This window comes from Phenylobacterium sp. (assembly GCF_036563385.1).
Taxonomy (GTDB): Bacteria; Pseudomonadota; Alphaproteobacteria; order Caulobacterales; family Caulobacteraceae; genus Phenylobacterium.
Genome location: NZ_DATCML010000012.1, coordinates 386594 through 495619, shown reverse-complemented (window position 1 = coordinate 495619; position 109026 = coordinate 386594). Strand labels below are relative to the sequence as shown.

111 protein-coding genes, 1 tRNA gene and 1 pseudogene (2 of these 113 only partly in view) are annotated in these 109026 nt (G+C 70.7%); 60 read left to right on the top strand and 53 right to left on the bottom strand.

Annotation, left to right across the window (positions count from 1 at the left end; translation table 11 throughout):
* A protein-coding gene (locus VIL67_RS13630) for a lysophospholipid acyltransferase family protein (protein WP_332049444.1) crosses the window boundary here: on the top strand, window positions 1-462 show its 3' portion. 489 nt of this gene lie to the left of the window's left edge; 462 of the gene's 951 nt are visible here — the last part of the coding sequence; the start codon falls outside the window, past its left edge; it ends in the stop codon at window positions 460-462.
* A 53-nt stretch (window positions 463-515) separates the two neighbouring features.
* Here the strand turns inward: VIL67_RS13630 and VIL67_RS13625 are convergent, their stop codons facing one another.
* The 3 genes from VIL67_RS13625 to gcrA form a co-directional block, all read right to left on the bottom strand.
* Window positions 516-734 carry a DUF2093 domain-containing protein gene (locus VIL67_RS13625; protein WP_332049443.1) on the bottom strand — a complete coding sequence of 73 codons (219 nt, stop codon included), beginning with the start codon at window positions 732-734 and terminating at the stop codon, window positions 516-518.
* Window positions 735-762: 28 nt separating this feature from the next.
* Window positions 763-2247 (bottom strand): exodeoxyribonuclease VII large subunit, encoded by a 1485-nt coding sequence (gene xseA / locus VIL67_RS13620; protein WP_332049442.1) that lies wholly within the window; start codon window positions 2245-2247, stop codon window positions 763-765.
* Between the two features lie 132 nt (window positions 2248-2379).
* Window positions 2380-2889, bottom strand: coding sequence for a cell cycle sigma 70 cofactor GcrA (gcrA, locus tag VIL67_RS13615; protein ID WP_332049441.1), 510 nt, complete (start codon window positions 2887-2889; stop codon window positions 2380-2382).
* A gap of 227 nt (window positions 2890-3116) precedes the next feature.
* Here gcrA and VIL67_RS13610 point away from each other — a divergent pair, with 227 nt between their 5' ends.
* The 5 genes from VIL67_RS13610 to VIL67_RS13590 all read left to right on the top strand — a co-directional run bounded on the left by VIL67_RS13610 (window position 3117) and on the right by VIL67_RS13590 (window position 8937).
* Window positions 3117-3935 (top strand): ABC transporter permease, encoded by an 819-nt coding sequence (locus VIL67_RS13610; protein WP_332049440.1) that lies wholly within the window; start codon window positions 3117-3119, stop codon window positions 3933-3935.
* A 183-nt stretch (window positions 3936-4118) separates the two neighbouring features.
* The gene (locus tag VIL67_RS13605) at window positions 4119-5303 is read left to right on the top strand and encodes an aspartate aminotransferase family protein (protein WP_332049475.1); all 1185 of its coding nucleotides are present in this window, start codon (window positions 4119-4121) and stop codon (window positions 5301-5303) included.
* On the top strand, window positions 5300-6235 hold the full coding sequence (gene argF, locus VIL67_RS13600; protein ID WP_332049439.1) for an ornithine carbamoyltransferase: 936 nt from the start codon (window positions 5300-5302) through the stop codon (window positions 6233-6235). Before VIL67_RS13605 ends, argF begins: the two co-directional genes overlap by 4 nt.
* Before the next feature lie 63 nt (window positions 6236-6298).
* Entirely contained in the window at window positions 6299-7948 is a 1650-nt protein-coding gene (locus tag VIL67_RS13595) for a serine hydrolase domain-containing protein (protein ID WP_332049438.1), read from the top strand.
* 80 nt (window positions 7949-8028) lie between these two features.
* On the top strand, window positions 8029-8937 hold the full coding sequence (locus VIL67_RS13590) for an Hsp33 family molecular chaperone (protein WP_332049437.1): 909 nt from the start codon (window positions 8029-8031) through the stop codon (window positions 8935-8937).
* Window positions 8938-9058: 121 nt separating this feature from the next.
* Here VIL67_RS13590 and metZ read toward each other — a convergent pair whose 3' ends face one another.
* Window positions 9059-10243 carry an O-succinylhomoserine sulfhydrylase gene (metZ, locus tag VIL67_RS13585; RefSeq protein WP_332049436.1) on the bottom strand — a complete coding sequence of 395 codons (1185 nt, stop codon included), beginning with the start codon at window positions 10241-10243 and terminating at the stop codon, window positions 9059-9061.
* A 297-nt stretch (window positions 10244-10540) separates the two neighbouring features.
* On the opposite strand from metZ, the gene VIL67_RS13580 reads away from it, so the two are divergent.
* The 6 genes from VIL67_RS13580 to VIL67_RS13555 all read left to right on the top strand — a co-directional run bounded on the left by VIL67_RS13580 (window position 10541) and on the right by VIL67_RS13555 (window position 14309).
* Window positions 10541-11563: a 2'-deoxycytidine 5'-triphosphate deaminase gene (locus tag VIL67_RS13580; RefSeq protein ID WP_332049435.1), complete on the top strand. Its 1023-nt coding sequence runs from the start codon at window positions 10541-10543 to the stop codon at window positions 11561-11563.
* A gap of 39 nt (window positions 11564-11602) precedes the next feature.
* Window positions 11603-12484 carry a TraB/GumN family protein gene (locus tag VIL67_RS13575; RefSeq protein WP_332049434.1) on the top strand — a complete coding sequence of 294 codons (882 nt, stop codon included), beginning with the start codon at window positions 11603-11605 and terminating at the stop codon, window positions 12482-12484.
* A gap of 87 nt (window positions 12485-12571) precedes the next feature.
* Entirely contained in the window at window positions 12572-12763 is a 192-nt protein-coding gene (locus VIL67_RS13570; protein ID WP_332049433.1) for a hypothetical protein, read from the top strand.
* 8 nt (window positions 12764-12771) lie between these two features.
* Window positions 12772-13185 carry a hypothetical protein gene (locus VIL67_RS13565; protein WP_332049432.1) on the top strand — a complete coding sequence of 138 codons (414 nt, stop codon included), beginning with the start codon at window positions 12772-12774 and terminating at the stop codon, window positions 13183-13185.
* Between the two features lie 12 nt (window positions 13186-13197).
* A complete protein-coding gene (locus VIL67_RS13560; RefSeq protein ID WP_332049431.1) occupies window positions 13198-13395 on the top strand; it encodes a helix-turn-helix transcriptional regulator in 198 nt (65 codons plus the stop codon).
* Window positions 13396-13421: 26 nt separating this feature from the next.
* Window positions 13422-14309, top strand: coding sequence for a TraB/GumN family protein (locus tag VIL67_RS13555; protein WP_332049430.1), 888 nt, complete (start codon window positions 13422-13424; stop codon window positions 14307-14309).
* Between the two features lie 355 nt (window positions 14310-14664).
* Here the strand turns inward: VIL67_RS13555 and VIL67_RS13550 are convergent, their stop codons facing one another.
* On the bottom strand, window positions 14665-15456 hold the full coding sequence (locus VIL67_RS13550; RefSeq protein WP_332049429.1) for a tryptophan 2,3-dioxygenase: 792 nt from the start codon (window positions 15454-15456) through the stop codon (window positions 14665-14667).
* A 78-nt stretch (window positions 15457-15534) separates the two neighbouring features.
* Here VIL67_RS13550 and gloA point away from each other — a divergent pair, with 78 nt between their 5' ends.
* Together gloA and VIL67_RS13540 are read left to right on the top strand one after the other, a co-directional pair.
* Window positions 15535-16050, top strand: coding sequence for a lactoylglutathione lyase (gloA, locus tag VIL67_RS13545; RefSeq protein WP_332049428.1), 516 nt, complete (start codon window positions 15535-15537; stop codon window positions 16048-16050).
* Between the two features lie 56 nt (window positions 16051-16106).
* Window positions 16107-16319 carry a hypothetical protein gene (locus tag VIL67_RS13540; protein ID WP_332049427.1) on the top strand — a complete coding sequence of 71 codons (213 nt, stop codon included), beginning with the start codon at window positions 16107-16109 and terminating at the stop codon, window positions 16317-16319.
* A 13-nt stretch (window positions 16320-16332) separates the two neighbouring features.
* Here the strand turns inward: VIL67_RS13540 and VIL67_RS13535 are convergent, their stop codons facing one another.
* Window positions 16333-18024: an ATP-binding protein gene (locus VIL67_RS13535; RefSeq protein WP_332049426.1), complete on the bottom strand. Its 1692-nt coding sequence runs from the start codon at window positions 18022-18024 to the stop codon at window positions 16333-16335.
* Complete coding sequence (locus VIL67_RS13530) at window positions 18017-18805, bottom strand: alpha/beta fold hydrolase (RefSeq protein WP_332049425.1); 789 nt, start codon at window positions 18803-18805, stop codon at window positions 18017-18019. The genes VIL67_RS13535 and VIL67_RS13530 overlap by 8 nt, the downstream gene beginning before the upstream one ends.
* Before the next feature lie 280 nt (window positions 18806-19085).
* On the opposite strand from VIL67_RS13530, the gene VIL67_RS13525 reads away from it, so the two are divergent.
* The 7 genes from VIL67_RS13525 (at window position 19086) to pseI (ending at window position 24180) form a co-directional block, all read left to right on the top strand.
* Window positions 19086-19160: transfer RNA gene (locus tag VIL67_RS13525), tRNA-Gly, on the top strand.
* Window positions 19161-19205: 45 nt separating this feature from the next.
* Complete coding sequence (locus VIL67_RS13520) at window positions 19206-19361, top strand: hypothetical protein (RefSeq protein ID WP_332049424.1); 156 nt, start codon at window positions 19206-19208, stop codon at window positions 19359-19361.
* A 504-nt stretch (window positions 19362-19865) separates the two neighbouring features.
* Window positions 19866-20252, top strand: a complete 387-nt coding sequence (locus VIL67_RS13515; protein ID WP_332049423.1) for a response regulator — start codon at window positions 19866-19868, stop codon at window positions 20250-20252.
* A gap of 356 nt (window positions 20253-20608) precedes the next feature.
* Complete coding sequence (locus VIL67_RS13510; protein WP_332049422.1) at window positions 20609-21496, top strand: class I SAM-dependent methyltransferase; 888 nt, start codon at window positions 20609-20611, stop codon at window positions 21494-21496.
* A gap of 4 nt (window positions 21497-21500) precedes the next feature.
* The gene (locus tag VIL67_RS13505; protein ID WP_332049421.1) at window positions 21501-22454 is read left to right on the top strand and encodes an ATP-grasp domain-containing protein; all 954 of its coding nucleotides are present in this window, start codon (window positions 21501-21503) and stop codon (window positions 22452-22454) included.
* The gene (locus VIL67_RS13500) at window positions 22451-23134 is read left to right on the top strand and encodes an HAD family hydrolase (protein WP_332049420.1); all 684 of its coding nucleotides are present in this window, start codon (window positions 22451-22453) and stop codon (window positions 23132-23134) included. The genes VIL67_RS13505 and VIL67_RS13500 overlap by 4 nt, the downstream gene beginning before the upstream one ends.
* Entirely contained in the window at window positions 23131-24180 is a 1050-nt protein-coding gene (gene pseI, locus VIL67_RS13495) for a pseudaminic acid synthase (protein ID WP_332049419.1), read from the top strand. The genes VIL67_RS13500 and pseI overlap by 4 nt, the downstream gene beginning before the upstream one ends.
* Window positions 24181-24364: 184 nt before the next feature.
* On the opposite strand, the gene VIL67_RS13490 is transcribed toward pseI, so the two are convergent.
* From VIL67_RS13490 to VIL67_RS13480, 3 genes are all read right to left on the bottom strand, one after another.
* Window positions 24365-25063 (bottom strand): glycosyltransferase family protein, encoded by a 699-nt coding sequence (locus tag VIL67_RS13490; RefSeq protein ID WP_332049418.1) that lies wholly within the window; start codon window positions 25061-25063, stop codon window positions 24365-24367.
* 23 nt (window positions 25064-25086) lie between these two features.
* Window positions 25087-25575, bottom strand: a complete 489-nt coding sequence (locus VIL67_RS13485; protein WP_332049417.1) for a DUF421 domain-containing protein — start codon at window positions 25573-25575, stop codon at window positions 25087-25089.
* Between the two features lie 61 nt (window positions 25576-25636).
* Window positions 25637-26806 carry a calcium-binding protein gene (locus VIL67_RS13480; RefSeq protein WP_332049416.1) on the bottom strand — a complete coding sequence of 390 codons (1170 nt, stop codon included), beginning with the start codon at window positions 26804-26806 and terminating at the stop codon, window positions 25637-25639.
* A gap of 297 nt (window positions 26807-27103) precedes the next feature.
* On the opposite strand from VIL67_RS13480, the gene VIL67_RS13475 reads away from it, so the two are divergent.
* From VIL67_RS13475 to VIL67_RS13465, 3 genes are all read left to right on the top strand, one after another.
* A complete protein-coding gene (locus VIL67_RS13475; RefSeq protein ID WP_332049415.1) occupies window positions 27104-28555 on the top strand; it encodes a Gfo/Idh/MocA family protein in 1452 nt (483 codons plus the stop codon).
* Between the two features lie 61 nt (window positions 28556-28616).
* Window positions 28617-29096 (top strand): Rid family hydrolase, encoded by a 480-nt coding sequence (locus tag VIL67_RS13470; protein ID WP_332049414.1) that lies wholly within the window; start codon window positions 28617-28619, stop codon window positions 29094-29096.
* Between the two features lie 4 nt (window positions 29097-29100).
* On the top strand, window positions 29101-29568 hold the full coding sequence (locus VIL67_RS13465; protein ID WP_332049413.1) for an NUDIX hydrolase: 468 nt from the start codon (window positions 29101-29103) through the stop codon (window positions 29566-29568).
* On the opposite strand, the gene VIL67_RS13460 is transcribed toward VIL67_RS13465, so the two are convergent.
* From VIL67_RS13460 to VIL67_RS13435, 6 genes are all read right to left on the bottom strand, one after another.
* A complete protein-coding gene (locus VIL67_RS13460) occupies window positions 29528-29980 on the bottom strand; it encodes a hypothetical protein (protein ID WP_332049412.1) in 453 nt (150 codons plus the stop codon). The genes VIL67_RS13465 and VIL67_RS13460 overlap by 41 nt on opposite strands.
* Before the next feature lie 210 nt (window positions 29981-30190).
* Window positions 30191-32323: a M13 family metallopeptidase gene (locus tag VIL67_RS13455; RefSeq protein ID WP_332049411.1), complete on the bottom strand. Its 2133-nt coding sequence runs from the start codon at window positions 32321-32323 to the stop codon at window positions 30191-30193.
* A gap of 126 nt (window positions 32324-32449) precedes the next feature.
* On the bottom strand, window positions 32450-33142 hold the full coding sequence (locus VIL67_RS13450) for a Crp/Fnr family transcriptional regulator (protein ID WP_332049410.1): 693 nt from the start codon (window positions 33140-33142) through the stop codon (window positions 32450-32452).
* 297 nt (window positions 33143-33439) lie between these two features.
* A complete protein-coding gene (locus tag VIL67_RS13445; RefSeq protein ID WP_332049409.1) occupies window positions 33440-33937 on the bottom strand; it encodes a pyridoxamine 5'-phosphate oxidase family protein in 498 nt (165 codons plus the stop codon).
* 57 nt (window positions 33938-33994) lie between these two features.
* Window positions 33995-34273 carry a hypothetical protein gene (locus tag VIL67_RS13440; RefSeq protein ID WP_332049408.1) on the bottom strand — a complete coding sequence of 93 codons (279 nt, stop codon included), beginning with the start codon at window positions 34271-34273 and terminating at the stop codon, window positions 33995-33997.
* A 110-nt stretch (window positions 34274-34383) separates the two neighbouring features.
* Window positions 34384-34929: a DUF4402 domain-containing protein gene (locus VIL67_RS13435; RefSeq protein ID WP_332049407.1), complete on the bottom strand. Its 546-nt coding sequence runs from the start codon at window positions 34927-34929 to the stop codon at window positions 34384-34386.
* A 312-nt stretch (window positions 34930-35241) separates the two neighbouring features.
* Here VIL67_RS13435 and VIL67_RS13430 point away from each other — a divergent pair, with 312 nt between their 5' ends.
* Both VIL67_RS13430 and VIL67_RS13425 read left to right on the top strand, forming a co-directional pair.
* A complete protein-coding gene (locus tag VIL67_RS13430; RefSeq protein WP_332049406.1) occupies window positions 35242-35958 on the top strand; it encodes a HupE/UreJ family protein in 717 nt (238 codons plus the stop codon).
* Window positions 35958-36608, top strand: a complete 651-nt coding sequence (locus tag VIL67_RS13425) for a hypothetical protein (RefSeq protein WP_332049405.1) — start codon at window positions 35958-35960, stop codon at window positions 36606-36608. Before VIL67_RS13430 ends, VIL67_RS13425 begins: the two co-directional genes overlap by 1 nt.
* Here the strand turns inward: VIL67_RS13425 and VIL67_RS13420 are convergent.
* The 3 genes from VIL67_RS13420 to VIL67_RS13410 are packed head-to-tail and all read right to left on the bottom strand — an operon-like array spanning window position 36605 to window position 39567.
* Window positions 36605-38269, bottom strand: coding sequence for an amidohydrolase (locus VIL67_RS13420; RefSeq protein WP_332049404.1), 1665 nt, complete (start codon window positions 38267-38269; stop codon window positions 36605-36607). The genes VIL67_RS13425 and VIL67_RS13420 overlap by 4 nt on opposite strands.
* Before the next feature lie 36 nt (window positions 38270-38305).
* Entirely contained in the window at window positions 38306-39103 is a 798-nt protein-coding gene (locus VIL67_RS13415) for a CAP domain-containing protein (RefSeq protein WP_332049403.1), read from the bottom strand.
* Window positions 39100-39567, bottom strand: a complete 468-nt coding sequence (locus VIL67_RS13410; RefSeq protein ID WP_332049402.1) for a hypothetical protein — start codon at window positions 39565-39567, stop codon at window positions 39100-39102. Before VIL67_RS13410 ends, VIL67_RS13415 begins: the two co-directional genes overlap by 4 nt.
* A 176-nt stretch (window positions 39568-39743) precedes the next feature.
* Between VIL67_RS13410 and VIL67_RS13405 the strand changes: the two genes are divergently transcribed.
* Window positions 39744-40646, top strand: a complete 903-nt coding sequence (locus tag VIL67_RS13405; protein WP_332049401.1) for a type I secretion C-terminal target domain-containing protein — start codon at window positions 39744-39746, stop codon at window positions 40644-40646.
* Between the two features lie 49 nt (window positions 40647-40695).
* Here the strand turns inward: VIL67_RS13405 and VIL67_RS13400 are convergent, their stop codons facing one another.
* Both VIL67_RS13400 and VIL67_RS13395 read right to left on the bottom strand, forming a co-directional pair.
* Window positions 40696-40983: a hypothetical protein gene (locus tag VIL67_RS13400; RefSeq protein ID WP_332049400.1), complete on the bottom strand. Its 288-nt coding sequence runs from the start codon at window positions 40981-40983 to the stop codon at window positions 40696-40698.
* Between the two features lie 115 nt (window positions 40984-41098).
* On the bottom strand, window positions 41099-41287 hold the full coding sequence (locus tag VIL67_RS13395; RefSeq protein ID WP_332049399.1) for a hypothetical protein: 189 nt from the start codon (window positions 41285-41287) through the stop codon (window positions 41099-41101).
* 100 nt (window positions 41288-41387) lie between these two features.
* Between VIL67_RS13395 and VIL67_RS13390 the strand changes: the two genes are divergently transcribed.
* The gene (locus tag VIL67_RS13390) at window positions 41388-42017 is read left to right on the top strand and encodes a hypothetical protein (protein WP_332049398.1); all 630 of its coding nucleotides are present in this window, start codon (window positions 41388-41390) and stop codon (window positions 42015-42017) included.
* Between the two features lie 175 nt (window positions 42018-42192).
* Here VIL67_RS13390 and VIL67_RS13385 read toward each other — a convergent pair whose 3' ends face one another.
* Window positions 42193-42972: a DUF2243 domain-containing protein gene (locus VIL67_RS13385; RefSeq protein ID WP_332049397.1), complete on the bottom strand. Its 780-nt coding sequence runs from the start codon at window positions 42970-42972 to the stop codon at window positions 42193-42195.
* Window positions 42973-43010: 38 nt separating this feature from the next.
* Window positions 43011-43421, bottom strand: a complete 411-nt coding sequence (locus tag VIL67_RS13380) for a cupin domain-containing protein (RefSeq protein WP_332049396.1) — start codon at window positions 43419-43421, stop codon at window positions 43011-43013.
* A 100-nt stretch (window positions 43422-43521) separates the two neighbouring features.
* On the opposite strand from VIL67_RS13380, the gene VIL67_RS13375 reads away from it, so the two are divergent.
* The 4 genes from VIL67_RS13375 to VIL67_RS13360 all read left to right on the top strand — a co-directional run bounded on the left by VIL67_RS13375 (window position 43522) and on the right by VIL67_RS13360 (window position 45039).
* On the top strand, window positions 43522-43767 hold the full coding sequence (locus tag VIL67_RS13375) for a hypothetical protein (RefSeq protein WP_332049395.1): 246 nt from the start codon (window positions 43522-43524) through the stop codon (window positions 43765-43767).
* A gap of 121 nt (window positions 43768-43888) precedes the next feature.
* Complete coding sequence (locus VIL67_RS13370) at window positions 43889-44086, top strand: hypothetical protein (protein ID WP_332049394.1); 198 nt, start codon at window positions 43889-43891, stop codon at window positions 44084-44086.
* Between the two features lie 78 nt (window positions 44087-44164).
* Entirely contained in the window at window positions 44165-44473 is a 309-nt protein-coding gene (locus tag VIL67_RS13365) for a hypothetical protein (RefSeq protein WP_332049393.1), read from the top strand.
* Window positions 44474-44583: 110 nt separating this feature from the next.
* On the top strand, window positions 44584-45039 hold the full coding sequence (locus VIL67_RS13360) for a hypothetical protein (RefSeq protein ID WP_332049392.1): 456 nt from the start codon (window positions 44584-44586) through the stop codon (window positions 45037-45039).
* Window positions 45040-45269: 230 nt separating this feature from the next.
* On the opposite strand, the gene VIL67_RS13355 is transcribed toward VIL67_RS13360, so the two are convergent.
* Window positions 45270-45653 carry a hypothetical protein gene (locus VIL67_RS13355; protein ID WP_332049391.1) on the bottom strand — a complete coding sequence of 128 codons (384 nt, stop codon included), beginning with the start codon at window positions 45651-45653 and terminating at the stop codon, window positions 45270-45272.
* Window positions 45654-45779: 126 nt separating this feature from the next.
* Between VIL67_RS13355 and VIL67_RS13350 the strand changes: the two genes are divergently transcribed.
* Window positions 45780-46094, top strand: coding sequence for a hypothetical protein (locus VIL67_RS13350; protein WP_332049390.1), 315 nt, complete (start codon window positions 45780-45782; stop codon window positions 46092-46094).
* A gap of 255 nt (window positions 46095-46349) precedes the next feature.
* Window positions 46350-47489, top strand: a complete 1140-nt coding sequence (locus VIL67_RS13345; RefSeq protein ID WP_332049389.1) for an NAD-dependent epimerase/dehydratase family protein — start codon at window positions 46350-46352, stop codon at window positions 47487-47489.
* A 20-nt stretch (window positions 47490-47509) separates the two neighbouring features.
* Here the strand turns inward: VIL67_RS13345 and VIL67_RS13340 are convergent, their stop codons facing one another.
* Window positions 47510-47995 carry a CBS domain-containing protein gene (locus tag VIL67_RS13340; RefSeq protein ID WP_332049388.1) on the bottom strand — a complete coding sequence of 162 codons (486 nt, stop codon included), beginning with the start codon at window positions 47993-47995 and terminating at the stop codon, window positions 47510-47512.
* 103 nt (window positions 47996-48098) lie between these two features.
* On the opposite strand from VIL67_RS13340, the gene VIL67_RS13335 reads away from it, so the two are divergent.
* From VIL67_RS13335 to VIL67_RS13320, 4 genes are all read left to right on the top strand, one after another.
* Window positions 48099-48287 carry a DUF3606 domain-containing protein gene (locus VIL67_RS13335; protein WP_332049387.1) on the top strand — a complete coding sequence of 63 codons (189 nt, stop codon included), beginning with the start codon at window positions 48099-48101 and terminating at the stop codon, window positions 48285-48287.
* A 53-nt stretch (window positions 48288-48340) separates the two neighbouring features.
* On the top strand, window positions 48341-49138 hold the full coding sequence (locus tag VIL67_RS13330; RefSeq protein ID WP_332049386.1) for a polysaccharide deacetylase family protein: 798 nt from the start codon (window positions 48341-48343) through the stop codon (window positions 49136-49138).
* 67 nt (window positions 49139-49205) lie between these two features.
* Window positions 49206-49592, top strand: coding sequence for a hypothetical protein (locus tag VIL67_RS13325; protein WP_332049385.1), 387 nt, complete (start codon window positions 49206-49208; stop codon window positions 49590-49592).
* A gap of 114 nt (window positions 49593-49706) precedes the next feature.
* Window positions 49707-50432, top strand: coding sequence for a Crp/Fnr family transcriptional regulator (locus VIL67_RS13320; RefSeq protein WP_332049384.1), 726 nt, complete (start codon window positions 49707-49709; stop codon window positions 50430-50432).
* Here the strand turns inward: VIL67_RS13320 and VIL67_RS13315 are convergent.
* Window positions 50399-50644, bottom strand: a complete 246-nt coding sequence (locus VIL67_RS13315; RefSeq protein WP_332049383.1) for a hypothetical protein — start codon at window positions 50642-50644, stop codon at window positions 50399-50401. The genes VIL67_RS13320 and VIL67_RS13315 overlap by 34 nt on opposite strands.
* Before the next feature lie 189 nt (window positions 50645-50833).
* On the opposite strand from VIL67_RS13315, the gene VIL67_RS13310 reads away from it, so the two are divergent.
* The gene (locus tag VIL67_RS13310) at window positions 50834-51220 is read left to right on the top strand and encodes a PEGA domain-containing protein (protein ID WP_332049382.1); all 387 of its coding nucleotides are present in this window, start codon (window positions 50834-50836) and stop codon (window positions 51218-51220) included.
* 42 nt (window positions 51221-51262) lie between these two features.
* Here the strand turns inward: VIL67_RS13310 and VIL67_RS13305 are convergent, their stop codons facing one another.
* Window positions 51263-51988 carry a terminase small subunit-like protein gene (locus tag VIL67_RS13305; RefSeq protein WP_332049381.1) on the bottom strand — a complete coding sequence of 242 codons (726 nt, stop codon included), beginning with the start codon at window positions 51986-51988 and terminating at the stop codon, window positions 51263-51265.
* Between the two features lie 120 nt (window positions 51989-52108).
* Here VIL67_RS13305 and VIL67_RS13300 point away from each other — a divergent pair.
* A pseudogene (locus VIL67_RS13300) lies at window positions 52109-52543 on the top strand (acetyltransferase); the annotation flags it as partial.
* Here the strand turns inward: VIL67_RS13300 and VIL67_RS13295 are convergent.
* Window positions 52540-52932 (bottom strand): DoxX family protein, encoded by a 393-nt coding sequence (locus VIL67_RS13295; RefSeq protein WP_332049380.1) that lies wholly within the window; start codon window positions 52930-52932, stop codon window positions 52540-52542. The pseudogene VIL67_RS13300 and the gene VIL67_RS13295 overlap by 4 nt on opposite strands.
* Window positions 52933-53080: 148 nt before the next feature.
* On the opposite strand from VIL67_RS13295, the gene VIL67_RS13290 reads away from it, so the two are divergent.
* Both VIL67_RS13290 and VIL67_RS13285 read left to right on the top strand, forming a co-directional pair.
* Window positions 53081-53599, top strand: coding sequence for a hypothetical protein (locus VIL67_RS13290; RefSeq protein WP_332049379.1), 519 nt, complete (start codon window positions 53081-53083; stop codon window positions 53597-53599).
* Between the two features lie 388 nt (window positions 53600-53987).
* The gene (locus VIL67_RS13285; protein ID WP_332049378.1) at window positions 53988-55064 is read left to right on the top strand and encodes an alpha/beta fold hydrolase; all 1077 of its coding nucleotides are present in this window, start codon (window positions 53988-53990) and stop codon (window positions 55062-55064) included.
* Window positions 55065-56120: 1056 nt separating this feature from the next.
* Here VIL67_RS13285 and VIL67_RS13280 read toward each other — a convergent pair.
* From VIL67_RS13280 to VIL67_RS13260, 5 genes are all read right to left on the bottom strand, one after another.
* On the bottom strand, window positions 56121-57209 hold the full coding sequence (locus tag VIL67_RS13280; RefSeq protein ID WP_332049377.1) for an acyl-CoA dehydrogenase family protein: 1089 nt from the start codon (window positions 57207-57209) through the stop codon (window positions 56121-56123).
* A gap of 217 nt (window positions 57210-57426) precedes the next feature.
* Window positions 57427-58632, bottom strand: a complete 1206-nt coding sequence (locus VIL67_RS13275) for an acyl-CoA dehydrogenase family protein (protein WP_332049376.1) — start codon at window positions 58630-58632, stop codon at window positions 57427-57429.
* A 173-nt stretch (window positions 58633-58805) separates the two neighbouring features.
* Window positions 58806-60011, bottom strand: a complete 1206-nt coding sequence (locus tag VIL67_RS13270; RefSeq protein ID WP_332049375.1) for an acyl-CoA dehydrogenase family protein — start codon at window positions 60009-60011, stop codon at window positions 58806-58808.
* 71 nt (window positions 60012-60082) lie between these two features.
* The gene (locus VIL67_RS13265) at window positions 60083-61297 is read right to left on the bottom strand and encodes an acyl-CoA dehydrogenase family protein (protein WP_332049374.1); all 1215 of its coding nucleotides are present in this window, start codon (window positions 61295-61297) and stop codon (window positions 60083-60085) included.
* A gap of 15 nt (window positions 61298-61312) precedes the next feature.
* Complete coding sequence (locus VIL67_RS13260; RefSeq protein ID WP_332049373.1) at window positions 61313-62527, bottom strand: acyl-CoA dehydrogenase family protein; 1215 nt, start codon at window positions 62525-62527, stop codon at window positions 61313-61315.
* Between the two features lie 134 nt (window positions 62528-62661).
* On the opposite strand from VIL67_RS13260, the gene VIL67_RS13255 reads away from it, so the two are divergent.
* A complete protein-coding gene (locus VIL67_RS13255; protein ID WP_332049372.1) occupies window positions 62662-64332 on the top strand; it encodes a bifunctional lysylphosphatidylglycerol flippase/synthetase MprF in 1671 nt (556 codons plus the stop codon).
* On the opposite strand, the gene VIL67_RS13250 is transcribed toward VIL67_RS13255, so the two are convergent.
* Window positions 64329-64532 (bottom strand): hypothetical protein, encoded by a 204-nt coding sequence (locus VIL67_RS13250; RefSeq protein WP_332049371.1) that lies wholly within the window; start codon window positions 64530-64532, stop codon window positions 64329-64331. The two genes, VIL67_RS13255 and VIL67_RS13250, sit on opposite strands and share 4 nt — an antisense overlap.
* Window positions 64533-64700: 168 nt before the next feature.
* On the opposite strand from VIL67_RS13250, the gene VIL67_RS13245 reads away from it, so the two are divergent.
* From VIL67_RS13245 to VIL67_RS13235, 3 genes are read left to right on the top strand one after another with little or no spacing between them, the layout of a single operon-like run.
* A complete protein-coding gene (locus tag VIL67_RS13245) occupies window positions 64701-67535 on the top strand; it encodes a peptidoglycan-binding protein (RefSeq protein ID WP_332049370.1) in 2835 nt (944 codons plus the stop codon).
* A gap of 37 nt (window positions 67536-67572) precedes the next feature.
* Window positions 67573-68496: a sulfite exporter TauE/SafE family protein gene (locus tag VIL67_RS13240; RefSeq protein WP_332049369.1), complete on the top strand. Its 924-nt coding sequence runs from the start codon at window positions 67573-67575 to the stop codon at window positions 68494-68496.
* Window positions 68493-69254 carry a TIGR02186 family protein gene (locus VIL67_RS13235; RefSeq protein ID WP_332049368.1) on the top strand — a complete coding sequence of 254 codons (762 nt, stop codon included), beginning with the start codon at window positions 68493-68495 and terminating at the stop codon, window positions 69252-69254. Before VIL67_RS13240 ends, VIL67_RS13235 begins: the two co-directional genes overlap by 4 nt.
* On the opposite strand, the gene pdeM is transcribed toward VIL67_RS13235, so the two are convergent.
* Together pdeM and VIL67_RS13225 are read right to left on the bottom strand one after the other, a co-directional pair.
* Window positions 69251-70000, bottom strand: a complete 750-nt coding sequence (gene pdeM / locus VIL67_RS13230) for a ligase-associated DNA damage response endonuclease PdeM (RefSeq protein ID WP_414696207.1) — start codon at window positions 69998-70000, stop codon at window positions 69251-69253. The genes VIL67_RS13235 and pdeM overlap by 4 nt on opposite strands.
* Window positions 69997-72462: a ligase-associated DNA damage response DEXH box helicase gene (locus tag VIL67_RS13225; RefSeq protein ID WP_332049367.1), complete on the bottom strand. Its 2466-nt coding sequence runs from the start codon at window positions 72460-72462 to the stop codon at window positions 69997-69999. Before VIL67_RS13225 ends, pdeM begins: the two co-directional genes overlap by 4 nt.
* A 105-nt stretch (window positions 72463-72567) precedes the next feature.
* Here VIL67_RS13225 and VIL67_RS13220 point away from each other — a divergent pair, with 105 nt between their 5' ends.
* Entirely contained in the window at window positions 72568-73719 is a 1152-nt protein-coding gene (locus VIL67_RS13220) for a saccharopine dehydrogenase family protein (protein WP_332049366.1), read from the top strand.
* Between the two features lie 19 nt (window positions 73720-73738).
* On the opposite strand, the gene VIL67_RS13215 is transcribed toward VIL67_RS13220, so the two are convergent.
* A complete protein-coding gene (locus VIL67_RS13215) occupies window positions 73739-74869 on the bottom strand; it encodes a DUF892 family protein (RefSeq protein ID WP_332049365.1) in 1131 nt (376 codons plus the stop codon).
* Window positions 74870-74880: 11 nt separating this feature from the next.
* Window positions 74881-76137, bottom strand: coding sequence for a hypothetical protein (locus VIL67_RS13210; protein WP_332049364.1), 1257 nt, complete (start codon window positions 76135-76137; stop codon window positions 74881-74883).
* A gap of 226 nt (window positions 76138-76363) precedes the next feature.
* Here VIL67_RS13210 and VIL67_RS13205 point away from each other — a divergent pair, with 226 nt between their 5' ends.
* Entirely contained in the window at window positions 76364-77080 is a 717-nt protein-coding gene (locus VIL67_RS13205) for a class I SAM-dependent methyltransferase (RefSeq protein WP_332049363.1), read from the top strand.
* Here VIL67_RS13205 and VIL67_RS13200 read toward each other — a convergent pair.
* Together VIL67_RS13200 and VIL67_RS13195 are read right to left on the bottom strand one after the other, a co-directional pair.
* Entirely contained in the window at window positions 77077-77514 is a 438-nt protein-coding gene (locus VIL67_RS13200) for a helix-turn-helix domain-containing protein (RefSeq protein ID WP_332049362.1), read from the bottom strand. The two genes, VIL67_RS13205 and VIL67_RS13200, sit on opposite strands and share 4 nt — an antisense overlap.
* A gap of 174 nt (window positions 77515-77688) precedes the next feature.
* Window positions 77689-78642 carry a hypothetical protein gene (locus VIL67_RS13195; RefSeq protein WP_332049361.1) on the bottom strand — a complete coding sequence of 318 codons (954 nt, stop codon included), beginning with the start codon at window positions 78640-78642 and terminating at the stop codon, window positions 77689-77691.
* A 306-nt stretch (window positions 78643-78948) separates the two neighbouring features.
* Here VIL67_RS13195 and VIL67_RS13190 point away from each other — a divergent pair, with 306 nt between their 5' ends.
* Both VIL67_RS13190 and VIL67_RS13185 read left to right on the top strand, forming a co-directional pair.
* Window positions 78949-79206 (top strand): hypothetical protein, encoded by a 258-nt coding sequence (locus tag VIL67_RS13190; protein ID WP_332049360.1) that lies wholly within the window; start codon window positions 78949-78951, stop codon window positions 79204-79206.
* A 79-nt stretch (window positions 79207-79285) separates the two neighbouring features.
* Window positions 79286-80050, top strand: a complete 765-nt coding sequence (locus tag VIL67_RS13185) for a carbonic anhydrase (RefSeq protein WP_332049359.1) — start codon at window positions 79286-79288, stop codon at window positions 80048-80050.
* Here VIL67_RS13185 and nhaA read toward each other — a convergent pair.
* Window positions 80047-81243, bottom strand: a complete 1197-nt coding sequence (nhaA, locus tag VIL67_RS13180; protein ID WP_414696210.1) for a Na+/H+ antiporter NhaA — start codon at window positions 81241-81243, stop codon at window positions 80047-80049. The two genes, VIL67_RS13185 and nhaA, sit on opposite strands and share 4 nt — an antisense overlap.
* A 108-nt stretch (window positions 81244-81351) precedes the next feature.
* Complete coding sequence (locus tag VIL67_RS13175) at window positions 81352-82584, bottom strand: PepSY-associated TM helix domain-containing protein (RefSeq protein WP_332049358.1); 1233 nt, start codon at window positions 82582-82584, stop codon at window positions 81352-81354.
* A 101-nt stretch (window positions 82585-82685) separates the two neighbouring features.
* Here VIL67_RS13175 and VIL67_RS13170 point away from each other — a divergent pair, with 101 nt between their 5' ends.
* Window positions 82686-84764 (top strand): TonB-dependent siderophore receptor, encoded by a 2079-nt coding sequence (locus VIL67_RS13170; protein ID WP_332049357.1) that lies wholly within the window; start codon window positions 82686-82688, stop codon window positions 84762-84764.
* On the opposite strand, the gene VIL67_RS13165 is transcribed toward VIL67_RS13170, so the two are convergent.
* Window positions 84761-85522, bottom strand: a complete 762-nt coding sequence (locus VIL67_RS13165; protein WP_332049356.1) for a hypothetical protein — start codon at window positions 85520-85522, stop codon at window positions 84761-84763. The genes VIL67_RS13170 and VIL67_RS13165 overlap by 4 nt on opposite strands.
* A gap of 178 nt (window positions 85523-85700) precedes the next feature.
* On the opposite strand from VIL67_RS13165, the gene VIL67_RS13160 reads away from it, so the two are divergent.
* The 3 genes from VIL67_RS13160 (at window position 85701) to VIL67_RS13150 (ending at window position 87578) form a co-directional block, all read left to right on the top strand.
* Window positions 85701-86231, top strand: a complete 531-nt coding sequence (locus VIL67_RS13160) for an OmpA family protein (protein WP_332049472.1) — start codon at window positions 85701-85703, stop codon at window positions 86229-86231.
* Window positions 86232-86363: 132 nt separating this feature from the next.
* Window positions 86364-86564, top strand: coding sequence for a hypothetical protein (locus VIL67_RS13155; RefSeq protein WP_332049355.1), 201 nt, complete (start codon window positions 86364-86366; stop codon window positions 86562-86564).
* A 105-nt stretch (window positions 86565-86669) separates the two neighbouring features.
* Window positions 86670-87578: a class I SAM-dependent methyltransferase gene (locus VIL67_RS13150; protein WP_332049354.1), complete on the top strand. Its 909-nt coding sequence runs from the start codon at window positions 86670-86672 to the stop codon at window positions 87576-87578.
* Window positions 87579-87582: 4 nt separating this feature from the next.
* Here the strand turns inward: VIL67_RS13150 and VIL67_RS13145 are convergent, their stop codons facing one another.
* Window positions 87583-88500: a hypothetical protein gene (locus tag VIL67_RS13145; protein ID WP_332049353.1), complete on the bottom strand. Its 918-nt coding sequence runs from the start codon at window positions 88498-88500 to the stop codon at window positions 87583-87585.
* A 181-nt stretch (window positions 88501-88681) separates the two neighbouring features.
* Between VIL67_RS13145 and VIL67_RS13140 the strand changes: the two genes are divergently transcribed.
* Together VIL67_RS13140 and VIL67_RS13135 are read left to right on the top strand one after the other, a co-directional pair.
* Entirely contained in the window at window positions 88682-91489 is a 2808-nt protein-coding gene (locus VIL67_RS13140) for an ATP-dependent DNA helicase (protein ID WP_332049352.1), read from the top strand.
* Between the two features lie 32 nt (window positions 91490-91521).
* On the top strand, window positions 91522-92268 hold the full coding sequence (locus tag VIL67_RS13135) for a prephenate dehydrogenase (protein WP_332049351.1): 747 nt from the start codon (window positions 91522-91524) through the stop codon (window positions 92266-92268).
* Here the strand turns inward: VIL67_RS13135 and hisC are convergent.
* The 6 genes from hisC to VIL67_RS13105 form a co-directional block, all read right to left on the bottom strand.
* Window positions 92255-93385, bottom strand: coding sequence for a histidinol-phosphate transaminase (gene hisC / locus VIL67_RS13130; RefSeq protein ID WP_332049350.1), 1131 nt, complete (start codon window positions 93383-93385; stop codon window positions 92255-92257). The two genes, VIL67_RS13135 and hisC, sit on opposite strands and share 14 nt — an antisense overlap.
* Before the next feature lie 51 nt (window positions 93386-93436).
* Window positions 93437-94243, bottom strand: a complete 807-nt coding sequence (locus VIL67_RS13125) for a chorismate mutase (RefSeq protein ID WP_332049349.1) — start codon at window positions 94241-94243, stop codon at window positions 93437-93439.
* A 95-nt stretch (window positions 94244-94338) separates the two neighbouring features.
* Window positions 94339-95442 carry a response regulator gene (locus VIL67_RS13120; RefSeq protein WP_332049348.1) on the bottom strand — a complete coding sequence of 368 codons (1104 nt, stop codon included), beginning with the start codon at window positions 95440-95442 and terminating at the stop codon, window positions 94339-94341.
* 159 nt (window positions 95443-95601) lie between these two features.
* Window positions 95602-98088, bottom strand: a complete 2487-nt coding sequence (locus VIL67_RS13115) for a TonB-dependent receptor (protein ID WP_332049347.1) — start codon at window positions 98086-98088, stop codon at window positions 95602-95604.
* Between the two features lie 357 nt (window positions 98089-98445).
* Window positions 98446-101298 (bottom strand): TonB-dependent receptor, encoded by a 2853-nt coding sequence (locus VIL67_RS13110; protein ID WP_332049346.1) that lies wholly within the window; start codon window positions 101296-101298, stop codon window positions 98446-98448.
* Between the two features lie 276 nt (window positions 101299-101574).
* On the bottom strand, window positions 101575-104118 hold the full coding sequence (locus VIL67_RS13105; RefSeq protein WP_332049345.1) for a TonB-dependent receptor: 2544 nt from the start codon (window positions 104116-104118) through the stop codon (window positions 101575-101577).
* A 329-nt stretch (window positions 104119-104447) separates the two neighbouring features.
* Here VIL67_RS13105 and queC point away from each other — a divergent pair, with 329 nt between their 5' ends.
* The 3 genes from queC to queD are packed head-to-tail and all read left to right on the top strand — an operon-like array spanning window position 104448 to window position 106231.
* On the top strand, window positions 104448-105194 hold the full coding sequence (queC, locus tag VIL67_RS13100; RefSeq protein ID WP_332049344.1) for a 7-cyano-7-deazaguanine synthase QueC: 747 nt from the start codon (window positions 104448-104450) through the stop codon (window positions 105192-105194).
* Window positions 105191-105823 (top strand): 7-carboxy-7-deazaguanine synthase, encoded by a 633-nt coding sequence (queE, locus tag VIL67_RS13095; protein WP_332049343.1) that lies wholly within the window; start codon window positions 105191-105193, stop codon window positions 105821-105823. Before queC ends, queE begins: the two co-directional genes overlap by 4 nt.
* Before the next feature lie 33 nt (window positions 105824-105856).
* A complete protein-coding gene (gene queD, locus VIL67_RS13090; protein ID WP_332049342.1) occupies window positions 105857-106231 on the top strand; it encodes a 6-carboxytetrahydropterin synthase QueD in 375 nt (124 codons plus the stop codon).
* Here the strand turns inward: queD and VIL67_RS13085 are convergent.
* From VIL67_RS13085 to VIL67_RS13075, 3 genes are read right to left on the bottom strand one after another with little or no spacing between them, the layout of a single operon-like run.
* A complete protein-coding gene (locus tag VIL67_RS13085) occupies window positions 106228-106437 on the bottom strand; it encodes a hypothetical protein (protein WP_332049341.1) in 210 nt (69 codons plus the stop codon). The genes queD and VIL67_RS13085 overlap by 4 nt on opposite strands.
* A 59-nt stretch (window positions 106438-106496) precedes the next feature.
* Complete coding sequence (aroC, locus tag VIL67_RS13080) at window positions 106497-107621, bottom strand: chorismate synthase (protein ID WP_332049340.1); 1125 nt, start codon at window positions 107619-107621, stop codon at window positions 106497-106499.
* Window positions 107622-107657: 36 nt separating this feature from the next.
* Complete coding sequence (locus VIL67_RS13075) at window positions 107658-108356, bottom strand: DnaJ domain-containing protein (RefSeq protein ID WP_332049339.1); 699 nt, start codon at window positions 108354-108356, stop codon at window positions 107658-107660.
* Window positions 108357-108435: 79 nt separating this feature from the next.
* On the opposite strand from VIL67_RS13075, the gene pdxH reads away from it, so the two are divergent.
* Window positions 108436-109026, top strand: partial view of a pyridoxamine 5'-phosphate oxidase gene (gene pdxH / locus VIL67_RS13070; protein ID WP_332049338.1) — the 5' portion only. It continues 75 nt past the right edge of the window; only the first 591 of its 666 coding nucleotides appear in the window; its start codon is at window positions 108436-108438; the stop codon falls past the right edge of the window.

Sequence of the window (109026 nt, the reverse complement as noted above, 5' to 3'; positions counted from 1 at the left end):
CGCAGCCGCTTCCGCTACGGGGTGCGCCTCTTCGCGCCCAAAGGGACGGACGGCGCCCGCGAGCTGCTCCGGGCGCTGGCCCGCGGCGAGTCCGTGGCGCTGATGAACGACCAGAAGTTCAACGGCGGGGTCGCCGCGCCGTTGTTCGGGGTGATGGCACACACGGCCCCCGGCCCCTCATCCTTCGCCCTGCGCTACGGCGTCCCGCTGCAGCCGATGAGCGTCGAGCGCAAGGACAAGGCCCGCTTCCGGGTCATCGTCCACGAACCGATCTACCTCGCCGACACCGGCGACCGGGCCGCGGACATCGAGGCGGGCGTGCGCGTGGTCAACGCCTGGATGGAGGACCGCATCCGCGCCCGCCCGCCCGAGTGGTTCTGGGTCCACAAGCGCTGGCCGAACGAGATCTACAAGGCCGCAAAAGACACCGCTCACCCCGGCGAAAGCCGGGGCCCAAGCTGACTCCAGGACCGCCGCTCGCCCGAATGGGTCCCGCTTCCGGCGGGACGAGCCGGCTACTTGTTCGTTTCCTTCCAGCGCTGCAGCGCCTCGGCCGGGCCGGCGTAGGCCTCCTGCAGCGGCGCGCTCCAGTAGCGGAGCTGCTCGAGCGGCACCTTCTTGCCCGTCACCGCGCAGATCACGTAGCGGCCCGGCTTCAGGACGGCGAAGTCGCCGTCGCCGTAGTGCAGCTTGGCGAGGTCCTGGCCGGTGAAGTCGCGGTCGTGGGCGTTCATGGTCGCCGATATAGCGCGCCGGCCGGCCTCAGAACAGGTCGCCCTGCGCCGGGTCGGCCGCCTTCGGCTTCGGCCTTGCGGGCTTGGCGGGCGCCAGGACCGGTGTGGGCGGCTGCGCCTGCGGTCCGGACCCTTCCGCGGCGGCCCCGTCGATCACCGCCTGCCGGCTGACCCGGTCGCCGAACTTGATCGACACGGGTTCGCCGGAGGCCAGGCTGGCGCCCGCGTGGACGATCGAGCCGTCCGTTCGCGTCACCCGCGCGAAGCCGCGCTCCAGCGGCCGCTCCGGATCGACGCTGGCGTGCAGTTTGCCTAGGGCGGTCAGCCGCTCGGCCAGCCGGTCCAGCTTGCGCTCCGCCGCCGGCTGCAGCCGCACCGCCAGGCGGTCCAGCCGGTCCTTCTGCACCTGTTGTGGCCGTTGCAGCAGCAGGGGGGAGAGGCGGGCCGAGACGCGAACCAGGTCCCGTTCGTGCGCCGCGGCGTTCTTGGCCAGCCCGGCGCCCAGCCGGCTGGAGACGATCCCGAAGCGCTGCGCCGCCATCTCGACGAGATCCGGCACCCGCTTCAGCGCCCGGTCGGCGTGCTGCACCCGAGCGCGGCGGTCCTCCACCACGCGGCCGGCGCAGCGGTGCATCCGCGTCCCGAAGTCGCTGACCAGCGCCTTCAGCTCCGAGAGGACCGGCGTCGCCATCTCCGCCGCCGCGGTGGGCGTCGGCGCGCGCCGGTCGGAGACGAAGTCGATGAGCGTGGTGTCCGTCTCGTGGCCCACGGCGCTGATCAGCGGGATGGTGCAGGCGGCCGCCGTGCGGGCCAGCTGCTCGTCGTTGAACGGCCAGAGGTCCTCCACCGAGCCGCCGCCCCGCGCCACGATCAGCACGTCCGGCTTCGGGATCGGTCCGTTCGGGTCGAGCGCACAGAAGCCCCGGATGGCGGCGCAGACCTGGCCCGCGGCGGCGTCGCCCTGCACCACCACCGGCCAGACCACCACCCGGCAGGGCCAGCGGTCGCGGATGCGGTGCAGGATGTCGCGGATCACGGCGCCGGTGGGGGAGGTGATCACCCCCACCACGGCGGGCATCGACGGCAGAGGCTTCTTGCGCGCGGGCTCGAACAGCCCCTCGGCCTGCAGCTTGGCCTTGAGCCGCTCCAGCTGGGCCAGCAGCGCCCCGACGCCGGCGGGCTCCATCGTCTCGATCACGATTTGGTAGCGCGAGCCTTGCGGGTAGGCGGTGATCTTGCCGGTGACCACCACCTCCATCCCCTGCTGCGGGCGAACCTGCAGCATCCGGACCTGGCCCTTCCAGACCACGCCGTCGATGGCCGCCTTGTCGTCCTTGATGGTCAGGTAGACGTGGCCGTTGGAGTGGTGGGTGACCTTCGACAGTTCGCCGCGCAGGCGCACGAAGCCATAGGCGTCCTCCAGCGTCCGCTTCAGCGCGAACGCCAGCTCCGAGACGGAGTAGGGCCGGGCGTTGCCGCTGCCGGCCGTGGACTCAGGCGCAAGGTCGGTCATCGGGGGAAGGTAGCGATGCGGAACGCGGAACCCAATGAGGCATGAGGCGCAAATGGAAAGGGCGCGCCGGCCGCTTGCAGCGTCCAACGCGCCCCCATCCCCAACGGATCACGCACCGCCCGCAGGCGGATCTCAGATGTAGCGGCGCAGGCTGCGAGCCAGCTCGGCCGGGCCGGACTTCTTCTTGCCGGTCTGGGCCGGCTGGTAGGCCACCGCGCTGTGCTCGTGGCAGTAGGGGCCTTCGCTGGAGCGGCGGCCGCAGAAGGTGAAGTTGTCCAGGGCCGGATCGCCGATCGGCCACTTGCACATGTGGGCGCCCAGGGTCAGCACCGTCGCCGTGCCCGGCGCTTCCTCGATGTAGCGGACCGGCGTCGGCTGCACGGCGGCGGCCACCGGCAGGGGCTCGGCGATGCGGCGCGGGGCGGACGGGGCGGCGGTCACCGGGCGGGCGGGGCGCGGAGCCTTGAAGACGGTGCGGGCCGGCTTCGACGGCGCGGCTCGGCCGGAAAGGCCCAGGCGGTGCACCTTGCCGATGACTGCGTTGCGGGTCACCCCACCCAGCTGCTTGGCGATCTGGCTGGCCGAAAGGCCGTCCTGCCAGAGCTTCTTGAGCAGCTCGACGCGCTCGTCCGTCCAACCCATTTCGCCTCTCCCAACCCTGGGACCCGGACGCACCCCTGCGTTCCGGATCAACATCTTGTGGCGTTGAGCAGCCTCACCGCCTACCAACCACGATTAGTAGTAAACGAACCCCTAACGCCCACAATAGGCGCCCTCGCGCTTGTCCACAGGAACTAGATATAGCGTCCAGCAGCTGCGCTTTTGTCGCAGGCTTGCGGCCTTGGCCGCATGGGCGCACATCAGCGGCCATGAAGGATATGCCCGCCGATCCCTCCGTCCTGCCGCCGCAGCCGCGCGTGTACGCCGGCGTCAATTGGGAAGGCCTCAAGACCCTCTACCAGCGCGAGGTGCGGCGCTTCCTGAAGGTGGGCATGCAGACGCTCGCCGCCCCGGTGGTGACGGCGCTGCTCTACATGCTGGTGTTCGTGGTCGCGGTGGGCGGCGGCCGCGCCGTGCACGGTGTCGAATACGGGACCTTCGTGGCGCCAGGCCTGGTGATGATGCAGATCCTTTCCAACGCCTTCGCCAACTCCTCCTCCAGCCTGCTGCAGGCAAAGTTCAACGGCCTGATGGGCGACTTCCTGACGCCGCCGTTGACGCCGGCCGAGCACGTCGCCGGCTTCGGGCTGGGCGCGGCGACCCGCGGCATCCTGGTGGGGGCGGTCAGCCTGGCGGCGATCCTGCCCTTCGCCCGGCTGCCGGTGGCCGAGCCCTGGGCGGTGGCCTTCTATGGGATCGGCGCTGCGCTGATCATGGGCTTCATCGGCATCATGGCCGGCCTGTGGGCCGAGAAGTTCGACCACATGGCGGCGGTCACCAACTTCGTCATCATGCCAATGACCTTCCTGTCGGGGACCTTCTACCTCGTCGAGCGCCTGCCCGAGCCGTTCCGCACGGCCAGCCACTACAACCCGTTCTTCTACCTGATCGACGGCTTCCGCTACGGCTTCATCGGCCAGGCGGAAGGCTCGCTGCTCGTGGGCGCGATCATGACTGTCGTGCTGGTCCTGGCCACCGGCTGGGCCTGCCTGTGGATGTTCCGCACCGGGTACAAGATCAAAACCTGACTTCGGACCTGACGCCGGCGGCCGCGCGCGCCTCACGGGCGCGCGATTGACACACCCGCCTTAGAGGCCGAAAACGCCAAGCCTTCCAGTCCCCGTCGCCCAGCGGCGGGGACGCTTCCATTTTGGAGGGCCTCCACGGTGACCGAAAACGCCACCACGCCTGCCGTTCCCAGCGACCACATCATGGGCGTCTACCAGCGCGCCCCGCTGGCGTTCGAGCGAGGCCGAGGCGTCAAGCTGTTCACCGCCGAGGGCGACGAATACCTAGACTGCATGGCCGGCATCGCGGTGACCGCGCTGGGCCACGGCCATCCCAAGCTGGTCGAGGCTGTCCAGACCGCGGCCGAGAAGGTCTGGCACACGTCCAACATCTTCCGCATCCCCGACCAGGAGAAGCTGGCCGGCATGCTGACCGACGCCACCTTCGCCGACGTGGTGTTCTTCACCAACTCGGGCGCCGAGGCCATCGAGTGCGCAATCAAGACGGCGCGCAAGCACCACTGGGCCAACGGCCAGCCCGAGCGCATCGACATCATCGGCTTCGACGGCTCGTTCCACGGCCGGACGATCGGGGCGATCTTCGCCGCCGGCAACCCGAGCTACGTGGAAGGCTTCGGCCCAACCCCGCCCGGCTTCGTCCAGGCGAAGTTCGGCGACCTCGAAGGCCTGAGAGAGCTGGTCGGCCCGACCACCGCCGCCATCCTGCTCGAGCCGGTGCAGGGCGAGGGCGGCGCGCGCTCCTGGTCCGAGGCCGAGCTCAAGGCCATCCGCCAGCTCTGCGACGAGACGGGCACGCTCCTGATTTACGACGAGATCCAGTGCGGCCTCGGCCGCACCGGCAAGCTCTTCGCCTACGAATGGTGCGACGGCGCCGCCTATCCCGACATCATGGCGGTCGCCAAGGCGCTCGGCGGCGGCTTCCCGGTGGGCGCCTGCCTGGCCACGATCAACGCCGCCAAGGGCATGACCCCCGGCTCGCACGGCTCCACCTACGGCGGCAACCCGATGGCCATGGCCGTCGGCCTCGCCTCCTTCGAGGAGCTGGTGAAGCCCGAGCTGCTGGAGCACGTGCGCGACGTGGCCGGCTTCCTCAGCCAGCAGCTCACCGGGCTGAAGGACCGCTACCCCGACGTGGTGGTCGACATCCGCGGCAAGGGTCTGCTGATCGGCGTCAAGCTCGCCACCCCGAACCGTGAGTTCATGCAGCACGCGCGCGACGAGCACCTGCTGATCGCCGGCGGCGGCGACAACTGCGTGCGGCTCCTGCCGCCGCTGGTCATCACTGTCGAGGAGGCCTCCGAGGCCATCCAGAAGATGGAACGTGCCTGCGAGACGGCCCGGGCCAAGGCGAAGGCGGCGGCGGCATGAGCCAGGTCCGTCACTTCCTCGACCTCTGGCGGCTCGACGGCGCCGACCTGCGGGCCATCCTGGACGACGCCCGGCGCCGCAAGGCGGCCCGTCTCGGCTGGCCGAAGGGTCGGCCCGACGCCGACAAGCCCGCCGACGGCCGCGTGCTGGCGATGATCTTCGAGAAGCACTCCACCCGCACGCGCTTCTCGTTCGACGCGGCCATGCGCCAGCTGGGCGGCGACACGATCATTTCCAACGCGGCCGAGATGCAGCTCGGTCGCGGCGAGCCGCTCGAGGACACCGCCCGCGTGCTCTCGCGCATGGTCGACGCCATCATGATCCGCGCCAACGACCACGAGGACGTCGAGCGCCTGGCGCTCGCCGCCACTGTGCCGGTGATCAACGGCCTGTCCGACAAGGGCCATCCCTGCCAGATCATCGCCGACCTGCTGACCCTCGAGGAGCATCGTGGGCCGCTGGAAGGCAAGACCCTGGCCTGGATCGGCGACGGCAACAACGTGTGCGCCAGCTTCATCCACGCCGCGCCCAAGCTCGGCTTCAAGCTGAACATCGCCAGCCCGGCGATCTACCATCCGGACCTCGTCGACCTTGCCCGCGCCCAGCAGGAGCAGGGCCGCGTGGTCACCACGGACGACCCGCGCGAGGCGGTCCGCGGCGCCGACTGCGTGATCACCGACACCTGGGTGTCCATGGGCGACACCGACCACGACGAGCGCCTCGACGCGCTCGAGCCGTACCAAGTGGACGAGAAGCTGATGGACCTGGCCAATCCGGACGCCTGCTTCCTGCACTGCCTGCCCGCCCACCGCGGTGAGGAGGTGACGGACGAGGTGATCGACGGCCCGCGCAGCCTGGTCTGGGACGAGGCCGAGAACCGCGTCCACGCGCAGAAGTCCATCCTCGCCTGGTGCTTCGGCGCCATCGGCTGAGGCCCTTTGCAGCCTCCCCCGCGCACCCTTAGGCTCGGGCGCGTTGGGGGAGGTCCGCCGTCCATGAAATTCGTCCTGCTCGCCGGCGCGCTGGCGCTGTCTGCGTCCGCCGCCCAGGCCCAGGCGACAGCCCCCACCCGGGCCCCGCCGCCCGCCGCAGCGCCGGCGCCGCCGAACCTCGATCCGATCTTCGCCACCTGGAACCGCCCGGACGCCCCTGGCTGCGCCGTGGGCGTTGGGCGGAACGGGCGTACCGTGCTGACCCGCGCCTGGGGCTCGTCCGACCTCGAGCACGGCGTCCGCAACTCGCCCCAGACGGTCTTCGAGAGCGGCTCCATCGCCAAGCAGTTTACCGCCGCAGCCCTGCTTACGCTGGTGCAGGACGGGCGTGTGGCGCTCACCGACGATGTGCGTAAGTACATCCCCGAGCTGCCGGACTACGGCCGCCCGATCACGCTGGAGCAGCTGCTGAACCACACCAGCGGCCTCCGCGACTGGGGCGAGGTGGCCCAGATCGGCGGCTGGCCGCGCGGCTCGCGTATCTACACCAACCGCGAGGCGGTGCAGATCGCCACGCGTCAGACGCGCCTGAACTACGCGCCGGGCGAGGAGTATTCCTACACCAACACCGGCTACAACCTGGCGGCCCTGGTGGTGCAGCGCGTCAGCGGCAGGTCGCTGGCCGAGTTCAGCCAGGAGCGGCTGTTCCGCCCGCTTGGCATGGCGAAGACCCAGTGGCGGGACGATTTCCGCAAGGTGGTCCCCGGCCGCGCCATCGCCTACCGCTGGACCGGGCGGTCCTGGGAGCAGGACATGCCGTTCGAGAACACCTACGGCCACGGCGCCCTGCTCACCACCATCGCCGACCTGCTGACCTGGAACGAAGCCCTCGCCCAGGGCCGGCTCGGCCCGGTGGTCACCGCCGAGTTGCAACGCCAGTCGAAGCTGAACGACGGCCGCACCATCGCCTACGCCCGCGGGGTCTTCGTCGACCGGCATTTCGCCGCCCTGGAGATCGCCCACGGCGGCGCCACCGCCGGCTACCGCACCTGGCTCGCCCGCTACCCGGAGCAGGGGCTCTCCGTGGCCCTGCTCTGCAACGCCGCCGACGCCAACACCGCGGTCCTTGGCCACAAGGTGGTGGACCGGTTCATCCCGCCCCCAGCGCCCGCGCCGGGCGCGCCGCCGCTGCCCGTCGCGCCCATGGACGAGGTCCAGCGCCTGGCCGGCCTCTATGTGAACGACCGAACGGGCGCGGTGATGGAGCTGGCGGCAGCCCAGGGCGCGCTGCGCGTCCAGGGCGGCCCGGCCCTGCAGTTCGTCGCCCCGGGCCGCTACGCTGGGGCCGGCGGCGACATCAGCTTCGCAGGCGAAGGGTTCACGCGCCGCACCCAGGAGGGGGAGGTCCAGGCCTTCCGCCGTGTTGCGCCCTGGAGCCCGTCCGCCGCCGAGCTCGCCGCCGCCGCCGGCCGCTATGTCAGCGCCGAGGCCGACGCGGTCCACCTGCTCAACGTGCAGGGCGGCCGGCTCGTGCTGCAGGCGGACGACCGCCCCAGCGCCGCCGTGGCGTTGACCCCGATCTACGCTGACACCTTCCGGATCAGCGGGCCCGACACCGTGCGCCTGGTCCGCGGTCCGGATGGGCGGGTGCAGGCGCTCAGCTTCTGGGGCCCGCGCATCCGCGACCTGCGCTCCGTCCGCGCCGGCGACTGACTGCGGCCATCCGGCCTCTCGCCGAACGCGGGTCCTAGGGCGAAGCTCGACTTGCGCGAACCTTTTCCTATATGGGGCCGATGCTGACTTCCCAGATCCCTGACGACCTGGTGGGCGCCTTCCAGATCGAAGGCGAACCCGTGCGCGGCCGCGTGGCGCGGCTGGGCGCCTCCATCGACGAGATCCTGCGCGCGCACGACTATCCCGAGCCGGTGGCCAACCTGCTCGGCGAGTGCTGCGCGCTCGCCGCCCTGGTGGGCTCCAACCTGAAGTTTAACGGCCGGCTGATCGTCGAGGCCCGCGGCTCCGGCGCCGTGCGCTACGTGGTCGCCGACTACGACACGTCCGGCGGCCTGCGCGGCTACTGCCGCTTCGACCCCGAGGAAGTCGCTGCGGCCTCGGCCGGCTTCGCGCGCCCCGGCGCCCGCTCCCTGCTGGGCGAGGGCATCTTCCTGATGACCGTCGACCAGGGCGCGGACATGGACCGCTACCAGGGGATCACCGCCATCGAGGGCGAGACCCTGGCGCTTTGCGCCGAGCAGTACTTCGCCCAGTCCGAGCAGACGCCCACCCGCGTTCGGCTGGCGGTCGGCCAGGCCGACGACGGCGAGGGGCCGAAGTGGCGGGCCGGCGGCGTGCTGATCCAGAACATCGCCGAGGACGACGCCCGCGGCTCGACCGAGGAGGCCTGGAACCGCACCCAGGCGCTGTTCGAGACGATCGGCGAGGACGAGCTGATCGACTCCTTGCTCTCGTCGAACCACCTGCTGTTCCGCCTCTTCCACGAGGACGGCGTGCGGGTGTTCGGCTCCCAGCCGCTGCGCGCCTTCTGCCGCTGCAGTCAGGACCGCATCGAGACGGTGCTGAAGTCCTTCCCGAGCGAGGACCGCGAGGACATGGTCGAGCCCGACGGCCTGATCCACGTCACCTGCGAATACTGCAGCCGCGTCTACGCCGTGGAGCCCGAAAAGCTCGAGCAGGCGGCGTAGGGATCCTCCCCCGCCGGGGGGAGGGGGACCACGAAGTGGTGGGGGGGGTCACGCACCGACCCCGTGCAGGTGAACCCCCTCAGTCGCTTCGCGACAGCTCCCCCTGCGGGGGAGCATTTCGTCAGGCCGCGTCCAGCGCCCGGCTGACGTCGCGCACCAGGTCGCCCGCGCCTTCCAGCCCGACGCTCATCCGCACCCAGCCGTCCGTCAGCCCGATGGCCTCGCGCTCCGCCTGCGGCACCGACCGGTGCGTCGTGGTCGCGGGGTGCGTCGCCATGGACTTGGCGTCGCCCAGGTTGTTCGAGATGTCGACGATCTGCAGCGCGTCCAGGAACCGCCAGGCCGCTTCCTGGCTGCCCAGGTCGAAGGCCAGGACGTTGCCGCCGCCGGTCATCTGGTTGGCGATGATCGCCGCCTGCGGGTGGTCGGGCCGGCCGCAGTAGGCCACCTTGCGCACCTTGCTGTGGCTGGCCACGGCGTTCGCAACCCGCGCGGCGTTCTCCGTCTGCCGGCGGACCCGCAGTTCCAGGGTCTCCAGCCCCTTCAGCAGCACCCAGGCGTTGAACGGCGACAGCGCCGGTCCCGTGTGGCGCAGGAGGTCCTTGTAGGCCTCGGTCATCAGTTCGGCCCCGCCGAGGATGGCGCCGCCCAGCACCCGGCCCTGGCCGTCGATGTGCTTGGTGGCCGAATAGACGACCACGTCGGCGCCCAGCGCCAGCGGCTTCTGAAAGATCGGGGTGGCGAAGACGTTGTCCACCACCAGCTTGGCCCCGGCCGCATGGGCGATCTCGGCCACCGCTCCGATGGCCGTCACCTCCAGCAGCGGATTGGCCGGGCTTTCCACCAGGAAGGCGCGGGTGTTGGGCCGGACCGCGTTCTTCCAGGCGTCCAGGTCCGTGGCGTCCACATAGGTGGCCTCCACCCCGAACCGCGGCAGCCATTCGGAGATGATCCAGCGGCATGAGCCGAACAGGGCGCGCCCCGCGACCAGGTGGTCGCCAGCCTTCAGCAGGCCCATCAGCGCCATGTGCACGGCGCTCATGCCCGACGCGGTGGCCCGGCAGACCTCGGCGCCCTCCAGCAGCGCGAGCCGCTCCTCGAAGATCTGCGTCGTGGGGTTGCCGAAGCGTTGGTAGATGAAGCCCGGGTCGTCGCCGGAGAACCGCCGGTCCGCGGCGCCGGCGCTGTCATAGGCGAAGCTCTGGGTGAGGAAGAGCGCTTCCGAGATCTCTCCATAGGGCGAGCGGGCCATGCCGCCGCGCACCGCCCGGGTCGCTTCTTCCCAGTCGCGCGGATCTTCAGCCATGACGCCCTCCTTCGGCAGCGGAGGCGCATGAACGGCAGGCGGGGACGCTGCGTCAAGGCAGCGATGCTGAAGCGGCGGATAGCTCGTCTCCTCTCCGGCTTGCGGGAGAGGGCAGGGTGAGGGCGGCGCCGTGCTCGCCCCCGCCGCTCCGGTTGAACCCGCCTGCACCGGGTCGAACGCCCTGCCTGCCGGGAGAGGCCGAGCCGCCCTCACCCGACCTCTCCCACGCGTGCCGCGCGGGAGAGGAGAGGGCTGCCCCTTGCAAGACTCCCCATCTGCGCTAAGGCTTCGCCGCCCATGAGCGAATACCTCCGCCCGGGCATCCTGCCCTGCCAGTCCATCGACGCCCTGATCGCCCAGGGCGCCATCACGTCCGAAGACCGCTTCGACGACGACCAGGTCCAGCCGGCCAGCCTGGACCTGCGCCTCGCCGCCCGCTGCTGGCGGGTGCGGGCCTCCTTCCTGCCCCGGCTCGGCCAGACGGTGGCCCAGCGCATCGCCGACGTGGCCATGCACGAACTCGACCTCTCAAAGGGCGCCGTGCTGGAAAAGGGCTGCGTCTACATCGCCGAGCTGCAGGAGCGTCTCGCCCTGCCCAAGGGCGTCTCGGCCCGCGCCAATCCGAAGAGCTCCACCGGCCGCGTCGATGTCTTCGTGCGCCTGCTGTCCGACGGCGGCCCGGCCTTCGACGACGTGGTCGAGGGCTATCACGGCCCCACCTACATCGAGATCGCGCCGCAGACCTTCTCGGTCCTGGTCCGCCGCGGCACTCGCCTGAACCAGCTGCGCCTCAAGACCGGCGAGCCGCCGCGCCTGCGCACCGAGAGCGTCGGCGTCGATCTCACGGGCGAGGTCGCCGGCTTCCGCGGCCGCCGCCACGCCCCTGTGGTCGACCTGGACAACGTCGACGGCCACGACCCGCGGCTCTACTGGGAGCCCCTGGTCCCGCAGAACGGTCAGCTGCTCCTCGATCCCGGCGAGTTCTACATCCTGGCGTCCAAGGAGGCCGTCGAGATCCCGGTGCTGGAAGCCGCCGAGATGACCCCGATCGACCCCTCCGTGGGCGAGTTCCGGGTGCACTACGCCGGCTTCTTCGACCCCGGCTTCGGCACCGACGAGGCGCACGGCAAGGGCTCGCGCGGCGTGCTCGAGGTGCGCAGCCACGAGACGCCGTTCATCCTGGAGGACAGCCAGACCGTGGCCCGCCTGGTCTACGAGCCGCTCACCGAGCGGCCGACGCGGCTCTACGGCGACCTCGGGTCGCATTACCAGCGCCAAGGGCTCAAACTATCCAAGCACTTCAGGGTCTGGGGCGAGTAAGGGCGAGACAAGCCCGCCCCGCCTGAGGGGGGCGGTCGAGTGGGCTTCGTTCGCAGAGCCGCGCTGGCGGCGACCGCGCTGGTCTCGGCGCTCTGCATGGCGGGCGTGGCCGCCGCCGCGCCGGCGCTCTGGGTCGTCCGCGACGCTGACTCCGAGATCTACCTGTTCGGCACCCTGCATGCGCTCGACCCCGCCACCCGCTGGCGCACGCCGGCCTACGACGCGGTGCTCGCCCGCGCCGACACCGTCTGGTTCGAGGCCGACCTCGACACCGCCGACCCGCAGAGCATCGCCGGCATCGTGGACCGCTACGGGGTCGATGCGGCCCGGCCGCTGTCGCGCAAGCTGCCCGCCGCCGACCTCGCCGCCCTCCAGCGCCACGTGGACCTCTCGCGGATAGACCATCTGCGCCCCTGGGCGGCCGCCCTGATGCTCTCCGTGCAGCCCATGCTCGGCCGCGGCGCGCGGGTGGAGGCGGGCGCCGACTTCACCGTCACCCGCGACGCTCGCGAACGGGCCAAGAGGGTGCGCGCTTTCGAGACCCTCGAGGACCAGGCCCGCCTGTTCGCTAGCCTCTCCGAGCCCGCCGAGATCCGTTACCTCACCGACGTCATCCGCCAGCGGGGGCAGGGACCCCGGCTGACCCTGCGCCGCCACCACGGCTCGCTGGAGCAGGCCTGGGCCGCCGGCGACCTCGCCCGTCTCGGCCCGGCCCTGGTTGGGCAGCTGCGGGACGAAAACCCCGGCCTCTACGACGCCCTCCTCAAGCGCCGGAACCTCCAGTGGGCCGACCAGCTCGCCGCCGAGATGGCCGGCGCAGGCGTCGAGCTGGTCAATGTGGGCGCCCTCCACATGGTGGGCGACGAGGGCCTTCCGGCGCTCCTCGCCGCCCGCGGCTTCCAGGTCACCCGGGTCCAGTAGCTAACAAGCAGGCCTGACATTCTGTCATGCACGCTTGACAGACTTTGGTTGTCATGTTTCCTTGTCATCAAGACAAGGGAGCTTGCTATGCCGCTTCGCCGGCCCACCTTCTGGAGCCTGATCTCGGCCTTCGCGGCCGTCGTGCTCGGCGCCTATGCCGTGGCCGGGGCGGCCCTGCTCCTGAACCCTCCATCCCTCGAGCTGGCGCAACAGCCGCCCGTCGTCCTGGCCCAGCTGGCCGGCGCCGTGGTCGCGGTCTCCGTCGGCGTAAACCCTTGAGGAGCCCCATGGCCCTGTCGCCCTCCCTCCGACGCACCCTGCCGATCGTGCTCACCCTGGTCTTCGCCCTGCTGCTCGGCGTGTCCGTCAGCCTGGTGCAGCACCCGGTCGCCTTCCTCGCCTGGGCGGTGATCTCCCTGGTCGCCACCGCCGCCGCCTCCATCTTCTGCTGGCGCGCCCTCGACGAGGTCGCCCGCGAGGCCCACAAGACCGCCTGGATGTGGGGCGGCTCCTTCGGGATGGTGGTCGCCTTCCTGGCGTTCATCGCGGCCGAGCACCACTGGCCCCACCTGCTCGAAACAGGCCTTGGCGGCGGGCGCAGCCCCGCCGACCTGGTGGAGCTCGGGCTCATCGGCGTCGTCTCCGCCCAGCTCGTCGGCTACTTGCTGGTATGGGCCGGCTGGTGGATCGCCAAGCGCTAGGAGGCCGCTCCCGTGAAGAACCGCCTCAAGGTGCTCCGCGCCGAGCGCGACTGGAGCCAGGGCGACCTGGCCGACCGGCTCGGCGTCTCGCGTCAGAGCGTCAACGCCATCGAGACCGGCAAGTACGACCCCAGCCTGCCGCTCGCCTTCAAGATCGCCCGGGTCTTCGACCTGCCGATCGAAGCCATCTTCCAGGACGAGGCGGCCTGAGCGCCGCCCGCACGCAAGGACCTTCCATGCTGACCAAGCTCCTCCGCGCCGGCCGCCGCCTGGCGCTTGCCAGCGCCGCTCTGGCGACCGTCGCCGCCGCCACGCCCGCCGCCGCCGAGCCGGCGCTCTGGGCGATCCGCGACCACGACAGCACCATCTATCTTTATGGCACGGTGCACGTGCTGAAGCCCGGGACCGAGTGGCGCTCGGCCAAGATGGCCCGGGCGCTGGCCGACAGCCGCGAACTGGTGATCGAGGTGGTGGGCGCCGACGACGTCGCCGCCGCCCAGCCGCTGATCGCCCGCTTCGGCGTCGACGCCGCCCGGCCCCTGTCCTCCAAGCTGCCCGCCGCCGACCGGCCGAGGCTCGCCGCGGCCGCCAAGGCCATGGGCCTGCCGGACGGCGCCCTGGAGCCCATGCGCCCCTGGCTCGCCGCCCTCACGCTCGCCGTCACCCCGATGATCCAGGCCGGCTACGATCCCAAGAGCGGCGTCGAGACCATCCTGCAGGCCGAGGCGAAGGCCGCCGGCAAGCCGGTCGGCGCCCTGGAGACCCTCGAGCAGCAGCTGCGCTTCTTCGCAGACATGGCGCCGGACGTGGAGGTCGACCTCCTGCGCGCCACCCTCGACGACGTGGCCGAAGGACCCGCCCAGCTCGACCGCATGGTCGCGGCCTGGGCGGCCGGCGACATGGCCGCCCTGGAGAAGGAGTTCGTCGAGGAGACCCGCCGCGACTACCCCGAGATGTACAAGGTGGTCGTCGTCGCCCGGAACAAGGACTGGGCCAACCAGCTCGCCGAGAAGCTGAAAGGCTCGGGCGTCAGCTTCGTCGCCGTCGGCGCCGGCCACCTCGTTGGCCCCGACAGCGTCCAGGCCCAGCTCGCCAAGCGCGGGATCCAGGCGACGCGGGAGTAGGGGAGGGGTTCAGGGGCGTCTGATGATGGCGCCCGATGCTCCGGGACGCCGCCTGCTCACTGCTGATCATGTGCGCCCCAAGCCGCACGGCGCAGGCCAGGAGCAGCGTCACGAACCACATGAAGACCACCACGAGCGCGAGGCCGGCCTTGTCGCCGGCGGGCGGAGCGCTCTCGAACATGACCACGGCGCCCACTGTCGCTCCGAGCCCGAACACCGCGCAGGCAGCCAGGGACCGCATGCCAGGCGTCAGCAGGGGGGCGATAGGCGAGAACGCGAGGATCCATGACATGCCGAGAGCTTCCCTCGCTGCGGTCGACGGGTCGCCGAGGGGCGGAGGAGACGCCGTGCAGGATCAAAGCCGCGTCCGGAGGCTCCACAGCTCGGGGAAGGCCCGCCGGCCCAGCGTCTTCTGCAGGTAGCCCGAGCCCTCCGTCCCTCCGGTGCCGGGCCTGCCGCCGATGATCCGCTCCACCGTCAGCACGTGCTTGTAGCGCCAGGTCAGCAGGGCGTCGTCCAGGTCCACCAGCTTCTCGGCCAGCTGGTAGAGCTCCCACCAGCGCTGGGTGTCGCCATAGACCGCCAGCCAGGCGTCCTCCACCGCCTGCGAGGGCTGGTAGGGCTTGGACGCGTCCCGCATCAGCACCGCGTCCGGCAGCACGAGCCCGTGGGCGGGCAGCTGGGCGATGGCCAGGTCGTAGAGGCTGGGCCCCTCCAGCGCCGCCTTCAGCTCGGCCAGCACCTCCGGCCGCTCCGCATGGAAGCGCAGGAAGCTCTCGTCCTTCAGCCCCAGCAGGTATTCCAGTTCTCGGAACTGGTGCGACTGGAAGCCCGAGCTCGTCCCCAGGCTCTCGCGGAAGCTCAGGTAGTCGGCCGGCGTGAGCGTGGCCAGCACGTCCCAGCTCAGCGTCATGATGGTCTGGATCCGCGACACCCGCGCCAGCGCCTTGTACGCCGGCTCCAGGTCGCCGGCGGCCACCAGGCGCCTCGCCAGCTTCACCTCGTGGATGATCTCCTTCAGCCACAGCTCCTTCGTCTGATGGATGACGATGAACAGGAGCTCGTCGTGGCGGTCGGAGAGCGGCGTCTGGGCGCCCAGCAGGGCGTCGAGGCCCAGGTAGCGCGCATAGGTCATGGGTTCGGACATGGGCCGGAAACTAGGCCGCCGCGGCCTTGCGGGAAATGCCCCCGGCGACTAGCTCGGCAGGCCCTCCCGGAGACCCACATGACCCAGCGCCACCCCGCCACCGCCGGCTTCACCCTCAACCAGACCATGCTTCGGGTGCGCGATCCGCAAGCCTCCGTCGCCTTCTACCGCGACGTGCTCGGCATGACGCTGCTGCAGAAGCTCGACTTCCCGCCGATGAAGTTCTCGCTCTACTTCATGGCCTACCTGGCCGACGGCGAGACCGTCCCCGAGGATCCGGCCGAGCGCGCCCGCTTCATCTTCAGCCGCGAGACGACGCTGGAGCTGACCCACAACTGGGGCACCGAGAGCGACCCCGACTTCAAGGGCTACCACGACGGCAACGCCGAGCCGCGCGGCTTCGGCCACTTGGGCATCAGCGTCCCGGACGTCGCCGCCGCCTGCGCCCGCTTCGAGCAGCTGGGCGTCCCCTTCCGCAAGCGCCCGGACGACGGCGTCATGAAGGGCATCGCCTTCATCACCGACCCCGACGGCTACTGGATCGAGATCCTGTCCCCGAACGGCATGGCCCCGGTCATGGCCGCCGGCGCCTGACGGAACCGCGGCCCGCCCTGCCGCGTCCTCCACCCGACGCAACAGGAGGACCCGCCATGGGCGAACAGACCCGACGCATGGTGGAGGGCGGCGCCGATCCCGCCGCCTCCGACGATCCCGCCGCGGCTCCCGGCCTCGCCGACGCCCCGCACACGGCCACCCCGGCCCGCTGGCCCGATGACCCGCCTGCCGACGCCGCCCCGCCGCCGGCCGACACCGACGAGCAGAGCCAGCTGGAGCGCCAGGCCGGCCACACGCCGCCCGCCTGACGCCCGAGCGGCTTCAGCTGTCCAGGACGGCGCGGACCTTGATCGCCAGGTCGTTGAAGCTGAACGGCTTGCCGATCAGGTGCACGCCAGCGTCCAGCCGTCCGTTGTGCACGATGGCGTTGCGCGTGTAGCCGGTGGTGAACAGGACCTTGGTCCCGGGCCGGCGTCGCTGCACCTCGTCGGCCAGCCGCCGGCCGTCCATTCCGTCGGGGAGCACCACGTCGGTGAACAGCAGGGCCACGTCGTTGGCGCCCTGCAGCACCTCCAGGGCGCTGCGCCCGTTGGCGGCTTCCAGCACCCGATAGCCGAGTTCGCGCAGGACGCCGGTGCTGTAGGAGCGAAGGTCGTCGTGGTCCTCCACCACCAGGATGGTCTCCATGCCCCCGTGGACCGGCGCGTCGCGCGCGCGGTCCTCCTCCTCCGCCGTCGGTTGGTCCGAGGTGAGGCGCGGAAGGTAGATCTTCACCGTCGTGCCTTCGCCGAGCTCGCTGTAGATGCGCACGTGCCCGCCCGACTGGCGCACGAAGCCGTACACCTGGCTCAGGCCCAGGCCCGTGCCCTTGCCGGTGTCCTTGGTTGTGAAGAACGGTTCAAACACCTGCGCCAGGGTCTCGGGCGACATGCCTGTCCCGGTGTCGCTGACGGCGATCAACACGTACTGCCCAGGTGTGACCGGCTCGGGGATCGCGGCCACATAGTCGTCGTCCAGGTAGGCGTTGCTGGTCTCGATGGTCAGCCGCCCGCCGCCGGGCATGGCGTCCCGGGCGTTGACCGCCAGGTTAACCAGAGCGTTCTCGAGCTCGCCCGTGTCGGCCATGGCCCGCCACAGCCCCGCGCCTGACACGGTCTCCAGGTCGATGGTCTCGCCCAGGGTCCGCTGCAGCAGGTCGGCCAGGTTGGTGATCAGGCGGCCGGCGTCCACGGGCTTGGGAGCCAGCGGCTGCCGGCGCGCGAACGCCAGCAGCCGGGCGGTCAGGGTGGCGGCCCGCTCGGCGCCATGCGTGGCCATGCGCACCGCGCGTTCGATCCGCTCGGTGGCCGGCGAGCCGGGGAGCGCGACGACCTGCCGGCTGACCGTCTCCAGCCCGCCCAGGATCACCGTCAGCAGGTTGTTGAAGTCGTGCGCGATCCCACCGGTCAGCTGGCCGATGGCCTCCATCTTCTGCGCCTGCCGCAGCGCCTCCTCGACCTTCAGGCGCTCGGCGACCGCCTCGGCCACCCGAGCCTCCAGGGTGGCGTTCAGCTCGCGAAGCTCGGCGGTCGCCTCGTCCGCCGCGCGGCGCGCCTCCAGCAGCTCGTGCTCGTACCGCCGCCGGTCCGTGGCGTTGAACACGGTGATGCGGATGAACTCGGCGCCCCCCGCCGCGCTGCGCCGCTCCACGGCGTTCACCAGCACCGGCAGCGTCCGGCCGCCGTCGCCCACCAGGTCGAGGGCGACCTCGTGGAAGAAGCCCTGCATCCGCAGCAGGGGGGCGAAGTGGGTCTCGTAGTAGATCTTGCCGGCGATGTTCAGCAGGTCTTGGAAGCGCCGGCCCTCCATCTGCGCCTTCGGCAGCCCGAGCCACGCAGCCAGGGTTTCATTGACCCGCTGGATCCGGCCGCTCGGGTCGGCCGAGATGTAGCCGCAAGGCGCCTGTTCGAAGAGGTCGGCAAAGTCCTCTTCGCTGGGCGGCTCCACCGGCGAGACGGTCGGCGCGTCAGACAAAGGCTTGGATCGCCGAGACCGTTTCTTCGGGCGCGCTGAGGTTCGGGCAGTGGCCCGTCGCCTGCAGGATCACCAGCTGGCTGTTGGGCAGCATGCGATGCACGTATTCGCCCACCTCGCGCGGCGCGATCACGTCCTCCGAACACTGCAGGATCAGCGCGCGGGTGTTCACGCCCTGCAGGTCGGCGCGGTTGTCGGAGAGGAAGGTGGTGCGCGCGAACCGCCGCGCGATGTCAGGGTCGGTGCGGCAGAAGCTGTTGGTGAGCTCCTCGCCCAGTTCCGGCCGGTCCGGGTTGCCCATGATCACCGGCGCCATGGCCTGCGACCAGCCCATGTGGTTGCTGTCCAGGAAGTCGAGCAGCTCGTGGATCTGCGCCTCGCTGAAGCCGCCCACATATCCCTCGTCGTCGATGTACCGGGGGGAGGGACCAACCAGCACAAGGTCGCGGAACAGCTCCGGCGCCTTCTTGGCGGCCAGCACGCCCACCATGGCGCTGACCGAGTGCCCGACGAAGACGCCGTCCGTCACGTCCAGCGCCCGGGCCAGCTCGACGACATCGTCGGCATAGCCAGTCAGGGACTCATATCGCGCGGGATCGTAGGCCGAGAGATCCGACGCGCCGGCCCCCACATGATCGAACAGGATCACGCGGAACCGGTCCTCGAACGCGGGCGCCACGAAGCGCCACATGTTCTGATCGCATCCGAAGCCATGCGCGAAGATCATCGCCCGCTCCCCGCGGCCGCTGACCTTGACGTTGTGACGCTGCAGTACAGTCACCCGAAAGCCCTCCTGCTGCGCCCCTCCCCGCCGCCTTGATAGTCGCAAACCCGACACAAGGCCACGCCCTGGTATAAAGAACTCCGATCTCTGCGCCCGATCGCGTCCCTGCCGTCGCTTGGCGCATGCTTTGGCCGGACCAGCAGCGCGCGGGGCGGTTCTCGCGGCGGCGAGCCCCTTGTCGGGCGGCCCCCGCGAGGGTAGTTGAGAACCCGCCCGAGCGGCCGCTGTAAAGCGCGGTGTAAAACGCTTCGGCGCCAACCAGCTAAGTGGTTGAAACGCGGGTGTAGTTCAGAGGTAGAACGTCAGCTTCCCAAGCTGAATGTCAGGGGTTCGATTCCCCTCACCCGCTCCAACGCCGCCCTGGACAGGTCAGCCGGATCAGGCTGAGGTCAGCGCCATGACCGAAGATCCCCGCGCGAAAGATCAGAGCCAGGCCGAGAAGATGGCGGAGGCGGCGGTGAAGGATTTGCGGGGGCAGATCGAGCGGGTGCGCGCGCAGGTCAGAAGCTACCGCGACAGCCTCGAAATCATGGATGAGGACCGGGAGTCCTAGCCTGCGTTGGCGCGGGCCATCGGTCCCTCGCCTGCGACGTATCGACGATCTGAGCGGTCCACCGGGCGAGGCGAGCGGGCTTGCCCCGCTCAGGTGGGCGTCGTCCGGCGTCGATCCACCGCAAACAGCGGGATATTGTCGTGCGAGACCTCGATGCGTTCGCAGTCCGGATGGCGAGCCCAAAGCAAGTTGAGCGCGGAGGTGGTTTCGGATGCACGTTGGCGGAGTGTTTCCGTAGGCCTGACGCCGCCCGCATCAAAGACATCGAGATGGTACATGGTGATTGTGCAACGTCTGAGCGCGGAAAAAAGTCTCCGCTTTTCGCGCAACAGCCATGAACAATCATTCGGGGTGGCGTGATGTACATTGTACAGCTTCGACGTGGAATTGCTTACTTTCTGTAGGACGGTTTCTCCTCGGAGGGTGTACTTAGCGTTCACCGTCGCTCGTTCCCCGGTATGCAACGGCTGAGAGTCATGTGCTCCCTCCGCGCGGAGCTTCAACTTGTCTCAATCCGAACATCCAGTGCTCGTGCTCGTCGTCGACGACGAGTTTCTGGTCCAACATCTCATCCAGGACGTGCTTACCGACAGCGGCTTCGCGGTCGCCGGGGCCGATGATGGGGCCGAGGCGATGGCGCTCCTGGAGCGCAGGGCTGCGGAACTCGGCGGCTTGGTCACCGACGTGAACCTTGGCCCCGGGCCGAGCGGCTGGGACGTGGCTCATCGGGCGCGCGAGCTCAACCCGACGCTGCCGGTGATCTACGTCACGGGGGACAGCGGCCACGAGTGGAGCGCGTGCGGTGTTCCGAACAGCGTGCTCGTGCACAAACCCTTCGCCGGCGCGGAGATCGTCGTGGCGCTGGCCAACCTGCGGGCCGGGAACCGCTAGCCTTGCTCTGCTCGCAGATGGCTCGAGCTATTCTTCGTTGGCCGGAACGAACGCTGCGGCCCGCCAACCCACGGCCATCTGAAGCCACGCTTCAGCACGCTCTTCATCGGGCTCTTCAGCGGCCCGGAACTCGCATTCGTCGGCTTTGCTGAGGCAGTAGGCGGGCGGCGTCGTCATCCCTCTACTGTGGCGGCTAGCCGACGGAACTGTCCCGCTCTTTCGTTAAGCCTCGCAAATTTCTGTCAGGTGGCCGGCGTGGTTTTCCTCCTGGCCCGCCTTGCCGGATCGGGGGCGGCGGGGCTCCGCCCTCCAAGGCTTACCGCCCATTAACCACAATCACCCGACACCCTTGGCCCATGGACATCTCGGCGATGCGGCTGGTGGAGAGGCCCGAGGGGCACCTGGAGCTTGAGCCCCGGCCGACGCCGGACGAACTCGCGGCCTATTACCGCGACAAGTACTACGGCAGCCGCGACGGCCGCACGCCCTACGCCTACGGCTACACGCCCGAGGAGCTGGAGCACAAATGGCTGCAGCCGGCCGAGGCCGAGCACGTTTGGGGCCGCGCGCCCGGCCGCCTGCTGGAGGTGGGCGTCGGCGAGGGCTTCACGCTGGAGTACTTCCTGAAGCGCGGCTGGCGGGCCACGGGGCTCGACTTCACCGACGACGGCGTGCGCGAGTTCCACCCGCACCTGGCCGGGGCGCTGACCACCGGCGACGCCTTCCAGCTGCTCGACCAGGCGATCGCCGACGGCGAGACCTACGACCTGATCATCTGCAACAACGTGCTCGAGCACGTCATCGACCCCATGGGCCTGCTCGACCGGCTGCGCGCCATCGTCAGTCCCGAGGGCCTGCTGCGCATCGCCGTGCCCAACGACGGCTCCTGGCTGCACGACGAGATCGTCGCCCGCGGCCAGGGCAAGCCCGAGTTCTGGCTCGCGCCGCCCGACCACCTCAACTACTTCAACACCGACACCCTGCCCAAGGCCCTGGCCGCCCACGGCTGGGAGGTGACCGAGCACCTGGGCGAATTCCCCATCGACGTCTTCCTGCTCAACCCGGCCACCAACTACCTGCAGGAGAAGTCGCGCGGCCGCGCCTGCCACTTCACCCGGGTGGCCTTCGAGATGGGGCTGTGGAAGTCCCGGGGGCTGGAGGCCGTCGTCGCCTACCGCCGCGGCTGCGCCCAGGCTGGGATCGGCCGCAACCAGACGGCCTACGCCCGGCCCGCCCGCCGCTAGGGGCGTGAACGTCCTGATCCTCAGCGCCGCGGCCAAGGTCCTCCTGGTCCGCGCCTTCCGGGAGGCCGCGCAGCCCCGCGGCGGCCGCGTCTTCGCCGCCGACCTGTCGCGCGAAAACGCCGCCCTGTTCGAGGCCGACGGCGCCCTGCTGCTGCCCCGGAGCGATGACCCCGCCTTCCCCGACGCCCTGCTGGCCGCCTGCCGCGCCCATGACATCCGCCTCGTGGTCCCCACGCGCGACGGCGAGCTGGCGGCGCTCGCCGGGCTCAAGGCGCGGTTCGCCGCAGAGGGGATCGTCCTGCTCGTCGCCGAGCCGGAGGCCCTGGCCACCTGCCGCGACAAGCGTCGCTTCGTGGCCTTCTGCCAGGCCCACGGCTTCGCCACCCCGCACACCTATGCGCCGGGCGAGACGCCCGAGGCCTTCCCGGTCTTCGTACGCCCGGCCGAGGGGGCGGGCGGGGCGGGCGCCCGCCTGGTCCATGGGGCGCAGGATCTGCCCGCCGACCCCGGGCTGCTCGTCCAGGAGCCGGTCTACGCCCCCGAGTACAGCATCGACGTCCTCATGGACCTGAACGGCTCGCCGGTTCAGGCCGTGGCCCGGGAGCGGCTGCAGGTGCGCGCCGGCGAGGCCGTGAAGTCCCGGGTGGTGGACGCCCCTGGCTTCACGGAACCGGCGCTCAGCCTCTGCCGTGCTCTCGGCCTGGTCGGCCACAATGTGGTGCAGGCCTTTTGCGAGCGTGGCCTGGCCCCGCAGTTCATCGAGGTGAACCCCCGCTTCGGCGGCGCCTCGAACCTGTCGATCCGCGCCGGCCTCGCCTCGCCCGAACGGATCCTGCAGATGCTGGCGGGGGAGGGCGCGGCCTACGCCCCGCGCCCCATCCAGGCGGGCCTGACCCTGCTGCGCTACGCGGAGGACCGCCTGGTCACCCGCGCCGACCTGGCGGCGCTCGCCCCATGACCCGGGCCCTGCTCCTCGACATGGACGACACCCTCTACGACGAGCGGTCCTACGTCCTCTCCGGCTTCCGGGCCGTGGCTGCGGCGATCCACGAGCTCTATCCGCACGCTGAACCCGACGCGGTCTTCGCCCACCTGGTCGAGGGGCTCGACGTTCAGGGGCGGGGGAAGCTGTTCGACGGCGCCCTGCTGCAGCTGCGCATCGAAGCGACGCCCGAGCTCGTCCAGCACCTGGTGGGCGTCTACCGCGACCACACGCCAGAGATCGCACTCTGGCCCGGCGTGGCCGAGACGCTCGCGGAACTGCGTCGGGACTGGAAGCTCGCCATCGTCACCGACGGCCTGCACCTGATGCAGGCCCGCAAGGCGCAGGCCCTCGGCCTCGCCGACCTCGTCGACACCGTGCTGTTCTGCTGGGAGCACGACGCCCCCAAGCCCGATCCACGCGGCTACCGCGAGGCGCTGAAGCGCCTGGGCGCGGAGCCTGCCGACGCCGTCGTGGTCGGCGACAACCCGCTGCACGACATGGCCGCCGCCCGCGCGATCGGCGCCCGCTCCATCCGGGTGCGCACCGGGCGCTTCGCCGCAGTCGACCCGCCGCGCTTCAAGGCCGATGCTGACGCGGCGACCTTCACCGACGTGCCGGACGCGCTCGCCCGGCTCGAGGGGATCTCCAGATGAGCAAGAGCGTCACCATCGCCGGCCGGGCCATCGGCCCCGACCAGCCGCCCTATGTGGTCGCCGAGCTGTCGGGCAACCACAACGGCGACATCGGCCGGGCGCTCGCCCTGATCGACGCCGCCAAGGCCGCCGGCGCCCATGCGGTGAAGCTGCAGACCTACACCGCCGACACCATCACCATCGACCACGACGGGCCGGAGTTCCGCGTCCACGGCGGCCTCTGGGATGGTCGCCGGCTCTATGAGCTCTACCAGGAGGCCCACACCCCGTGGGACTGGCACGAGCGGCTGTTCGACCATGCCCGGTCAGTCGGCATCGACATCTTCTCCTCGCCCTTCGATCCCACCGCGGTGGCCTTCCTCGATGGCCTGGGGGCGCCGGCCTTCAAGATCGCCAGCTTCGAGCTGATCGACCTGCCGCTGATCGAGCTCTGCGCCCGCACCGGCAAGCCGCTGGTCATGTCCACGGGCCTGGCCTCGCCGCAGGAGATCACCGAGGCGGTGGCCGCCGCCCGCGGCGCCGGCTGCGACGAGATCATCCTGCTCCACTGCACCAGCGGCTACCCGACGCCCGCCGCCCAGATGCACCTTAAGACCCTCCAGCACATCGCCGCCGAGCATGAGGTGGTGGTGGGCCTCTCGGACCACACCCTGGGCGTCGCCGTCTCGATCGCCGCCGTGGCTCTGGGCGCCTGCTTCATCGAAAAGCACTTCACCCTCAGCCGCGCCGAGGGCGGGGTGGATAGCGACTTCTCCCTCGAGCCGGCCGAGCTCGCCCGCCTGGTGGAGGACACCCGCACCGCCTGGGAGGCGCTGGGCACGGTGCGCTACGACGAGGCCGCCTGCGAGGCCTCCAGCCGCGACCACCGCCGCTCGCTCTACGTCACCGCCGACGTGGCTGCCGGCCAGCCGCTGACCCCGGAGAATGTCCGCTCCATCCGCCCGGGCTTCGGCCTGCCGCCCAAGCACCTCCCGGAGGTCCTCGGCCGCCGCGCCGCCCGCGACCTCAAGCGCGGAGCGCCCCTCGATTGGACCATGGTGGAGTAGGGGGCTCCCACCTCCTCTCCCGCTTGCGGGAGAGGGCAGGGTGAGGGCCGGCTCGTGCAGCGGGATCTCGCCGGATGAGAGCCCGAGGGCCCTCGGGCCCGCACCCGAAGCGGCGGAGGAACTCCAGCCGGCCCTCACCCTACCCTCTCCCATGCCTGCGGCCCGGGAGAGGAGGCGATCCCCCCTACAGAGCCTCGCGCTCGTACCTCTGGAACGGCAGCGCCCGGATGTCGTCGCTGGTGAAGGCCGGATTGGCCGGATAGAGCGCGTCGTACACCTTCGCCACGAAGGCGTAGTCGTCCGGCGTGTCCACCGTCCAGCGCAGCTCGCTCTCGTCGCGGTCCTGGGTCAGCGCCCCCTGGCTGAACCGCGAGCCTGCCGCATAGAGGTAGGGCGTCACGTGTTCCCGATCATAGGCGCTGGTCGCCTCCCGCCCCGCCGCGCGCAGGGCCTCGGCGGTGAACACCTCCATGTCGAGGCCGCGGGGATAGGTCCTCACCCGCCCGTTGGACAGGTAGTCGACGCCCAGCTCCGCCCGCCGCCGCACGCCGGCGTCGATGACGCCCGGGTCGGCCAGGGGGCAGTCGGCCGTCAGCCGCACCACGTCGCCGTCGACGCCCAGCGCGTCCAGGCAGCCCACGAAGCGACCGAGCACGTCGTCCAGCGCGCCCCGGAACACCTCGACCCCGACGCGCTCCAGGCGCCCGGCCAGCGGATCGTCCGAGGGCTCGGTGCTGGTCGCGACCACCAGCCGGTCGAGGGTCTCGCAGCGCCGCAGCCGCTCGATCTGGCGCTCCACCATCGGCTTGCCGGCCAGCGGCTTCATCACCTTGCCGGGCAGGCGCTGGGAGCTCATCCGCGCCTGCAGGATCGCCGTCGCCATCGAAGCCTCCCGATGGCCAAGGTCTAGCGCTTGATGATGCTGATGTCGCCGTTGCGCTCGATCCAGGCCTCCTGGACCTTCTCCGGCCCGGTCATCCCCGCTTCGCGCAGCGCCTCCTCGACGTCGTGGGGGCCGATCCCGTGGCGGCGCAGCTCGGCGGGATCGAAGCGGCCATCGCGGCCGATCTGGCAGGGGCTGCCCTTCAGCAGCGGGCCGAGCCAGTGCGCCCGCGCCGCGGCCCAGACGAGCGCCCCGTGCACCCCGACCAGCACGGCCGTGGCCACCAGGGTCTCGAGGAAGGGCGAGCTGCCGGTCAGCGCCCGGCTGAGGTTGGAGCCGATGATCACCGACAGCACGATGTCGATGGCGCTCCACTTGCCGAACACTCGCTTGCTGGCGATCCGCAGCAGCGCCAGGCCGTAGAGGAAGATCACCACCGCCCGGATCGACATCTGCCACCAGCTGATGTCGCCCTGGCGGCCCAGGAGCAGGTGAAGGTCGGCGAGGTCCATGGTCGTCTCCGCGATGGGCTTGCCACCGCCTAACGCCCGAGGGCCCCGCCGCCGTTCGCGACTAGAAGATCCAGTCGGAGCCCAGGGACGACAGCTGGACGTTCACCAGCGTCAGCTGCGCCCCGCCGTCCACGGTGAGGACGGTGTCGGCGCCGACCTGCTGGACCCAGTAGTTCCCCTGCGCGTCCACCCGGTCGCCGTCCCGGTAGTTGAAGTCCAGCACCCGGTCGGCCTCGGCCTCGCCGAAGATGTGGAAGGTGTCCGCCCCGCCGCCGCCGATCAGGACGTCGGCCCCGCGGTCGCCCGCCAGCCAGTCGTTCCCGTCCCCGCCCTGCACGAAGTCGTCGCCCTGGCCGCCGCGCACCACGTCCGCGCCCGCGCCCCCGGCCACCGTGTCGGCGCCCAGGTTGCCCAGCACGATGTCGGCCCCGTCGTCGCCGGACAGCAGGTCGTTGTCGCGCCCGCCGACCACCCAGTCGTCGCCCCAGCCGCCCGACAGCGTGTCGTCGCCGGCGTTGCCGTTGAGGTCGTCGAAGTCCGCGCCGCCCGAGAGGCTGTCGCGCCCGTCGTCGCCGCGCAGGTAGTCGCCCCCGTCGTTGCCGACCAGGGTGTCGTCGCCGGCGCCGCCGTGGTGGGTGTCGGCCCACGCCTGGCCGTTGAACCAGTCGTTTCCGGTCGCCGCTGGCGCCTGCACCTCAGCGGTGGACGTGGAGGAGGAGCCCCCGGCCCAGGGAGTGTCATAGCCGGCGAACTTCTTGACGTATTCCGACACCGGCGTGCCGTACGGGTCGCGCATGTTCATGGCGCCGCCGGTGGCCAGGTAGTCCTTCAGGTTCCAGACCCCGACCAGGTGCGCCCCGGCGATCAGGCCCGACATGGTCACCTGGCCGCCGTCGACCCACTGGCCCACGTACTTCAGCAGGTCGAGTTGCTTCAGGTCGGCGTGGATGTTCTCGAACCAGGCCTGCTGGGCGGCGTCCTGCGCGGCCGGACTGGCCAGGAAACTCGCCTTGTCGAAGACGCCGAACGACGCCGCCTTGCCAGTCCATTTGCCGATGAAGTCGATGGCCCCTGTGCCGTCGTTGCCCTCGTAGAACCCGATGGCCTTCAGCGCCTCTTCCCCGAACTGGAAGCGGCCCAGGTACCCGACGCTGCTCACAAAGGCATAGTTGTTGCCTGACTCGTTCTGGCCCAGCGCGCGCAGCAGGTCCGTGTAGCTTCCCGTGCTCATCCGTCATCCCCTTATCGGAAGTGCGCCGGACCGCTCCCGATCGCGGCCCGGCGCTGGAGGCGCGCCGCCCGTACGGCGCGCCAGTTGGCAGGTTGTCTCGGAGTGGCCCCCCGGCTCGTTGCAGGCGCGAAACTTGCGGCTGGGGCGGGCCGCAATGTGGCGAGCGCCGCCACAATTCTGCGACGGGTTGACCGTGTGAAGCTTGTTTACCCCACGGCCAAGCCTGCGCTGGGCTGCTATGACACCGGTAGCAATTTGCTATCCAGCGGCTACGATCCCTCGAAAAGGGAGGATCTCATGGGCAAGGGCGTGGACCGCCGGGCGATTGTGGCGGGCGTGGGCGCGGCCGCGGTTTCTCTGGCGGCCGGCGAGGGGGCCAGGGCTGCCGATCGACGTAAGCGATACGCCATCGTGGGTGTCGGCCATCGCAGCCGGATGTACCAGGACGCCATCTGGGGGCGCTACAAGGGGACGTCCGAGCTTGTCGCCATCGCGGACCTCAACCCCGGCCGCCTCGCTTACTGCCAGGCGCGCGCCAAGAAGGCCGGCGCCGCACCCCCCAGGCCCTACGCGCACACCGACTTCGAGCGGATGATTCGCGAGACCCGGCCGGACTACGTCATCGTCACGACGGTCGACGCGAGCCATGACGACTACCTCGTCCGCGCCCTGGCGGCCGGGTGCGACGTGATCACCGAAAAGCCGATGACCACCACCCCGGCCAAGGCCCAGCGGATCCTGGACGCCTGCCGCACCTCAGGCCGAAACGTGCGGGTGACCTTCAACTACCGCTACACGCCGCCCCGCACCCAGGTGAAGGACCTGCTGATGAGCGGCGAGATCGGCGACATCCTCTCCGTGGACTTCAACTGGCTGCTGAACACGAACCATGGCGCCGACTACTTCCGCCGCTGGCATTCCCACAAGGCGAGCTCCGGCGGGCTGATGGTGCACAAGGCCACCCACCACTTCGACCTGGTGAACTGGTGGCTCTCGGCGGTCCCCGAGACCGTCCTCGCCTACGGCAAGAAGGAGTTCTACACCCCGGCCACGGCGAGGCGCATGGGCCTCGCCGGCGCCCACGAGCGTTGCCTGACCTGCCCAGAGAAGGCGAAGTGCGGCTTCTACCTGGATCTCGCCGCCGACCCGAGCCTGAAGGCGCTCTACCTCGAGAACGAGCGGTACGACGGCTACTTCCGCGACCAGTGCGTCTGGCGGCCCGAGATCGACATCGAGGACACCATGAACGTCATCGTGAAGTACGACACGGGCGCCACGCTCAGCTACTCGCTGAACGCCTGCAATGCGTGGGAAGGCTACACCATCGCCTTCAACGGGACCAAGGGTCGGCTGGAGCACCAGATCGTCGAGCAGGTCTATGTAGCCGGCGGCGACATGGTCCAGGGCGGCATCGAGCCGGGCGGCGTCAGCACCCGCGTCATGCCGCTGCGCGGGGCGGCTCGAGCCATCGAGCCTTGGAAGGGCGAGGGCGGCCATGGCGGCGGCGACGACCTCATGCTTGCCGACATCTTCGCCGCCAATCCGGAGCCAGATCGCTACCTGCGGGCCTCCGATCACCGCAGCGGCGCCTGGTCCGTCCTGATCGGCGCGGCCGCCAACCAGGCCTTCCAGACCGGCGGTCCGGTCCGGATCGCCGACCTGGTCACCGGCCTCGAGCGCCCGGCCTATCCCGCCATGCCGACGCGCAACGACCCCGTTCCCATGCCGCCCCGCCGCTCACGGGCATGAGGCGGGGGGTTGATCCCGGCCGCGCGGCGCTGGACGGTGCGGTCCTTCCACGGAGACCTGCATGAAGACGACCGCCCTTCTCGCCCTCGCGATCGGCTTGGCCGGCGCGGGCGCCACGGCCGCTGAGAACCTGCACGTCAATCCAGCCAACGCCCCGATCTCGCGCGCCGTGAAGGTGCCGGCCGGATCGGAGATGCTCTACGTCAGCGGCATCACGCCAAGGCCGCACAATCCTGAGGCGCCGCGCGACCGGCAGACCTTCGGCGATACGCGGACCCAGGTGGCCTCCATCCTGGACCAGATCGCGGAGATCCTGCGCGCCCAGGGCTACGATTGGGAGGACGTGGTGATGATGCGCGTGCTGCTGGTCGGCGACCCGGCCAAGGGCGGCCGGATGGATTTCGAGGGCATGATGGCCGCCTACAACGCCGTCTACGCGCCCCTGAAGACGCGGCCGGCGCGCATCACCTCCCAGGTGGCGGGGCTCGTGGCGCCCGGAATGCTGGCCGAGATCGAGGTGCAGGCGGCGCGGAGCCGGTGATCCCATGCCCGAGGTAAGCGCCGGCGTGCTGGTCTGGCGGCGCGGCCCGGACGGGTCCGAACTGCTCCTGGTCCATCCCGGCGGCCCCTACTGGCGTGGCAAGGACGAAGCGGCCTGGTCGATCCCCAAGGGACTCGTGGAGCCGGGCGAGGATCTGTTCGCCGCCGCCCTTCGTGAGTTCGCCGAGGAGGTCGGCCAGCCGTTGCAGGGGCCGGCTGAACCGCTCACGCCCCGCCGCCTGCCTGGCGGCAAATGGGTCCACGCCTTCCTGCTCGAGGCCGACCTCGACCTCGCCGACCTGCGCAGCAATATGTTCGAGATGGAGTGGCCGCCGCGCTCCGGCCGCCGGGCAAGCTTTCCGGAGGTGGACGCCGCCGCCTACTTCACGCCCGCCGACGCCCGGGTCAGGATCCACCGCGGGCAGCAGCCCATCATTGAGGACGCGCTGACGCGTCTCGCGCTGCCTCGCTGACGCTGGCCGTCTCGGACGGTGCGCCGACGGGGCGGTAGTTGCGCGCCTGCGCTGCGACGATCTTGGTGCGCGGCTCGTCCGGCTTGGCCTTGCCGTCGTACCCCGTCCTGTACTGGACGGAGAACAGCGAGCAGGCGGCGGGATAGCCCTCCACGACGGCGGAGGCGATGGTGTTGCGGTAGCCGAGCTGGCTGCGCAGTTCGCAGAAGTAGGTTTGGCCGTTCAGGGTCACGCCGCGGCGCCACACATAGTGCGGACGGCCGCCCAGCAGGATCTTCTCGTCCCAGCGACCATAGAGGTTGAGCGCCGTGTCCAGCTCGCGCCCGGTGAGGGCGCTCGGGGCGTCCACGGTGGTGGTGGTCGTGGCGCAGCCCGCGAGGAGGGCGAATGTGATCAGCGCTGTAAGCCGCATGGTCCTGCCGACTGCCGGGAGGCGACGCGATTTGCCCCTCCGTCTCGCAGAATTCCTGACTAAGGCCAAGGTTTCCCGCGAGTGCGCGCGACCGCGCAGCGACGCTGCGCCGTACCACTCCGATTGCACTGCCGGGTCAGGGCGCCTCTTAGGGTTTCATTCACCACGTTTCTCCGGCTCGCCGCAGGCGAGCCGGAGAACGTTGTTCATTCACCAGATGCGGACACGGTCGGCGGGGGCGACGTAGAGCTTGTCGCCCGGCTTGATGTCCCAGGCCGTGTACCAGCCGGGGATGTTCCGGATCGTGCCGTTCACGCGGTAGTAGGCCGGCGAGTGCGGGTCGGTGACCACCTGCTGGCGCAGCGCCTCGTCCCGGATCTTCTCGCGCCACACTTGGGCCCAGCCGAGGAACACCCGCTGGTCGCCCGTCAGGCCGTCCACCATCGGGGCGGGCTTGCCCTTCAGCGAGGCGTGGTACGCGTCCAGGCCGAGCGACAGGCCGCCCAGGTCCCCGATGTTCTCGCCCATCGTGAGGCCGCCCTGGACCTTGGCCCCGGGCAGCGGCTCGAACGCCGAATACTGGGCGCCCAGCTTGTCCGCCTGCGCCTTGAACTTGGCGTTGTCCTCGGCGGTCCACCAGTCGCGCAGCACGCCGTCGCCGTCGGACTTGCGGCCCTGGTCGTCGAAGCCGTGGCTGATCTCGTGGCCGATCACGCCGCCGATGCCGCCGTAGTTCACCGCCGGATCCGCATCAGGGTCGAAGAAGGGCGGCTGCAGGATGGCGGCCGGGAAGACGATCTCGTTGTTGGCGAAATTGTAGTAGGCGTTCACCGTCTGCGGGGTCATGCCCCACTCCTTCTTGTCGACCGGCTCGTTCAGCCGGGCGACGTCGCGGCGCCACTCGTAGGCGTTCGACCGCAGGACATTGCCGTAGAGGTCGTTCGGCTTCAGCTCGAGCGGTCCGTAGTCGCGCCAGGTCTCGGGGTAGCCGATCTTCACGGTGAACTTGGCGAGCTTGTCCAGCGCGCGCGCCTTGGTCTCGGGGCCCATCCACTCCAGCTTCTGGATGCGATCATGCATCGCCGTGCGGATGTTCTTCACGAGGTCGTCCATCTTCGCCTTGGCCTCGGGCGTGAAGTAGCGCGCCACATAGACCCGGCCGATGGACTCCCCGACGGCGTTGTCCATGAACGCCGCCGCGCGCTTCCAGCGCGCCTGCAGCTCAGGCTGGCCCTGCAGCTCCTTGGCTCGGAACTGGAAGTGGGCGTCCACGAAGCGCTTGGACAGATAGGGCGCCGCCCCGTCGATCACGTGGAAGGCCTGCCAGGCCTTCAGCGTCTCCAGGGGGGTCTCCTGGTACACCTTGGCGAACTTCGGGAAGGCGGTGTTGGTGGTCACCACCACCCGGTCGATCTTCGGCAGCTCGGTGGCCGCGAGATAGCGGTTCCAGTCGAAGCCCGGCGTCATGGCCGAGAGCTCCGCCAGGCTCGCGGGGTTGTAGGTCTTGTCGCGGTCGCGCCGCTCGATCCGGCTCCAGCTGGCCTCGGCCAGCCGGGTCTCGAAGTCGACGATGGCCTTGGCGTTCTCGGCCGGCTTGTCCCAGCCGGCCAGGGTCAGCAGCTGCGCGACATAGGCCTGGTACTTGGCCTTCTTCTCTGCGAAGCCCGCCTGCAGGTAATAGTCGCGGTCGGGCAGGCCCAGGCCCCCCGTCGCGGCCATGACGGTGTAGCGGGTAGGCGCCTTCGCATCGATCGAGATGAACACCGGCAGGATGCTCGTGAAGCCGGTGGTCGCCGCCTTGCCCATCAGGGCGGTGAACTGGTCCTTGGTCGCCACCGCCCGCACCTGCTCGAGTTCGGGCTGGATCGGTTTGGCGTCCAGCTTCTCGGCCAGGGCCTCGTCCATGAAGGCGGCGTAGCCGGCGGCGATCTTGGCTGCGTCGCGGTCCTGCAGCTTGCCGGTCTTGGCTTCCTCGAGGATGGCGCGCATCCGGTTGTCGGACAGCTCCCGCAGCTTGTTGAAGTTGCCCCAGCGCACCCGGTCGGCGGGAATTTGGGTGGCGCGGTCCCAGGCGCCGTTGGCGAACTTGAAGAAGTCGTCCCCCGGCTTCACGGATCGATCCATGCCGGAGAGGTCGAAGCCCCAGGTCCCGTACTTCGGCGTGGCGAGCGACGCCGTGGTCCCGCCGGTGTCGGCGGCGTCGGCCGCGTCGAACAGCAGCTCGTTTGCGCACAGCGCGTCGGCGCAGGCGTGGTCGTGGCCCGCCGCCGCGAGGGCCGGGCTGGTCGAAAGCGCCGCCAGGGCGGCGGCGCAGAGCAGGATCTTTCGCGTAACGGAGGTCATCGGCGTCTCGAGTGCACGGGTTTGCGGGCGGGCAGGGACGGGCCTGCCCTGGCGCGGAAGAAAGGTGGAATTTTGGGCCTGGGGCAAGGACTTAGTTCCCGCCGCCGCGACCCGCCTCCGAAGGCCCTACCGCTCCGGCGGCAGGAGGCGCGCGTAAGTCCGGTTGATCGCGCCGTAGCATTCGCAGGCCAGCTGCTCGAGGGCGGCGCGGTCGATGATGTCCACCACCCCGCGGCGGTAGCGGATGGCCCCCTTGTCCTGCAATCCCCGGGCGACCGCGGTCACCGTTGTCCGCTGAACGCCCAGCATGTCGGCCAGGAACTCCTGGGTCAGGGCGACAGTGTCGCTGGAGATCCGATCGTGGCAGGTCAGCAGCCAGCGGCAGAACCGAGCCTCGACCGAGTGCAGCGCGTTGCAGGCGACCGACTGGATCGCATGCCCGAACAGCGCCTCGGTGTGGCGATCCACCAGTTGCCGGATGGCCGGGCTTTTTTCCCAGGCCTCGTGGAGCAACGAGGCGCTCACCCTCACGGCGCGGACCGGGGTCTGCACGATCGCCCGCGACAGGGACTGGCGCGGCGACACCGCGGCCATCAGGCCCAGCGCGCCCTCGCGGCCGATGGTGGCGCTCTCGATGGCTGCGCCGTTCTCCATCAGCGTCATCAAGGAGATCACGCCGTCGAGCGGGAAATAGATGGTCTCGATCGTGTCGCCTGGGTCGTACAGCAGCCGTCCGCGCTCCAGCTCCACCTGCACGAGGTTGGCCGAGAGGAGCCCGTAATCCTCGGGAGAGAGCGACGCCAGAAGTCGGTTTCTCAACGCGGTGACGGGCCTTTGCATCGGGGGGACGAAACGTCGCCGTACGGCTTCGGTTTCAAGTTATCGATGCTGAAGACCTTAGACTGTCGAGAACTCGACACTGTTAGCGGGCGATGGGCAAAAACTCGCCCAAACTAGACAGGTGCTGTGGATATCTGGTGATTTTCCACTGCAACCAGAACGTCGACTGGCCGACTTAGTTTTATCTCGAAGCAGCTACGCCGCGCGAATCACTTCGCGGGCTATCTTTTGATGGCGCTGCGGCAGCGATGCTCTATTCGCCGCCGCGACTTGGTCTCAATGGAAGCTCAGATTCGCGCGCTCGCCGAGATCCGGTCGCGTTTTCGACGCGTTGGCCTTCGCGATCTCGTACGCGAATTTCACCAGACCGGCCTCCGTGACCCAGACCTGGGCGTCGGTGCAGTCCAGGCAGAGCAGCGTCAGCCGCTCGTCGTCCTTGCCTTCGGGATACCAGGCGGCCACGACGGGGTTCCAGTAGCGCTCCATGCGTTCGCGGTCCGGCCGGACGCTAAGGTGGCCGCCGATGCAGGCCTGCAGGTCCTTTCCTTGGAACACGAACATGGCGTGCCCGCCCTGCGCCGCCACGGCCTGGGCGAGGTCGGTATCCTTGTAGGTGAAGAACCAGATCTGGCCGCTGTCGCGCTCGACGAAGGCCGTCATCGGTTGGAAGTGCTGGTCGTCGCGCATCAGACCGAGCATGCCGGTGCGGCCGTCCTCGATCGCCTTCCAGAGCCGGGCCTCAACGGCGGCGGGGTCGTGGTCGTGATAGGCCATGGCGTGTCTCCGGTTCCGATCGCCCCGAAACCCCACCCGCGGCCGGCAGTTCCGGCTTCAGCTCAGCCAGCGGCGAGGGTGCCTCCAACCCAGCGGACGCACCTCGCCGGCCTTCAGGCCCAGCGAGATCATGCGTTGCGGCGTCAGGCGCCGCAGCGCCTCCACCGGCTCCTGGCCGCCCACCGGGCTCGAGGCCACCTGGCCTTCCCGAAGGGCCCAATCGACGGCGGTCCACTCGGCCTTCGCCCGATCGTCGTGGCCGACGGCGAAGTAGTGGCGCTGCGCCGGCTGGCCCCCTTGCTCCACCATGACTCCGATCACCCAGCCGCCGGACACGCCGTTTCCCCGCAACAAAGAGGCCGCTCTCTACCCGCACCGCCGTGCACGAAAAACCCCTCCGGCGGGGCCGGAGGGGCGAAAAAGGTCCAGCGGTGCAGAGGAGCCGCCTAGTTGTAGGCGACCACGACGTTGAAGGTGCCCGTGTAGGCGCCCGACTGGGTGGTGTTGGCCACCGGGATGGAGCCGCCGACGCCGAAGGTCAGGTTGCCCGTGGTGCCGAGCGTGCCCGACAGCGTCTGCGGGTTGGTCACCGACATCGCCAGCGTCACCAGGATGGTCTCGGAACCGCCGGTGCGGGTCATCGAGAAGTTCGCCGGGATGTTGATGTTGAAGGACTGCCCGCCTTCCCCCGTCACCGTATAGGTGGCGCGGCCGGCCGCGGCGTTCGGGCCGGTGTTCAGCAGGGCGACCCCGCCCGTGGGGGTGCGTTGGCCATCGGTCGCGCTTACCGCCACCGTGCCGGAGCCGGAGATCGGGCGCACGATCGTGCCGAAGGAAAGATCGGTATTCTTGGCCAGCTGGATGGGCTGGAAGATGGTCGCCGTGGAGGTGGTGTTCTGGTTCGCCGAGGCCTGCGCCCAGGCGGCCGGGGCCAGGGCGAGCACGGCGACGGCGCCGGCTGCGGCAATGGCCAGGGTCTTAAGGCTCTGCATCGTTTTCCCGCGGCTTCCTTGGTTCGGAACTATGGCTTCGGGGCCGTGGCGCAGGACGGATACCCGGTCCGTTCTGACGTTACGCGTGTCAAAACAGAACATTGATCGGTCCAGCCAATACCCTTCAGGCCTGTCCGTTGCAACAGCGGCGCCGTTGCTTGCGCGGAAACGGCGCACGTCGTTCGGTGAAACTGCAACCACAGCCTGAACATCGCCGGACAGCTTCAACTCCAGGGCTCAAATCGCTCCGCGCGCGGTCGATGATGACGTCCTTGGCGGAGCCGGCTAGGCTTCTCGAAGGGGGATGACGAGGTGCGGCTGACGTGCAGACTCGGGCCGGGCGGGTCCGTCTCGGTGGTGCTGGGCCTTGCACTCGCTTTGCTGGCGGGCCCCACCCTGGCCCACGGCGTGGCCGACAAGGACGCGGCGTTCATCCAGGCGCATCCGGGGCCGCAGATCGCCGCCTTCATCTACCTGGGCGCCAAGCACATGGTCACCGGCTACGACCACCTGCTGTTCCTGGCCGGCGTGATCTTCTTCCTGCGCCGGCTGCGCGACGTGGCGCTTTACGCCACCCTGTTCAGCCTTGGCCACTCGCTCACCCTGCTCACCGGCGTGCTCGCGCGCATCCAGGTGGATCCCTTCCTGGTGGACGCCGTCATCGGGCTCTCGGTGGTGTGGAAGGCGCTGGACAATCTGGGCGCGTTTCCCGCGCTGTTCGGGGTCCAGCCGGACAATCGGCTCGTCGTCGCCGGCTTCGGCCTGGCGCACGGGTTCGGCCTCGCCACCAAGCTGCAGGATCTGCGCCTGTCGGCCGACGGCCTGGTGGAGAACATCCTCGCCTTCAATCTCGGCGTTGAGCTCGGGCAGGTCCTCTCGCTGTCGCTGCTCGTCCTGCTGATCGCCGCCTGGCGCGCCACCCGGGCCTTCCGTCCGGCCGCGGTCGCCGCCAACGTGCTGCTGATGACCGCCGGCCTCCTGCTGACCGGGACCCAGCTCGCCGGCTACGCCTTCCAGGGGCCCGCCTGATGGACGACCCGCATCCCGTCCGTCTGAGCCGCGCGCAGCTGCTTGCCGCCCTGGCCGGCGCGCTGGCCGTCGCGATGTTCGTGCTGTTCGCCGCCGTCATCCCGGCCGAGTTCGGGCGCGACCCGACGGGGCTCGGCAAGCTCACCGGCCTTGACCGGCTGTGGGCGCCTCGCGAGGTCCCGCTGAAGGCGTCGGGCGAGGCGCCCTTCGCCCACGAGTATCCCACAGGCTTCCGCACCGACGTGGTCGAGATCCCGCTCAAGGCGGTGTCGGGAAGCCCGGCCGACTTCCAGATCGAGTACAAGGTCCGGCTGAAGAAGGGCGCCACGCTGATCTACCAGTGGGAGGCGGTCGGCGCGCCGCATCCCGACGACCTCTATGTCGACTTCCACGGCCACACCCTGGCGGCTCGCGGCGAGGAGATGACGGTGGCCACCTATCGTCAGGCGAACGCCCCGGCCCTGCGGGGCGCGCTCACCGCCCCCTTTGACGGCATCCACGGCTGGTTCTTCCAGAACGGGGCGCTCAAGCCGATCGTCGTGCGCCTGAAACTGGCCGGCTTCTACGAGCTGATCCCCGCCGGCCAGCCGGGCAACGAGGGCGGCGTCGTCGCCAATGTCCCCGCCGGCGAGGCCCGCCCAGGCTTCTAGGGCCGGTGGTGCGCCACCTCCCCGTCCACCACGGTGAGCACCGCATGGCCCTTCGGGATCTCGGCGGCAGGCGCCGTCATCAGGTCCACGGAGAAGGCCGAGAGGTCCGCGCGCTTGCCGACCGCGATCGTCCCGAGCTCGTCCTCCGCGAAGCGGGCGAAGGCCGCGCCCGAGGTGAACAGCTTCAGCGCCTCATGGCGCGATAGCGTCTCCTCCGGGTGCCAGTCGGCGTTGGAGAAGCCCTTCAGGTCCTTGCGCGCCACGGCCGCGTAGAACTCGATCAGCGGGTCGCCCCGCTCCACCGGCGCGTCCGAGCCGCCGACCACCACGGCGCCGGTCTTCAACAGGCTCTTCCAGGCGTAGGCGCCCTTGAGCCGCGCCTTGCCCAGGCGGGCCGGCGCAAAGTGCAGGTCGCCGATGGCGTGGCTGGGCTGCATGGAGGCGATCACCGCGCCGTCGCGGAAGCGCGGAATGTCCGCCGGCCGCAGCACCTGGGCGTGCTCGACCCGCCAGCGCGGCTCGCGCAGCCGCACGTTGGGCGCGACGTTGCGGAACGCCTCCTCGAAGAGGTCGAGCACCGTGGCGTTGCCCTTGTCGCCGATGGCGTGCATGGCGACCTGAACGCCGCTGTCCCGCGCCCTGGCCAGCAGCGGCCGGGCCTGGTCCGGCCGCGTCACATAAGCCCCAGAGACGTGCGGCGCGTCCGAGTAGGGCCGGAACAGCAGGGCGCCGCGCGAGCCCAGCGCCCCGTCCATGTAGAGCTTCACCGCCCGGGTGGTGATCCGCCCGTCGGGCGAGGCCCGCGGGCCGCTCTCGAACAGCGGCCCTGCCTGGCCGGCGTCGACCGCGTTGTAGACCCGCAGCGGCGCCTCGCCCGCTGCGGCGAGACGCTCCAGCAGCGCCACGTCGGCCCAGTCGACGCTCATGTTGTGGACGCCGGTCCAGCCGTAGGCGGTCTCCACCTTGAAGGCGGCGCGGTAGGCGGCGAGCTTCTCCGCCTCGCTGGGCGGCGGGATCAGCTTCATCACCAGGGCCATGGCGTTGTCCACCAGCATGCCGGTGGGCTGGCCCTGCGGGTCCTTCAGGATTTGGCCGCCGTCCGGCGCCACGGTGCGCGCGTCGATGCCCGCCGCCCTCAGCGCCGCGCTGTTCGCCGTCAGGGCGTGGCCGTCGGCCCGCTCCAGGATCACCGGGCGATCGGGCGCGACGGCGTCCAGGTCCTGGCGTTGGAGGAAGCGCTTCTCGGGCCAGCCGGTCTCGATCCAGCCGCGGCCATAGATCGGCCCCGCGCCTGAGCGAGCGGCCAGGTGGCGGCGCAGGCGCTCGGCCACTTCGGTCGCCGAGCGCGCGCCCTCGAGGTTCAGCGTCAGCTCCCGCTCGCCGATCCCCCGCAGGTGGGCGTGGGCGTCCGTGAAGCCGGGGAACAGGGCCGCGCCCTTGAGGTCGATCACCCGGGTGTTCGGCCCGACCTGCGCCTGGGCGCCGGCCCGCGGCCCCACATAGGCGATCCGGCCGCCGGCGACCGCCACCGCCTCGGCCTTCGGCTGCGAGGCCTCGCCCGTGTAGACGGGCCCGCCCCAGATCACCAGGTCGGCCGGCGCGCTCCAGGCGGCGGTGGCGGAGAGGGCGAGGGCCGCGATGGCGGAGATCGGAAGTCGCATCCGCAAGCTAGAGCACCCGCGGGGGCTTGCGCGCAACTAGCCCGCGCCGCCCCAGGCGATCACCGGGCCAAAGGCCGAGGTATAGACGCCGTCGCGCACCCGCCGGTCGACACGGACCCGGTAGACGCCCGCCTTCAGCAGCGTCCCGTTGGTCAGCGGCGCCCGGGCCCCGTCGTTCAGCTCGTCGGCGAGCCAGACCCCGATGAACGGCTTGCCCAGGCCCTCGAAGGCGGCGAGCACCTCGCGCGGCTCGCGCAGCCGGAACGGCAGGTCGGCGGCGAGTTCCCCGTCCGGCGCGCCGTACAGCCCGACGGCATAGGTCCTCTCCTCGCGCTGCACGACGCCGTAGCCCACGTGGGTGTGGCGGTCGCGCAGCAGGTTGGCCCAGTGCGGCGGGCTCCCGCGCCACTGCTCCATCAGGTCCACGGCGGAATGGGGGGCGTCGCCGCGCCGGTAGGCGATGTTCTCGGCCGCCGTGCAGAGCAGCCGCCGCGCCACCAGCCCCAGCCGGTCGGTGGGGTCGAAGCCCTCGGGCGACAGGTGCTCCACATAGACGCGCTGGGCGAGGTCCGCCGCGTGGGCCCGGGCGGCGCGCGCCAGTCCCTCGTGCCAGGCCACCGCCGGCGCGCCGGCGCGACGGCGCGCGCGGTTGGTGAGGTCGTGCAGCCCCTGGGCGATCCCGGCGTGGAAGCGACCGCCGCCGGCGTCGCCGAGGCGCGCGCGCAGCCGACCTTCGTAGGCGATCCAGGCCGAGGCGGTGCGCGGCGACGCGAGCGCCGGCGCGGCGACGAGCGCGAGCCCCGCTGCCAGCAGGCCGCGCCGGCTGGGGCTCACGGCTGTTTCCACAGCGAATTCGCCGGCCGCGGGATATAGCGCGCGTGGCACGCGAAGCAGGCGTTGTAGATCTCGCCGCCGGTCTCGAACACCTTGTCGGGGTCCTTCGCCCGGGCCGCCGCCATCCCGGCCGCCCCGGCCTCGGCGAGCTGGCGGGCGTAGCGCGTCCAGGCCTCCTCCGGCGGTCGGCGCCCCTCCATCAGCAGCAGGTTGCCGCTTTCCTGGACCACCGCGGCGGCGTCCGCCATCTCGGCCCAGGCGGCGTCCGACGTCGGCGCCCGCTCCTCCACGCCGGCCTCCGTCGACACCGAGCCCGAGCCCTTCCAGAACCGCTCCGCCGCGGGATTGAGGACGTGCCGCATCACCTCCTTCACCGACAGCAGCGGCGCTTGGGCCGGCTGCGAGGCGGCGGGCAGGGCGCAGGCGGCGAGCACCACGACGGCGAGCGGAAGGCGGCGGGGCATTGGCGCTCCGGAGGCGGACGACAGCCTCACCTTAACGTGAAGACCTGGGCCGCAAAGGGGCGGCCCAGCCGGCGCAGAGATCAAGCGCAGCAATTTCCTACAGCCAAGCTGGAACAGCGCTGCCGTGGTGCTGGTTCGAGCCGCCGGGCACAGGATCCTAGAGAGGGACTGATACAATGGCAGTGCTGACTTCCAGCAAATACGGCGACGTCTTGGTGGGCGGGGCTACGGCGGACACCCTGATCGCAGGGCAGGGGCCTGATGTCCTCACCGGCGGCGGCGGCGCCGACATCTTCGTTTTCAAATCGACGCCGTGGAGCGCCGGCCGCATCACCGACTTCCGCGCCGGCACGGACAAGCTCGACCTGTCCGTCTTCCTGAAGGGCTCCAACTACATGGGCGCCGACCCTGTGCGGGACGGCTTCATCCGCTTCGAGTCCAACGGCGCCGGCGGGACCAAGGTGATCTACGACGCCGACGGGTGGAAGGGCGGTTTCGGCCCGAACCACATCGTCACCCTGGACGGCGTCTCGGCGGGCGGGCTCACCGCCTCGAACGCCATCCTGTCCAACTGGAAGCCCGGCCTCGTGGAGGCGGTCGGCAACTGGCTGGATTCCGGCTCCAGCGGCCTCGGCACGGCCGTGGGCAATGTGGTCAACAACCTCAGCGGCGCCTTTATCCGGGGCAAGCTGCTGGTCTCGGACAGCTACGGCGACAAGCTGACCGGCGGCCTCGGTGACGACACCCTGGTGGCTGGCCAAGGCCCCGATGTGATGACCGGCGGCCTCGGCGAGGATAATTTCGTCTTCCGCACCGCGCCCTGGGCGCCAGGCCGCATCACCGACTTCCGGCCGGGCACCGACAACCTCGACGTCTCCGGCCTGCTGGACAGCGTCGGCTACGCGGGCTCCAACCCCCTGGCCGACGGCTATCTGAAGCTGGAGGCGGATGGGCGGGGCGGCACGAACGTGCTGTTCGACGCGGACGGCGCCGGGACCGGGGTGCAGTGGTCCACCGTGGTGGTCACGCTCGACGGGGTGCTGCCCACGCGCCTGACCGGTGGCGACTGGATCTTCTGAGCCGGATGGCTGCGCCTCTCCCGCCCTCGCGCGGGGGAGGCGGCTGGGCCTAGAGGGTCGCGCCGGTGCGGCTCGCCTTCTTCGCCCGGTCGGCGGCGGCCTTCAGGGCTTCGTGCTCCTCGAGCGCGTCGACCACCAGGGCCAGCCGGGGCGGGACGCCACGGGCCTCGACCTGGCGGAACATCCCCTGCAGCTGGCTGTCCACCGCGGCGCGGCGGCGGGCGTGGCCGGCGGCGCGCGCCTTCGACCAGAGGACCACCCCCAGGCCGGCCGCAAACGGCCAGGCCACGGCGGCGGCCACGGTGGCGATCTGCAGCGGGGACGCGAAGCTGCTCATAGGCATAGCCCTCCAGCGGGGTCGCTATTCAAGCTCCACAGCGGAAGCTCGACAATCACAATTGTTGAGCTTGTGCCACGGTTCCGCCGCAATCCCGCGTGACCGCGGTCACGCCTCAGTGGGCGCCGTCCGCCAGGCTGTGTTCGTAGACGGCGTTGGCCATGCCGCGGACGGTCTGGGCCGCCGTCTTGAGAGCGGTCTCCCCGATGAGCGTCTGGGAGATGGCGGCCAGGGACTCGAGCTCCCCGGCGACCCGGGTCAGGTGCTGGTAGACGTCCATGTCGTTGAGGGTGCGCTCGCTCATGGCCCGCATCCGTCGCACAAGCCCTGAGAGTCGTCACGCCTGAACGGCGGCGCTTCACGCACCCGCGGCGCCGTGCCACCGTCGGGCTGGGGAGGGACCCATGAACGAGCTTCGCAGGTCGCGCCTGCGCGTCGGCGTCGACGTGCCCTGGGTGACCAGCTGGTCGGCGGAGGCCGTGCTGGGCGCGCGGCCCTGCGCCACAGTGGCGGGGCGGATCGCCGTCCATCAGCTCGAGCGGCCCGGCTATGGACGGCCGAACTATTCCCGCAACCACCTTCGTCGGCAGCGCCAGTCCATCGCGCGGATGCTGTGCCCGATGTGCGGCCGGCCCACGGCGGCCGAGGACCGCTGGCTGCAGACGGGACGACGGCTGGCGGTGGGCGCGCTCCGCGCCCGCGGGCTGGGCGCCCTGCTGCCGTCGGATCTCTCGGATGACCGGGTCGTGGTGGACGCCGGCGCCATCGCGCCGTCGCATCTGGCCTGCGCCCGGCGCGCCGCCGCCCACTGCCCGCACCTGCAGAGCCACACGTCGGGGGAGCTCATGGCTTTTCCGGAGGCCTGGAGCGTCGCGCCGCTGCTGGTGCGCTTGGCGCCCCCCGGCCCGGGCCGGCCCAGCCGTCGTCCGGCGGCGGCCGTGGCGGCCATCAGCTTCCTGCAGCTCTGCGGCCTGACCGCAGAGCGTGACCCAGCCTGGGCGGACCGTCCGGGCGCCGCGCTCAGCCGCGCGTGAAGCCCGGGCGTCCTGTGACGGGCCGGCGCGGCAGGGCCCGCCCGAGCCCCAGCCGGTGCCGTTCGGCCCCGACCACCGCCCGCTGCAGTTCGGCCACCAGTCGCGCGAGTTTTTCGTCCTGCGCCTGCATGCGGCCGGAACGCGGAAGCGTGGCTAGTCGATCCCGGCGTGCGGTTCAGGTCTTCAGGTAGCTCAGGCAGCCGCCCGCGCCGCCCGCGCCGGTCACGAGGATCGCGCCGTCCCGGTAGAAGGCCGGCGCTCGCGCGGGCTCGTCGAGCTGGACAATGACCAGTTCGCCGGACGCATCCATCCAGACCAGCCGGGCCCCCTGGCCGACCAACGCGTTCATGACCGCGGCCTGGCTGGTGCCCGGCCGGAACAGCACCGCCGTGGTGTCTCCGTCTGCCGGACGGAGCGAGGCCGCGCCCGCGCCGACGGTCAGCAGGGCGGCGATGGATGCGGCCATTGCGCCGCCCGCCCTCGGCGGCGCGCCCCCGCTGCGGGCGAGCGCCCAGGCGGCCGCCAGCGGCGCCAGGGCGAAGACCGCCAGCCAGCCCAGGTCCCAGAACAGCGGGTCGGGGACGTCCAGCCGCACCCGATGGATGCCCGCCAGCCAGTGGAAGAGCACGATGTCGGCCACGTTCCATGCGCCGAACCCGGCCAGCAGGCTTGCAGCCAGGCTGCGCCCGGAGGAACCGGCCGACCGCCGTTGCGCCCGCCACAGCATCCAGAGGCCGGCTCCGGCCACGAGGTACATCAGGGCATGAAAATAACCGTCGGCCGCGACCTGGAAGCGCGCGTCTTGCGGACGGATCGCGCTCAGCAGGTGGTGCCACTGCAGGATCTGGTGCAGCAGGATGCCGTCGAAAAAGCCCCCGAGCGAGACGCCGAGCACCAGGCCCGCAGCCGATAGGCGCGGCGGGTCACGTTCCTGAAGGGCGGTCTTGCTGCGCATCGCGCGGTAACTGGCGTGCCCCGCGCACGTTCCGCGGCCTAGGGTTTGATCACCGGATAGGCGATGATCAGCGCCAGGTCCTCGTCGCCGAGTTGGCGGATGCCGACGTTGGCGCCCGTGTAGAGATAGGCCGCCGAGCCGGGGCCAAGGCGCGCCGTCACGCCGTCAGAGGTCACCTCGCCCTGGCCGGACAGCACGTAATAGACCTCGTCGTGGGCGATCGGGTGCAGGCCGATGGCCGCGCCCTTGTGCAGGATCCGCTTGCGGAACTCCATCGTGCGGTTCGGCGCGGCGTCGGAGATCCGGTAGGCGGTGCTCATGCCGATCGCGCCGTGCGGCGGCGGCTCTTTCCGCACCACCTGGCCCTCGTGCACGATCACCGCCGGCGGGGCGGCGTGAGCCGCGGCGGGAAGGCTCAGGGCCAGCAGCAGGGGCAGGGTTCGCAACATGGTGGGCTCCTCCTCAACTCACGAATGACACCGGTTACCTCGATCGCGCAAGGCGTGGCTTTTGGAACTCTGCGCTTTGGGGCGCCGTTCGCGCTTAGCCATGGGAAGCAAGAAGGACGAGCAACTGAAGGCCGCCGCCTTCTTCATGCAGCGCGCCCAGGAAGCCATGGACGCGGCCGAAAACGCGCCGTCCGAACACGCCGGGCAGGCCTTGTACAAGGAGGCCGAAACCTGGCTCTACATGGCCGGCAAGAGCCTCAACCCGGCCACTGAGCGGCCCAAGCCCATGTCGCCGCCGCCCGCCCGGATCGCGCGCGAACGTCGGTCGTTCGGATCGGAGGACTGAGGGCCTCCCCCCTTGCTCCGGCCCACCTTGGGTTGAGCCTCGCTCTTCCGGCTCGCGCGCTCCAATGGTAAAGTTTGTATTGCGATGGTCCGCAAGGGCGTCCCGTCGCAGGCAGAGCGACGTGCTGACGACGAGCCAATCCCAAGAGTCTCCGGCCGACCGCGCCGGCCGCTACCTGCGAATGGCGGACCGGGTGCGCAACATGGCCTGGCGCGCCACGGGGCATGAGGTCAAGGAGGCCTATTTGGACCTCGCCATGCAGTGGGTCTTCCTCGCCGACGAGGCCCGCCGCGAGCGGCGGGCGGCCAACGACGCCTGAGCCCGCTCGCCCGCGGCGGAACCAAACGTGGCGTTCCGGGGCTAAGGGCGGGTGCAGATCTCCACGAGGGCTTCCCACATGACCAGACGACCCCTGTCCGCCGGCCTCGCGGCCGCGGCTCTGATCGCCAGCGCCGCGGCGCTCACCGCCTGCGGCGACAAGGAGCGCTCGGCCGAGGCCGAGACCGCCGCTGCGGAAGCGGAAGTGACCACCAAGCTGCCCGAAAGCCAGGTGAGCGACCAACAGCTGCAGGCGGCGGCCGAAGGCGCCGCCGCGGTCGCCGAGACGCCGCAGGCCGGCACGTCCGTGGTGGTGAGTCCCGAGCCCACCGCGCCCGCCACCGGCTCGGGCGCCCAGCCCTCCGGCGGCGCAGCCGCGCCCCACTAGTGCTCTTGGGGGCGGGCCGCTAAACCCCGCCTGCCCCCTCGATCTTTCCAGGGGTTGTCACGACGGCCGCCGCGAGTTGGGCTGCGGCCGGAGCGGAGCGTATCGACCGCGTGCGTCAGTCCCTGTTGCGTCTCGTCAGCGAGAACTACCCCGCCGTCGCGCGGGACCTCCTCAAGCCGTTGCTCGACATTTGCAGCCTCTCGCGAGAGGCCTGCGGCGGCGACATGGACAAGTTCCTGATCCTGCTGGTGGTCGGGGTGCGAACCACCGAGCATCCGGAGTTCCGGCGGCTTACCCAGGAAGAGTTGCTCAGCGGCGACATCCCGGTCTTTCCGGGCCTCGCCACCAACGTCCGGTCGATCTCCGACAGCCTGCAGATCCCGAAGGAAACCGTCCGTCGCAAGGTCGCCGAGCTGGTGGACGCCGGCTGGCTGGCGCGCACGGAGGCGGGGCTGTTCTTCACCGCCGCCGCCTACCGCAGCCTCGTCCCGGTCCGCGAAGCGGTGGAGCGGCAGGCCGTGCTCAACTTCGAAACCGTCGACGGGCTCCTGCGCCAGAAGGGCTGACGCCCGCAGGTGAGCGTCCGGTGACGGGGGTCACAGCCGCGCGGACGCGGGCCGGAGCATGAAGCGCCACACCGAGGGCGCTCCCCCGCCCCAGCCTCAAGGATCTCGCAGATGTCCCAGCATTCCCGGCCGTTCCTGGCCGCCTTCGCCCATGTCGTCCTGGCCGCGGTCATCCCGGTGGCGGCAGGCTTCGCCGCCGTCGCACAACTTGCGATGGTTTGAGGGGCGGCTCAGCTCAGTGGCAGCCAGGGTCCCGGCCGGCAGAGGCGGACCGCCTTGAGGGCCATGTCGACGCTGCCGAACTCGAGAGCGATGCGCTTGGCGTCCTCGCACCGGCCCTCCAGGATCGCGGAGCCCAGGCGGCGGCGCCAGTCCGGCGTCACGCCGTCGCCGGAGCCGTCATGCGCCAACGGCCGCGCCGTCCTTGGCGGCGCGGGCCGCTCGCGCTTCGCGGGCCGGGCCAGCGGCGTCGCCGCCCGTGCCGGCGGCGCGCCCGAGCAGCCCTTGCCGCTTCCGAACCCGCGGCAGTCGTAGCCGCTCGCACGCTCGGCGATCGCCTCGGGGGCGGCCAGGGCGGCGGTCGACAATACGGCGGCGGCGATCAGGGCGCGCATGCGGCTCCTCGTTCCACGGCACAGCCTAGACGTGCTCGCAGTCGCTGAACAGCGTAATTAGAGCCGTGGCCGACTTCAGTGACGGCGCCGCAACAGCTTGCCACTTTCAGGCGGATGGGAGCGTTGTTGCGCACGATGGAAGCCCGCTACAGCCTCGCTGCGCCCGCCGTTCTCGTCGCCTGCGCCCTTCTCTCCGCGCCCGCCGCCGCCCAGGGCGCCTCCGCCCAGGTCTGGACCGAGGCGCCGTCGGCCGCCGCCGTCATGGCGGTCTGGCCGCGGGAGGCGGCCCGCAAGGGGCGTCACGGCGACGCCCTGGGCCGCTGCCGGATCCAGGGAGCGGCCCAAGCGGCAGGGGTTCGGCGCCGCCCTGCTGGCGCTCGGCGCGTGAAGGCCTCGGTGACCGTGCCTATGCGCTTCGAGGCGGCGCCGAAGGGCCGCTGAAGCGCGGCTGTTTATCGGTCGGGAGCCGGAACGGCGGTTCCGTACCCGAGTTCTCCGAGCCAGCGGGGCCGTTCATCCCCTCCCCCCGAGTTCGGCCCTGGTCCAACCACCTCAAAAGCCCCGGCGCGGCCTGCGCCGGGGCGTTTTTCGTGCGCCTCCGCCGCGCAATCCGCACGAAAGCCGCGCTGCGCGGGGCTGGCCTCGCGCCGCCTGCGCAGTAGTCTTGCTGCAAGAATGCACTTGTCGGGGACATCCATGACCGCAACCCGCCGCAGCCTCGTCCGGCTCTCCGCGCTCGCCGCCGGCCTGGCGCTCGCCGGCCCCGCCGCCCATGCGCAGGCGCCGCGCCGCAAGCTCAACATCCTGATCCTGGGCGGCACCGGCTTCACCGGCCCCCACCAGGTCCGCTACGCCGTGGCCCGGGGCCACAAGGTGACGGTCTTCAACCGCGGCCGGCGACAGGCCGATCTCCCCGCCGGGGTCGAGCACCTGACCGGCGACCGCAACACCGGCGACCTCAAGGCGCTCGAAGGGCGCACCTGGGACGTCTGCATCGATAACCCCACCAGCCTGCCGTTCTGGGTGCGCGACGCCGGCAAGGTGCTGAAGGGCAAGGTGAAGCAGTACATCTTCATCTCCACCCTCTCGGTCTACGAAAGCAACGCCACGGCCGGCACGGACGAGACCGCGCCGCTCGCCCGCTACACGGGCGCCGACGTCATGGCCGAGACCCAGGAGAAGCTGCGCGCCGACATGGGCCTCTACGGCCCGTTGAAAGCCGCCAGCGAAGCCGAGGCCCGCAAGCAGTTCGGGGACGCCGCCGTCACCCTGGTCCGGCCCGGCCTGATCGTCGGCCCGGGCGACGAGACCGACCGCTTCAGCTACTGGCCCGTCCGCCTGGCCCGCGGCGGCGAGGTGGCCGCCCCCGGCGACGGCAAGGACCCCGTGCAGTTCATCGACGCCCGCGACCTCGCCGAATGGACCATCCGCCTGGCCGAGACCGGCCGCACCGGCGCGTTCAACGCCATCGGCCCCGCCCGGCCGATGACCATGTCCGAGATGCTGGCGGGGATCGCTCAGGGGGTGAAGGCCCAGCCCAAGCTTACCTGGATCCCCACCGCCTTCCTCGAGGCGCAGAAGATCAACGCCTGGTCCGACATGCCAGTCTGGATCCCGGGGCAGGGGGAGACCGCCGGCTTCCATCGCCGCTCGATCGCCCGCGCCATCAACTCGGGCCTCACCTACCGGCCGCTGCCGGTCACCGCCGCCGACACCCTGGCCTGGTTCAAGACCCTGCCCGCAGAACGGCAGGCCAAGCTGCGCTCTGGCCTCACGCCGGAACGCGAGGCCGCCCTGCTGATGGCCTGGAAGACCCGGGCCACGGCGGCGGGCTGACGCCGCCGCCGCGGCTCGGCTCACATCGCCTGGCCGGACGCCCCGTCCGAGCTCTGGCTGTGCTCGCCGCCGGCCTCGGAGACGCCGGCCACCGCCACCTCGGCGGTGTCGGAATCCGTGCGGGCGAGGTCGCCCAGCGAGAGCACGCCGGCCAGGCGTCCGCTCGCCCGCTCCAGCACGGGCACGCGGCGCACCTTGCGGTCGGCCATCATGACCGCGACCTCGTCCAGGTCCTGGTCGTCATAGGCGACGACGATGTCGCCGGCGCTCATCACCTCCGAGACCTTGGCGTCCGGCCCGCGCCCCATGGCCACGGCGCGCACCGCGATGTCGCGGTCGGTCAGGATGCCCGCGACGTCCTGCTCCGAGCCGACCACCAGGGCGCCGATGTCCTCGTCCAGCATCACCCGCGCGGCGTCCTGCAGGCTTTGTTCAGGCGAAACCGTCCGCACCTGGCGGCTCATGCATTCCGATACGCGCATCTCGTAGTCCTCCTTGAGGCTCATCTGGCGCTCCAACCGACGGGTGACCCGGTTCGTTTCGGCTTGGCCGGAAGGAACCTCTTGGCGGAGCTTCGGATTCCGGCTGCTCAAGCAAAGGAGAGCCGCCATGGCCGACAACAAGCAGAACGTGGGCGAGCCCGACCGCAGCCGGGTCTCGGGTTCCGAGGACTACGAGGTCCGCTACTTCGCCGACAAGCACGGCATTTCCATGGATCAGGCGCGCGAGCTGATCGCGCAGCACGGCAACCAGCGCGAGGAACTCGACGCCGCGGCCGAGCGGCTGAAGAAGCACTAGCCGCACCACGCTAAACTCCCCCTCGCGCATCCGATTCGAGGGGGAGTCCCGCCGTGCCCACCGACCACGCCGAGCCCGGTCCGGCCGCCCGCCGCAAGACCCCCGCCCAGCGCCTGCGCGGCTGGCTCATCCTGGCGGCTATCCTCGCCGCGTCCGCCTTCGGTCTGCACCAGATCAGCAAGCTGCGTTGCTTCGCCCTGCTGGGCCCGCTGGTCTGCAAGGTGGAGACCGTCCGCCCGGAGGTGGCGCTCAGCTTCGACGATGGTCCGACGGCCGAGGGCGTAGAGGCCGTTCTGCCCGTGCTCCGCGCCCACGGCGCGCGCGCCACCTTCTTCCTGATCGGCCGCGAGCTGGAGCAGCGGCCCGAGCTTGGCCGCCGGATCGTCGAGGCCGGCCACGAGGTGGCCAACCATTCCTGGTCGCACCAGCGCATGCTCCTGCGCTCCCAGGGCTTCTACAAGAAGGAGCTGCAGGCCACCGAGAACCTGCTCGACAAGGTCCGCGAGGAGGACGAGCCCGGCCTCCTGTTCCGCCCGCCGTACGGCAAGAAGCTGCCGGGCCTGGCCCTGGCGGCCCGGGAGAACGGCCTGATCATGGTCACCTGGAACGTGGAAGAGCCCACGACCACCGATCCCGCCGCCTACGCCCGCCAGATCGTCAGCCAGGCGAAGCCCGGCTCGATCATCCTGATGCACCCGATGTACGCCGCCAACGCCACCGCCCGCGCGGCGCTGCCGCTGGTGCTCCAGGGCCTGCAGGCCAAGGGGCTGCGGGTGACCACCGTCACCGAGCTGATGGACGGCGCCCGCGCGGACGCCGAGGCCAAGGCTCGGGCCAAGGCCGAGCGATAGCGGGCGCCTCATTGGCGGCCCAATGCGCGCGCATCACCTCCGACCCACCAGACGGAGACCAGAGCCCATGCGCACCCCGGCCGCCTTCGCCTTCGCCGCCCTCCTGGGCCTCGCCGCCGCCGCCCCGGCCGGCGCGGTCAGCATGAACCTCAATCAGGACTTCGAGGCCCGCGGCGCCCAGCCCGCCTGGACGCTGCGCACCCACGGCCTGCACTTCGTCCTCAGCCGCCCGGGCAAGCCCGACGTCCAGGGCCACGCCCCCGGCGCCGCCATGTCACCGCCCAAGGCCAGCTGGACCGTCCCGACCGGTCAGGCCCAGCCGATGACCGTGACCTTCGTCTTCCAGCCCTGCGTCGCCGGCGACGTTCGCGGCCCCATCACGGCCGAGGTCGCCGTGGGCGGCGAGGTGTTCAAGGGCTGCGCGACGCCGAGGCCCGCTGGCTCCGGGCGCTAGCCCGGCCGCCAAATCGACCGCGAGGTTAGCGAAGTGAATTGAGTCTGCGTTCCAGCGGGGCGATGGTGACGCCGTGGGGAGGGCGCGACCCCGCGCGCGCGCAGGAGTGACCCGATGTCGATCGACTGGAGCGGCAATCGTCTGCTCGCGGCGGTGGAGCCGCGCGTGCGGACCGACGTGGCGCCCCGGATCGAGGCCCTCGCCCTAGAGCGCGACGCCATCCTGCTGCGCACCGGCGAGGAGATCCGCCAGGTGGTGTTCCCGGTGCAGGGCATGGTCGGCCTGATCAGCGCCTCGCCGGCCGGCGACACCGTCCAGACCGGCATGGTGGGCCGCGACGGCGCGGTGGGCGTGTTCGAGGCCTGCGGCAGCCGTCGCAGCACCGCCTTCGCCGAGGTCCAGGTGCCGGGCGCAGCCCTCGTGATGCCCGTCGCCGACTACCGGCGCCTGTTCACCGCCTCCCCGGGCCTGCAGGCCGCCGTCCACAAGTTCGTCGAGGTCCTGCTGGCCGAGGCCCGCCAGTTCGTCGCCTGCAACGCCCTGCACGCGGTGGAGGCCCGCTTCTGCCGCTCGGTGCTGGAGGCGCTCGACCACATCGGCGAGGGCGACGTGGTGCCGCTCAAGCAGGAGACGCTGTCCGAGATGCTCGGCGTCCAGCGCACCACGGTCACGGCCGTGGTCAGCCAGCTGCAGGCCGCCGGCGTGCTGCGCACCTGGCGCGGCGGCTTCGATGTGCTCGACCGCGCCGCCCTCGAGCGCAGCGCCTGCTCCTGCCGCGAGCACCTGCTGGCCGCCCACGCCGACATCTATGGCTCGGACGAGGAAGTCTGCTCGTCCTGATCGGCCGGCCCGCCGGCCTCGTCGTCATCCGGCGCCGCGCCCGGCTGCCCCTCCGCCTGGTCGGCCAGCTCCGTCAGGGCCTCGGCGCTCCTGCGCGCGGCCTCCGGTGTCAGCGATCCCGCCAGCCGTCCCGGCCCGGTGATCGCCACCTCGCCGTCCACGGCCTGCCCTTCCATGGGCGTGTCGTACGGCGGCTGCGGCCCCGTTCGCATGTCCATCCTCGTTCAGCAGGCCACTGCGAACCCGGGACATGCGCCAGACGTTCCCGCCGCCCGTAGGACGCGCCCCATCCCTTCGCCGGCTCATCATTGTTAAGCTCGGATAACAGGGTATGCTGACGATCCGGGGCAGCGGGACTGGGGGGCCATTCCTGACATGCCGCCGTGTTGGGAGAAGACAACTTGAAGATCGTCAGACTGCTCGCCCTTGGCGCCTTCGCGCTGAGCGCCACCGCCTGCGCCACCGTCACCCGCGGCTCGAACACCGCCTGGCAGGTCACCTCCGACCCCAGCGGCGCCAAGGTGGAGACCTCCCATGGCCACCAGTGCCCGGCCACCCCCTGCTCCATCAAGATGAAGCGCAAGTCCGAGTTCACCGCCACCCTTACCAAGCCCGGCTACAAGCCGGCCACGGTCTCGGTGACCAACAAGGTCGGGACGGGCGGCGGCGCCGGCATGGCCGGCAACGTCCTGGTGGGCGGCATCATCGGCGCCGGCGTCGACGTGGCCACCGGCGCCATGCTCGACCTGACCCCGAACCCCGCGCACGTGACCCTCGAGAAGCAGTAGCCCCGCGCGAACCGAAGCGGCGCGGCCCCGGCCGCGCCCTTCTCACCCCGTCGAGCCCAGCCGGTAGGTCTTCGGCGTCAGCCGCCCGATGCGGCTCTCCAGTTCCTCCACCCGCCGCCAGGCCGCCCGCACCGAGCGCCCGGTCACCGGCCCGCGCAGGGCGGCGCTCAGCGCCTCGTCCTTCTCCTCCTCCAGCCAGGTCAGCCAGACCGCCCGGGCGTTGACGTACATCTCCCGGAACACCGGCTCGCGCCGCAGCCAGCCATAGACCGCCTTCACCGACGGCATCTTCGGGTCGGCGCAGATGGCGCTCACCGTCTCCCCGCGCTCCACCCGCCGGCAGAAGGCGCGGGCCTTGCGCAGGTTGTAGGTCGAGCCCCGCCCGCCACGCCCGCGGATCGCATGGCCGTCCACCTTGGTCTTCAGCACCTGCCAGGCCCGCTTCGACCGCTCGGTCAACTCGATCTTGTTCACCCGCCCCTGCGCCAGGTGCCGCCGGGCCGCCCGCCACCGCCAGCGGAACTCGTAGTGCCGCCTCAGCCACACGAACACCGTCGAGTAGGACGGCAGGTCCGGGTCGGCCACGATCGCCTTCACCGTCTCCCCGCCCAGCACCCGCCGCAGGATCTCGCGCGCGATCACCGGATCGTACCGGCTCTCCACCCCGCCCCCGGCATGGTTCATCTCCGGAAAGGTCTCGTGCGACCGCCCCCAGTCATCCTCCGCCAGGTCGTCCAGGTCATAGGTCCGCGTCTCGTACTGCTCCATGCCGCCCAGCCTCCCACGCCGCTGCGTCAGGATCGGACGCTTCGGGGGCCGACCCGTTGATCGGGCGCCGCCTGGCCGCTAGCTCCCGGTCCATGCCTACGCTTCGCAAGTCGAACCCCCGCGGACGGGTCGCGGGTGGTGGAGATCTGGTGCGCCGCCGTCGACGCCACCCACCACTTCCTGGCCCCGCAAGACCGCGCCGCCATCGAGCAGGAGGTGAGAGCCGTCCTGCCCGCCGCCGACCTGTGGCTGGCCGTCGACGCGGCCGACCGGCCGCTCGGCTTCATGGGGCTCTCGGGCGCTCACGTGGACGCCCTGTTCGTCGATCCCGCGCATCACGGAGCCGGCCTCGGCCGCGCCCTGATGCAGCACGCCATCGCGGCGACCGGGGGCGACGTGACTGTCGACGTCAACGCCGAGAACCCTCAGGCCGTCGGCTTCTACGAACGCCTCGGCTTCGTGATCGAAGGCCGCTCTCCGAAGGACGGCCAGGGTCGCGCCTACCCCTTGCTCCACATGCGGCGGCCGCGGGCCTCCGCGCCGGCGAGGACCTAGCTCGCGCGCCGCAAGGGAAACAGCGCCCGCAGCGCCGGCGTCCGCAGCCACAGCCCGCCCCACATCGCAAAGCCCAGGTAGAGGCTGAACAGGATGTGGCTGAACAGCGGGCTCTCCGCCCGGATCTGCGTCGCCATCGCCCCGCCCAGCAGGCCGGTGAACAGCACCGCGCCCAGCACGCTCGTGCGCGGGATCAGGTAGAGCACCAGGCACCCGAGCTCGATGACTCCGATCATCAGAGCGTAGCCCGGATCCCAGCCGAGCCCCGCCAGGGTGTCCGTCGCCGCCGGCAGCCGCAGCAGCTTCGGCGCCACCGACGCCCCCGCCATGAACAGCGCGAACAACCCTGACAGCACCCGCCCCGTCCAAACCATCGTCTTGCCGCCCATCTCGCCTCTCCTTTCCCCCCAAGGACGAACGACCTCGCCCCACCCCGACATGAGGATCCGGAGGAGAGGTCGGCTCACCTTCCTCCTCTCCCGCTTGCGGGAGAGGGCAGGGTGAGGGCGGCGCCGTCACCCGACCCAGGCGCTCCCGTTGGACCCGCGCGCACCCACCCTGTACCGTCCCGCCATGCGCCTGCCGCTCGCCGCCGCCCTCGCGCTTCTCGCCTGCGCCCTCCCGGCCGAGGCCCAGCCCAGCTGTGGTCGCCGGCCTTCCATCGGGAATGTCACATCCCCGCACATCCGCGCCGCCGTCCTGGTGGAGGTCGCGGAGGTGTCCGAGGTCGCCGTGATGCTTCCCCACTGGCGCGCCACCGCCCGCACCCGCAAGGTCCTGTTTGGCGCCCCGCCGCCGCACCCCACCTACGTCTTCACGGCCTACGCGGGCGGACCCGCGAGCGAGCCGACGGAGGAGATCGTCCTCTCCAGCGCCGGCCAGGAATCGCCGAAGCCGCAGCCGGGCCAGCTCTGGGTCCTCTACCTCTCCGGCGCCGGCGAGCGCTCGTATGTGGACCTCCGGTTCCCGCTGGAGGAAGCCGCCGCCTACGATCGCCGCCTGCTCGGCTGGGATCTCGACCGCCGCACGCCGGCCGCCCCCGCCCGGCGGCGCTGACCCAAGCCCGAGCGCCGCCTTCTCCCCAGGAGAAGGCCTCCCGCCCTCAAGCCCATGGTCGGTCGCGAGCCTGCCGCGCGAGGCCTGTGGAAGGACGCGCCTCCGGCGCGTCGCCCCGCGACGGGCGCTCCGCGCGCTTGTCGACGCAGACCGTAGGACTTGCTGAAGGGCCAACGGCGCTCTGCAAGCCGGTCGCCAGATGCGACGGCAATTCCTGGGGCCGGACAGCGGACCGCACGCTGATGAGCCGGGGTAGGCGCGACGCACCGCGGCTGACGCGTCCGGCGGCTTGGGTTTTGATCGACCCGCTGCGGAACGATGTTGCGCTGCACAATGTTGATAATGCCGAAGAGGTCGCCGTGCGCCCTCCCTTTCCCAAGAAGATCTCATGAACCAGCTCACTGCCAGGCTGCCGGCCGGCGGCAAGACATCGCGCCCCGCCGGCGCGCTCCCGCTCAAGGCCGGGGTCGCCGCCATCGCCATCAGCGCCTTGACCGCGGCTGCGGTCGGAAATCACCTGGCGGCCAAGCGGACGGAACGGCGCAGACCGCCGACAGGCCGTTTTGTCACCGTGGACGGGGTTCGCCTGCACTACCAGGAGCGCGGACAAGGGCCGACGCTGGTTCTGGTCCATGGGAACGGGGTCAGTTCCGAAGATTACGTGCTCTCCGGCCTGTTCGACGCGCTGGCGCAACGCTACCGCGTCATCGCCTTCGATCGGCCGGGCTTCGGTTACAGCGAACGGCCGCGGAACCGTCCCTGGACGGCGCAAGACCAGGCGCGGCTGCTGCTCGGCGCGATGAGCGTCTTGGACGCCGAAGAGGCGGTTCTTGTCGCCCACTCCTGGGGAACGCTCGTCGCTCTGCAGGCGCAGCTGGCCGCGCCGGAACGCATCCGCGGCCTGGTGCTGATGTCGGGCTACTACTGGCCGACGGCGCGCATCGATGCGCCCTTGCTGGGGGCTCCCGCGATCCCCGGGCTGGGCGACGTGATCCGGGTTACCGCGTCCCCCCTGATCGGGCGGCTGATGATGCCGCTCATGCTCAAGCAGATGTTCTCCCCCGCCAAGGTTCCGGAACACTTCCGGCAGGGCTTTGCGTCCGACATGTCGCTGCGGCCTTCGCAGCTACGGGCGACGGCCGCCGACACCGCCATGATGCCGCTGGAGGCCGGTAAGCTGGCGCCGCAGCTGACGGCGGTGGTGGGCCCGGTTCTGGTGATAAGCGGCGACGGCGACAAGATCGTCAGCTGCGAGCATCAATCCCGGCGGCTGGCCCGCGAACTGCTTGGCGGCGAGATCCAGGTGATCGAGGGCGCCGGCCACATGTTGCACCACACCGCGCCGCAGGTTGTCGCCCAAGCCATCCTGGGCTTCCTGCGCCAGATTGCGATGGAGCCCGGCCTTGGCGGCGAACGTCACCCCGAGCCGGAGCCCCGGCGGGTCGCCGAGTCCCTGCCGGCCTGACCGTGCGCTCTGGACGATGTGGCGGGTGCAGGAGTCGTCTATCACCGCAGGGGTGGAACAGGAGACAGGCCGGGGGAAGGTGTTCTTCGCCGCACCCGGTCGCGTCAAATCGATGAGCTCAGGCCTTTTCGACGTGGACGAATCCAATTGCCTCCTGAGGCGGTACCAAGCGAGCGAAGAGGCAGCGGGCACCTAGTCGAGCCGGCGGTGCCAGAGCCATCCTTCGGACGGGCTCCCGCCTTTGGGTCCATGGTCGATCGCGAGCCTGCCGGGCCGGGCGTGTGGAAGGACGCGCCTCCGGCGCGTCGCGCCGCGGCCGGCCCTGCGGGCCGGTCCTTGAGACGCCTGACCCGGCAGGCAAACTGGCCGCCATGGCCTTAAGCACAGGACCGGGCCGCCTTCCCACCCCCTCTCCCGCTCGCGGGAGAGGCCGGGTGAGGGCGGCGCCGTCACCGGCCCCAGCCGCTCCCGTTGGACCCGCGCGCACACCCCACCCGGGTCCAACACCCGCGCGACCCCACCGCCCGAGCCGCCCTCACCCAGCCTCTCCCGCAAGCGGGAGAGGAGGGGAGGAACTTGGCGAGGCGAGCCGCCCATTCCCTCTCCCGCTTGCGGGAGAGGGCAGGGTGAGGGCGGGGCCGTCACCGGCCCCAGCCGCTCCCGTTGGACCCGCCCGCACACCCCGGGTCCAAGGCTCGCGCCAACCGCCGCCCGAGCCGCCCTCACCCAGCCTCTCCCGCAAGCGGGAGAGGAGGGGAGGAACTTCGCGAGGCGAGCCGCCCATTCCCTCTCCCGCTCGCGGGAGAGGGCAGGGTGAGGGCGGCGCCGTCACCGGCCCCAGGCGCTCCCGTTGGACCCGCGCGCGCACCCCGGGTCCAACACCCGCGCGACCCCCGCCGGCCGAGCCGCCCTCACCCAGCCTCTCCCGCAAGCGGGAGAGGAGCAGGCGCCCCCACAGAAAAACCCCTCCGCCATCTCTGACGGAGGGGTTCTCGCATTCCCCCAAGCCCCTCGGCCCCCACGCCGCGCGCGAGGGCCGAAAGCTCAGTCTCGTCCTCAGTACCCCTGGATCTTCGCGTAGCGATCCCGGTGGAAGGCCTGGTTGCCGAAGGCCGCCTCCGCCGCCCGGGCGCGCTTCAGGTAGAAGCCGGCGTCGTGGGCGTCGGTCATGCCGATGCCGCCGTGCATCTGGACCATCTCGTTGGACACCAGGTGGAAGGTGTCGCCCATCTTGGCCTTGGCCAGGCTGACCAGCTCGGGCACGTCCGGGGTGTCGTTGTCGATGGCCGCCAGCGCCGCCTCGACCGCCGAGCGCGCCAGCTCCAGGTCGGTGAACATCTTGGCCGCGCGGTGCTGCAGGGCCTGGAAGGAGCCGATCACCTGGCCGAACTGCACGCGGGTCTTCAGGTAGTCCAGCGTGGTCTCGAAGGCCTGGGTGGCCGCGCCGAGCATCTCGGCCGACAGACCGGCGCGCACGCGGTCCAGCACCTTCTCCAGCGTCTGGGCGCCGCCCGACAGCTTCTCGGCGGGGGCGCCGTCGAAGCTGACGTTTGCCGCGCCGCGGCTGTCGGCCAGCACCAGGCGCTGGCGGGTGACGCCCGGCCCGTCGGCGCGCACCAGGTAGAGGCTGATCTCCGAGCCTTCCTTCGCCGAGACCACGAAGACGTTGGCGGCCATGCCTTCCAGCACGAAGGTCTTCTTGCCGGTCAGCTTGCCGCCGGAGACGGTCGCCTCGACCTTTTCCGGATTGTGGTGCGGGCCCTCGTCGACGGCGAGCGCGCCCACCGCCGAGCCTTCGGCGATCTTCGGCAGCCACTCGGACTTCTGCTCTTCCGAGCCGCCGAGGATCAGGGCCGAGGCCGCGCCCAGGCCGGACGCCAGCAGCGGCGAGGCGGTGAGCGTGCGGCCGAGCTCTTCCAGGATCAGGCCCAGCGACAGGTAGCCGAAGTTCGACCCGCCGAAGTCTTCCGGGATGATCACCCCGGCCCAGCCCATCTCCGCCATCTCGTTCCAGGCGGCGGCGTCATAGCCCAGCTCCACGCCGGAATCCCGCATCTTGCGGAAGGCGGTGACCGGGCTCTTTTCCTGGACCCAGCTCTTCGCCGCGTCCTTCAGCATGCTCTGTTCTTCGTTCAGAACGGCCATCTTGGTGTCTTTCCTCGAACTTTATTCCGCTCATCCCGGCGAAAGCCGGGACCCAAGCTTCAGTTGAAAAAGGTCCCTTCGCGGCCGCCGCCCCACCGAGCCTCCGCTTGGATCCCGGCTTTCGCCGGGAGGAGCGGAGTGGGGAGCCGGCGGCGCCCTGCCTTCGCCGCCAGAAAGCCCGGCGTGACGCGAAGGAAGGGAAGGGGGTGGTCCATCATCAGTGCTGCGTCAGGTCCGGCAGGCCCAGGATGCGCTTGGAGATGATGTTGTTCTGCACCTCGTGGCTGCCGCCGTAGATCGTGGTGGCCTTGCCGCCCAGCCAGCCGCGCACGGCGGCCAGCTCCTCGGCGGTGAAGGCGTCGCCCTCCCAGCCCAGGCCCTGCGTGCCCATGATCTCCAGCGTCAGCTCGGCGCGGTCCTGCATCACCTTGGTGCCGGCGTTCTTCATGATCGAGGTCGCCGCGCTCGGGCCCTGGTTGCCCTTGCTCTCCAGCATGGCGCGCACGGCGGTCTGCTGGAAGGCGCGGGCCTCCATCTCGTTCAGGATGATGCGGGTGCGCAGGTCGCTGTCGGCGATGCGGCCGTCCTCGTCGAGGCCGACGTACTCCTTGGCCAGCTGCACCGGCCCGCGGCCCATGCCCATCCGGCCGCCGCCGCCGGCGCCCGACAGGCCCGAGCGCTCGTGCTGCAGCAGGCGCTTGGCGATGGTCCAGCCGCCGTTCAGCGGGCCCACCAGCTGGTCCTTCTCCACCCGCACGTCGGTGAGGAAGGTTTCGCAGAACGGGCTGTTGCCGCTGATCAGCTTGATCGGGCGGACTTCCACGCCGGGCGTCTTCATGTCGAACAGCACGAAGGAGATGCCCTCGTGCTTCTTCGACGTGTCGGTGCGCACCAGGCAGAAGCACCAGTCGGCGTATTGCGCGCCGCTCGTCCAGATCTTCTGGCCGTTCACCAGGTAATGGTCGCCCTTGTCCTCGCAGCGAGTCTGTAGAGAGGCAAGATCAGAGCCGGCGCCCGGCTCGCTGAAGCCTTGGCACCACTGAATCTCACCTTTGCAGATGGCCGGGATGTGCTGCTGCTTCTGCGCCTCGTTACCATATTCCAGCAGCGTCGGGCCGAACATCATCACGCCCATGCCGCCGATCGGGTTGTAGGCGCCCGCCCGGTTCAGCTCCTGCTGCAGCACCCGCGCCTCGGCCGGGGAGAGCCCGCCGCCGCCGTACTGCTTCGGCCAGGTGGGGGTGCCCCAGCCCTTCTCGCCCATCGCCTTGCGCCAGGCTTCCTGGTCGGCCGAGGGCTTGGTGCGCTCCTCGCGCATCATGGGGTTCGGCTGGCCCTTCAGGCTCGCCGGGAAATTCGCCTCGATCCAGCTCCGGGCTTCCGTCCGGAACCCCTCGAGATCGCCGCCTCCAAAATCCGCCATTCAAATCGCTCCGAAAATAAGCTCGTTCAAATTCATCCCGCTCATCCCCGCGAACGCGGGGACCCAGGCTTTTTCTGTTCGGTCTTTATACTCCGAGCAGCCCTGGAACGCAGAACCTGTCGACACAAAAGACACCTGGATCCCCGCCTTCGCGGGGACGAGCGGCGAGAGGCTCATCGGCTCTGCGTCAGCTCCGGCAGCCCCAGGATGCGCTTGGAGATGATGTTGTTCTGGATCTCCGTGGAGCCGCCGAAGATGGTGAAGGCCTTGGCCGAGAGCATGGCCCGGGTGGCCTGCAGCTCCTCCGGCTTGAAGCCCTCGCCCTCCCAGCCCAGGCCCTGGTGGCCGAAGATCTCCACCAGCAGCTCCTGGCGCTCCTGGCCGGCCTTCATCGAGGCGTTCTTCATGATCGAGGTGGCGGCGCTGGGGCCCTGGTTGCCCTTGGCCTCCACCGCGATGCGGCGCGCAGTCAGCTGCACCAGCCGGTTGGCCATCTCGTGCTGGGTGATCCGGCTGCGCAGGTCGCGGTCGGCCAGGCGTCCGGTCCGGTCGACGCCCACGTAGTCCTTGGCGACTTCGTGGACCGGCGCGGGCGCGGGGCCGTTCTGCCGGTTCCCCATGCCGTTGCGCTCGAACTGCAGCAGCCGCTTGCCGATGGTCCAGCCGCCGTTCAGCGGCCCGACCAGGTTCTCCTTCGGCACCTTCACATCGGTGAAGAAGGTCTCGCAGAACGGGCTGTTGCCGGCGATCAGCCGGATCGGCCGGGCCTCGACGCCCGGGCTCTTCATGTCGATCAGAACAAAGCTGATGCCTTCGTGCTTCTTTGTATTGTCCGTCCGAACAAGACAGAAGCACCAGTCTGCGTATTGGGCGCCGCTCGTCCAGATTTTCTGGCCGTTGACGAGGAAGTGGTCGCCCTTGTCTTCTGCCTTCGTCTGCAGGCTGGCCAGGTCTGAACCTGCACCGGGCTCGCTGAAACCTTGGCACCAGCGGATCTCACCTCTGACGATCGGCGGGATGTGCTGCTGCTTCTGCGCCTCATTGCCGTATTCCAGCAGGGTCGGGCCGAACATCGAGATGCCCATGCCGGCGATGGGGTTCACCGCGCCCATGCGGTTCATCTCGTCGGCCAGGACCCGGGCCTCGGCCGAGCTCAGCCCGCCGCCGCCGTACTGTTTGGGCCAGGTGGGGGCGCCCCAGCCCTTCTCGGCCATCCGCTGCTTCCAGACGGCGAAGTCGCCGGTGGGCGCGGCGGGGCTCTGGGCCGCGGCCTGCTGGGCGTCGGTGTCCGACGCCAGGCTCTTGGGGAAGTTCTCGTCCAGCCAGGCGCGGGCTTCCGCGCGGAAGGCGTCCAGATCGGCGCCGCCGAAATCCGCCATCACCAATCCTCCCAATGAATTCAATATGTTCTTATCGTTATAGCCCTATCGTACCACGGCCTTCCGCAGAGTCAGCCCTTCTGCGGGTCTGGCAGGCCCAGCACCCGCTTGGAGACGACGTTCAGGTTGATCTCCGAGGTGCCGCCCTCGATGGAGTTGCCCTTGGACCGGAGCATGGTGCGCAGGGCCGCCAGCTCCACGTCGCGGAAGCCCTCGCCCTCCCAGCCCAGGCCCTGGTGGCCGATGGCCTCGACGATCAGCTCGTTGCGGTCCTGGGCCAGCTTGGCGCCGGCGTACTTCATGATCGAGGCGGTGTTGGAGGGGCCCGCGCCACCCTTGGCCTCGTCGGCCGCCCGGCGCACCGTCAGCTGGAAGGCCTTGGCCTCCATCAGGTGCTCGGTCACCCGGCGGCGCAGGTCGCCGTCGGCCAGCCGGCCGTCCTCGAAGGCGGCGTATTCCTTGATCGCGTCCAGCACGGTCAGCGCATGCACCGGCGCCCCGATCGAGCCGCCGCCCAGCCCGGCCGAGATGTTGTCGCGCTCGAACTGCAGCAGCCGCTTGGCCACCGTCCAGCCGCCGTTCAGCGGCCCGAACAGCTGGTCCTTGGGGACCCGCACGTCGGTGAAGAAGGTCTCGCAGAAGGGCGAGGTGCCGTTGATCAGCCGGATCGGGCGGACCTCGACGCCCGGGCTAGTCATGTCGATCAGCAGGAAGGAGATGCCCTCGTGCTTCTTGGCTGACGGATCCGTCCGTACAAGGCAGAAGCACCAGTCGGCGAGGTTGGCGCCGCTTGTCCACACCTTCTGCCCACTGACTAAATAGTGGTCGCCCTTGTCTTCGGCCCGGGTCTGCAGGCTGGCCAGGTCCGAGCCGGCGCCCGGTTCGGAGTAGCCCTGGCACCAGCGCACTTCGCCGGTGATGATGCCGGGCAGGTGCTGGCGCTTCAGCTCTTCCGTTCCGTACTCGATGAGCGTCGGGCCGAACATCATCACGCCCATGCCGCCGATCGGGTTGCGGGCGCCCACCTTGGCCATCTCTTCGTGGAGGACGCGGGCCTCCTGCCGGGATAGGCCGCCGCCGCCGTACGCCTTCGGCCAGGTGGGGGTGCCCCAGCCCTTCTCCCCCATGGCGCGGCGCCAGGCTCGGGCCGCGTCGCTCTCGGGCCTGGCCTGCATCTTGGCCAGCTGGGCGTCAGGGTCCTTGGCGAGCTCCTTCGGGAAGTTCGCCTCGAGCCAGTTGCGGGCCTCGGCCCGGAAGGTCTCCACGTCGCCGCCGAAGTCCGCCATCGCCTTGGTCTCCGCTTACTTGGGGTCGGGCAGGCCGAGCACCCGCTTGGCCACCACGTTGAGGTTCACCTCGCTGGTGCCGCCCTCGATCGAGTTGGCCTTGGTGCGCAGCCAGCCGCGCACGGCGGTCAGCTCCGGGGTGCTGAACCCCTCGCCGGACCAGCCCAGGCCCTGGCTGCCCATGGCCTCGATCATCAGCTCCGACCGCTCCTTGGCCAGCTCCGCCGCCGCGTACTTGATGATCGATGTCGCCGCGCTCGGCCCGTTGCCGGCCCGGCTCTCCGCCGCCGACCGGGCGATGGTCAGCCGCAGCGCCTGGAAGTCCATCTTGTTCTTGGTGATCTTCGACCGCAGCTCGCCGCCGTCGTAGGCCAGCGCATCATAATGCTTGGCGATGTTGGCCAGGTCGCCCGATGCGCCCCCCGCCGACCCGCCCTCGCCGAACCCGGCCGAGATGTTCTGCCGTTCGTACTGCAGGAGACGCTTGGCGATCTCCCACCCGCCGTTCAGCCGGCCCACGAGGTTTCCCTTGGGAATTCTCACCTCGGTGAAAAAGGTCTCGCAGAACGGGCTCTCCCCGCTGATCAGCCGGATCGGCCGGGTCTCGACCCCCGGCGTCCGCATGTCGATCAGGACGAACGAGATCCCCTCGTGCTTCTTGGTCTGATCGGTCCTGACCAGGCAGAAGCACCAGTCGGCTTTGTCGGCGTAGGACGTCCACACCTTCTGGCCGTCGATTTGCCAGTGGTCTCCCTTGTCCTCGCAACGCGTGGCGAGGCTGGCCAGGTCGGACCCGGCGCCGGGCTCCGAGTAGCCCTGGCACCAGCGGATCTCGCCCCGGACGATCTTCGGCAGGTGCTCCTTCTTCTGCTCCTCGTTGGCGTATTCGAGCAGCACGGGGCCCAGCATCCAGATGCCGAACGACAGCAGGGCCGGGCGGTAGCCGCCGCGGGCCAGCTCCTGGTCCAGCACCCGCGCCTCGGCCGGCGACAGGCCGCCGCCGCCGTACTCCTTCGGCCAGGTCGGGGCGGTCCAGCCCTTGTCGGCCATCCGGCGCTGCCAGACGATCTGTGGATCCTCAGCCTTATCGGCGAACGCCCGGCCGCCCCACACGGCCTCAGCATCGGTGCGGGCGTTCGGGTCCCTGAGCTCCGCCGGGTAGTTCGCCTCGAGCCAGGCGCGCACCTCCGTGCGGAAGGCGTCCAGCTCGGCGCCGCCGAAGTCGGCCATGGCCTCCTCCCAAACTCTTTCTGAAAACCGGGCCGCCACCTTAGCGCTGGCGCCGCCGCGGGCAAGCGGAACCGAACAGTTGTTTGAGACCACCTGTCCCGCGCACGGCGCAGCATGGGTGCTATAAGGCGCCGATGCGCATCCTCCGGGACCTGAAGCCCGCCGCCTTCGCCGCCGCCCCCTGGACTGCGGCCGTGCTGACCATGGCGGCCGGCGCCATGCTGCTGGCGTCGGGCGCCACGCCATCCGAGCCGTTCCGCTTCGTACGCCTGATGGAGCTGACCCCGGTCTTCCTGATCGAGATCAGCCACTTCCTGGACAGCGTGCTGGGGCTGGCGCTGGTGCTGGTCGCTTTCGGCCTCCGCGCGCGGCTGGACGCCGCCTGGGCGGCGACCATGGCCCTTCTGCTCACGGCCGCCTCGCTGTCCCTGCTGAAGGGCCTGAACTGGGAGGAGACGGTGACCCTGGTGGCGATCGCCGTCCTCCTGGCGCCCTTCCGCGGGGCCTTCCCTCGCACGGCGCGCCTGACGCGGATGGAGATCACGCCCGGGTGGCTGGTGTCCGCCTTCTGCGCGGTGGCGGGCGCCGGGCTGCTGGGGCTCTGGTCCTACGAGAATGCCGACTATGGCGAGATGCCGTGGTGGCGGGTGATGGCCGACGACGACGCCGCCCGCTCGGTTCGCGCCTGGGCCGGGGCCGCCATCGCCCTTTTGGCGTTCGGCCTCTGGCGGCTGTTCGGCACGGCCGCCAAGCCGCCGGTGGTCGGCGAGGCCGACCCCGAGTTCCACCGCGTGCGCGAGATCCTCGCCGAGGCCGAGGTTGCGGAGCCGGGCTCCAACCTCGCCCTGCTGGGCGACAAGCGCTTCCTGTTCTCGGCGAGCGGCCGCAGCTTCCTGATGTTCGGCGTGCGCGGCCGCAGCTGGGTCGCCCTGGGCGCGCCGGTCGGCCGGCACGATGAGCGGCAGGAGCTGGTCTGGCGGTTCCGGGAACTGGCCGACGCCCACGCCGCGCGTCCCGGCTTCTATGGTCTCTCCGCCGAGGACCTGCCGGAGATCGTCGAACTGGGGTTCTCCATTCAGAAGGTCGGCGAGTCCGCCCAGGTGCCCCTGGAAAGCTTCTCGATCGACGGGCGACGGCGGGGCAACCTGCGGCGCGCCTGGCGCAAGGCCGGCGAGGACGGCTGCACCTTCCGCGTGCTCCAGGGTGAGGAGGTCCGCGCTCTGATCCCCGCCCTGAAGGCGATCTCCGACGACTGGCTGGAACGCCACGCTGGCGGCGAGAAAAGCTTCTCGATGGGCGGCTTCTCGCCAGCCTATGTCGCTGAGTTCCCGGTGGCGGTGGTGTTCTTCCAGGGGCAGCCGGTCGCCTTCGCCACCCTTTGGACCACCGCCCGGCGCAGCGCCTTCTCCATGGACCTGATGCGCTACGGCGAGGCCGCGCCACGCAACGTCATGGACTATCTGTTCGTGGAGCTCATCGCCTGGGGTCGGGCCGAGGGCTATGCGGCGTTCGACTTCGGCATGGCGCCGCTCGCCGGGCTCGACGACCGTCCGCTGGCGCCGATGATGTCCCGCGTGGGCAGGCTGCTCTTCGAGCGCGGGGAGGAGATCTACAATTTCCAGGGGGTCCGCCGCTACAAGGACAAGTACGACCCGCTCTGGCAGCCCCGCTACGTCGCCGCCCCGCACCGCCTGTCGATACCCCTGCTGCTGGCGGACATCGGCCTGCTCTCCTCCGGCGGCATCGCCAACCTGGCCAAGCGCCCGAAAAAGGAGCCGGCTCGCGAGCTGCCCGAGGCGGCCTAGCGGCCGGTCTGCACGCCCAGCAGGTTCACGGCGTGCACCAGCATGAGGATCAGGCCCACCGCCGCGGCCACCATGATGGGCCGCCAGGGCATCAGGCGCGGGCCCTTCAGCGGGTTTGGCGGCTGCGCCCCGCGCCAGCCGGCGAACACGGCCACGCCAAGGAAGGCCGCGGCGGCGGCGAAGGTGACGGTCAGGGTCATCTGCGACCGCATATCGCAGGCCGGGCGGCGTCCGGGAAGTCCACCCTCTCAGCCGCCTGCGAACATCCACAGGACAGAGGCCTCAGACGCAACATGTAGCGTTAAGGTCGCGTTTACACCCCCAGGAATCGGTGCGTACGCTCTTCGTAGTACCTGGAGAACGATTCTATGACGGCGGGGGCGCCCTGGAGCGTTAAGGGGATCGACCCGAAGGCCCGCGAGGTCGCCAAGGACCTTGCGCGGCGTTCGGGGATGACTCTCGGCGAGTGGCTGAATCGCGTCATCCTCGAAGATGATGTAACGGAGGACGTGAGCTCCGACGACCACTACGCGGATCGTGCGCCGCGGCCGGCTGCGCCGCTGGCCCCTCCGCCGGCCCCACCGCCGCTCGCGATGGCCGATCCGCCGCGGCCGCGCCTGGTGGCCAGCACGCCGGCCGCGCCTGCGCCGCCTCCGCCGTCTACGCCCGATCTGCGGGCCGAGGACATGGCGCGCATCGCCTACGCGCTGGACCGGCTGACCGACCGGATCGAATCGTCCGAGACGCGGACCAGCCTGGCCATCTCGGGCGTGGAACACTCCGTCCGCGCCGCGGTGGCGCGCATCGAAGCCGCCGAGCGTGAGCACGCGGCGGTGGCCTCCCGCTTCGAAGGCGCGGTGGACCGTGTGGGCGCCGAGCAGGCCCGCGTCGGGGAGCGCCTGCGCCGGCTGGAGACCGAGGCCTCGGGGCCGCGGTCGGCCGAGGCGTTGCGCGTGCTCGAGCAGTCCGTCACCCGTGTGGCCGATCACGTCTATTCGGGCGAGGCCCGCACGCGCGAGCAGCTCGCCGCCATCGAGGCGCGGCTCGCCCGCGCCGAGGAAAGCGGCGGCCGCGATCCCGCGCCCTTGATCGAGGAGGTGGTCAGCCGCCTCGGCCAGCGGCTCGCCGCCGCCGAGGGGCGCACGGCCGAGTCGCTCGACAGCCTGCGCCGCTCGCTCGCCGCCCTCGACAGCCGCCTCGGCGGCGTGGAGGGACAGCCGGGCGAGACCGACCGCAAGCTCGAGGCCCTCGCCGCGAGCCTGTCGCAGAGGGTGGAAGCCGTCCGCGCCGAGATCGCCGACAAGCTGAAGGACACCGCCAACGGCCGTGTCGATGAACGTTTCGCCGAGCTCACGCGCCAGGTGCAGGCCGCCGAGCAGCGCTCCGCCCAGGCCGTGGAGCGCATGGGCCGTGAGGTCATCAGCATCGCCGAGGCCTTCAACCGCCGCCTGCAGTCCTCCGAGACCCGCAGCGCGGAGGCGATCGCCAAGGTTGGCGGCGAGATGGCGCGCATCGCCGGCGCGGTCGAGCAGCGCCTCGGCGCCGCCGAGCAGGTCCAGGCCGACGCGCTCGAGAAGCTCTCCGCCGAGATCGGCAAGATCACCGAGCGGCTGACCGACCGCATGCTGCAGTCCGAGCGTCGCGCGGCCCAGGCCATCGACGATGTCGGCGAGCAGGTCAGCCGCGTCACCGAGCGCATCGAGCAGCGCCACGAGCGCGTCGCCAGCGACGTGGCCGAACGGCTGCGTCAGAGCGAGGAGCGCACCTCGCGACTGCTCGAAGAGGCCAACGAACGGCTCGAGCAGAAGCTCGCGGCGCTCGCGCCGCGCCCGGCCCCGGTCGAAGATGCGCCCCTGACATCCACCGCCGCCTTCGGGCCGGAGCTGTTCTCGCGCGCCGAGCCGCTGGAGCCCATCGAACTGGTGGACGAGGTCTCGTCGCGCGCGGCCCCCGCGTCGGCGTTCGAGGCGGCCGACTTCGCGCCGATCCCGGAGCCGGAAGAGGACCTGTTCGGCCTCGATCAACCCGAGCCGCCGCCGGCCGCCGAAACGGCGCCCGCCGAGGCCGACGCTCGGCCGCTCTCCACGCGCGAGGTGATCGACCAGGCTCGCGCCGCCGCCCGGGCTGCGGACTCCAGCCGTCCGCGCCTCCAGGTCAAGGCCCGCGCCAACTGGCGCGCCCAGCCGAAGCCGCCGCTGCCCCCGAAGGCGCCGCGGACGCGCGCCAACTCGACCCTGCAGACCGCCTTCATGATCGCCGGCGGCGCGGCCTTCCTGAGCGTCGGCGCCGCGGGCATGGTGCTGATGAACACCGGGACCTCCCGCGACGTGGTCGAGGCCTCGCCGTTCGGCGCCCCGCCCCGCGCCGCGGTGGCCATCGCGCCCCAGCCGATCGGCTCGGGCGCGCCCGAGCCCGCGCCGGCCAAGGCCGCGGCGCCAGCGGCGGCCCAGCAGGCCCAGCCCGCCCCGCTGTCGTCCCAGTACCTGGAGGCCCTCCGCGCGGTCGAGAAGGGCGAGCCTGGCGGGCTGGCCAAGATGAAGGCCGTCGCAGACGCCGACTATGCCCCGGCCCAGTTCTTCATGGGCAAGCTCTACGAGACCGGCCAGCGCGGCGTGGTGAAGAACCTCGCCGAGGCGCGCAAGTGGACCACCCGCAGCGCCATCAATGGCGAACCGCGCGGCATGCACAACCTGGCGCTCTACTACTTCGAAGGCACCGGCGGCCCGCAGGATCTCGCCTCCGCCGCCCGCTGGTTCCGCAAGGCCGCTGAGGCTGGCGTCGGCGACAGCCAGTACAACCTCGGCCTGCTCTACCAGGCCGGCAGCGGCGTGCCCCGCGACCTTGGCGAAGCGTACAAGTGGTTCAGCATCGCCGCCGAGGGCGGCGACGCCGCGGCCCGCGCCAGCGCCGTGGACCTCGAGAAAAAGCTGAGCCCGGCCCAACTGGCTGCCGCCGACCGCGCGGCCAGCGAGTTCCGCCCCGCCGGCCAGGTGGCGCAGAGGGCCCCGGCGAGCCCGCCGGTGTCGCTGGCGTCGGCGCAGCGGATCCTCGGCCGGCTGGGCTACTACAAGGGTCCGGCGAACGGAGCCGCCTCACGCGAGTTCAGCCTTGCGGTCTCGGCCTACCAGCGCGATCAGGGGCTGGCCGCCACCGGCCAGCTCGACCGCAGCACGTCACAGCGGCTCTCGGTGTTCACGCGCTGACCGGCACCGGCGGCCTCGGTTCATGAGGCGCTGAGGATTGGACATCTACCTGCCCATCGCCGAGGTCTCGGTGAACGCGCCGCTGCTGGTGGCGCTGGGCGCGCTGGTGGGCTTCATCTCCGGCCTGTTCGGCATCGGCGGCGGCTTCCTGATGACGCCGATGCTCGTCCTCCTGGGCATCCCGCCGGCGGTGGCCGTGGCCAGCATGTCGAACCACGTGGCGGCCTCCTCCATGTCGAGCGTGGTCGCCTACGGGCGCAACCGGGCGGTGGACTGGCGCATGGGCGGGGTGCTGGCCGCCGGCGGGATCGTCGGCGCGATCCTGGGCGTCGAGCTGTTCCGCTGGCTGCGCCTGCTCGGCCAGGCCGACCTGGTCGTGGCGCTCTCCTACCTGATCTTCCTGGGCGTGATCGGCGGCCTGATGCTGAGCGAGTCGGTCGGCGCGATCCTGCGCCGCCGCCGCGGCAAGCCGCCGCCGCCCCGGCGCGAGCGCCGGCCGGTGTGGCTGTATGGCCTGCCGCTCAAGGTCCGCTTTCCCCGCTCGCGGCTGTACATCAGCGTGATCCCGCCACTGGCGCTGGGCGCCTTCGTCGGCGTGCTGTCCGCGGTCATGGGGGTGGGCGGCGGCTTCGTCCTGGTGCCGGCCATGGTCTACATCTTGCGCATGCCGGCCCGCGTGGTGGTCGGCACCAGCCTGTTCCAGATCATCATCACCACCGCGCTCACGGGCGTCCTGCAGGCGGGCCGCAACCAGACGGTGGACATCGTGCTGGCCGGCCTGCTGCTGGTGGGCGGCGTCCTGGGCGCCCAGTACGGCGCGCGCGCCTCCGCGCGCTTCCGCGCCGAGGAGCTCCGCGCGCTGCTGGCCCTCATCGTCCTGGCGGTCGGCCTTCGCATGGGGCTGGGCCTCTTCATCCGTCCCGACGAGCCGTTCGTGCTGATGCAGGGCATGGCGGGATGACGCCCCCGGTCGCCCTGCCGCCTCCGGCCGCTGTCTCGGCGGCGCTGACCGAGACCGAGGTGCAGGTCTCCTCCAGCTTCCGCGGCGCCCGGATCGTGCTCTACGGCGCGGTGTTCGATCCGGCGCAACGGCCGGGCGACGTGGTGGTCATCGTACGCGGCCCGGAGCAGCCCGTCCGGATCGCCCGCAAGGTGCGGGTGGCGGGCCTGTGGCTCAACAGCCGGCCGGTGGTCTTCCAGGGCGCGCCCGGCTTCTACATCGCCGCCTCCACCCGGCCGCTCGACGACATCGCCCGCTTCCGCACCCTGCGGCGGCTGAACATCGGGGTCGACCACCTGCCGATCCGGGCGCCGGCCGAGCAGCGCGTGGAGACGCGCTACGGGGTGCGCGACGTGGTCGTCTCGAGCCTCGGCCCCGACTACCTGCTCTGGCGGCGCGCCGTCGTGCGGCTGAAGGAGCGCGCCGGCCTCTACGCCGCGGACGAGCACGGGGTGCGCTTCGTCGACCGTGGCCTGTTCCGCGCCGAGATCGCCCTCCCGGCGCAGGCGCCCACGGGCCGCTACGACGCCGACATCATCCTCTTCCAGGCGGGCGAGCCCGTCTCCATCAAGCGGCGGACGCTCTCCGTCGAGAAGGTGGGCGTCGAACGCACGCTCTATGTCTGGGCGCACCAGCGGCCGTGGAGCTACGGCCTGCTCTCCATGGCCCTGGCCCTGGCGATCGGCTGGGGGGCCAGCTTCGTGTTCCGGCGAAGCTAGTCGGGGCCCAGCGAGCGCCAGCCCACGGCGTGCACCCGTCCGCGGCCCAGAGCGCCGGCCATCGGCGGACGGGCGAACAGACCGGCGAAGGCCTTGTCGCGCACGTTCAGGCCGCCAGCATAGGCGCCGAAGGCCGGCAGGATCGCGCGTTCCGCATCCGTCACGAAGCAGCGCCGCCTGACGCTGCCCTTGGAGGCGCGCACCTTGGCGGCGGGGTGCAGGTGCCCGGCGACCTCGCCGGGCTGCGGTCCGGCCTGCGGCTCGTGCCGGAAGATGAGGCCTTCCAACTCCAGCTCGTCGACCGCGTCCCCGGGAAGGCGCTGCGGGCCGTCGGCGTCGTGGTTGCCGATCACCCAGATCAGGCGCAGGCCGGTCGCCAGGGCGCGAAGGCGCTCGGCGTCGTCCCCCGGTAGCCGGTCTTCCGAGCGCCGGTCGTGGAAGGTGTCCCCCAGGAGCACCACCGTCGCGGGCGACAGCGCCGCCACCTCGGCCTCCAGCCGGTCCAGCGTCTCGCGGGTGTCATAGGGCGGAAGCATCTGGCCGCGTGCGGCGTAGGCGGAGCCCTTTTCCAGGTGCAGATCGGCGACCACCAGGGTGCGCGACACCTCCAGCCACATGCCGCCCGACGGCCGCAGCATGACCTCGGCGGCCGCCACGCGTGTGCGCAGCGCGCCGCACGGGCTGTTGGCGAAATCGTAGACGTGTGCGGCGGCCGGAGCGGCCAGGGCAGGGGCGGCGGTCGTCAACTCAGGGCCTCGGCGATCAAGTCTTCTTCGGCTTCCGCCAGGATCATCTCGCCCGCGTGGCCCGGCGACCGCTCCTTGCCGATCTCAAGTAAGATCGGGACGGAGAAAGGCGAGAGGTGGTCCAGCGCCGCGTGGCGGATCTTTCCGCGGATGCGCGCCAACAGCCCGCCGAGCCGCGCCACGTCGATGAGGCCGGTCGCCGCATCTTCTCGCGCGCAACGGAGCAGCAGGTGGTCGGGCTGGTGGCGACGCAGCACGTCGTAGATGAGGTCCGTGGAGAAGGTGATCTGGCGGCCGGTCTTCTGCTCCGCGCCCGGGAAACGCCGCTCGATCAGCCCGGCGATGATCGCGCAGCCCTTGAAGGAGCGCTTCATCATGAAGCTCTCGTTCAGCCAGTCCTCGAGGTCGTCCCCCAGCATGTCCTGGGCGAACAGCTCGTCGAAGTCGAGCTCGTCCATGGGCTTCAACGCCCAGACCGCGAGGGCGTAGTCGTTGCAGACGAAGCCCAGCGGGCCGACCCCGGCGCGTTCCAGCCGACGGGTCAGCAGCATGGCCAGGGTCGTGTGCGCCAGGCGCCCGTCGAACGGGTAGCAGACCATGAAGTGACGCTTCCCGCGTGGGAAGGTCTCCAGCAGCATCTCCTCCTCCGCCGGGATGACCGAGCGGTCGCGCTGCGCCTCCAGCCACTCGCGAACGTCGGTGGGCAGCACCTGCCAGTGGTCCTGGTCGTACATCAGCTGGCGGACGCGCTGGGCGAGGTAGGTGGACAGCGCGAACTTCGAGCCGCCCCATGAGGGCATCTTCGGGTCCTTGTCGTTCGCCGGTCGCACGAGCACGTCGAGGTTGGTGACGCCGGCCAGCTCCCAGACCTGGCCCGCGAAGACGAAGGTCTCACCGGGCTCCAGCATCTCCAGCATGCCCTCCTCGACCTCGCCGATCTTGCGGCCGCCGCGGCCCCCGCGGGCGGCGATGCGCACCGAGAGCACCGCCGGCGACACGATCGCCCCCACGTTCAGCCGGTGACGCTGGGCGGTCTCCAGATTGCGCACCCGCCACTTGCCGTCCGGTCCCCGCACGATCCGGCGGAAGCGGTCGTAGGTCTTCAGCGCGTAGCCGCCGGTGGAGACGAAATCGACCACCTGCTCGAAGTCTTCCCAGGACAGGCCCCGGTACGGCCCCGCGCTCGTGACCTCGTCATAGAGCTCGACCATGTCGAAGGGCTCGGAACAGGCGCAGCCCATCACGTGCTGCGCCAGCACGTCGAGCGCCCCGATCCGCGGCGGATCGCCGTCCAGCTTGTGCTCGGCTATGGCCTCCCGCGCCGCCTGGCACTCCAGCATCTCGAAGCGGTTCGCGGGCACGAAGATCGCCTGGCTGGGCTCGTCCAGCCGGTGGTTCGCCCGGCCGATGCGCTGGACCATGCGAGAGGCGCCCTTCGGGCTGGCCAGCTGGATCACCAGGTCCACGTCGCCCCAGTCGATGCCGAGGTCCAGGGTGGAGGTGCAGACCACCGCCCGCAGTTCGCCGCGCGCCATGGCGGCCTCCACCCGGCGCCGCTGCTCGGCCGCGAGGCTCCCGTGGTGGAGCGCGATCGGCAGCGAGTCCTCGTTCAACCGCCAGAGCTCCTGGAAGGCGAACTCGGCCTGAAAGCGGGTGTTCACGAACACCAGCGCCGTGCGGCTCTTCTTGATGACCTCGTAGACCTCGGCCATGGCGTGCTGGGCGGTGTGCCCGGCCCAGGGCACGCGGCCCTCGGACAGCAGGACGTCGACCACCGGCTCGGCGCCGCCCGGCCCGCGCACCAGGTCGATGCTCTCCGGCCCGGCTGGCCCCGCCATCCAGCGCTTGATCACCTCCGGATCGTCGACGGTGGCCGAGAGGCCAACGCGGCGCATATTCGGGGCGAGCTGCTGCAGTCGCGCCAGGTCCAGCGCGAGCAGGTCGCCGCGCTTGGAGGAGTGGAGGGTGTGGATCTCGTCCAGCACCACGCACCGCAGGCTCTCGAAATAGGCCCGGGCGCCTTCCCAGGCGCAGAGCAGGGCCAGCTGCTCGGGCGTGGTCAGCAGGATGTCCGGCGGCTTCACGCGCTGGCGCTGACGCCGCGAGATCCCGGTGTCGCCGGTCCGGCTCTCGGCCACCACCGGCAGGCTCATCTGCAGGATGGGGGCGTTGAGGTTCCGCTCCACATCGACGGCGAGCGCCTTCAGCGGCGAGATGTAGAGGGTGTGCAGGCCGGTGGGCGCATTGGCCGGCGGCCGCTCCGAGATTTCGATCAGGCTCGGCAGGAAGCCGGCCAGGGTCTTGCCCCCGCCGGTGGGGGCGATCAGCAGGGCGTCCCGGCCGGCGCGGGCGCGATCGATCATCCCAAGCTGGTGGGCGCGCGGGCTCCAGCCGCGCTTCGCGAACCAGTCGGCGAAGCGGGGTGGCAGCAGGTCGGAAGCGGGGACCGCGGCGTCGGCCATCGCTCGCCTATAGCATGTTCCCGTTCCGTTTCACGAGCAGCCTGATCGCTTGCTTACGTCGTAAGCCGTGGTCATGTTGCGCCGCCTGATCAGGAGGGAGCCGCCATGAACCCGGCCGCGGAATTCGACGTCATCGTCTACGGCGCCACCGGCTACACCGGACGCCTTGTGGCCGAGCACCTGGCCCGGCGCTACGGCGTCGGGGGCGAGGTGAAATGGGCCATGGCCGGCCGCAGTCAGGCGAAGCTGGCGCAGGTGCGGGACGAGATCGGCGCCCCGGCCGACACGCCGCTGATCGTCGCCGACGCCGCGGACCCGGCTTCGCTCGACGCCATGGTCCGCCGCACGAAGGCGGTGATCACGACTGTCGGGCCCTACCAGCTCTACGGCGACCAGCTGATCGCCGCCTGCGCCGCTGCAGGCACGGACTACCTCGATCTGACCGGCGAGCCGAACTGGATGGCCCGCACCATCGCCGCCCACCATGAGACGGCCCAGAAGACGGGCGCGCGCCTGTGCCACTCCTGCGGGTTCGATTCCATTCCCTTCGAGCTCGGCGTCTGGTTCTGCGAACAGACGGCGAAAGAGCGGCTCGGCGCGCCGGCGCCGCGCGTGAAGGGGCGGGTGCGCGCCATCAAGGGCGGCCTCTCCGGCGGCACGGCGGCCAGCGGCGCCGCCACCATGGCGGCGATCCAGAAGGACCCGTCGCAGCTGGCCGTGATGATGAACCCGTTCGCCCTCACACCCGGGTTTGAGGGACCTGCGCAGCCGCCCGGCAACGCCAAGGCTCATGACGACGACATCGGCGCGGAGGTGGGCCCCTTCATGATGGCGGTGATCAACACCAAGAACGTCCACCGCTCGAACTTCCTGATGGGCCACCCCTATGGGCGCGACTTCCAGTACGACGAGATGGCCATCGTCGCGCCTGGCTCGGACACCGAGTTCACCCAGCTCGGGGACGCGGGTCCGAAGCCGGGGGAGGGGCCCAGCAAGGAGGAGCGCGAGAGCGGCTTCTTCGACCTGCTGTTCGTCGGCGTCGCCGCCGACGGCCGCAAGGTGCGCGTCTCCGTGAAGGGCGAGAAGGATCCCGGCTACGGCTCCACCTCGATGATGATCGCGGAGTCCGCCATCTGCCTCGTCAAGGAATGCCCTGACGTCGCCGGCGGTGTCTGGACCCCCGGCGCGGCCATGCAGGAGCGGCTGGTGCGGCGGCTGGAAGCCAACGCCGCCTTCACCTTCACCGTCGAGGACTGACCGTCGTTGGGCCCGGGCCTCAGTGGCTCGCGTCCACCCCGGGCTGGCCCTGCATCTGCATGTGGGCGATGACCGTGCCGGGCAGGTTGTCCTCCAGCCAGGCGGCCATGGCCCGCTCCTCGCTCAGCGACTGCTGCAGCAGGCGCACCGCGGCCACCTCGCCACAGGCCTCGCCCATCAGGATGAGCGTGCGGTAGGCGGTGATCTCGAGCTGCGCCATGGCCGCGTTGGCCATGCTGTTCTTGAGGACCTCGTCGCCGGCCGCCGCGTGCATCATGGCGCTCATGTTGGCCGACATGGCCATCGCCGCATCCTTCAGCGCCGAGGGGCTCTCGCCCTGCTGCGAGAGGATCTGCTCCAGCCGCTCGATCTGGCGCTCCACCTCGACGAGGTGCAACTCCAACCGGGCCTTCAGCTTGGGATAGTTCTCCAGCCGATCGAGCTGCCGCTGGACCATCGTCCGACAGTTCGTCTCGGTGGCGTGGGCGTTCCGCAGGCCTGTCAGGAAGAGCTTGCGGGCCTCGTCCGGATCGACCGCGATGGCCATGGTCTCGGTGCCGATGTTGCCGGTCATGCCGACGTCCAGTTCGCTCGCCATCTCGGTTGCTCCGCTCGGCGTCCTGCCGGTCATCTGGAAGAAGAGCTCCAGCCGCCGCGCGGCGACCGCGCGGCCGAGCTCGTAAAGATCGAGGCCGCTCCCGCGGATCTCGGGGAAATAGGACGTCTCCTCCTCGGAGACGTGGTGTTCGATCAGGCCCTGCAGCCGGAAGACCAGGGCGTCGTAGCTCTCGTCGACCGTGGTCCGCTCGCGCAGCTGGCGGATCACCTGCTTGGCCTCGCCATGTTCGTCTCGGGCGTGGTCCGTCTTCGGCTTGTCCCCGGTGGCCGCCTCGGCGGCCGGGTAGAACAGCTCCTCCTCCACCTGCATGTGGACGCTGAGCGCCGTCATCAGCTTGTCGGCGACCTTCAGCTTCTCGGCCTCGTCGGCGGCCTCGCCGTACCAGGCGAAGAAGCTCCGGGCCTCCAGGTGGTCCATGATCAGCAGGTTGATGGCGTCGGGCGCCACCTTCTTGCCGGCCAGCACCGCGGCGCCCGCCGAGATCGGCTCGGCGGCCCCGCGATCGGGGACGATGACCTTTTCCTGTCGCATCGGTTCCTCCATCAGATCGGCTGCTGCAGGCGCTCGGCGTAGCCGGTCGTGGCGCCGTCCCGCTCCTCACGCAGCCCCGGCACCGGGTTCGGGCCGTCGGTCTCGTCCCGGTATTCGCCGCCGGCGGCCTGCCGGTGCTCCTGGATCACGGCCTCGGAGGGCGTCCAGTCGCCGTTCACGGCGCGGTTGTAGGCGAAGTAGCGGTCCTCGGCCGGCAGCTCACGCACCGGCACGAAGTTGGAATCCTTGCTGGTCAGGTCCACCTGCGTCGCCAGGATTTGCCGCAGCCAGGCCTTGTTCTCCTTGATCTGCAGCGGGCGGATCTCGCCGGCGGTCATCAGCGTCTCTGGCTCGCGCTTCTCGATCTTGCGCATCAGGTCCGCGGCCAGCCGCAGGTGCTCCAGCTCCTGCGCCAGGTGCAGCTCCCAGACCGACTTGAGTTTCGGATCGATCTCTTCCTGCAGGTAGGAGTAGTAGTTCCAGCACTCGTTGTATTCGTGCAGCACCAGGTTCTCGAGCCAGGTCGCCGTCGGGTCGAGGATCGACTCGTAGTGGGTGACGTGCTGCTCCTCGATCATCGCGATCTCGGCGTAGAGCCCCCGCGCGATCGGCTCCTGGAAGCGGTTGCCGATGTTCATGTAGTAGTTGACCACCTGCTGCTCGGCGCAGAGCACTGTCAGCGCGTTGACCAGCGACTGCGGATCGGCCGCCAGGGTGGTCATCGGCCGGCGGATCTCGTCATGGGGATGCCGGTGCTCGAACACCGTCGGCCGGCCCGGCGTGATCTCGGTCAGGTGGCCGACGATGTCCTCGGCCTTCTTGCCCTCGAGGATGTCGTAGAGGTTGGCGTACCGGTAGAGGTGGTCGAAGTCCTCCAGGACGCCGAACTCATAGCACTGCCTCAGGTACGGATCGGGCTCGTTCTGGGCGACCCAGGCGGTCATCTCCACCGCGATCTGCTCGTAGCCCAGGGTGACCTCCAGCGTCGTCTCCTCCGCCGGGATCATCCAGTTGATCGCCTTCTGCTGCTGCGACTCGATCCGCCGCACGAACGCCAGTTGCTTCTTCACGTCGGGGTCGAGCGTGTTGCGTGCCATGTTGTGGGAGAACAGGATCGACTCCACCTCCACGCCGTTGGCGAGGATCGCCCGGGCGCGGCTGAAGGGGTGGATCTCCTCCTTGCGGTACGGGGTGACGTTCAGCTCCGACCAGTTGCGGAGTTGACGGTCGAGCGGCATGCCGCGCTCGTTGAAGGGATTGAAGGTCATGGAGCGTCCCGCCTCGGTTTGCTGCTGTCGCAACCGCAAGGTGCGCCCCTTTGTTCAGCTCCACTGTTGATTTATTTTTGATCAGGACGCCATCAATTCACAGTTGCCGGACGAGAACTGATTAGAGGATCGAGGTTTGCAGTCTCGGTCCGCGCGAATGCTAAGCTGGTTCCGCTAGAACACTGTCGATCTTGCGCCCCGCCGCCGACCGGCGGATGGTCGCGCCATGCACACCCGCCTTCTTCTCGCGCTCGCAGCGACGCTCGCCGGCTGCTCCCAGCCCAGCGGGGCCCAGCCTCCTGCGCCAGAGGCGCCGGCCGCCGGCTTCCCCAGGCCCGATCGTCCCGTGGCCGACATCGTCAGCCCGGTTTGGTCCAGCGGTCCTGACCGGGACAAGGCCGACGAGTCCGGTCAGCTGGTCCGCGGCCTCGGGATCCGGCCGGGGATGGCGGTGGCCGACATCGGCGCGGGCTCGGGCTACCACACGATCCGGCTGTCCCCGGTGGTCGGGCCGACGGGCCGGGTCTACGCCCAGGACATCATGCCGGACTACCTCGCGGACCTGCGCACCGAGGTGGCGCGGCGGAAGCTGGCCAATGTGGAGTTGGTGGTGGGGACGCCGGACGACCCGAAGCTGCCGGCGCCCGTGGACCGGGCGGTGCTCGTCCACATGTACCACGAGGTCGAGAACCCCTACGCCCTGCTCTGGAACTTAGCCGGGTCGCTGAAGCCGGGCGCCCAGGTGGGGGTCATCGACCTAGACCGGCCGACGCCGCGGCACGGCACGCCGCCCGCCCTGCTGAAGTGCGAATTCGAGGCGGTCGGGTACCGCCAGGTGGGCTTTGTCACGCTGAAGGGCGGCGGCGGTTATCTTGCGGTGTTCGCCCCGCCCGAGCCGGACCGGCGCCCGCCCCCGGACGCGATCCGGCCCTGTCGCGTCTAGGCGTCTTCGCCCTCGGCGTCGAGCACCGCGCGCACCAGCTCGAGAACCTTGCGGCGGACGCGGCTGTCGCGGATCTTGGGGAAAGACGAGGCGAGCTCCAGCCCTTCGGACGTCAGCAGAAAGGCGTGGGCGCCGGACGCCGGGGAAGAGGCCTCGCCGTTCTCCGGCAGCCCCTCATAGAAGTAGTTGATCGGGGCCTGCAGGGCGCGGGCCGTCTCCCAGAGCTTCGAGGCGCTCACGCGGTTGGCGCCGCGCTCGTACTTCTGGATCTGCTGGAAGGTGATGCCGAGCGCGTCGGCCAGGCGGTCCTGGCTCATGCCCAGCTCCTTGCGGCGCATGCGGATGCGCAGGCCCACATGGCGGTCGACCGGATGCGCGTCAGGGTCGGTCGGAACGGCGGTCGTCAGCTGGCCCGCCTTGATCGGTTTGGTCATCGGAAGTCATCGCCCCAAGGTTGTCTTTGTTGGACCCCGCCCGCCAAACCCCTGCGCGCCAGGTCATGACCGGAGGGAACACCAAGCCAACCAACGGTTGAAGCGTGGCCATACTCATTTTGGGGTTCGACCCAGAGGCTGCGGCGAGCCGCCGCATCGATAACGCCGTTCGGACTAGACGCCGCCCGGCCGCGCCCCGTCCCAAGCCGCCAGGATGCCGAGCCGGGCGAGGCCTTCGAACATCCGGCGCAGGTTTGCGTGGTTCTCGCCCATCAGCTGGATGAAGCGGGGCCGGGCGAGGACCGCGGCCGGCGTCACGAAGCCTTCCGGGGTGCGCACGCAGTAGCCCTGGGCCACCAGCCGGGTCGCGTGGCGCCGCACCGTCTCCTCCGGCACGCCCAGCCGCTCGCTCACGCTGGAGATCCGCATGGGCCGGCGCAGGGCGTCGGGCGCGAAGCTTTCGACGCCGCCCTCCTGCTCCGGATTGAGGATGTCCGGAAAGTGCTCGACGTTGCCGCGCAGGATGGTGAGCAGCGTCAGGCCGGTGATCAGGTCTCCGACGTGCTGGGTCATGAAGTCCACGATCCGCAGCACATAGTCGGACGAGAGCCGCACGGCCGCGCGCACCGGCGCCCCGTCCGCCGGGACCGCCCCGTCCGCCAGTTCGGGGCGGGGCAGGTCCGGCAAGGCGTCCAGCGCCCGCAGCCGGACGTAGAGGGTCCGGATCAGCTCGTAGGTCTCCAGCACCATCTGGCGGTGCGCCGGCGTATGCAGGGTGTCGCCGGGCACATAGACCCCAGCGGGCGTCACGGCGCAGGCCCCCTCCGCGGCAAGGGCGGCGACGCGGCGGCGTACGGTTTCGTAGGGCTGCCGGAGCGAATGGGCGACGGCGCTGACGCTCACTCGCCGGCGCATGTCGTCCGGGGGCAGGGCGTCATAGTCCCCATAGGCGCGGCTGAGGTCGGCGTCGCGGGCCACCGGCGCCACATTGGCCTGCACGATGGCGATCAGGATCAGCGCGTCCAGCAGGTCGCGGTCCATGCGGCCCAGCCGCACCAGGTCGAGCAGGAAGCCCACCGAGATCCGGCCGACGGTGCGGAGCCTGCTGAGCGGCTGGGGTGTGGTCATTCACGCGATCGCCAGCGACGGAGGCGGGGACCGTGGTGCGGGTCGTCGCGGCAGGCAACCGTCGCGGAGCATCTTCGCCTGGGATTCTGGTCTGAGGGGAAGTTGGCCGGCCCCGCTGGGGCAGTAGGGGGGATGCCAGGGGTGTGGCGGAGCCGGCCGTTCCGACCGCACTGTCGGGGGGCTTCGTGCGGTCGGGAGGCAGAACGCCGCTTCTAGGGGGGCGTTCCCGCCGTTCGTGACCCCTTGGCATTTTTCTTTCGATCGGCTTGGTTTCGGCGCCCTGCACCTGCCCGGGAGATTCACCGCATGCGTCCCTTCCTGATCGTGGCCGCCGTGCTCGCCCTGGCGGCCTGCTCCAAGGCCGACGAGCCGGCGCCGGCGCCCGCGGCCCCGCCGGCCGCCGCCGCCGCCGAGCCTGCCGCCGCCGGGGCGGCCCAGGAGGCCGCCGCCGTGGAGGCGACCGCCGCCTCCGACGCCGCCAGCGCCAGCGCGGCCGCCACCGGCGAGACCGCCGCCTCCGCCGCCGCGTCCGCCGAGCAGAAGGCCGAGGCCGCGCCGCACTGAGGTGCGCCTCCACCGCATCTTAGGAAATTTCCTGTTTTATCCCCGCGGGTTGTTAGTTTCCGCCGGGGGGCGAAGTCAGATGTGTGAACGCCAGCAGGCCGGCCGGTTGTCCCGCCGCGGACTGGTCTTTTCCACCGGAGCGGCGCTGCTGGCGCCGGCCGCCTGGGCCGCCGCGCCGGCTCACCGCGCCAGGCCGGCCGCCGCGGCCCCGCCCGCTGCGGCCGAGGTCCCGCTGACGCCGGAAGCCGCCATGGCCCGGCTGATGGCCGGCAACGGCCGCTACGTGGCCGCCAAGGCAATCCACCCCAATCTCGACACGGCCCGGCGCAGGCTGGTGGCCGGCGCCCAGCGTCCGTTCGCCACGGTCCTGGCCTGCGCCGACAGCCGCGTGGCGCCTGAGCTGGTCTTCGACCAGAGCCTCGGCGACCTCTTCGTGGTGCGGGTGGCCGGCAATGTGGTCGACGACGCGGTTCTGGCGTCCATCGAGTACTCGGTGATCCACCTGGGCTCGAACCTGGTGATGGCGCTGGGTCATGAACGCTGCGGGGCGGTTAAGGCCACGGCCGACGCCCTCGACGGCCGCCCGTCGCCCGAAGACGCCGAGACCCGCATCGCCGCCCTCGCCGCCCTGATCGCGCCGGCCGTGCGCGCCGTCCCGGTCGACGCGGCGGACAAGGTGGACGCCGCGGTGTCCCTGAACGCCGCCCAGGCCGCCGCCGAGATCTTCGCCGGCTCGCGTCCGCTGCGGGCCCGCGTGCTCGCCGGACAGTTGAAGATCGTCGCCGCGCGTTACGACCTGGACGACGGGCGGGTTACGCCGGCGAAGTCGCGCGAGATCGCCTAGCCCGCCGCCGCCGGCGCGCGGCTGCGGCACGCCTGCGCCAGCACCAGCGCCCCCGCCACCGCCGACAGCGCCGAGCCGATCAGCACGCCCAGCTTCACCTCGCCCTGCAGGGCGGGCGACTCGGGGAACGCCAGCAGGCCGATGAACAGGCTCATGGTGAAGCCGATGCCGCACAGCACGCTGGCCCCATAGACCTGCGCCCAGTTGGCGTCTTCGGGACAGTCGGCCCAGTTCAGCCGCACGGCCAGCCAGGTGGCCAGGAACACGCCCGCCTGCTTGCCGATGAACAGGCCGAGCGCCACGCCTAGGGTGACCGGCGCCAGCAGCGCCCCGGCCGGCAGCCCCGTCAGCGGCACGCCGGCGTTGGCGAACCCGAACACCGGCACGACCAGGAAGGCGCTCCAGGGATGCAGGGCGTGCTCCAGCCGGTGTAGCGGCGAGCCCTCGGCGTCGGGCCTGGCCGGTGACGGGGTGAGGGGCACGGTGAGGGCCGCCGCCACGCCCGCGAGGGTGGCGTGCACCCCCGACATCAGCACGCAGGCCCACAGCACCGCCGCGCCCAGGAGATAGGGCCACAGCGCCAGAACCCTGGCGCGGTTCAGCGCCACCAGGCCGGCGAGCACTCCGGCCGAGGCCACCAGCCACGGAAGCGACAGGTCGGCGGTGTAGAACAGGGCGATGATCAGCACCGCGCCCAGGTCGTCTACGATGGCGAGGGCGGTGACGAAGATCTTGAGAGAGACCGGCACGCGGCGGCCTAGCAGGGCCAGCACCCCCAGCGTGAACGCGATGTCGGTGGCGGCCGGGGTCGCCCAGCCTCGCACCGCCCCGGGCGTGCCGGCCGTGAAGGCCACATAGATTAGCGCGGGAACCGCCATCCCCCCCACCGCTGCAAGGCCGGGCAGGATGCGCCTGGGCCAGCTGGAAAGCTGGCCGTCGACCAGCTCCCGCTTCACCTCCAGCCCGACCAGCAGGAAGAACACCGCCATCAGGCCGTCGTTGATCCAGTGCAGCACGCTCAACGGGCCGAGGTGGGCCTCCAGCCCGCCGAAGTAGGCGGCCGCCAGAGGCGAGTTGGCGACGATCAGGCCCGCCGCGGCGGCGGCCATCAGCACGAGCCCGCCCAGCGCTTCGCCGTGCAGGAACGCACGCATGGCGGAGCGGCGGCGGCGCAGCCGGGCCCTCAGGCGGATAAGGCGCAAAACCTGCTCTTCCCCTCGACGTGGAGCCCGTGGGTACGGCGCGTCCGTTGGGGGCTCAACTCCTTTTCCGAGGCAGGGTTCTGGTGAGTACCTCGGGCGCTAAGGCGCCGCCGTCTGCTCGCGCCCGAGCGGCGCGGGCCGCGCCGCCATCCGACGTTCGCGTTCCACCCGCGATCGCCGCTTGCGGGCCCAGATGATCACCCCAGTCGCGCTCAGGCCCGCCACCGCCACACCGAGCAGCGAGACCAGCACCCGCCCAGGCAGGCCGATGATGCGGCCGGAGTGGAGCGGGAACTGCGCCTGCAGGAAGATGTCCCCTGCCGTCCCTTCGCCGGGCGTGAGCGCGCCCGCCGGCTTGCCGCTGGCTGCGTCGAAGTAGAGCCAGCGGTTGCCGAGGCCGCCGTCCCCGTGATCGTTCCCCGGACGGTAGAAGCCGACGCCATACAGGTCGTAGGCCGGGGAGTAGAAGACGCCGCCCGGCGGCTCGTCCCAGCCTCGCCGGTCGGCCTCGGCGCGGGCCAGGGCCACGGCCTGTTCGCGGCTCACGCGCGGCAGCGCCGGCTCGTCGGGCGCCCGCGCGGTCCGGGCCGAGAACGGATCGGGCGAGAGATCCGAGAACAGCCCCACGATGGGCCGCACCACCTGGGCGTTCAGGTTCATGGACACCGAGGTGACCGCGAGCGTCAGGAGCAGGCCCCAAAGCCAGACCCCGCCGGAGCGGTGCAGGTCGAACGTCAGGCGGTAGCCGCCGTCTCTCCACCGGAAGGCGAAGGACTTGCGCCAGGCGCTCGCCTTGGGGAACGAGATCCACAGCGCCACCAGGCAGTCCAGCGTCCAGGCCAGGCCGACCAGGCCCATGAGCAGGACGCCGACGTCGAGCCCGGCGACGAAGGGCAGGGTCAGGCTGTAGTGCAGCTTGTAGAGGAACGGCAGCAGGTTTTCCCGGCTGAGCGAAGGCTGTCCCCAGAACCGCTGGCCCTGGATCGCGCCCGTCGCAGGGTCCAGGGCGACCTGGTTGTAGCCGAGCGGTAGGGCCTTGCCGGTGGAGGGGTCCGGCCGCGCCTCGACCCCGAGCAGCAGGGCCTCGCCGGGCTCGACGGTCAGCGGGGCGAAGGTGACCTGCAGGTTGGGCCGCGCCCTTTCGAGCTCGCGGGCGAGTTCCAGCGAGGGGCGCGCCTCTCCCGCGGTCTTGGCCTGGTAGAGCGTCGGGTTCAGCCAGCCGTCCAGCTCGTGGTCCCAGGAGATCACCGCGCCGGTGGCGCCGGCGATGAACAGGAACCCGGCCGTCGCCAGGCCGAGCCACCGGTGCAGGGCCACCCAGATCGTCCGCATTCCTGCCGTCTCCCCGCTGTGCTCAAGCTGTCTTGCAAATAGGAGTCATTCGCATCTAGAAGGCAACTGAGAATCGTTCGCAACAACAAGAAGGCTCTCTCATGTCGCTCCGTCGTCTCCTGCTCGCCACCGTGTTCGCCAGCGCGGCGGCAGCCGCCTGTCCGGCGCTCGCCGACGATGCGGCCACGGTGGAGGAACTGCTGGTCACGGCGCGCCGCGCCGACCGCACCTCGGAAGGCGCGACCAACCTGCCGCTCAGCCTCGCCGAGACGCCTCAGGCCGTGACCATCATCGACCGGGACTTCATGGATCGGTTCGGGCTGGACGACGTGAACCAGGTCCTGTCGCTGGCGACCGGCGTCAACGTCGAGGCGGTGGAGACCGACCGCACCTACTACAACGCCCGCGGTTTCGACATCAAAAGCATGCAGGTCGACGGGGTGGGCCTGCCGTTCACCTGGAACGTGGTCGGCATGCTCGACACCGCCGGTTACGAGAAGGTCGAGGTGGTCCGCGGCGCCAACGGGCTGCTCACCGGCACCGGCAATCCGTCTGGCACCATCAACTATGTGCGCAAGCGGCCGACCAACGCCTTCCGCGGCGAGGCCGAGCTGACGCTGGGCTCCTGGGACCGCCGCCGCGGCGAGATCGACGTGTCAGGTCCGTTCAGCGCCTCGGGACAGTGGGCGGGCCGCCTAGTCGCGGCGGTCGAGGACAAGGACAGCTGGCTCGACTTCAACAGCAGCCGCCGGACCTTCCTCTACGGCGTGGTCGAGGGGCAGGTCGGAGAGCGCGCCATCCTCACCGCCGGCTTCACCTGGCAGGACAACCGCGCCCACGGCGTGCTCTGGGGCGCCCTGCCGCTGCTGGACACCGGCGGCGGCCAGACGGAGTTCGACCGCTCCACCAGCACCTCGCAGGACTGGACCCGCTGGGACACCGAGAGCCGGACCGCCTTCCTGGAGCTGGTCTACGCCCTGCCGGCGGACTGGGAGGGTAAGGCGCTTCTCACCTACAACGACTTCAACGAGCCGTCGGAGCTGTTCTACGTCTACGGCAATCCGGACCCGTCCACCGGCCAGGGCCTCTTCGGCTGGCCCGCCAAGTACGACCAGTCGTCCAACGCCACCCTCTTCGACGCCACGGTGAGCGGTCCGGTCTCGGTCGGGGGACGCACCCATCGCGCGGTGTTCGGCGTCAGCCTGTCGAAAAGCCAGAGCGGCTACCTCGACTACCCCGCGCCGGCCGACCATCCGGCCTGGGGCGCCCTGCCGGCGCTGCCATGGGCCGGCGACATCATCCCCGAGCCCGTCTGGGGCGCGCCGTTCCAGGCGGCCAACTGGACGAACCGCCTGAACCGCGCCTTCGGCGCGGCGCATCTCGACCTCACCGACCGCTTGAAGGCGGTCGTCGGCTTCAACGCCTTCGACGTGAAGAGCCAGGGCGTCAGCTTCGATGAGCCCATGGACCGGGATGAGCAGGCGGTCAGCCCTTACCTGGGCGCCACCTTCGCGCTGGGTGCGGGCGTCTCCCTCTACGGCAGCTACAGCGACATCTTCGAGCCTCAGGCCGAGACCGACGCAGACCTGCGCCCGCTGGGCGCCGCCAAGGGCGAGAGCTGGGAAGGCGGGCTCAAGGCCGAGTGGCTGGACGGCCGGATCTACGCCGCTCTCTCCCTATTCCAGGCGGAGCAGGACAACTACGCCGAATACGTCGGCCTGAACGAGAACGGCATCGGCTATTATCGTGGCGTCGACACCCGTTCGAAGGGGGTCGAGGTCGAACTCGCGGGCCGCCTGGCGCCGGGCTGGACGGTGCAGGGCGGCTTCACCCGCCTGCAGATCGAAGGCCCCGACGGCGGCGACATCCGCACCTTCATCCCGCGCAAGACCCTGGTGCTCGCCACCTCCTGGACGCCCGGGTGGCACGAGCGGCTGGAACTCGGCGCCAGCCTGCGCTGGCAGGACGACATCCATCTGCAGAGCGCCCTGGGAACGATCCGCCAGGACGCCTACGCCACGCTCAACCTGACCGCCGGCTATCGGCTGACCGAGCGCGTGAAGGCGACGGTGCGGGTGAACAACGTGACCGACGAAAAGCACCTGACCAGCCTCTACTGGGATCAGGCCTTCTACGCCGCGCCCCGCAACGTCCAGGTCAGCCTGCGCTACGGCTTCTAGCCGCGTCGGCGGGCGGCGAGCAGGTCGGCCCAGCGCCACCGGCCGCCGCCCAGCGCCAGCCGCCCGGCGCCGGCGTGATCGCCCAGGGAGATCAGCACGAGCCCCTGCACCGGGTCGTCACGACAGGCTTCGGGCGCGAAGGCCACCTCCATGACGATCGCCTGCCGCACGCCGGCCAGCCCCTTGCCCTCCTGCCCCGGGCTGCGCAGCCAGTCTCCGTTCCACACCAGGATGGCGCGGCCGCCCGGCGGATTGGCGCGCGCCACCGCGGCGCGCACCTCCCCGTCGCGCCGCAGCGCCGCCTGCAGCCGGCGGACCATGTCGCAGGGCTGCCCGCCGCTTCCGGAGCCGGCGCCTGAGCCGTCGCCCGACCCGTTTCCGGCCGTGCGTGCGCCCGCGAGTTCGGCCTCCCCCACCGTCGCCAGCGGGATGGGCGCGGGCTCGGGCGTCGGCGCGGCGATCAGGGGCGGCATCTGCGGCGTCGGCGGGGCGGGTCGGACCTTCAGCGCCGGGCGCTTCGGCGCCGGCGCGGGCGGCGCCGGGGGCGCTGCGGCCGGGGCCCGCTCGCCGGGGTCCGGCGTCTCGGGGCGTGGCGGCGGCGCCAGGCTGACCATCAGCGGGTCGAGCGGCGCAGGCGGGATCTCCGCCGCCCGGTGCTGCTGCGACGCCACGAAGGCCAGCGGCAGCAGCGCGTGCGCTACGATGCTCAGCGCCGCCGCGGCCGCCCGCCGCCTGCGCTCCTCGCCTCTCCTCGCCATCGCCCGAACCAAGCCCGCGTTCGCGTCGAGATCGTGGCGCCGTCACGGTCAAGCTGCCTCTTTCAAGCCACGCTCGCGTCATCACCCCGCCACCTCGGCTGTCCCACCTTGGCAGCGGCGTGAGAGCCCGGGTGGGGGCCCGGAGAGAGAGGACGCGAAGTTGAAGAACAAGATCAGGATGGTGGCGGTGACCGGCGTGGTGCTCGCGGCGGGTCTCGCGACGACCGGCTGCGCCAGCCACAAGTTCGTCCGCGAACAGGTGGCGGTGGTCGACACCCGGGTGACCCAGGTCGAGGGCACGGCGGGCGAGGCGCTGGCGCGGGCCAACGCCGCCCACAAGCTGGCGGAGGGCAAGTTCCTCTACCAGGTGGTGCTGTCGGACGACTCGGTGAAGTTCCCCGTCGACCGCCACGCGCTGTCGCCCGAGGCTCAGGCGCGCCTCGACGAACTCGCCCAACGGCTGATGTCCGAGAACCGCAACGTCTACCTGGAGATCCAGGGCCACACCGACGCCAGCGGGCCCGAGGCCTACAACGACCAGCTCGGCGAGGCCCGCGCCGAGGCGGTGCGCAAGTACCTCAGCCAGAAGGGCGTCGCGCTGAACCGCATGGCGACCATCTCCTACGGCGAGGAAGCGCCGGTGGCGCCGAACGACTCCACCGAAGGGCGCTCGCAGAACCGCCGCGTCGCGATCGTGGTGCTGAGCTAGGCCGGGCGGCGGCGGTCCGGGCTTCCGGGCCGCCGCCTCCGTTCCTGTGGATTCCGCCGTCCGTTAACTTCCCGGAAGGCGCGACTCAGGGCTCTTAAGCCCTTGGAGGGGCGCTGGAAAACGAGACGAGCCATGCCTGACGCCACTTACGTCGCTTTCGTCCCGACCAAGCACCGGGACGAGCTCCGGAAGATCCTCCAGACGGAGGACACCGGCCCGCTCGCCTGGCGCGAGCGCCGCAGCCTGTTCGGCAGCGAGTTCTACTTCTCCGGCCCGCCGGTGCTCGCCCGCAAGGCGCAGGCTTACGTGGCCGAATGGGTGCTGGCCCACTAGGCCTCCCGCTTCGTCCTGCAGCGCCGTCCGGGCGCGGAAAAAGGATCGACGCGTGGGCGGCCGCAGCCTAGCGTCCGCGCCGCTGGCAGGGGGAGGATCCACGTCATGGCCGCAGAGGCGCTCGCCGCGACGGTAGCCGCGCGCGCTGCAGGTCCAGGTGCGTGCGCCGTCTGCGACGGCCCGCTGCAGCCCTACCGCCATGACTGGCTCTACCGCTGCGGCCGCTGCCACACCCTGCGCGGCCTCCTCGAGATCGACATCCCCGAGACCCCCGACGAGGGCCGGATCGACGAGGCCGCGCGGGAGGCGGGACTCGCCACGCTTCGCGAGCGCAACAACGCGGTCCTGCTTGACGCCATCGCCGCCTTGCATCCCCCCGGACGGCGGCTGCTCGACGTCGGGTCGGGGCCAGGCTTCCTCCTGCGCCAGGCGGCCGCCCGCGGCTTCCACGCCGAGGGGGTGGAGCCCGACGCCAATGTGCTCGCCGCCTGCCGCGCCGACGGACTGGTCGTGCGCCAAGGCTACTTCCCGGACGCGCTGGCGCCGGGCGCGAGGTACGACGTCATCGTCTTCAACGACGTGCTGGAGCATGTGCCGGACGTCGCTGCGGCCCTGCAGGCCAGCTGGCGCAGCCTCGCGCCTGGGGGGATCCTCTGCCTGAACTGCCCCGACCGCCGGGGCCTGTTCTTCCGCACCGCAGCCGCCCTCGACCGCCTGGGCCTCGCCGGCCCCTACGATCGCCTATGGCAGCGCGGGCTGCCGTCGCCGCACGTCTGGTACTTCACCCTCGACGGCCTCGCGGCCGCCGGCCGCCGCGCCGGCTTCGAGCCGCTTCGCGAGGTCCGGCTGGACACCGTGGAGCTCGGCGGCCTCTGGCGGCGCATCCGCTATGTGAAGGGCGGTTCTCTGCTCGTCGGCCTGGCCGCGTGGATCTTCGCCGCCGCCACGCTCCCGCTGTCCCGTCTCCTGCCGGCCGACTCCGCCGCCTGCCTGCTCCGCAAGCCCGCGGGCTAACCGCTCAGGTCTGCCACAGCGCGATCACCCCGCGAACCGCGAGGCCGTCGAAGAGCCGCTGCACGTCCCCGGCGTTCGCCCGCAGCACCGCGCGCCATGCGCGTCCGGCGAGCATCTCCTCGGTGACCATGAAGCCGCTCGGCGTCCGCGCCACCACGCCCTCACGCGTCAGCCGCAGGAGCTGTCGACGGGTGGTCTCGGGCGGCAGGCGCAGCCGGCGCGACAGCTCGGCTGGCCGCACCGGCCGGCGCACGCCCGGCCTGAGCAGGCCCTCCGCCGTCAGCCCCGGGCGCTCCGTGCCGCCGGCCGCCGCGCCCAGCAGCGCCAGGGCCGCCACCCGGTCGCCGGCGATGCGCACGACGCCGGCGGCCACCCGCAGCAGGTAGTCGCTCACCAGTCGCGCAGCGCCGCGCATCAGCCCCTCGCCCTCGAGCGGGAAGGCCGGCTCCGGCAATGGCCGCAGCACGCCCAGCGCCTGCAGCTCGTGGTGGAAGCTCCGCAACCGCCCGTAGACCTGCATGACGGAGGCCAGGTAGGCCGGAGACGAGAGGAACGCCGCCGGGACGATCACGCCGCCGGCCTCGAGCTCGCAGGCGCCACGCGCCCTTAGCCGATGAATGTGGCGGCGCGCCGTCTCGAACGGCAGGCCCAGCGAGTCGGCGATGGCGCTGATGCTCACGGGCCGCCGCTCGGTGTCTGGGGCGGGCGAGGCGAGGTCGCCGTAGCGGCGGCGCGCCGCCGGGTCCCGGGTCAAGGGCAGGATGTTCGCCTGGTTGATCGCCATCACCAGTAGGGCGTCGGCGCTGTCGAGGTCTGCGATGCCCACCGCCGCCACATCGACCAGGAAGTCGAGCGACAAGTCGCCGATGACCCGCTCGCGCAGGATGGCCGCCAGCTGTGGAGAGACATAGGACACTCGCAAGCAGTAGGCGGATTTCCCGAACCGCGACAATGCCCCGCCGGCCCCAATCCGGGTGTTCCTCGCCCGTGGAGCGAGCGCACGGGGCGCGCTGCGCCTGTTGCGTGTGGGGCTGGCGCGACATGGCCGCTCATGGCCCCGGGGTTCACTTTCCGTTCCAGGCCGACTCCAGTAAGGTCCGGCGGTGACCGCACTTCCCGCTAGCCTCGACCTCGCGCCCGCTCTGGTGGTGCTCCCCGGCGCCAGGGCCGCCGTGGCCGACGCCGCGGGGGCGCGTCTGCTGCGCGCGCCTGAAGCTCGCGACCTGCTGGAAGCCGCCCCCGTGCTGGTCGCCCACGCGGCCATGACAGCGCGCCGCCTTGGTATGAACCCGCCGCCTCGTTCGGTGCGCATCTTCGACGCGCTCGAGCTCTTCGCCTTCGTGCGTCCCGCGCGGTTCTGCGCCCCCTCGGCCGCCGGCCTCGCGCAGGCGCTCGGACTTCCGGAACCCAAGGGCGTCCAGGCCCAGGCCTGCACCCTCGCCGAGGCCTGCCGCCTCCTGCTCGCCGAACTCGCGGCTGCGCCCGAGCCCTCTCGGGAGGAGGCGCTGGCGCTGGCCGAGACCCTGGGCCGCGGCGGCTGGGCCTGGGGCCAGGCCACCGTCGCCGCGCTGCGCACCGCGCCCGTGGGCAACATGTTCCGGTCGTCCGGGCTCGACGTCTGGGCCCGCATGATCGAGTGGGAGGCGGAAGCGCCGCCCGGCGAGGCCGGCTCCAAGCCCATCGCCGCCGAGCACGCGGCCCAGCGGCTGAAGGAGCTGCTGCATCGCTCCGGCCTGGACGAGGCGCGGCCCGCCCAGGCCGAGTTCGCGGCCGAAGCCGCCTTCGCCTTCTCGCCCCGCGAGCGGGAGGGGGAGCCGCGGATGATGCTCGCGGAGGCCGGCACCGGCACCGGCAAGACGCTCGCCTACCTCGCCCCGGCCTCGCTTTGGGCCGAGGGCAACGGGCCGTCGGTCTGGGTCTCCACCTATACCCGCGCCCTGCAGCGGCAGATCGAGCGGGAGAGCGCCTCGGTGTTCCCCGACCCCAAGGTCCGCGCCAAGAAGGCGGTGGTCCGCAAGGGCCGCGAGAACTACCTCTGCCTGCTGAACTTCCAGGACCACGCCAATCAGGCCCAGCTCGGCGGCGCGGACCTCGTGGGCATGGGCCTGGCGGCGCGCTGGGCCCGCGCCACCCGCGACGGCGACATGACCGGCGGCGACTTCCCGGCCTGGCTGCCCACCCTGTTCGCCGTCTCGCCCGCCGCCCAGGCCAGCGCCGCCAACCTCGTGGATCGGCGCGGCGAGTGCATCCACGCCGGCTGCCAGCACTACCGCACCTGCTTCGTGGAAAAGGCGATCCGCGGTTCGCGCCGCGCCGACATCGTCATCGCCAACCACGCCCTGGTGATGACCCAGGCCGCCTTCGACGGCGCCCGCGCCGCGCGCGGCTCCAAGGCCGACGGCGAGACCACCCAGCTCAAGCGCATCGTCTTCGACGAGGGCCACCACCTGTTCGACGCCGCCGACAGCGCCTTCTCCGCCGCCCTGTCGGGCGCCGAGAGCGCCGAGATGCGCCGCTGGATCCGCGGCCCCGAAGGCCGTGGCCGCCGCGGCCGCGGCCTCGAAGCCCGCCTGCTCGACGTCCTCGGCGACAGGGACGACGCCAAAGCCACGCTGGTCGCCGCAACCCACGCCGCCGCCGCCCTTCCCGGCGAGGGATGGTCGGGCCGCATCGCCCCGCCGAACGGCGAGGTGAACCCCATCGGGCCGATCGAGCAGTTCCTGGTCGCCGTGCTCGAACAGCTGCGCGCCCGCGCGGCTCCGTCGGAAGTGGGCATGGAATGCGCCGCCCGCCCGGCGCTCGACCTCGTGCGCGACACCGCCCGCGAGGCCGCCGCCGCCCTGGCGCGCATCGAGGCGCCGCTGCTGGCGCTCGCCCGCGCTCTGGAAGATGTGCTGGACGAAGAAGCCGCCACCCTGGGGCCCGCCGAACGCGCCCGCATCGAAGGCGCGCTGCGCGGCCTCGACCGCCGCGCCCGGATGACCCTGCCGGCTTGGCGCTCCATGCTCCAGGCCATCGACGAGGACGCCGAGGACGACCCCGACTTCGTCGACTGGTTCGACGCCACCTTTCTCTACGGGCGCGTGGTGGACGCGGCCTGCCGCCGCCACTGGGTGGATCCTACCGAGCCGCTGACCAACGCCGTGATCGCGCCGGCGCACGGGGTGCTGGTCACCTCGGCGACGCTCGCCGACCAGACGCTGGACGATCCGTTCGCGCTCGCCGAGATGCGCACCGGCGCGGCGCGCCTGCCGGACCGCCCGAAGACTCTGCGCCTGCCCTCACCCTTCGACTACGCCGCCCAGGCGCGCTGCTTCGTGGTCACAGATGTGGCCAAGGATGATCCGCGGCAGATCGCGGCCGCCATGCGCGAGCTGTTCCTCGCCGCCGGCGGCGGCGGCCTTGGTCTGTTCACGGCGATCCGCCGGCTGAAGGCGGTCCACGAGCGGATCGCGGCTCCGCTCGCGGACAAGGGCCTGGCGCTCTACGCCCAGCACGTGGATCCGCTGGAGGTCGGCGCCTTGGTGGACATCTTCCGGGCCGAGGAGGACGCCTGCCTGCTCGGCACCGACGCCGTCCGCGACGGCGTCGACGTCCCGGGACGCTCCCTGCGCCTGCTGGTCTTCGACCGGGTGCCTTGGCCCAGGCCCGACCTGCTGCACAAGGCGCGCCGGGTCCGCTTCGGGGGCAAGGGCTATGACGACGCCATCGCGCGCGGCCGCATCGCCCAGGCCTTCGGCCGCCTGATCCGCCGCGCCGACGACCGCGGCGTCTTCGTGATGCTCGACGCGTCCTCGCCTACCCGGCTGTTCTCCGCCCTGCCCGAGGGGGTCGAACTGCAGCGTGTCAGCCTGGTGGAGGCCATCGAGAAGACCGCCGAGTTCCTGCAAACCCAGACGGCCGCCGGCTAGCGCCCGTGTCGCCCCCCGGCTACTGAGCGGCCATGAAGCGCTTGGGACTCATCGGCTTCGGGCAGTTCGGCCAGCTCGCGGCCGGAATCCTGAAGGACCATTTCGACGTCCTGGTCAGCGACCCGGCGCCCGATGCGCCCGGCCGCGCCCGGGCGCTGGGCGTCGGCTTCGGGGCGGTGGAGGACGCCGCGGCCCGCGATGTCGTGGTGGTCGCGGCGCCGGTGCCGGCCATGCGCAGCGTCTTCGCGGCCATCGCCCCGCATGTGCGGCCGGGCGCCCTGGTCCTGGACGTGGGGTCGGTGAAGATGCTGCCGGCGCAGTGGATGCGCGAGCTGCTGCCCGAGCATGTGGACCTCGTCGCCACACACCCGCTCTTCGGTCCCCAGAGCGTGGCCCGCGATGGCCTGCCCGGGCTGCGGTTCGTGGTCTGCCCGATCCGCGGCGATCGGCACGAGAAGGTCGCCGCCTTCGGGCGCGAGCTGGGCCTTGCCGTCACCGTCACCACCCCCGAAGAGCACGACGAGGAGATGGCCTATGTCCAGGCCCTCACCCACCTCATCGGCCGCAGCCTGGTGAACCTCGGCATCCCCGACGAGCGGCTGGCGACCCAGTCCTACCAGCACCTGCTGGAGCTCTGCGGCCTAATCGGCGCCGACACCTTCGAGCTCTTCACCGCCATCCAGACGCAGAACCCCTACGCCCCAAAGGTGGTGAGGGCTTTCGTCGATCAGGCGCAGGACCTGCTGGCGCAGGTGGAGAAGGCGCCTAGGCCTTCATGAACTGGGCCAGGGCGTCGACGACGGCGCGGTTGTGCTCTTCCAGGCCGATGGTCACCCGCACGTGGCCCGGCAGGCCGTAGTTGCCCACGCCACGCACCAGCAGGCCGCGCGAGGCCAGGAAGGCCTCGGCTTCCTTGGCGGTCTTGCCGGGCGCGGTGGGGAAGCCGATCAGCAGGAAGTTGGCGGCCGACGGCAGGACCACCTCGAGTCCGAGCCCGCCGAACTGCTGGGCAAGCCACGGCCGCCACTGTTCCACATGGGCGATGGAGCGATCCTGGAAGTCCTGGTCCGCGAGCGCCGCGATGGCGGCGGCCTGGCCGGGGATCGAGATGTTGAACGGCAGCCGGATCCGGTCCATCGCCGCGATGATCTCGGCGGGCGCGTAGCCCCAGCCTACGCGCAGCGCCGCAAGGCCATGGAGCTTTGAGAAGGTGTGGGTGACGACCACGTTCTCGGCCGAGCGGGCCAGGTCGAGACCGTCGTCGAAGGTCGGATCCTTGCAGAACTCGCCATAGGCGCCGTCCAGCACCAGGACCACCGAGGGCGGCAGCGCCGCGTGCAGCCGCTCGATCTCGGAGAACGGGATCCAGGTGCCGGTCGGGTTGGCCGGGTTCGCGATGAAGACGAGGCGGGTGCGGTCGTCCACGCACTTCAGCACCTCGTCCACGTCGATCGTGTAGTTGGGCTCGCGGGCGCGTCGCACTTCAGCCTGACAGGCGTAGGCGCCGATGGCGTAGGCGGCGAAGCCGTACTCGCCCTGCACGATGTTGTCGCCCGGCTCCAGGAAGACCGAGTTCAGCAGCTGGAAGACCTCGTCCGACCCCTGGCCGAAGATCAGCCGCTCGGGCTCGAGACGGAAATGCTCGGCGACCGCCGCGCGCAGAAGGCTGGTGCGGCTGTCCGGGTACATGTGCAGCTGGTCGGCGGCGCCCGCGTAGGCCTCCCGCGCCTTCGGGCTGCAGCCCAGGATGTTCTCGTTGGCCGAAAGCTTGATCGGGTTCTCGACGCCCTCGGCCTTCGCCTTGCCGGGCACATAGGCGTGGATGTCCATGATGCCGGGCTTGGGGAGCGGGCGCGCGGCGCGGGCGCGGTCGTTCAGCGGGGCGTCGTCGGACATGGGACCGTAGAGGATCAGCCAAGGGCCTGCCGGCCCGGGAAGCGTCGCCTCTTACACGTCCAGGGGCGCGGGCGCAGCCCCGATGACGCCGGAAAGCCGGCCGGGCGCACGCGCCAGGCGCGGGTCGTCGGCCTGGTAGAAGCCGGCCAGCATGAACAGCTTCAGGCCGCCCGTCTCCACCAGGAGGGTTGCGGCGGCGCCGTCGCGGCTGAGGGCCTCCTCGACAGCCGCAGCGCTCTGCGGCGCGTCGGTGACCCAGAAGGTGACGTCGTCGCCGGTGGGCTCGACCTCCACCTCGCCGAACGACAGGGCCGACATGGGACCCCAGGCCGCCAGGCAGGGCAGGGCGGCGAACACCCGCAGCTTCGGCTCCGCCAGCAGCCGGCCCCACCAGGCGGTGTCGGGGGCGAGCGCGGCGACGCCCACACCGCCGGGCGTCTTCGCTGCGGCGATGGCCTCCTCCGGCTTGGCGACCTGGCGCAGCGGCGGGGCCGAGCCGAACCGCAGGCGGGCGAGCTCCACGGCGCGGGCCGGGTCGCGGCCGCCCCAGACGGCGAGGTGGAAGGGGCCCTGCAGCTTCAGGGACTCGCCGATCATCTCGCGCCACACCCGAACCACCAGGGCGGCGCTCGCGCCGCTGCGCGGTTGGGCCAGGAGGCGACGGAGGAGGTGGGCCTCGCGGCCGGGCTTCAGGCCGAAGCGGCCGGCCTCGCCCGCCGCCGCCTTGGCGGCCGCCACGGCCTTGGCCAGGCTGGCCCGCTCGTCGAGCAGCTTCAGCAGCTCGGCGTCGATGGCGTCGATCCGGGTGCGGACTTCCTCCAGCGACGGTGGTGCGGACTTGGCGCCGGTCTCGGCCATATTCTCCCCCGGAAACCCGAGGTGGCGACCTAGGTCATTGCGCCGGCGGGCGCAATAGGCCGGTTCGACGCAAGAAAGTTGCAGGCGTTACGAGCTTAGGCGGCGCGGGCGTCGCCGGCCTCGAGCGCCAGGGTGAGGGCTGCGCGCAGGTGCTCGGCCTTCATCGGCTTTTCGATGACGCTCAGCATCCCCGCCTGCAGGTAGCCGCGCGCCTCGTCGGGGTCGGCGTTGGCCGTCAGGGCGATGATCGGGGTGACCCCGGCCCGGCCCGGCAGCGCCCGGATCTCGCGCGTGGCGGTGACCCCATCCATGCCGGGCATCCGGATGTCCATCAGGATCAGGTCGAACCGCGCCGAGCGGGCCGCCTCCACCGCCTGGAAGCCGTCCTCGGCGGTTTCGGTGGTGCAGTTGAACATCTCGCAGAGCGCCTGGGCGACCACCCGGTTCGTGGCGTTGTCGTCGACGATCAGGATGTGGGCCGAGCGGCCCGGCTCGGCGACCGGGGTCGCGGGCGTGTCGGCCGCCACGGGGAGCGTGAGCTCGAAGGTGGTGGTCTGGGCGGCGCCCGGGCCGCTCTGGTCGCGGACGAGGCCGTCCAGGCCTGCGACGATGCGGCGGGCCAGCATGACGTCGAGCGCCACCCCCAGCCCAAGCCGGTCGGCCACAGCGCGAACGCGGACGGCCTCGTCCGATTGGGGGGGAGCCGGGCTGCGGGCGCCGCGGACGCAGCCCTCGAGGCGCGCAGCGCCCGCCAGGACGCTGACCTTCAGGCTGGCTTCCACCGCGGCTCGGGCCGAGCCCGCCACAGCCTCGGCCAGAAAGCCGTCGAACACCTGCAGCAGCCGCTCGCGGTCGGCGAGCACCGTCGCCTCCGGCTCGCCGGCGTATGAGACCAGCAGGGTGACCTCGCACTGCCGGGCGCGCGCGCTCCAGCGATCCTGCAGCGCATCCATCAGTTCGCGCAGCCGGAGCGGGGCCGGCTTCAGGACCAGCCCGTCGGCGGTCACCGCCTTCAGATCGAGCGCGCTGTCCAGCGTGCGGCGCACGCCCGCGGCGGCCTCCGCCACGCCGAGCACGCAGGCCTGGGCGTCCGCCGTCAGCCGCTGGCGCGACAGCTGGTCGGCCAGCGCCAGGACATCGTCCATCTGCTGGCGGATCTCCGCGCTGACGCGGTCGAAGAAGAACGCAGGCAGGGACATGGGGGCCGTTCGAACACCGGGGAGCGCGGCCATTCTGCCGCCAAGCCTTTGCGAGGAGGTTAAGTTACCGCTCCCGTCGGGGCCGAAGCGGCGCACAAAAAGAAAGGGCGGCGGGAAAGCCCGCCGCCCAAGATGGCGCTAGGGAGGAAACGCGCCTTTCTAGAACCGGTACTGCAGCTCGACGCCGTAGGTCCTGGGCTGGATCAGGCCACGGGTGATGGCCGTCCGCGTCTGGACGAGGCCGGCTGCGCCGCCGGGATTGGGGATGTCGAAGATCGCCGTGGGCGTGGTGGAGCCGTTGGAGGTGTAGCCCCGCTGGTCGAAGGCGTTCTTCACGAAGGCGATGACGGTGTAGCGGTCGTCGCCGTCGTTCCACAGCACGCGGAAGTCGGTGACGTCGTACGCCGGCACGCGGTTCGCCGCGCTCTTGAACGGCTGGTAGTAGGTCTCGTCGGTCCAGGTGTAGGTGGCCGACAGGATCAGGTTCCCGGCGTCGAAGTTGAAGGTGTAGTTCGCATTGCCGGCGAACTTGTGCTTCGGCGACTGGTAGATCCGCGAGCCTTCCAGGGTCTGGAAGACCAGGCGGGTGCCGTTGGAAACCACGAAGCCGCCTTGCGGGGTGGCGTTCGGGTCCAGCGCGCCCGGATCGGCCGGGTCGTAGAAGCAGCAGCCCGAGGTGATCTCGGTGTGCAGGTAGCCGTAGCTGGCCGACAGGTCGAGGTTCTCGATCGGCCGCCACAGGGCTTCCAGCTCCAGGCCGTAGACCTCGGCGTCGACGTTGACGAAGTTGTTCGCCGCCGCCGTGCCCGCCGCGTTCAGCTGCGACAGGTTGAGCTGCATGTCCTTGAAGTCGTTGAAGAAGGCCGATCCGTTCAGCTGCAGGCGGCGGAACAGGGTCTTCTTCAGGCCGATCTCGTAGGCGTCCACCTGCTCCTGGTCGGCCCGCGGGTCGGGCGCCAGCGTGCCGAGCAGGAAGCCGCCCGACTTATAGCCCCGGCTGTATTTGGCGTAGACGAGGGTGTCCTCGTCCGGCGTCCAGTCGAGGTTGACGGTGCCGGTCACGGCGTCCCAGCTGTCCGACAGAGAGCGGAAGTTCTGCACGCCCGGCGTGGCCGGGTCGATGTCGGTGGACACGTCGAAGGACCGCGCGCCGCTGGCGATAGCAGGCGACAGGATCACGAGACGCTGGGTCTCGAAGCCGTCCTTCTTGTCCTTGGTGTAGCGAAGGCCGGCGGTCAGGGCGAACTGGTCGTTGAACTCATAGGTCGCCTGCCCGAAGACGGCCCAGGCCTTGGAGTCCAGGGTCGCCTGGTTGTCGGCGAAGTTCCGGCTCGGGTTCGGCGCGGCCAGGGCGCCCGCAAGCGTCAGCGGCTGGGCCAGCTGCACCTGGTTCGGGTTCGCCAGCTGGATGCGCTGCCGGTATTCCTCCTTGTACTGGTACAGGCCGAGGATCCAGCGCAGAGGACCGTCCGAGTTCGAGGTCAGGTTGATCTCGTTGGAGAAGTACCGCTTGTGCTCGTCGAAGTCGGTGGTGGTGGTCGGGAAGTAGGGGACCGCCATGCCCGGGATGGTGATCGCCGCGGTGCGGCTGGTGGCGTCGTAGTCGCCGCCGGTCTGGTAATTGTACTGCTGGAAGCCGCCGATGTACTTCAGCGTGGCGAAGCCGAGGTCATAGCTGACGTTGGTCAGCAGCACGTGGTTTCCGCGCAGCTGGCCATAGCCGTTGGTGTTGGTGTTCTGGACGTAAGGGTCCGTCACCCCCGGGTTCGGCGTGGTGTAGCCGAACTGGGCGTTGGGCACGAGCTGGCCGATGGGGCCAAAGGGCAGGGTGGTGTCGTAGGGGGTCACCAGGTTGTTCAGGCGGTCGCCGACGCCCATGGTGTCGTCCCAGCTCGAGCGGTTGTAGCGCGCGAACACCGAAAGCTTCTCGGTGGGCTCGGCCTCGACCATGAACTCGAAGTAGGTGCGCTTGATGGTGGCGCCTTCGTTCGCGCCGCCGATGTTCTTGATGAAGCCTTCGCGCTGCCAGTCCTGGCTGCCGCCGACCTTGAAGCGCAGGTTCTCGGCCACCGGCAGGGAGACGACGCCCTCGATGCGGGTGCGCTCATAGTTGCCGTAGGAGGCGCGGATCTCGCCGCCGAACTCCTGGGCCGGTCGCTTGGAAATCTGGTTGATGGCGCCGCCGATGGCGTTGCGGCCGTAGAGCGTGCCCTGCGGGCCGCGGAGGATTTCGGTCCGCTCGATGAACAGCGGCGTCTTGAACAGCTCGGACGAGGAGGCGGAGTAGAAGCCGTCCGAGTAGGAGGCCACGCCGGGGTCGTTGCCGATGTAGAAGGTGTTACGACCCGCGCCGCGCAGGCTGACCCGGTCGGTGCCCGAGTAGTTCATGCCCGGCGTGAAGTTCACGAAGTCCTGGATGCCGGTGATGCCGGCGATGTCGCGGCGCTCGGAGGTGAAGGCGGAGACGGCGACCGGCACGTCCTGCAGGGACTGTTCGCGCTTTTCGGCGGTGATCACCAGTTCTTCGAGCTCGACGCCCTGGCCGGCGGCCTCCTGGGCGAGCGCGGGTTGGGCGACGGCGCCAATCGCGAACGCGGATGCGCCCATGGCGAGCCAGCTGCGAAGCCGCAGGGTGTTCAGAGACATGCAGTCCTCCCACGACGCGCGCAGGAACCCGCGGCGCCGGTTGTTGTCGTATGCGGTGGACGGGCGCGGGGAGGCGCCCGAAGGGCGGGACCGTCTGTCGGCCAGAGCCCGCAGGTCAACTGGACGTCGATAACTTATCGCCGCTCACGTCAACTTTCAGGCGCTCGTGGCGCAAATACCGCACTTTCGAACGGGAAGAGCAAAAGTGAACGACGATCAATGAACGCCGAGCTGTTGATATTCGGCGCGGGCGCCAAATAACCCGCTTCCGCAGCGACCCGGCTCGACTGCGTTTCTACAAAGAAAAGGGGCGGCGGGTTTCCCCGCCGCCCCGGATCGCCAGGAAGTGGCCGATCTCTACCAGCGCTTGCTGATCGAGACGCCGTAGGTGCGCGGCTCCGTATAGAACACGTTCCGGAACAGGCCCGAGGAGTCGTCGGTCAGGTAGAAGTCGGTGATCGCCGTCTCGTCGGTGGCGTTCTTCACGAAGGCGCCGATCTCCAGCCCCAGGTCGGGCTGCTCGACCGTGAAGGTCAGGTTCACGTTCTCCCAGGCCCGGATGCGGTCGGCGGGGCTGTTGTAGATGCGGGCGAACGTCTTCGTCTGGCGGTAGTAGTCCCCGCGCAGCGTCGCCTGCCAGTCGCCGAGGCTCATGGTGTACTGGGCGCCCAGCGAGACGGTCCAGTGCGGCGAGTTGGGCAGCTCGTGGCCTTCGAGGTTCACCGGCACGCCCTCCGACACCAGGCCGCCGAAGGCGTTGGTGCCCGCAGCGATCGCCCCGGTCCCGTTGATGTTGGTGCCCGCGCCGGCCGCCGAAGCCAGGGTGCAGACGCCCAGCAGGTTGAACGGGTTCGGCGTGAAGCCCGGCACCTGGCCGTTGGAGATGGCCAGCGCCGTCTGAGCCGCCGCCGTCGACACCACGCAGTTGGAGGCGGCGCTGGACTTCACGAGGGTGAGGCCCGCGACGCCCTGCGTGCGGTTGAAGGTGTCGATCGAGCTGGCTTCCTTGATCTTGGTGTCGAGCCAGCCGATCTGGGCGTTGAGCCGCAGGCCTTCGATGGGTTGCCAGATGCTCTCGAACTCGAGGCCTTTGACCTCGGCGTCGATGTTCTCGTTGATCGAAGTCCGGTTGATGATCTTCGAGACCTGGTAGCCCTTGTAGTCGTAGTAGAAGCCCGTGAGGTTCAGCACCAGAGAGCCGCCCATCAGGGTGTTCTTGGTGCCGATCTCGTAGGCGTTGATGAACTCGGGCTCGAAGGTCGCCGGCACCGGCACCACGCCGATCCCCGGGCTGAACGGCGGGTTCAGGCCGCCGCCCTTATAGCCGCGGGTGTAGAAGGCGTAGATCAGGGTGTCGTCGGTGAAGCCCACGTCCGGCTGCCAGTCGAAGCCGAAGCGGCCTGTGGGCTCCTTGAACTTCACCTCCTGGCGGCCGATCGGGATCGGGCCCTGGCCCGGCACGCCCAGCGCCACCGTGTGCGCGATCACCCGCTTGTCGTCGACGGTGTAGCGAAGGCCGAGCGTCCATTTGAAGGTTTCGCTCATCTGCCAGTAGAGCTCGCCGAACGCGGCGTAGGACAGCAGCCGGTAGGGACCGTAGCTGTCATAGTAGTTGTGGCCGACGCGGGTCGGGTCGGCGTTCGGGTCGATGGAGACGCAGGGCGGGGCCCCGACGCAGTTGGCGTTGCCGGTCGCCAGAAGGTTGTTGATCTGGTAGTAGCCGGTGCCCGTGTTGAACATCACGTAGTAGTCGCCGCTCGACTTGTACTTCGTGATCATCGCGCCGACGTTGTAGTTGAACGGCCCCTCGTAATTCGACTGGAACCGCACCTCGTGGCTCCACTGCTCGGTATAGGCCGAGGAGATGTCGCTGGTGGTGAAGCGGTTGCGCGCGCCGTTCTGCGGATCGTTGATCACGCCGCCGGGGAACAGGGCGGCGTAGAGCGCCGCATAGCCGCCGGGGATGGGGGCCGCGGCGAACGCGTTCACCGGGTTCGGCGTGGTGTTGAAGGTCGTGGACGGCAGGTAGCGGTTATAGTCCTGCCGCGTGTAGAGCTTGTAATAGGTGTAGGCGCTCAGCCAGTTCATGGTGACGTTCTCGGTCACGTCGAACTCGGCGTTGAACTCGTAGATGTCGGTCTTCGACTTGTAGATCGGGTCGAACAGCGACTCGATGTTCCGGACGTCGGGATCCTGCATCTTGCCGGCATAGGCGTCGCCGGTCTGGAAGCCGCCCAGGGCGCCGAACAGGCCGCCCAGCGTCGCCTGCGAGTTCACGGTGCCCAGCGCGCTCGGATCATAAAGCGAGGTCGGCAGGCAGCCCTGGCTGAACAGCCCGCGCTGGATCTGCGCCACCGGGGGGATGCCGGAGAACGCCAGGCCGCCGATGCTGGTCGGGCCGACGTCCTTGGTGCAGAACTGCTTCCCGATCCGCGAGCGGTTGTCGTCCTCCTCGAAGTGGTCGAACAGCAGCCAGCTGCGGAAGTTGTCGCTCGGGCTGAACGACAGGGTCGCCCGCGCGCCCCACAGGTCGCGATCATCGGCGTCGTTGCCCGTGGCGAGGTTCTCGCCATAGCCGTCCCGCTTCAGGTAGTTGCCGGCCACCCGCAGGGCCAGCATGTCGCCGAGCGGCATGTTCACCATGCCGCGCAGCTTGATGGAGTTGTAGTTGCCGTACTCCGCGCGGGCCGCGGCCTCGAAGCTGTCCGTGGGCTTGGCCGTGATCAGGTTGACCACGCCGCCGGTGGCGTTACGCCCATAGAGGGTGCCCTGCGGACCGCGGAGCACTTCCACGCGCTCCATGTCGTAGAACTCGGTCTCGAACAGGTTGTTGGCGATCAGCGGCGCGTTGTTCAGGTGGATGCCGGTGCCGGCGTCCCCGGAGGCCGCCACCAGCTTCGAGCCGATGCCGCGGATCTGGAAGTTGTAGCCGGTGAAGTTCCCCTTGGAGAACTGCACGTTCGGCACCGCCAGCACGAGGTTCGGGCCGCCTTCGATGCGGGCGCGCTCCAGTGACTCCTGGTTGAAGGCCGAGACCGCGATCGGCACGTCCTGCAGCGCTTCCTCGCGCTTCTGCGCCGTGACGACGAGTTCTTCGATCACCGTGCCCCCGCCGCCGGAGGTCTGGGCAAGGGCGGGCGTCGCGGCGGCCATCGCGGCCGCGGACGCACCGCAAACGAGCACGCGACGCAAGGTCGTTGCGTAGTCCATCTGGTTTCCTCCCAACACGCTCGGGCTCTGGTGGCCCGTTCAGTGTCGCATCGCCGCTTGGGTGAACGCTGAGGAGTGCGGCGGATCCCCCGACAGCCAAGGCGAAGCAGGCGGCAGGGGGGCGAAACTGTCAACCAAACGACGTTAGGTGATCGCCGATAACTTTTGCCGTTGTGGCAAATAGGCGACCACTCCTGACGGGGCGGCAACCCGCCCGACGCAAAAGCGAAGGGCGGCAGGTCGCCCTGCCGCCCCCGAGTTTCGATCCCGCTTGCCTTAGAAGCGGTACTGCAACTCCAGGCCGTAGGTGCGCGGGAAGTTGAGGATGACTGTCCGGCGCGGCCCGACAGCGGTGGGGGAGCCCAGGGTCGAGTTCTGGTAGCCGACCTCGTCGAAGGCGTTCTTCACGTAGCCGATGACCGTGTAGCGGTCGTCGGCGTCCCGCCACAGGAGGCGGAAGTCGGCCAGTTCGAAAGCCGGCGAGGTGTAGCCCGGGTTCGCGAAGATCGTCGACTGCTGATCATCGGTCCAGGTGTAGGTCCCGCTGGCCGTCAAGCGGCCGGCCCCGAATTCCCACGTGTAGGTGGCGCCCAGCGTCACCTTGTGCTCGGGGGTGAGCGGGAGCCTGTTCCCCACCAGGGTCTGCGGCTGGCTGCCATTGGGGAGCGCAGGGCCGAAGGGCCGGGCGCCGGGCTGCTGGGCCCGCGGATCGGGCGTGTCGACGAAGCAGCAGCCTTCCGTCACCTCGGCGTGCAGGTAGGCGTAGTTCAGCATCAGCTGCAGGTTGTCGATGGGCGACCACAGCGCCTCGAGTTCGGCGCCGTAGACCTCGGCCTCCAGGTTCAGGAACCGGCTGCCGGTGATGTTGCCGAGCGCCACCGTCAGCGGGGTCTGGAAGCCCTGGTAGTCCGAATAGAAGGCCGCGGTGTTCACCTGCAGGCTGCCGCCCACGTTCTTCTTGGCGCCGATCTCGTAGGAGTCGACGTACTCGGGATCGGCGTAGGGGCTGGGCGTCAGGCCGTTCGAGCCCAGCCAGCCGCCCGACTTGTAGCCGCGGCTGTAGCGCGCATAGAGGTTGGTGTCGGCGTCGGGCTCCCATTGGACGCCGAGGGTGCCGGTGAGCGCGTCCCAGTCGCCGGACAGGTTTCGCCGCAGGCCGCCCGTCGGGTTGGGGACCAGGTCGGCGGTCAGGGGATTGGCCGCGCAGGCCGCGATGGTGAAGCCGCCGCAGACCTGGAAGGTGCTCAGGTCCAGCGACAGGCCCTGGGCTACCGCGAGGGGCACGCCGGCGGCGCGGAGGCCCTGCAGCAAAGCCGCCGACGGCACGCGAGCGACGTAGCGCGCGATGTCATAGCCGTCCTTCTGATCCTTCGTGTAGCGCAGGCCGGCGGTCAGGGTGAGCGTGGGCGCGAACTCCCAGTCGATCTGGCCGAAGGCGGCGTAGGACTTGGTCTCCAGGTGGCCGTCCACATAGAGGAAGGCGCCCCGCGGATTGGCCGGCACGGCGGCGCCGCTCAGGCTGACGGGCGCGAACATACCGGGGTCGCCCACGACCCGGATGCCCTGCGGCTGGTCGTATTCCTGGTAGTACTGGAAGGCGCCGACGATCCAGTTGAACGGCCCCTCACCACTGGAGGACAGGTTGATCTCGTTGGAGAACCAGCTCTGCCGCTCCTCGTAGAAGGTGCGCGCGTCGGTGGCGACATTGGTGGCCGTGAAGGCCGTCAGCGGCCCTGGGCCGTCGAGGTCCGGCAGGTTGATGTTCTGCGGGCCCACTCGCGGTGTGCCGTCGGAGTCAGACGAGGTGTTGTAGTCGTACTGCTGATAGCCCGCGAGGTACTTCAGCGTGCCCCACCCGAAGTCATGCGTCAGGTCGAAGTGCAGGCGGTGGTGGTTGTCCAGCGACCCGTAGGCGTCCCAGTTGGTGTTGATCGTATAGGGATCGCTCACCGCCGGGTTGGTCCCGGTGTAGCCGAGGGCGGTGTTGTAGTAGAGGGCCGAGGTGCCCGCGCCCGTGAACGAGGTGGTGTCGTAGGGCGAGATGTTGTTGTTCAGCGTGTTGCCCACGCCGTAGCTGTCGTCCCAGTCGAACTTGCTGTAGCGCAGCCGGGCGGTGGTGTTCTCGCCGAGGTCGGCCTCGACCTGGAACTCGACCATCCAGCGATCGACCTCGGCGGTGTCGCGGGCGGGGCCGATGTTGTTGATGAAGCCCTCGCCGCGCTTCTCCACGGAGCCGCCGAGCAGGAACCGCAGGTTCGGCGCGATCGGGCCGCGGATCAGGCCGTCGATGCGATAGTAGTCGTAGTTGCCGACCTGCGCCCGCACCTCGGCGTTGAAGTCCTCCGTCGGCCGCTTGGAGATCACGTTCATGGCGCCGCCGATGGAGTTGCGGCCATAGAGCGTGCCCTGCGGGCCGCGCAGGATCTCGGTGCGCTCGATGAACAGCGGCGGCGTCGAAGCGTCGGCCATCGAATTCGAGAAGATGCCGTCCGAGTAGAGGGCCACCGACGGATCGGTGCCGATGGCGTTGGTCAGGCGCCCGAAGCCCCGGATCGAGAGGCGGTCGTTGTTGGTGTAGCTGAGCGACGGCGTGATGCGGGCGAGATCCTCGACCGTATTCACGCCCAGCACGTCGCGCCGCTCGCTGGTGAAGGCCGTGACCGCCACCGGCACGTCCTGCAGCGACTGCTCCCGCTTTTCGGCTGTGACCACCAGCTCCTCGATCTCGGTCTGAGCAAGGGCAGGGCCGGCGAAGGCGGCAAGGGCCGCGGCGGACGCGCCAGCAGCGAGCGCGCTCCGCAGATGCGAAGTCTTGGACATTCTGATTTCCTCCCAGGGCGCCGGGTTCTCTGGAGGCCCGGTTTCGCCAGAAGAAGAAGCTCAGCCGAGACTTGGGTTCTGTCAACGGCTTGCGCCCCGGCGACTGATAGATGGCCGCGCCGCTGAAGCATTCGTTTGTGACTTTACGTTGCGTAAGCTTCGTAGAATCGACGGCCGGTCCGCTGCTTCTACTTTTCGAAGGATCGGTATCTCTCCGAGCTTCACCTTGCGCAGCTTGTGCAACCGGTAAGTGATTCTTGCTCAGTGGCGCGCGGAAGTCCCCCGGCGCTCCACTTCCCCCTCGGCCCTGGAGCGCGCATATGGGGCCCATGATCGACACTCCCGCCGCCCCCGGCGCGCTCGTGCTGTTCTCGGGCGGGCAGGATTCCGCCGTCTGCCTGGCCTGGGCCCTCGACCGCTTCGCGCGCGTGGAGACGGTGGGCTTCGACTACGGGCAGCGTCATGCCGTGGAGCTGGAGGCGCGCGACCGCGTCCGCGCGCGCGTGGCGGCCGAGTTTCCGGAGTGGGCCGGCCGGCTCGGCCCCGACCACAGGCTGGAGATGCGCGGCTTCGGCGGCATCGGCGAGACCGCGATGACCGGAGAGCGCGCCTTCGAAATCACCGCCAAGGGCCTGCCGTCCACCTACGTGCCGGGGCGCAACCTGGTCTTCCTGACTTACGCAGCGGCCCTGGCTGACCGGCGCGGGCTCCAGGCGCTGGTGGGCGGCATGTGCGAGACGGATTTCTCGGGGTACCCGGACTGCCGCCGCGACTCCATCGACGCGATGGAGAAGGCGCTGAACCTCGGCATGGCGCAGGACTTCCGGATCGAGACCCCGCTCATGCGCCTGACCAAGGCGCAGACCTGGGCGCTCGCCAAGGGTCTCGGCGGCGAGCCGCTGGTCGACCTCGTGCTGGAAGAGAGCCACACCTGCTACCGCGGCGACCGCGATCAGCGCCACGCCTGGGGCTACGGCTGCGGGAGCTGCCCGGCGTGCGAGCTGCGCGCCCGCGGCTGGGAGGGCTTCGTGGCCGAGGGGCGGCCGGTGCTTCGGGCGGTCGCGGTCGAGGCATGAGCTACGCCGTCAAGGAGATCTTCCTCACCCTGCAGGGGGAGGGCGGCCAGGCCGGGCGGCCGGCGGTGTTCTGCCGCTTCGCCGGCTGCAACCTGTGGAGCGGCCGCGAGCAGGACCGCGCCGCCTCCGTCTGCACCTTCTGCGACACCGACTTCGTGGGCATGGACGGGGAGGGCGGCGGCCGCTTCGCCTCGCCGGAGGACCTCGCCGACGCCGTGGAGCGGGCCTGGACCGGCGGCCCGACCGACCGGCTGGTGGTGCTGACCGGCGGCGAGCCTCTGCTGCAGGTGGACGCCGCCCTGCTGGACGCCCTGCACGCCCGCGGCTTCCAGGTGGCGCTCGAGACCAACGGCACGCTTCCGGCGCCGCCCGGCGTGGACTGGATCTGCGTCAGCCCCAAGGCCGACGCGCCGGTGGTGCAGACCCGCGGACAGGAGCTGAAGCTGGTCTACCCGCAGCCGGGCGTCGATCCGGCCCGCTTCGAGCACCTCGATTTCGAGCGTTTCCTGCTGCAGCCCATGGACGGGCCGGCGCGAGAGGCGAACACGCGGGCGGCCATCGCCTATTGCCTTGCGCACCCCCGCTGGCGTTTAAGCGTCCAGACTCACAAGTACCTCGGGATCGCCTGAGGCGTTCCGCCCGGGCCGACGACCACCTCCTCCATGACCGCACCCATCTTCGAGATCACCAAGACCGCAACCTTCGATGCGGCGCACTACATCACGGACGGGCCCGAGCACCGGCCGTACACCAACCTGCACGGCCACTCGTTCCAGGTGCAGGCGACCGTCGCCGGCCCGGCCCAGGAGCCGGTGGGCTGGGTGGCCGACTTCGCCGACCTCGACCAGTCGCTGAAGGCGGTCGCCGCCGAGCTGGACCACGGCCTGCTGAACGACAAGCCGGGGCTCGAGCGGCCGACGCTGGAGCACATCTGCCTCTATTTCGCCGAGCGGCTGAAGGCCCAGTTCCCCGGGCTGTCCCGCATCGTGGTGTCCCGCCCGACCATCGGCGAGAGCTGCGCGCTCCGGGTGAGCTAGCGCTCGTCGCGGTCCTTGTCCCCGCCGCCGGGGATCACCGCGCCCACCACCATCCCCGTGCCCTTGGCGGTGGTCTTCACCACCGCGCCCGTCACGCCGACGGCCGTGCCGACCACGGCCCCCGTGGCGGCGGCGGCCAGGCAGCCGGTCAGGCCGAGGCTGGCGAGGGTGAGGAGGGCGGCGCGGTACGCGAACTTGGCGGTCATGAGGATTCCCCGGACTTTCGCCGGCAATCTGCCCCAGGACCCGCGCCAAAAGATGGCGGTCAGCTGCGGCCTTTCGCAGCGCCCGGCTGGAAGGCCCCGCCGCCCGTCTGTCCACGGTGGCGCAGGAAGGCGTCGGCCAGGACGCAGGCGACCATGGCCTCGACCACCGGCACGGCCCGGATGCCCACGCAGGGATCGTGGCGCCCCTTGGTGCGCAGCTCGATCTCCTCGCCGGCCTCGTTCAGGGTCCGCCTCGGCGTCAGGATCGAGGACGTCGGCTTGAAGGCCACGCGCGCCGTCACCGGCTGGCCGGTGGAGATGCCGCCCAGCACCCCGCCGGCGTGGTTGGAGGTGAACAGGGGACCGTCGTTGCCCATCCGCATCTCGTCGGCGTTCTCCTCGCCGGAGAAGGCGGCCGAGGCGAAGCCGGCGCCGATCTCCACCCCCTTCGAGGCGTTGATCGACATCAGCGCGGCGGCCAGTTCGGCGTCGAGCTTGCCGTAGACCGGGGCCCCCCAGCCGGCCGGCACGCCCAGGGCTTCTACCGCCACCACGGCGCCGGTGGACGAGCCCGCTTTGCGGACCTTCTCCAGGTGCGCTTCCCAGACCGGCACGATCTGCGGGTCGGGGGCCCAGAACGGATTGTCGCCGGTCACCGAGAAGTCGATCTGCGCGGGGTCCACCGCATGCGGCCCGATCTGCACCACGGCCGCGCGGATCGTGACGCCGGGGATCACCTTGCGGGCGATGGCCCCCGCCGCCACCCGCGCCGCGGTCTCGCGGGCCGACTGCCGCCCGCCGCCGCGGTAGTCGCGCACGCCATACTTGGCGAAATAGGCGTAGTCGGCGTGCCCGGGCCGGAAGGCCTGGGCGATCTCGGAATAGTCCTTCGAACGCTGGTCGACGTTCTCGATCATCAGCGAGATCGGCGTGCCGGTGGTGACCTGGCCGCCGGTGCGATCGTCCTCGAAGACGCCGGAGAGGATGCGCACCGCATCCGGCTCCTGCCGCTGGGTGACGAACTTGCCCTGCCCGGGCCGGCGCTGGTCCAGCCAAACCTGGATCTCTTCGGCGGTCAGCGGGATCCCGGGCGGGCAGCCGTCGACGACGCAGCCCAGCGCCGGCCCGTGGCTTTCGCCCCAGGTCGTCACGCGGAACAGCTGGCCGAAGGTGTTGTGCGACATGATGGCGCCGCTTCTAGCGTGAAGTGGCCGGAGGGCCTAGGCCGCCCACGCCGCCGCGAACCGCCGCAAGAGGCTGCGCGCGGCGCTGTCGGTGGAGCTCTTCTGCCGGGTCAGCCGCAGGAAGAGGTGCCCCTGGGCGTGCGACCCGCGCGCCGGCAGCCCCTGGCCCGGCAGGCGCACCAGCCCGCGTTCGGCGGCCTTGCGGGTGATCCACACGACGCGCCGGCCCAGCGGCGTCTCCAGCGCCACCCGCCCGCCGTCGGCCAGAATCCGGGGCGCGACCGACACGGTCAGCCACAGGTCGTCGCCCCGCACCAGCATGTCGCCCTCGCCGCGCACCACCACGGGCAGCTCCGTGTCGCCGGCGCGCACCGTGTCGCCGGTCCGCAGGCCGGCCGGCAGCCGGATGCGGACCACGCGGCCGTCCGCCAGGCGCTGCTCCACCGAGCCGCCGGCCAGCGCCACGAGCGGCCCGATCGAAAGCTCCGGCGGCGCGGCCTCGCGGCGGGCCGGCGGCTGCACGAACAGATCCTCGCGGCGCGGCTGGCGCTGCAGCAGGCGGTAGGCCTCGACGACGGTGCGGAACCCCTCCGCCGAGCCGCCGGGGCGGTCGGGGTGCGCGCGCTTGGCGGCCTCCCGGAACGCCCGGCGGATCTCGCCGGGACCGGCCAGCGCGCCGACTCCCAGCGCCTCGCGGGCGGCGCGCGCGGTCATGGGCTTGGGCGCTTCGGACATCGCCGCCACCACACCCGAACATGGTGAACGGCGCGTTACGCATGGCCCCGCAGCAAGCGGCCGCGCTATATGGCGGACGATGACCGACAAGAGCCTCATCCCTCCCTCGCCCAGCGAAGACGACTACGTCCGGCAGGTGACAGCCGCCGAACCGCCGGCCCTGCTCTCGGAGGAGGACCCCTTCGCGCTCTTTGCCGAGTGGATGAAGGAGGCTCTGGCGAAGGAGCCGAACGACGCCAACGCCATGGCGCTGTCCACGGTGGACGAGGATGGCATGCCCGACAGCCGCATGGTGCTGCTGAAGGACGTCGATCCGGCGGGGTTCGTCTTCTACACCAACCTGGAAAGCGCCAAGGGCCGGCAGCTGGCCGCCAATCCCCGCGCGGCCCTGCTCTTCCACTGGAAGTCGCTGCGCCGGCAGGTGCGGGTCCGCGGGACGGTCGCGCCCGTCACGCCTGAGGAGGCGGACGCCTATTTCGCCACCCGCGCCCGCCCCGCCCAGCTCGGCGCCTGGGCCTCGGAGCAGTCCCGGCCCATGGGCGAGCGGCTCGCCCTGGAGAAGCGGATCGCCGAGGCGGGCCTGCGCTTCGGCCTCGGAAAGGTGCCGCGTCCGCCGCACTGGTCCGGTTTTCGGCTCTCCCCGGTGGCGCTCGAGTTCTGGCGCGACCGC

Bases quoted from the DNA above. Each gene is read 5' to 3' on its own strand.
- VIL67_RS13625 (WP_332049443.1), bottom strand. From the start codon at position 734: ATGAACGCCCACGACCGCGACTTCACCGGCCAGGACCTCGCCAAGCTG.
- xseA (WP_332049442.1), bottom strand. From the start codon at position 2,247: ATGACCGACCTTGCGCCTGAGTCCACGGCCGGCAGCGGCAACGCCCGG.
- gcrA (WP_332049441.1), bottom strand. From the start codon at position 2,889: ATGGGTTGGACGGACGAGCGCGTCGAGCTGCTCAAGAAGCTCTGGCAG.
- VIL67_RS13610 (WP_332049440.1), top strand. From the start codon at position 3,117: ATGAAGGATATGCCCGCCGATCCCTCCGTCCTGCCGCCGCAGCCGCGC.
- VIL67_RS13605 (WP_332049475.1), top strand. From the start codon at position 4,119: ATGGGCGTCTACCAGCGCGCCCCGCTGGCGTTCGAGCGAGGCCGAGGC.
- argF (WP_332049439.1), top strand. From the start codon at position 5,300: ATGAGCCAGGTCCGTCACTTCCTCGACCTCTGGCGGCTCGACGGCGCC.
- VIL67_RS13595 (WP_332049438.1), top strand. From the start codon at position 6,299: ATGAAATTCGTCCTGCTCGCCGGCGCGCTGGCGCTGTCTGCGTCCGCC.
- VIL67_RS13590 (WP_332049437.1), top strand. From the start codon at position 8,029: ATGCTGACTTCCCAGATCCCTGACGACCTGGTGGGCGCCTTCCAGATC.
- metZ (WP_332049436.1), bottom strand. From the start codon at position 10,243: ATGGCTGAAGATCCGCGCGACTGGGAAGAAGCGACCCGGGCGGTGCGC.
- VIL67_RS13580 (WP_332049435.1), top strand. From the start codon at position 10,541: ATGAGCGAATACCTCCGCCCGGGCATCCTGCCCTGCCAGTCCATCGAC.
- VIL67_RS13570 (WP_332049433.1), top strand. From the start codon at position 12,572: ATGCCGCTTCGCCGGCCCACCTTCTGGAGCCTGATCTCGGCCTTCGCG.
- VIL67_RS13565 (WP_332049432.1), top strand. From the start codon at position 12,772: ATGGCCCTGTCGCCCTCCCTCCGACGCACCCTGCCGATCGTGCTCACC.
- VIL67_RS13555 (WP_332049430.1), top strand. From the start codon at position 13,422: ATGCTGACCAAGCTCCTCCGCGCCGGCCGCCGCCTGGCGCTTGCCAGC.
- VIL67_RS13550 (WP_332049429.1), bottom strand. From the start codon at position 15,456: ATGTCCGAACCCATGACCTATGCGCGCTACCTGGGCCTCGACGCCCTG.
- gloA (WP_332049428.1), top strand. From the start codon at position 15,535: ATGACCCAGCGCCACCCCGCCACCGCCGGCTTCACCCTCAACCAGACC.
- VIL67_RS13540 (WP_332049427.1), top strand. From the start codon at position 16,107: ATGGGCGAACAGACCCGACGCATGGTGGAGGGCGGCGCCGATCCCGCC.
- VIL67_RS13520 (WP_332049424.1), top strand. From the start codon at position 19,206: ATGACCGAAGATCCCCGCGCGAAAGATCAGAGCCAGGCCGAGAAGATG.
- VIL67_RS13510 (WP_332049422.1), top strand. From the start codon at position 20,609: ATGGACATCTCGGCGATGCGGCTGGTGGAGAGGCCCGAGGGGCACCTG.
- VIL67_RS13500 (WP_332049420.1), top strand. From the start codon at position 22,451: ATGACCCGGGCCCTGCTCCTCGACATGGACGACACCCTCTACGACGAG.
- pseI (WP_332049419.1), top strand. From the start codon at position 23,131: ATGAGCAAGAGCGTCACCATCGCCGGCCGGGCCATCGGCCCCGACCAG.
- VIL67_RS13490 (WP_332049418.1), bottom strand. From the start codon at position 25,063: ATGGCGACGGCGATCCTGCAGGCGCGGATGAGCTCCCAGCGCCTGCCC.
- VIL67_RS13485 (WP_332049417.1), bottom strand. From the start codon at position 25,575: ATGGACCTCGCCGACCTTCACCTGCTCCTGGGCCGCCAGGGCGACATC.
- VIL67_RS13480 (WP_332049416.1), bottom strand. From the start codon at position 26,806: ATGAGCACGGGAAGCTACACGGACCTGCTGCGCGCGCTGGGCCAGAAC.
- VIL67_RS13475 (WP_332049415.1), top strand. From the start codon at position 27,104: ATGGGCAAGGGCGTGGACCGCCGGGCGATTGTGGCGGGCGTGGGCGCG.
- VIL67_RS13470 (WP_332049414.1), top strand. From the start codon at position 28,617: ATGAAGACGACCGCCCTTCTCGCCCTCGCGATCGGCTTGGCCGGCGCG.
- VIL67_RS13465 (WP_332049413.1), top strand. From the start codon at position 29,101: ATGCCCGAGGTAAGCGCCGGCGTGCTGGTCTGGCGGCGCGGCCCGGAC.
- VIL67_RS13460 (WP_332049412.1), bottom strand. From the start codon at position 29,980: ATGCGGCTTACAGCGCTGATCACATTCGCCCTCCTCGCGGGCTGCGCC.
- VIL67_RS13455 (WP_332049411.1), bottom strand. From the start codon at position 32,323: ATGACCTCCGTTACGCGAAAGATCCTGCTCTGCGCCGCCGCCCTGGCG.
- VIL67_RS13445 (WP_332049409.1), bottom strand. From the start codon at position 33,937: ATGGCCTATCACGACCACGACCCCGCCGCCGTTGAGGCCCGGCTCTGG.
- VIL67_RS13435 (WP_332049407.1), bottom strand. From the start codon at position 34,929: ATGCAGAGCCTTAAGACCCTGGCCATTGCCGCAGCCGGCGCCGTCGCC.
- VIL67_RS13425 (WP_332049405.1), top strand. From the start codon at position 35,958: ATGGACGACCCGCATCCCGTCCGTCTGAGCCGCGCGCAGCTGCTTGCC.
- VIL67_RS13420 (WP_332049404.1), bottom strand. From the start codon at position 38,269: ATGCGACTTCCGATCTCCGCCATCGCGGCCCTCGCCCTCTCCGCCACC.
- VIL67_RS13410 (WP_332049402.1), bottom strand. From the start codon at position 39,567: ATGCCCCGCCGCCTTCCGCTCGCCGTCGTGGTGCTCGCCGCCTGCGCC.
- VIL67_RS13405 (WP_332049401.1), top strand. From the start codon at position 39,744: ATGGCAGTGCTGACTTCCAGCAAATACGGCGACGTCTTGGTGGGCGGG.
- VIL67_RS13400 (WP_332049400.1), bottom strand. From the start codon at position 40,983: ATGAGCAGCTTCGCGTCCCCGCTGCAGATCGCCACCGTGGCCGCCGCC.
- VIL67_RS13395 (WP_332049399.1), bottom strand. From the start codon at position 41,287: ATGAGCGAGCGCACCCTCAACGACATGGACGTCTACCAGCACCTGACC.
- VIL67_RS13390 (WP_332049398.1), top strand. From the start codon at position 41,388: ATGAACGAGCTTCGCAGGTCGCGCCTGCGCGTCGGCGTCGACGTGCCC.
- VIL67_RS13385 (WP_332049397.1), bottom strand. From the start codon at position 42,972: ATGCGCAGCAAGACCGCCCTTCAGGAACGTGACCCGCCGCGCCTATCG.
- VIL67_RS13380 (WP_332049396.1), bottom strand. From the start codon at position 43,421: ATGTTGCGAACCCTGCCCCTGCTGCTGGCCCTGAGCCTTCCCGCCGCG.
- VIL67_RS13375 (WP_332049395.1), top strand. From the start codon at position 43,522: ATGGGAAGCAAGAAGGACGAGCAACTGAAGGCCGCCGCCTTCTTCATG.
- VIL67_RS13365 (WP_332049393.1), top strand. From the start codon at position 44,165: ATGACCAGACGACCCCTGTCCGCCGGCCTCGCGGCCGCGGCTCTGATC.
- VIL67_RS13355 (WP_332049391.1), bottom strand. From the start codon at position 45,653: ATGCGCGCCCTGATCGCCGCCGCCGTATTGTCGACCGCCGCCCTGGCC.
- VIL67_RS13345 (WP_332049389.1), top strand. From the start codon at position 46,350: ATGACCGCAACCCGCCGCAGCCTCGTCCGGCTCTCCGCGCTCGCCGCC.
- VIL67_RS13340 (WP_332049388.1), bottom strand. From the start codon at position 47,995: ATGAGCCTCAAGGAGGACTACGAGATGCGCGTATCGGAATGCATGAGC.
- VIL67_RS13335 (WP_332049387.1), top strand. From the start codon at position 48,099: ATGGCCGACAACAAGCAGAACGTGGGCGAGCCCGACCGCAGCCGGGTC.
- VIL67_RS13325 (WP_332049385.1), top strand. From the start codon at position 49,206: ATGCGCACCCCGGCCGCCTTCGCCTTCGCCGCCCTCCTGGGCCTCGCC.
- VIL67_RS13320 (WP_332049384.1), top strand. From the start codon at position 49,707: ATGTCGATCGACTGGAGCGGCAATCGTCTGCTCGCGGCGGTGGAGCCG.
- VIL67_RS13315 (WP_332049383.1), bottom strand. From the start codon at position 50,644: ATGCGAACGGGGCCGCAGCCGCCGTACGACACGCCCATGGAAGGGCAG.
- VIL67_RS13305 (WP_332049381.1), bottom strand. From the start codon at position 51,988: ATGGAGCAGTACGAGACGCGGACCTATGACCTGGACGACCTGGCGGAG.
- VIL67_RS13295 (WP_332049380.1), bottom strand. From the start codon at position 52,932: ATGGGCGGCAAGACGATGGTTTGGACGGGGCGGGTGCTGTCAGGGTTG.
- VIL67_RS13285 (WP_332049378.1), top strand. From the start codon at position 53,988: ATGAACCAGCTCACTGCCAGGCTGCCGGCCGGCGGCAAGACATCGCGC.
- VIL67_RS13280 (WP_332049377.1), bottom strand. From the start codon at position 57,209: ATGGCCGTTCTGAACGAAGAACAGAGCATGCTGAAGGACGCGGCGAAG.
- VIL67_RS13275 (WP_332049376.1), bottom strand. From the start codon at position 58,632: ATGGCGGATTTTGGAGGCGGCGATCTCGAGGGGTTCCGGACGGAAGCC.
- VIL67_RS13270 (WP_332049375.1), bottom strand. From the start codon at position 60,011: ATGGCGGATTTCGGCGGCGCCGATCTGGACGCCTTCCGCGCGGAAGCC.
- VIL67_RS13265 (WP_332049374.1), bottom strand. From the start codon at position 61,297: ATGGCGGACTTCGGCGGCGACGTGGAGACCTTCCGGGCCGAGGCCCGC.
- VIL67_RS13260 (WP_332049373.1), bottom strand. From the start codon at position 62,527: ATGGCCGACTTCGGCGGCGCCGAGCTGGACGCCTTCCGCACGGAGGTG.
- VIL67_RS13255 (WP_332049372.1), top strand. From the start codon at position 62,662: ATGCGCATCCTCCGGGACCTGAAGCCCGCCGCCTTCGCCGCCGCCCCC.
- VIL67_RS13250 (WP_332049371.1), bottom strand. From the start codon at position 64,532: ATGACCCTGACCGTCACCTTCGCCGCCGCCGCGGCCTTCCTTGGCGTG.
- VIL67_RS13245 (WP_332049370.1), top strand. From the start codon at position 64,701: ATGACGGCGGGGGCGCCCTGGAGCGTTAAGGGGATCGACCCGAAGGCC.
- VIL67_RS13235 (WP_332049368.1), top strand. From the start codon at position 68,493: ATGACGCCCCCGGTCGCCCTGCCGCCTCCGGCCGCTGTCTCGGCGGCG.
- VIL67_RS13225 (WP_332049367.1), bottom strand. From the start codon at position 72,462: ATGGCCGACGCCGCGGTCCCCGCTTCCGACCTGCTGCCACCCCGCTTC.
- VIL67_RS13220 (WP_332049366.1), top strand. From the start codon at position 72,568: ATGAACCCGGCCGCGGAATTCGACGTCATCGTCTACGGCGCCACCGGC.
- VIL67_RS13215 (WP_332049365.1), bottom strand. From the start codon at position 74,869: ATGCGACAGGAAAAGGTCATCGTCCCCGATCGCGGGGCCGCCGAGCCG.
- VIL67_RS13210 (WP_332049364.1), bottom strand. From the start codon at position 76,137: ATGACCTTCAATCCCTTCAACGAGCGCGGCATGCCGCTCGACCGTCAA.
- VIL67_RS13205 (WP_332049363.1), top strand. From the start codon at position 76,364: ATGCACACCCGCCTTCTTCTCGCGCTCGCAGCGACGCTCGCCGGCTGC.
- VIL67_RS13200 (WP_332049362.1), bottom strand. From the start codon at position 77,514: ATGACCAAACCGATCAAGGCGGGCCAGCTGACGACCGCCGTTCCGACC.
- VIL67_RS13195 (WP_332049361.1), bottom strand. From the start codon at position 78,642: ATGACCACACCCCAGCCGCTCAGCAGGCTCCGCACCGTCGGCCGGATC.
- VIL67_RS13190 (WP_332049360.1), top strand. From the start codon at position 78,949: ATGCGTCCCTTCCTGATCGTGGCCGCCGTGCTCGCCCTGGCGGCCTGC.
- VIL67_RS13185 (WP_332049359.1), top strand. From the start codon at position 79,286: ATGTGTGAACGCCAGCAGGCCGGCCGGTTGTCCCGCCGCGGACTGGTC.
- VIL67_RS13175 (WP_332049358.1), bottom strand. From the start codon at position 82,584: ATGCGGACGATCTGGGTGGCCCTGCACCGGTGGCTCGGCCTGGCGACG.
- VIL67_RS13170 (WP_332049357.1), top strand. From the start codon at position 82,686: ATGTCGCTCCGTCGTCTCCTGCTCGCCACCGTGTTCGCCAGCGCGGCG.
- VIL67_RS13165 (WP_332049356.1), bottom strand. From the start codon at position 85,522: ATGGCGAGGAGAGGCGAGGAGCGCAGGCGGCGGGCGGCCGCGGCGGCG.
- VIL67_RS13160 (WP_332049472.1), top strand. From the start codon at position 85,701: ATGGTGGCGGTGACCGGCGTGGTGCTCGCGGCGGGTCTCGCGACGACC.
- VIL67_RS13155 (WP_332049355.1), top strand. From the start codon at position 86,364: ATGCCTGACGCCACTTACGTCGCTTTCGTCCCGACCAAGCACCGGGAC.
- VIL67_RS13150 (WP_332049354.1), top strand. From the start codon at position 86,670: ATGGCCGCAGAGGCGCTCGCCGCGACGGTAGCCGCGCGCGCTGCAGGT.
- VIL67_RS13135 (WP_332049351.1), top strand. From the start codon at position 91,522: ATGAAGCGCTTGGGACTCATCGGCTTCGGGCAGTTCGGCCAGCTCGCG.
- hisC (WP_332049350.1), bottom strand. From the start codon at position 93,385: ATGTCCGACGACGCCCCGCTGAACGACCGCGCCCGCGCCGCGCGCCCG.
- VIL67_RS13125 (WP_332049349.1), bottom strand. From the start codon at position 94,243: ATGGCCGAGACCGGCGCCAAGTCCGCACCACCGTCGCTGGAGGAAGTC.
- VIL67_RS13120 (WP_332049348.1), bottom strand. From the start codon at position 95,442: ATGTCCCTGCCTGCGTTCTTCTTCGACCGCGTCAGCGCGGAGATCCGC.
- VIL67_RS13115 (WP_332049347.1), bottom strand. From the start codon at position 98,088: ATGTCTCTGAACACCCTGCGGCTTCGCAGCTGGCTCGCCATGGGCGCA.
- VIL67_RS13110 (WP_332049346.1), bottom strand. From the start codon at position 101,298: ATGGACTACGCAACGACCTTGCGTCGCGTGCTCGTTTGCGGTGCGTCC.
- VIL67_RS13105 (WP_332049345.1), bottom strand. From the start codon at position 104,118: ATGTCCAAGACTTCGCATCTGCGGAGCGCGCTCGCTGCTGGCGCGTCC.
- queC (WP_332049344.1), top strand. From the start codon at position 104,448: ATGATCGACACTCCCGCCGCCCCCGGCGCGCTCGTGCTGTTCTCGGGC.
- queE (WP_332049343.1), top strand. From the start codon at position 105,191: ATGAGCTACGCCGTCAAGGAGATCTTCCTCACCCTGCAGGGGGAGGGC.
- queD (WP_332049342.1), top strand. From the start codon at position 105,857: ATGACCGCACCCATCTTCGAGATCACCAAGACCGCAACCTTCGATGCG.
- VIL67_RS13085 (WP_332049341.1), bottom strand. From the start codon at position 106,437: ATGACCGCCAAGTTCGCGTACCGCGCCGCCCTCCTCACCCTCGCCAGC.
- aroC (WP_332049340.1), bottom strand. From the start codon at position 107,621: ATGTCGCACAACACCTTCGGCCAGCTGTTCCGCGTGACGACCTGGGGC.
- VIL67_RS13075 (WP_332049339.1), bottom strand. From the start codon at position 108,356: ATGTCCGAAGCGCCCAAGCCCATGACCGCGCGCGCCGCCCGCGAGGCG.